90 protein-coding genes, 2 tRNA genes and 2 pseudogenes are annotated in these 98,516 nt (G+C 62.3%); 30 read left to right on the top strand and 64 right to left on the bottom strand.

What is annotated here, in order from left to right; translation table 11 throughout:
* A pseudogene (locus tag ASE60_RS02965) lies at nucleotides 1–176 on the bottom strand (flagellin); the annotation flags it as partial.
* Between the two features lie 292 nt (nucleotides 177–468).
* Nucleotides 469–1,490: pseudogene (locus ASE60_RS02960) on the bottom strand (flagellin).
* A gap of 403 nt (nucleotides 1,491–1,893) precedes the next feature.
* Here ASE60_RS02960 and ASE60_RS02955 point away from each other — a divergent pair.
* Nucleotides 1,894–3,807: a glycosyl transferase gene (locus ASE60_RS02955; protein ID WP_244495508.1), complete on the top strand. Its 1,914-nt coding sequence runs from the start codon at nucleotides 1,894–1,896 to the stop codon at nucleotides 3,805–3,807.
* Between the two features lie 99 nt (nucleotides 3,808–3,906).
* Here the strand turns inward: ASE60_RS02955 and fliP are convergent, their stop codons facing one another.
* From fliP to ASE60_RS02885, 14 genes are all read right to left on the bottom strand, one after another.
* Complete coding sequence (gene fliP / locus ASE60_RS02950; protein ID WP_057248216.1) at nucleotides 3,907–4,644, bottom strand: flagellar type III secretion system pore protein FliP; 738 nt, start codon at nucleotides 4,642–4,644, stop codon at nucleotides 3,907–3,909.
* Nucleotides 4,645–4,652: 8 nt separating this feature from the next.
* The gene (locus ASE60_RS02945) at nucleotides 4,653–5,150 is read right to left on the bottom strand and encodes a flagellar basal body-associated FliL family protein (protein WP_057248215.1); all 498 of its coding nucleotides are present in this window, start codon (nucleotides 5,148–5,150) and stop codon (nucleotides 4,653–4,655) included.
* Nucleotides 5,151–5,168: 18 nt separating this feature from the next.
* Entirely contained in the window at nucleotides 5,169–5,879 is a 711-nt protein-coding gene (flgH, locus tag ASE60_RS02940) for a flagellar basal body L-ring protein FlgH (RefSeq protein WP_057248214.1), read from the bottom strand.
* Nucleotides 5,876–6,415 carry a MotE family protein gene (locus ASE60_RS02935; protein ID WP_057248213.1) on the bottom strand — a complete coding sequence of 180 codons (540 nt, stop codon included), beginning with the start codon at nucleotides 6,413–6,415 and terminating at the stop codon, nucleotides 5,876–5,878. Before ASE60_RS02935 ends, flgH begins: the two co-directional genes overlap by 4 nt.
* Nucleotides 6,412–7,527, bottom strand: a complete 1,116-nt coding sequence (locus ASE60_RS02930) for a flagellar basal body P-ring protein FlgI (RefSeq protein ID WP_057248212.1) — start codon at nucleotides 7,525–7,527, stop codon at nucleotides 6,412–6,414. Before ASE60_RS02930 ends, ASE60_RS02935 begins: the two co-directional genes overlap by 4 nt.
* Complete coding sequence (gene flgA, locus ASE60_RS02925) at nucleotides 7,524–8,036, bottom strand: flagellar basal body P-ring formation chaperone FlgA (RefSeq protein ID WP_082615704.1); 513 nt, start codon at nucleotides 8,034–8,036, stop codon at nucleotides 7,524–7,526. The genes ASE60_RS02930 and flgA overlap by 4 nt, the downstream gene beginning before the upstream one ends.
* Before the next feature lie 17 nt (nucleotides 8,037–8,053).
* Entirely contained in the window at nucleotides 8,054–8,842 is a 789-nt protein-coding gene (flgG, locus tag ASE60_RS02920; protein ID WP_057248211.1) for a flagellar basal-body rod protein FlgG, read from the bottom strand.
* Nucleotides 8,843–8,853: 11 nt separating this feature from the next.
* Entirely contained in the window at nucleotides 8,854–9,195 is a 342-nt protein-coding gene (locus ASE60_RS02915) for a flagellar hook-basal body complex protein FliE (protein ID WP_057248210.1), read from the bottom strand.
* A complete protein-coding gene (gene flgC / locus ASE60_RS02910) occupies nucleotides 9,195–9,614 on the bottom strand; it encodes a flagellar basal body rod protein FlgC (RefSeq protein ID WP_057248209.1) in 420 nt (139 codons plus the stop codon). The genes ASE60_RS02915 and flgC overlap by 1 nt, the downstream gene beginning before the upstream one ends.
* A gap of 5 nt (nucleotides 9,615–9,619) precedes the next feature.
* Nucleotides 9,620–10,000, bottom strand: coding sequence for a flagellar basal body rod protein FlgB (flgB, locus tag ASE60_RS02905; protein ID WP_057248268.1), 381 nt, complete (start codon nucleotides 9,998–10,000; stop codon nucleotides 9,620–9,622).
* 166 nt (nucleotides 10,001–10,166) lie between these two features.
* The gene (locus ASE60_RS02900; protein ID WP_057248208.1) at nucleotides 10,167–10,724 is read right to left on the bottom strand and encodes a hypothetical protein; all 558 of its coding nucleotides are present in this window, start codon (nucleotides 10,722–10,724) and stop codon (nucleotides 10,167–10,169) included.
* On the bottom strand, nucleotides 10,724–12,115 hold the full coding sequence (fliI, locus tag ASE60_RS02895; RefSeq protein WP_057248207.1) for a flagellar protein export ATPase FliI: 1,392 nt from the start codon (nucleotides 12,113–12,115) through the stop codon (nucleotides 10,724–10,726). Before fliI ends, ASE60_RS02900 begins: the two co-directional genes overlap by 1 nt.
* 18 nt (nucleotides 12,116–12,133) lie before the next feature.
* The gene (gene flgF / locus ASE60_RS02890; protein WP_057248206.1) at nucleotides 12,134–12,859 is read right to left on the bottom strand and encodes a flagellar basal-body rod protein FlgF; all 726 of its coding nucleotides are present in this window, start codon (nucleotides 12,857–12,859) and stop codon (nucleotides 12,134–12,136) included.
* 2 nt (nucleotides 12,860–12,861) lie between these two features.
* A complete protein-coding gene (locus ASE60_RS02885; protein ID WP_057248267.1) occupies nucleotides 12,862–13,641 on the bottom strand; it encodes a DUF1217 domain-containing protein in 780 nt (259 codons plus the stop codon).
* Between the two features lie 184 nt (nucleotides 13,642–13,825).
* Here ASE60_RS02885 and motA point away from each other — a divergent pair, with 184 nt between their 5' ends.
* The 6 genes from motA (at nucleotide 13,826) to ASE60_RS02855 (ending at nucleotide 19,177) form a co-directional block, all read left to right on the top strand.
* The gene (gene motA / locus ASE60_RS02880; RefSeq protein WP_057248205.1) at nucleotides 13,826–14,704 is read left to right on the top strand and encodes a flagellar motor stator protein MotA; all 879 of its coding nucleotides are present in this window, start codon (nucleotides 13,826–13,828) and stop codon (nucleotides 14,702–14,704) included.
* Nucleotides 14,705–14,708: 4 nt separating this feature from the next.
* Nucleotides 14,709–15,653 carry a FliM/FliN family flagellar motor switch protein gene (locus tag ASE60_RS02875; RefSeq protein ID WP_057248204.1) on the top strand — a complete coding sequence of 315 codons (945 nt, stop codon included), beginning with the start codon at nucleotides 14,709–14,711 and terminating at the stop codon, nucleotides 15,651–15,653.
* Nucleotides 15,654–15,677: 24 nt separating this feature from the next.
* On the top strand, nucleotides 15,678–16,322 hold the full coding sequence (gene fliN, locus ASE60_RS02870; RefSeq protein WP_082615703.1) for a flagellar motor switch protein FliN: 645 nt from the start codon (nucleotides 15,678–15,680) through the stop codon (nucleotides 16,320–16,322).
* 29 nt (nucleotides 16,323–16,351) lie between these two features.
* Complete coding sequence (gene fliG / locus ASE60_RS02865; RefSeq protein WP_057248202.1) at nucleotides 16,352–17,383, top strand: flagellar motor switch protein FliG; 1,032 nt, start codon at nucleotides 16,352–16,354, stop codon at nucleotides 17,381–17,383.
* Between the two features lie 271 nt (nucleotides 17,384–17,654).
* Complete coding sequence (flhB, locus tag ASE60_RS02860; protein ID WP_057248201.1) at nucleotides 17,655–18,731, top strand: flagellar biosynthesis protein FlhB; 1,077 nt, start codon at nucleotides 17,655–17,657, stop codon at nucleotides 18,729–18,731.
* Between the two features lie 5 nt (nucleotides 18,732–18,736).
* Entirely contained in the window at nucleotides 18,737–19,177 is a 441-nt protein-coding gene (locus tag ASE60_RS02855) for a hypothetical protein (RefSeq protein WP_057248200.1), read from the top strand.
* A gap of 54 nt (nucleotides 19,178–19,231) precedes the next feature.
* Here ASE60_RS02855 and ASE60_RS02850 read toward each other — a convergent pair whose 3' ends face one another.
* The 20 genes from ASE60_RS02850 to ASE60_RS02755 form a co-directional block, all read right to left on the bottom strand.
* The gene (locus ASE60_RS02850; RefSeq protein ID WP_057248199.1) at nucleotides 19,232–19,972 is read right to left on the bottom strand and encodes a helix-turn-helix transcriptional regulator; all 741 of its coding nucleotides are present in this window, start codon (nucleotides 19,970–19,972) and stop codon (nucleotides 19,232–19,234) included.
* Nucleotides 19,973–19,984: 12 nt separating this feature from the next.
* Entirely contained in the window at nucleotides 19,985–20,725 is a 741-nt protein-coding gene (locus ASE60_RS02845; protein ID WP_057248198.1) for a LuxR family transcriptional regulator, read from the bottom strand.
* A gap of 827 nt (nucleotides 20,726–21,552) precedes the next feature.
* Nucleotides 21,553–23,223: a flagellar basal-body MS-ring/collar protein FliF gene (gene fliF / locus ASE60_RS02840; protein ID WP_057248197.1), complete on the bottom strand. Its 1,671-nt coding sequence runs from the start codon at nucleotides 23,221–23,223 to the stop codon at nucleotides 21,553–21,555.
* Between the two features lie 359 nt (nucleotides 23,224–23,582).
* On the bottom strand, nucleotides 23,583–23,975 hold the full coding sequence (locus ASE60_RS02835) for a hypothetical protein (protein WP_057248196.1): 393 nt from the start codon (nucleotides 23,973–23,975) through the stop codon (nucleotides 23,583–23,585).
* 74 nt (nucleotides 23,976–24,049) lie between these two features.
* Complete coding sequence (gene cheD / locus ASE60_RS02830) at nucleotides 24,050–24,604, bottom strand: chemoreceptor glutamine deamidase CheD (RefSeq protein ID WP_057248195.1); 555 nt, start codon at nucleotides 24,602–24,604, stop codon at nucleotides 24,050–24,052.
* Nucleotides 24,601–24,990 carry a response regulator gene (locus ASE60_RS02825; protein ID WP_025425902.1) on the bottom strand — a complete coding sequence of 130 codons (390 nt, stop codon included), beginning with the start codon at nucleotides 24,988–24,990 and terminating at the stop codon, nucleotides 24,601–24,603. Before ASE60_RS02825 ends, cheD begins: the two co-directional genes overlap by 4 nt.
* Complete coding sequence (locus ASE60_RS02820) at nucleotides 24,990–26,051, bottom strand: chemotaxis response regulator protein-glutamate methylesterase (protein WP_057248194.1); 1,062 nt, start codon at nucleotides 26,049–26,051, stop codon at nucleotides 24,990–24,992. The genes ASE60_RS02825 and ASE60_RS02820 overlap by 1 nt, the downstream gene beginning before the upstream one ends.
* A complete protein-coding gene (cheR, locus tag ASE60_RS02815; protein WP_057248193.1) occupies nucleotides 26,048–26,956 on the bottom strand; it encodes a protein-glutamate O-methyltransferase CheR in 909 nt (302 codons plus the stop codon). Before cheR ends, ASE60_RS02820 begins: the two co-directional genes overlap by 4 nt.
* The gene (locus ASE60_RS02810) at nucleotides 26,953–27,423 is read right to left on the bottom strand and encodes a chemotaxis protein CheW (protein ID WP_057248266.1); all 471 of its coding nucleotides are present in this window, start codon (nucleotides 27,421–27,423) and stop codon (nucleotides 26,953–26,955) included. Before ASE60_RS02810 ends, cheR begins: the two co-directional genes overlap by 4 nt.
* 5 nt (nucleotides 27,424–27,428) lie before the next feature.
* Nucleotides 27,429–29,729: a chemotaxis protein CheA gene (locus ASE60_RS02805; protein ID WP_057248192.1), complete on the bottom strand. Its 2,301-nt coding sequence runs from the start codon at nucleotides 29,727–29,729 to the stop codon at nucleotides 27,429–27,431.
* A gap of 19 nt (nucleotides 29,730–29,748) precedes the next feature.
* Entirely contained in the window at nucleotides 29,749–30,114 is a 366-nt protein-coding gene (locus tag ASE60_RS02800; RefSeq protein WP_025425897.1) for a response regulator, read from the bottom strand.
* A 3-nt stretch (nucleotides 30,115–30,117) separates the two neighbouring features.
* Nucleotides 30,118–30,411: an STAS domain-containing protein gene (locus ASE60_RS02795; protein WP_057248191.1), complete on the bottom strand. Its 294-nt coding sequence runs from the start codon at nucleotides 30,409–30,411 to the stop codon at nucleotides 30,118–30,120.
* 41 nt (nucleotides 30,412–30,452) lie between these two features.
* Nucleotides 30,453–32,066, bottom strand: a complete 1,614-nt coding sequence (locus tag ASE60_RS02790) for a globin-coupled sensor protein (protein ID WP_057248190.1) — start codon at nucleotides 32,064–32,066, stop codon at nucleotides 30,453–30,455.
* A gap of 799 nt (nucleotides 32,067–32,865) precedes the next feature.
* Nucleotides 32,866–34,254 carry an FGGY-family carbohydrate kinase gene (locus ASE60_RS02785; protein WP_057248189.1) on the bottom strand — a complete coding sequence of 463 codons (1,389 nt, stop codon included), beginning with the start codon at nucleotides 34,252–34,254 and terminating at the stop codon, nucleotides 32,866–32,868.
* Nucleotides 34,255–34,258: 4 nt separating this feature from the next.
* A complete protein-coding gene (rhaM, locus tag ASE60_RS02780) occupies nucleotides 34,259–34,573 on the bottom strand; it encodes an L-rhamnose mutarotase (protein ID WP_057248188.1) in 315 nt (104 codons plus the stop codon).
* A 7-nt stretch (nucleotides 34,574–34,580) separates the two neighbouring features.
* Nucleotides 34,581–35,585 (bottom strand): ABC transporter permease, encoded by a 1,005-nt coding sequence (locus ASE60_RS02775; RefSeq protein ID WP_057248187.1) that lies wholly within the window; start codon nucleotides 35,583–35,585, stop codon nucleotides 34,581–34,583.
* Nucleotides 35,585–36,565 (bottom strand): ABC transporter permease, encoded by a 981-nt coding sequence (locus ASE60_RS02770; RefSeq protein ID WP_057248186.1) that lies wholly within the window; start codon nucleotides 36,563–36,565, stop codon nucleotides 35,585–35,587. The genes ASE60_RS02775 and ASE60_RS02770 overlap by 1 nt, the downstream gene beginning before the upstream one ends.
* Nucleotides 36,562–38,058 carry a sugar ABC transporter ATP-binding protein gene (locus ASE60_RS02765; RefSeq protein WP_057248185.1) on the bottom strand — a complete coding sequence of 499 codons (1,497 nt, stop codon included), beginning with the start codon at nucleotides 38,056–38,058 and terminating at the stop codon, nucleotides 36,562–36,564. The genes ASE60_RS02770 and ASE60_RS02765 overlap by 4 nt, the downstream gene beginning before the upstream one ends.
* A gap of 302 nt (nucleotides 38,059–38,360) precedes the next feature.
* Nucleotides 38,361–39,350, bottom strand: a complete 990-nt coding sequence (gene rhaS, locus ASE60_RS02760; protein WP_057248265.1) for a rhamnose ABC transporter substrate-binding protein — start codon at nucleotides 39,348–39,350, stop codon at nucleotides 38,361–38,363.
* A 116-nt stretch (nucleotides 39,351–39,466) separates the two neighbouring features.
* On the bottom strand, nucleotides 39,467–40,279 hold the full coding sequence (locus tag ASE60_RS02755; RefSeq protein WP_057248184.1) for a DeoR/GlpR family DNA-binding transcription regulator: 813 nt from the start codon (nucleotides 40,277–40,279) through the stop codon (nucleotides 39,467–39,469).
* Nucleotides 40,280–40,481: 202 nt separating this feature from the next.
* On the opposite strand from ASE60_RS02755, the gene ASE60_RS02750 reads away from it, so the two are divergent.
* The 7 genes from ASE60_RS02750 to ASE60_RS02720 all read left to right on the top strand — a co-directional run bounded on the left by ASE60_RS02750 (nucleotide 40,482) and on the right by ASE60_RS02720 (nucleotide 47,432).
* The gene (locus ASE60_RS02750) at nucleotides 40,482–42,581 is read left to right on the top strand and encodes a bifunctional rhamnulose-1-phosphate aldolase/short-chain dehydrogenase (protein WP_057248183.1); all 2,100 of its coding nucleotides are present in this window, start codon (nucleotides 40,482–40,484) and stop codon (nucleotides 42,579–42,581) included.
* A gap of 14 nt (nucleotides 42,582–42,595) precedes the next feature.
* A complete protein-coding gene (rhaI, locus tag ASE60_RS02745) occupies nucleotides 42,596–43,891 on the top strand; it encodes an L-rhamnose catabolism isomerase (protein ID WP_057248182.1) in 1,296 nt (431 codons plus the stop codon).
* A 158-nt stretch (nucleotides 43,892–44,049) separates the two neighbouring features.
* Nucleotides 44,050–44,304: a GlsB/YeaQ/YmgE family stress response membrane protein gene (locus tag ASE60_RS02740; protein WP_057248181.1), complete on the top strand. Its 255-nt coding sequence runs from the start codon at nucleotides 44,050–44,052 to the stop codon at nucleotides 44,302–44,304.
* A 143-nt stretch (nucleotides 44,305–44,447) separates the two neighbouring features.
* On the top strand, nucleotides 44,448–44,636 hold the full coding sequence (locus tag ASE60_RS02735; protein ID WP_057248180.1) for a hypothetical protein: 189 nt from the start codon (nucleotides 44,448–44,450) through the stop codon (nucleotides 44,634–44,636).
* An 88-nt stretch (nucleotides 44,637–44,724) separates the two neighbouring features.
* Nucleotides 44,725–45,186 carry a YbaK/EbsC family protein gene (locus ASE60_RS02730; protein ID WP_057248179.1) on the top strand — a complete coding sequence of 154 codons (462 nt, stop codon included), beginning with the start codon at nucleotides 44,725–44,727 and terminating at the stop codon, nucleotides 45,184–45,186.
* A 99-nt stretch (nucleotides 45,187–45,285) separates the two neighbouring features.
* Nucleotides 45,286–45,672 carry a DUF930 domain-containing protein gene (locus ASE60_RS02725; RefSeq protein WP_057248178.1) on the top strand — a complete coding sequence of 129 codons (387 nt, stop codon included), beginning with the start codon at nucleotides 45,286–45,288 and terminating at the stop codon, nucleotides 45,670–45,672.
* Nucleotides 45,673–46,184: 512 nt separating this feature from the next.
* Nucleotides 46,185–47,432: a glycosyltransferase family 2 protein gene (locus ASE60_RS02720; protein ID WP_057248177.1), complete on the top strand. Its 1,248-nt coding sequence runs from the start codon at nucleotides 46,185–46,187 to the stop codon at nucleotides 47,430–47,432.
* Between the two features lie 90 nt (nucleotides 47,433–47,522).
* On the opposite strand, the gene ASE60_RS02715 is transcribed toward ASE60_RS02720, so the two are convergent.
* From ASE60_RS02715 to ASE60_RS02660, 12 genes are all read right to left on the bottom strand, one after another.
* On the bottom strand, nucleotides 47,523–47,744 hold the full coding sequence (locus ASE60_RS02715) for a hypothetical protein (protein ID WP_057248176.1): 222 nt from the start codon (nucleotides 47,742–47,744) through the stop codon (nucleotides 47,523–47,525).
* 254 nt (nucleotides 47,745–47,998) lie between these two features.
* On the bottom strand, nucleotides 47,999–48,379 hold the full coding sequence (locus ASE60_RS35985; protein ID WP_057248175.1) for a flagellin: 381 nt from the start codon (nucleotides 48,377–48,379) through the stop codon (nucleotides 47,999–48,001).
* 75 nt (nucleotides 48,380–48,454) lie between these two features.
* Nucleotides 48,455–48,530: transfer RNA gene (locus ASE60_RS02705), tRNA-Phe, on the bottom strand.
* Between the two features lie 342 nt (nucleotides 48,531–48,872).
* A complete protein-coding gene (gene yacG, locus ASE60_RS02700) occupies nucleotides 48,873–49,097 on the bottom strand; it encodes a DNA gyrase inhibitor YacG (protein ID WP_057248174.1) in 225 nt (74 codons plus the stop codon).
* Between the two features lie 5 nt (nucleotides 49,098–49,102).
* Nucleotides 49,103–49,723, bottom strand: a complete 621-nt coding sequence (locus tag ASE60_RS02695) for a Maf-like protein (RefSeq protein ID WP_057248172.1) — start codon at nucleotides 49,721–49,723, stop codon at nucleotides 49,103–49,105.
* Between the two features lie 151 nt (nucleotides 49,724–49,874).
* Nucleotides 49,875–50,093 carry a translation initiation factor IF-1 gene (gene infA, locus ASE60_RS02690; RefSeq protein WP_004435948.1) on the bottom strand — a complete coding sequence of 73 codons (219 nt, stop codon included), beginning with the start codon at nucleotides 50,091–50,093 and terminating at the stop codon, nucleotides 49,875–49,877.
* Between the two features lie 271 nt (nucleotides 50,094–50,364).
* Entirely contained in the window at nucleotides 50,365–50,832 is a 468-nt protein-coding gene (locus ASE60_RS02685; protein ID WP_057248171.1) for a low molecular weight phosphatase family protein, read from the bottom strand.
* Between the two features lie 14 nt (nucleotides 50,833–50,846).
* The gene (locus ASE60_RS02680; RefSeq protein WP_057248170.1) at nucleotides 50,847–51,323 is read right to left on the bottom strand and encodes a UPF0262 family protein; all 477 of its coding nucleotides are present in this window, start codon (nucleotides 51,321–51,323) and stop codon (nucleotides 50,847–50,849) included.
* Nucleotides 51,320–52,624, bottom strand: coding sequence for a histidinol dehydrogenase (gene hisD / locus ASE60_RS02675; protein ID WP_057248169.1), 1,305 nt, complete (start codon nucleotides 52,622–52,624; stop codon nucleotides 51,320–51,322). The genes ASE60_RS02680 and hisD overlap by 4 nt, the downstream gene beginning before the upstream one ends.
* Before the next feature lie 42 nt (nucleotides 52,625–52,666).
* Entirely contained in the window at nucleotides 52,667–53,107 is a 441-nt protein-coding gene (locus ASE60_RS02670; protein WP_057248264.1) for a DUF2948 family protein, read from the bottom strand.
* A 105-nt stretch (nucleotides 53,108–53,212) separates the two neighbouring features.
* Complete coding sequence (murA, locus tag ASE60_RS02665; protein WP_057248168.1) at nucleotides 53,213–54,505, bottom strand: UDP-N-acetylglucosamine 1-carboxyvinyltransferase; 1,293 nt, start codon at nucleotides 54,503–54,505, stop codon at nucleotides 53,213–53,215.
* A gap of 253 nt (nucleotides 54,506–54,758) precedes the next feature.
* Nucleotides 54,759–54,965 (bottom strand): hypothetical protein, encoded by a 207-nt coding sequence (locus ASE60_RS02660; RefSeq protein WP_082615712.1) that lies wholly within the window; start codon nucleotides 54,963–54,965, stop codon nucleotides 54,759–54,761.
* Between the two features lie 196 nt (nucleotides 54,966–55,161).
* On the opposite strand from ASE60_RS02660, the gene ASE60_RS02655 reads away from it, so the two are divergent.
* Nucleotides 55,162–55,236 (top strand) — tRNA-Thr (locus ASE60_RS02655).
* Between the two features lie 612 nt (nucleotides 55,237–55,848).
* Here ASE60_RS02655 and pncB read toward each other — a convergent pair.
* From pncB to ASE60_RS02635, 3 genes are all read right to left on the bottom strand, one after another.
* A complete protein-coding gene (gene pncB, locus ASE60_RS02645) occupies nucleotides 55,849–57,153 on the bottom strand; it encodes a nicotinate phosphoribosyltransferase (protein ID WP_057248165.1) in 1,305 nt (434 codons plus the stop codon).
* Nucleotides 57,154–57,191: 38 nt separating this feature from the next.
* Nucleotides 57,192–57,791, bottom strand: coding sequence for a bifunctional nicotinamidase/pyrazinamidase (gene pncA, locus ASE60_RS02640; RefSeq protein ID WP_057248164.1), 600 nt, complete (start codon nucleotides 57,789–57,791; stop codon nucleotides 57,192–57,194).
* Nucleotides 57,792–57,967: 176 nt separating this feature from the next.
* Nucleotides 57,968–59,149 (bottom strand): polysaccharide biosynthesis/export family protein, encoded by a 1,182-nt coding sequence (locus ASE60_RS02635; RefSeq protein ID WP_057248163.1) that lies wholly within the window; start codon nucleotides 59,147–59,149, stop codon nucleotides 57,968–57,970.
* A 407-nt stretch (nucleotides 59,150–59,556) separates the two neighbouring features.
* On the opposite strand from ASE60_RS02635, the gene ASE60_RS02630 reads away from it, so the two are divergent.
* The 5 genes from ASE60_RS02630 to ASE60_RS02610 all read left to right on the top strand — a co-directional run bounded on the left by ASE60_RS02630 (nucleotide 59,557) and on the right by ASE60_RS02610 (nucleotide 72,434).
* The gene (locus ASE60_RS02630; protein WP_057248162.1) at nucleotides 59,557–67,065 is read left to right on the top strand and encodes a type I polyketide synthase; all 7,509 of its coding nucleotides are present in this window, start codon (nucleotides 59,557–59,559) and stop codon (nucleotides 67,063–67,065) included.
* Complete coding sequence (locus ASE60_RS02625) at nucleotides 67,062–68,477, top strand: aminotransferase class I/II-fold pyridoxal phosphate-dependent enzyme (RefSeq protein WP_057248161.1); 1,416 nt, start codon at nucleotides 67,062–67,064, stop codon at nucleotides 68,475–68,477. The genes ASE60_RS02630 and ASE60_RS02625 overlap by 4 nt, the downstream gene beginning before the upstream one ends.
* A gap of 88 nt (nucleotides 68,478–68,565) precedes the next feature.
* Nucleotides 68,566–69,405, top strand: coding sequence for an SDR family oxidoreductase (locus tag ASE60_RS02620; protein WP_057248160.1), 840 nt, complete (start codon nucleotides 68,566–68,568; stop codon nucleotides 69,403–69,405).
* A gap of 97 nt (nucleotides 69,406–69,502) precedes the next feature.
* Entirely contained in the window at nucleotides 69,503–71,095 is a 1,593-nt protein-coding gene (locus tag ASE60_RS02615; protein ID WP_057248159.1) for an LTA synthase family protein, read from the top strand.
* A 28-nt stretch (nucleotides 71,096–71,123) separates the two neighbouring features.
* Nucleotides 71,124–72,434, top strand: a complete 1,311-nt coding sequence (locus ASE60_RS02610) for a capsule biosynthesis protein (RefSeq protein WP_057248158.1) — start codon at nucleotides 71,124–71,126, stop codon at nucleotides 72,432–72,434.
* A 36-nt stretch (nucleotides 72,435–72,470) separates the two neighbouring features.
* Here the strand turns inward: ASE60_RS02610 and ASE60_RS02605 are convergent, their stop codons facing one another.
* The gene (locus tag ASE60_RS02605; protein ID WP_057248157.1) at nucleotides 72,471–73,643 is read right to left on the bottom strand and encodes an MFS transporter; all 1,173 of its coding nucleotides are present in this window, start codon (nucleotides 73,641–73,643) and stop codon (nucleotides 72,471–72,473) included.
* A gap of 48 nt (nucleotides 73,644–73,691) precedes the next feature.
* Here ASE60_RS02605 and ASE60_RS02600 point away from each other — a divergent pair, with 48 nt between their 5' ends.
* On the top strand, nucleotides 73,692–74,216 hold the full coding sequence (locus ASE60_RS02600) for an Lrp/AsnC family transcriptional regulator (protein ID WP_057248156.1): 525 nt from the start codon (nucleotides 73,692–73,694) through the stop codon (nucleotides 74,214–74,216).
* A 26-nt stretch (nucleotides 74,217–74,242) separates the two neighbouring features.
* Here ASE60_RS02600 and ASE60_RS02595 read toward each other — a convergent pair whose 3' ends face one another.
* The 8 genes from ASE60_RS02595 to ASE60_RS02560 all read right to left on the bottom strand — a co-directional run bounded on the left by ASE60_RS02595 (nucleotide 74,243) and on the right by ASE60_RS02560 (nucleotide 83,469).
* Nucleotides 74,243–75,253, bottom strand: a complete 1,011-nt coding sequence (locus ASE60_RS02595) for a KpsF/GutQ family sugar-phosphate isomerase (RefSeq protein WP_057248155.1) — start codon at nucleotides 75,251–75,253, stop codon at nucleotides 74,243–74,245.
* A 145-nt stretch (nucleotides 75,254–75,398) separates the two neighbouring features.
* On the bottom strand, nucleotides 75,399–75,854 hold the full coding sequence (locus ASE60_RS02590; RefSeq protein ID WP_057248154.1) for an Rrf2 family transcriptional regulator: 456 nt from the start codon (nucleotides 75,852–75,854) through the stop codon (nucleotides 75,399–75,401).
* A gap of 212 nt (nucleotides 75,855–76,066) precedes the next feature.
* Nucleotides 76,067–76,279, bottom strand: coding sequence for a hypothetical protein (locus ASE60_RS02585; RefSeq protein WP_057248153.1), 213 nt, complete (start codon nucleotides 76,277–76,279; stop codon nucleotides 76,067–76,069).
* A 513-nt stretch (nucleotides 76,280–76,792) separates the two neighbouring features.
* The gene (gene secD / locus ASE60_RS02580) at nucleotides 76,793–79,330 is read right to left on the bottom strand and encodes a protein translocase subunit SecD (protein ID WP_057248152.1); all 2,538 of its coding nucleotides are present in this window, start codon (nucleotides 79,328–79,330) and stop codon (nucleotides 76,793–76,795) included.
* 112 nt (nucleotides 79,331–79,442) lie between these two features.
* Nucleotides 79,443–79,850, bottom strand: a complete 408-nt coding sequence (locus ASE60_RS35410; RefSeq protein WP_057248151.1) for a hypothetical protein — start codon at nucleotides 79,848–79,850, stop codon at nucleotides 79,443–79,445.
* Between the two features lie 183 nt (nucleotides 79,851–80,033).
* Complete coding sequence (locus tag ASE60_RS02570; RefSeq protein ID WP_057248150.1) at nucleotides 80,034–81,641, bottom strand: 5-guanidino-2-oxopentanoate decarboxylase; 1,608 nt, start codon at nucleotides 81,639–81,641, stop codon at nucleotides 80,034–80,036.
* A complete protein-coding gene (locus tag ASE60_RS02565; protein WP_057248149.1) occupies nucleotides 81,638–82,828 on the bottom strand; it encodes a pyridoxal phosphate-dependent aminotransferase in 1,191 nt (396 codons plus the stop codon). Before ASE60_RS02565 ends, ASE60_RS02570 begins: the two co-directional genes overlap by 4 nt.
* Before the next feature lie 17 nt (nucleotides 82,829–82,845).
* The gene (locus ASE60_RS02560) at nucleotides 82,846–83,469 is read right to left on the bottom strand and encodes a TetR family transcriptional regulator C-terminal domain-containing protein (RefSeq protein ID WP_057248148.1); all 624 of its coding nucleotides are present in this window, start codon (nucleotides 83,467–83,469) and stop codon (nucleotides 82,846–82,848) included.
* A gap of 272 nt (nucleotides 83,470–83,741) precedes the next feature.
* Between ASE60_RS02560 and ASE60_RS02555 the strand changes: the two genes are divergently transcribed.
* The 8 genes from ASE60_RS02555 to ASE60_RS02520 all read left to right on the top strand — a co-directional run bounded on the left by ASE60_RS02555 (nucleotide 83,742) and on the right by ASE60_RS02520 (nucleotide 91,660).
* Nucleotides 83,742–84,515 carry an ABC transporter ATP-binding protein gene (locus ASE60_RS02555; RefSeq protein ID WP_057248147.1) on the top strand — a complete coding sequence of 258 codons (774 nt, stop codon included), beginning with the start codon at nucleotides 83,742–83,744 and terminating at the stop codon, nucleotides 84,513–84,515.
* Nucleotides 84,516–84,551: 36 nt separating this feature from the next.
* A complete protein-coding gene (locus ASE60_RS02550; protein WP_057248146.1) occupies nucleotides 84,552–85,334 on the top strand; it encodes a transporter substrate-binding domain-containing protein in 783 nt (260 codons plus the stop codon).
* Nucleotides 85,335–85,435: 101 nt separating this feature from the next.
* Nucleotides 85,436–86,161, top strand: coding sequence for an ABC transporter permease (locus ASE60_RS02545; RefSeq protein ID WP_057248145.1), 726 nt, complete (start codon nucleotides 85,436–85,438; stop codon nucleotides 86,159–86,161).
* Complete coding sequence (locus ASE60_RS02540) at nucleotides 86,158–86,982, top strand: ABC transporter permease (protein ID WP_057248144.1); 825 nt, start codon at nucleotides 86,158–86,160, stop codon at nucleotides 86,980–86,982. The genes ASE60_RS02545 and ASE60_RS02540 overlap by 4 nt, the downstream gene beginning before the upstream one ends.
* Before the next feature lies 1 nt (nucleotide 86,983).
* Entirely contained in the window at nucleotides 86,984–88,153 is a 1,170-nt protein-coding gene (locus ASE60_RS02535) for a M20 aminoacylase family protein (RefSeq protein WP_057248143.1), read from the top strand.
* Nucleotides 88,154–88,468: 315 nt separating this feature from the next.
* The gene (locus ASE60_RS02530) at nucleotides 88,469–89,890 is read left to right on the top strand and encodes a cytochrome ubiquinol oxidase subunit I (protein WP_113398436.1); all 1,422 of its coding nucleotides are present in this window, start codon (nucleotides 88,469–88,471) and stop codon (nucleotides 89,888–89,890) included.
* Nucleotides 89,880–90,884, top strand: coding sequence for a cytochrome d ubiquinol oxidase subunit II (cydB, locus tag ASE60_RS02525; RefSeq protein ID WP_057248141.1), 1,005 nt, complete (start codon nucleotides 89,880–89,882; stop codon nucleotides 90,882–90,884). Before ASE60_RS02530 ends, cydB begins: the two co-directional genes overlap by 11 nt.
* Before the next feature lie 467 nt (nucleotides 90,885–91,351).
* On the top strand, nucleotides 91,352–91,660 hold the full coding sequence (locus tag ASE60_RS02520) for a chorismate mutase family protein (RefSeq protein WP_057248140.1): 309 nt from the start codon (nucleotides 91,352–91,354) through the stop codon (nucleotides 91,658–91,660).
* Between the two features lie 34 nt (nucleotides 91,661–91,694).
* Here ASE60_RS02520 and ASE60_RS02515 read toward each other — a convergent pair whose 3' ends face one another.
* Nucleotides 91,695–92,861: a pyridoxal phosphate-dependent aminotransferase gene (locus ASE60_RS02515; protein ID WP_057248139.1), complete on the bottom strand. Its 1,167-nt coding sequence runs from the start codon at nucleotides 92,859–92,861 to the stop codon at nucleotides 91,695–91,697.
* A 207-nt stretch (nucleotides 92,862–93,068) separates the two neighbouring features.
* Nucleotides 93,069–93,497 (bottom strand): large conductance mechanosensitive channel protein MscL, encoded by a 429-nt coding sequence (mscL, locus tag ASE60_RS02510; protein WP_057248138.1) that lies wholly within the window; start codon nucleotides 93,495–93,497, stop codon nucleotides 93,069–93,071.
* 262 nt (nucleotides 93,498–93,759) lie between these two features.
* Here mscL and ASE60_RS02505 point away from each other — a divergent pair, with 262 nt between their 5' ends.
* The gene (locus ASE60_RS02505; RefSeq protein ID WP_057248137.1) at nucleotides 93,760–97,263 is read left to right on the top strand and encodes a PAS domain-containing hybrid sensor histidine kinase/response regulator; all 3,504 of its coding nucleotides are present in this window, start codon (nucleotides 93,760–93,762) and stop codon (nucleotides 97,261–97,263) included.
* A gap of 67 nt (nucleotides 97,264–97,330) precedes the next feature.
* Here ASE60_RS02505 and ASE60_RS02500 read toward each other — a convergent pair whose 3' ends face one another.
* Together ASE60_RS02500 and ASE60_RS02495 are read right to left on the bottom strand one after the other, a co-directional pair.
* Nucleotides 97,331–97,981 carry a response regulator transcription factor gene (locus ASE60_RS02500; protein ID WP_057248136.1) on the bottom strand — a complete coding sequence of 217 codons (651 nt, stop codon included), beginning with the start codon at nucleotides 97,979–97,981 and terminating at the stop codon, nucleotides 97,331–97,333.
* Between the two features lie 81 nt (nucleotides 97,982–98,062).
* Complete coding sequence (locus tag ASE60_RS02495; protein WP_057248135.1) at nucleotides 98,063–98,482, bottom strand: hypothetical protein; 420 nt, start codon at nucleotides 98,480–98,482, stop codon at nucleotides 98,063–98,065.
* Nucleotides 98,483–98,516 lie beyond the last annotated feature (34 nt).

Raw genomic sequence — 98,516 nt, 5'->3', positions numbered from 1 at the left:
GCCTTGTTGTCCGAACGCATGGTGGTCGCGATCGACCAGTAAGCGGCGTTGTCGGCAGCGGAACCGACGCGCAGGCCCGACGAGATGCGGTCCTGGGTGGTTTCCATATCCGAATTGATCGAACGCAGAGTGGAGAGAGCCGCCATTGCGGCGGTGTTCGTCATGATGCTGGTCATTGGCTGAGTGCCCCTTGTTGGCAATACTCGTGAAAAAGGGACATTCCGGGAGCTACCGGGAAGCAGCGGTCAGCCTCATGCCTGTTAACCGGTTGTTGTTGTTGGTTAACCCGCTCCTTCGATGGACACAGCAAACACCATCGTGGTTAACGGCAACCTAAGACGCCGCGATTATTTTTCGAAACGCTCCAACATCCGATTTGGCACAACAAAAAACCGCGCCTCTTGCGAAGCGCGGTTTCGATTTTCTGCAGTCGGGCGCGGGCCGGGACCCGCGCCGCCTGGCGCCCGATTAACGGAACAGCGACAGGATGTTCTGCGAGTTCGAGTTGGCGATCGAGAGCGCCTGGATACCGAGCTGCTGCTGCGTCTGCAGAGCCTTCAGGCGGGTCGACTCTTCGTTCATGTCAGCGTCGACGAGCTTGCCGATGCCCTTCTCTGCTGCGTCTGCAGAGCCTTCAGGCGGGTCGACTCTTCGTTCATGTCAGCGTCGACGAGCTTGCCGATGCCCTTCTCGATCGAGTCCGAGAGGTCCTGAACGAAGTTCTGCTGCAGTTCAACGCGGCTGTTGAGCGCACCGAGATCGGCAGCAGCGTCGGTCATCTGCAGCAGCGTTGCGTCAACGCCCGAGATGGCTTCTGCCAGAGCACCGGTGGTCATGTTGGTGATGTCCATCGACAGCACGCTGTAGCCGGTCGTGACCGTCGAACCGTTGGTCGCCAGCTTGTATTCCATGTAGCTGGAGAGCAGGCCGGTGCCGCCGGTCGTAACGTTAGCGCCGGTGGCGTCGACCTGGATCAGCGAGCTCTTGTTCGTGTCGAACTGGAGCTGCGTCAGGCTGACATTGCCCTGGTTGTCGCGGTTGAACGAACCGACGATCGACTTGGTGGCAGCCGTGTTGTTGGCGTCGTTGTAGACCCAGTTTTCGCCGGAGAACGAAGCCGACTTCGCGATGCTCACGAGCTGGTTCTGCAGCTCCTTGACTTCCTTCTGGATCTTGCTCTTGTCGACACCCGGCTCGCTGGCGGCAACCAGCTTCTTCTTGATCTCGTCGACGACGTTCTTGGAATTTTCCATGGCCGTGTAGGCAACGTCGGTCTTGGCAGCGCCGAGGCCGAGGGCGTCCTGAACGGTCGAGAGCGCCTTGTTGTCCGAACGCATGGTGGTCATCGACCAGTAAGCGGCGTTGTCGGCAGCGGAACCGACGCGCAGGCCCGACGAGATGCGGTCCTGGGTGGTTTCCATATCCGAATTGATCGAACGCAGGGTAGCGAGAGCGCCCATTGCGGCGGAATTGGTCATGATGCTCGTCATTAGAGTGTCCCTTTATTACTTAAGACGATTGGGGGACATACCGGACTGTTTACACTACCGGTGATGATGGATCGGCTTCATGCCTCTCGGTTCCAACGACTTTCTCGGAAGAAACCAAACCCGTCATGTGAGGCCGAATATCGAGCCCAATGCTTGCGAATTCCTTAAATGCCGAAGCGGTCTCAACGAGAGATAATTTATACTTAACAACGCCTTAAGTGGACGGCCCAGGTCGCCAAACGCGCCGTTCGAATGGCCCCTTGCGAGACAGGACCAGGCTTTGATCGGGGTTGACGCGTCATGCCTGAGGCAAGCTCCCATTACTACGATGGCCACGAGACCTGCTTTGCGACATCGAGGTGCCAAGCCTTTGATGCCGGCAGCCCAGACGACGGAGCTATCAGTGAACGCCCAAGCCATTTTCTCGACCGCTTCCCGGCAATATCAGAAAGGCCAGTACACGGACGCGCTCGACCAGCTCAACATCCTGATGAATATCAATCGGGATACGAAGACCTTTGTGCTGCTCGCCAAGGTTCTGCTGAAGCTCGGCTTCAAGCCCGAGGCGGCACGCGCCTACCAGCTCGCTGGAGAGGCCGGCGGTTCGCGGTCGCAGGACTATCTGACCGAGGCGATGAAACTCTATTTCGTCAATGGACACGAGGACGAAGCTCTGGCCATCGGCCTCCCGCTGCTGGAGAAAGCCAAGACGGATCCGGAGATCGCATTCATCATTGCTTCGATCTTCCTCAAGCGCGACCAGAAGGAAATCCTCGGCCTGTTCAAGGCACCGCTGTCGACCAGCGCCAATCGCCATCATCAATCGCTGGCATTCAAACTTTTGACAGCCGATGTCAACGATGCGCTAGACCGTGAGGCCGTCGCAAATCTCTTCAAGACGCACCCCAAGAACACGACATTGCGCTCCGCCTATCTCGTCTATGCCCGCGAGGCAAACGACTTTGCCGAAGTCGAGAAACACAGCCGCGACATCGACCGAGCGCTGAGGCTCGGCGAGGCGGATATCCTCGCCGCCGAGGCGCCCTATTACCATATCACCTGGTGCGGCGACGAACGGCTGAACCGGATTGCCGGCGCGCAGCACCGTCCCTTCCCTGCCGGACTGACGGAAGCCCGCCGCGCCATGCCACATGCCTGGAACGACCGCATCCGTATCGGCTATGTCTCTTCCGACTTCTGGCACGACCACGCGACCATGAAGCTGCTCGCAGCCGTGCTCACGGCGCACGATCGCTCGCGTTTCGATATCACTCTCTTCTGCCACACATCGCCCAACAACGTCGTGCGCGACGACGGGTCCCGCGAAAAGTGGGGCAAGATCGTTTCCATCAACGACCTTAGCGATGACCAAGCGGCGGAGGTCATCCGTTCCGAGAACATCGACATTCTTGTCGACCTCAAAGGACACACGCTCGAGAGCCGGGTGAACATCTTCAACCGGCAGACCGCTCCGGTTCAGGTGAGTTGGCTCGGCTTTCCCGGGACGACGGTCAATGTGGACCTCGACTACATCATCGGCGACCCCCATGTCCTGCCGGATGGCAGCGAACCGCACTACTACGAGAAATACTGCCGGCTTCCCGACACCTATCAGCCGAACGACCCTCTCAACCGCCCGCTGCCGCAGCCATTGTCGCGTCGCCAGCTCGGCCTTCCCGAGGAAGTATTCGTCTTCGCGTCGTTCAACGCCAACCGCAAGATCTCGTTGCAGACGATCAACCTGTGGATCGAGATCCTTCAGCAGACCCCGGACAGCGTGCTCTGGCTGATGTGCAGCCGCCCGGATGCGCGAGCGAACATCATCGCAAAGTTCAAGAGTGCCGGCCTCGACACCAAGCGCATCATCGTCTGCCCCAAGGTCCTCTATCAAGACCACATCAGCCGTATCCCGGTCGCCGACATCGGCCTCGACACCTATCCCTATAACGGCCACACGACGACCTCGGAACAGCTCTGGGCCGGCCTTCCGGTGCTGACCTTCAAAGGCACCAACTTCGCCTCACGCGTGAGTGAGAGCCTGCTCAACGCCATTGGCGTGCCGGAACTCGTAGCCGCCGGGCCGGAGGACTATGTTCGCGAGGCGGTCGCGCTCTACAACAACCGAGACAGGATCGCCGACTATCGAAAGACCCTCGAGGAGAACCGGTTCCGCATGCCGTTGTTCGATGCCGAACGCTTCTGCCGCCACCTGGAACAGGGCTACGAAATGATGGCTGACCGCGCGAAGAGAGGTCTGGCGCCGGATCACATCGACGTTCCGGCCCTACCGGCGCGGACTGGCTCGTTCGAGCGCTGAGCGATCCGACACTCGACCCCGAACGACGAAAGGCAGCGCCAAGGCGCTGCCTTTTTTGTTTGCGCTTTTCGAAGCGCTCAAACCTTTGATGACGGGTATCTAGCTGAAGGAGCGCACCAGGCTGCCGACGAGCAAATTCCATCCGTCGATCAGCACGAAGAACAGGATCTTGAAGGGCAGCGAGATCGCCGTCGGCGGCAGCATCATCATGCCCATGGCCATGGTGATGGTGGCAACGATCAGGTCGATCACCAGGAATGGCAGCATGATCAGGAAGCCGATTTCGAAGCCGCGGCGAATTTCGGAGATCATGAAGGCCGGCACGACAGCGCGCAGATCCACCTTGTCGTCCACGACCACCGTCTGGCCCTTTTCCTTGGCAATATCGATGAAGAGCTGCAGGTCCTTATCACGGGTGTTGGCGAGCATGAATTCGCGGAACGGCTCGCTGATCCGCGGGATCGCCTCGGCCTCGGTGATCTGGTTCTTCATGAGCGGATCGATGCCGTCGCGCCATGCGCGATCGAAGGTCGGCCCCATGACATAGAAGGTCATGAACAGGGCCAGCGACACCATGATCATGTTGGACGGCGTGGTCGCGAGGCCCATGCCGGTGCGCAGGATCGCAAAGGCGATCACGAAGCGCGGAAAGCTGGTGACCATGATCAGGATGCCTGGGGCCACCGACAGAACGGTCAGAAGACCGAAAGTGCGGATGATCCACGAGGCGGCCGACCCGTCGATAGGTGTATTCAGGATATCAGAGGGAAAACTCTGGGCGCCGGCAATACCGGACATCGCCATCATGGCGACTATGAAGGCGACAAGCCGGACCATTTATCGAATCATTGGATGACGAAGGTTCTGAACATCACATTGGTTACGCGCCCATCGGAGCGCAGGTCAACCCGCTCTTGAATGTCATCCCGGAGATATTGAAAGCCGCGCGGCCCCTGGATCTGCTGCAGCGAGACCGTCTTCAGATAGGCGGCGATATCCTGGTGGATCTGTTCCGCCAGTTTGGGATCGGGCGCGCCGTCGAACTGCAGCGCCACCTCGAGCCGTATCCAGTTCTCCGAAGGATAGGCAAGGTTGGTGGTGATCGGCTCCAGCTGGACGACACCGTTCGCTTCGGTCGCGACCTTCGGCAGGCCCTCTTCGCCCGTGGCGTTGGCGGCCGGTTCCTTGGTCGCCTCGACCTGCTCCTTCGGCGGAGGCGGCGCGAGCAGGCCGCCGACCAGCCAGCCGCCGCCGCCGGCAACGAGCGTCAGCACGGCGACGATCGCGATGGTCATCACCTTTGACGGCGACTTCGGCGCGGTGGCGGTATCCAATTCTTCCATCTTGCCGTTCCCTGCCGATCAGATCGGCGAAAATAGGTCCATGAACTGCTGGCCGTAGGGCGGCTGCTGCACCTCGGTCAAGCGACCGCGGCCGCCATAGGAGATGCGTGCCTCGGCGATGCGGTCGTAGTTGATGACGTTCTCGGCATCGACATCCCGCGGCCGCACGATGCCGGCAACGTTGAGGATGCGCAGTTCGTGATTGACGCGCACTTCCTGCGAACCGCTGATCAAGAGGTTGCCGTTTTCGAGAACTCCGGTCACGACTGCGGCGACGAGCACCCTCAGCTTTTCCGAACGCTCGGTCGTGCCGTCGCCCTCGGTCTTGGTATTCGACCCATATTTCAGGTCGCCCTCCCAGCCGAAATCGCTGGCCTCCGACTTGCCGTTGGCACCGACGTTGAAGCCACTGCTGTTCTTGCGGCTGCGATCCGTCTTGTTGTCGAAGGTGGCGCCTTCGTTGATCTTGATATCGACCGTCAGGATGTCGCCGACATTGATCGCGCGCGCGTCCTTGAACAGGGCGGCCTGCTGGTCGTTCCAGAGCGAGTAGCCACTTACCACCTGGCGCGGCTGCTTCGGATACATGGCAAGCTGCGGCGTCTGGGAATATTGCAGACCGCTGCCGATCGGGCTCATCGAAGGCGCCCGACCAATCTCGTTGAACGCCTGGTTCTGACACCCGGCAAGGAGACCCGCCGTCAGCACGGCCGTTAGACGCATTTTCATGATGGTTCCTTCGAGGTGTTCGGGTCGCTGGCGCTCGAGATGATATTGGTAAGGATCGCCGCCCTTTCGTCCGTCATTTCGCTGAGGATCAGAGACGACTGTCGCGGCGGCAGCTGCATGACGATCGCAGCGGCGATCTCCGGATTGACCATTTCCAGCTTGCCGGCAGCCGCATCCGGCTTCATCGTCTTGTAGATGTCGACAAGACCGAGCTGGGCCTGTTTCAAAAAGTCGTTGCGGCGTTTCAGCCAGTCCTCGTATTCGTCGCGTCGCTTCTCCAGCGTGGCGATGCGTTCATCGATGCTTGCCTGCAAGGTCTCGAGGTCCTTGCGCTGCAGCACGTAGCGCTGGTCGCGGGCGGCGTCGGCAATATTCGTGCAGAACTGTTGGATCTCATTCTGCGTCGCGTCGGTTGCCGGAGGCGCGGTAACGTCCTGGGCGAAGGCGCCGGGCATCGTCAGCATCGAAGCGGCGGCCGCGCCGACAAGCAACAGATTGCGGACCTTGCCGAAAGATGGGTTCATGTTCGCCGTCATTGCAGCACTAGCTCCGCTTGAAGGGCCCCGGCCGTTTTGATGCTTTGCAGGATGGCGATGATGCCGTCCGGCTTGACACCGATGTTGTTAAGGCCGGCGACGAGCGAGCGAAGGCTCGATCCGTTGAGGATCGCCACCGTGCCGCCATCGGACTGCGCGTTGATGGTGGTGTTCGGTTCCACCTCCGTTCGTCCACGCGAGAATGGCAGCGGCTGAACCACCGTCGGCGTCTCGCTGACCTCGACGGTCAGGGTGCCGTAGCTCACCGCCACCTCGTTGATGCGAACGTCCTGGCCAATCACGATCGTGCCGGTGCGTTCGTTGATGACGACGCGGGCCGGGACGTCCGTCTCGATCACGATGTTTTCGATATCGGCCATCAGCCGAGCGAGATCGGCCATCTTCGGCTTTTCGACGAGCACGGATTGGGAATCGCGTGCCTCGGCAATGCGACCGCCATATTGCTGGGCGGCATATTTGTTGATCGCCGCAGCCATGCCGACAGCCGTCGAGAAGTCCGGGTTGCGCAGTTGCAGAACGAGGTTGAAGCCGTCCTTGAACTTGGACGGCAGCTCGCGCTCGATGATTGCGCCATTGGGCACGCGCCCGGCCGTCGTCACACCCTGGTTGAGGGTTGCCGCATCGCCCTGCGCGGCAAAGCCCGTCACGACGACGGACCCTTGCGCGACTGCATAGATCTGGCCGTCCGCGCCGGAGAGCGAGGTCATCACCAGGGTGCCGCCGCGAAGCGAGGTGGAATCGCCGAGCGACCCTACGGTCACATCGACGCGGCTGCCGGGGCTTGCGAACGGCGGCAGCGTCGCCGTCACCAGAACGGCCGCAACGTTGCGCGTGCGGGAATCGCCGCCCTGGGTGGAGATGCCGAGATTCTGCAGCATCGCGCGGATCGACTGGTCGGTGAACGGCGAGGCACGCAGGCTGTCGCCGGTTCCCTGAAGGCCGACGACGAGGCCATAGCCGATGAGCTGGTTGTCGCGTCCCGCCTGGAGCGAGGCGACGTCCTTGATCCTGGACGCGCCGAAAGCCGGCGTCAGCGCCGTCGAGATCGCGACGGCCAGCGTCAGGAACCATTTGCAGGCAAGCATTTTCATTTCGCCACCACATGGACAGTGCCGTCGGCCATTACCGTTCCGGAAACGATGATGCCGGTATCGATGTTGCGCGCCCGGATCAGTTCGCCGACGGCGGCATCCTGGAGCGGTGATCCGGCGGCGCTGATAGTCAGGCCGCCATTGCTGAAGACGAGGCGCACGGTGGAGCCGCGCTCGACGGCATACTGCTCGCGCAGTGCGTTTGCGAGGATCACCCGACCGGGCAGAAGCGTGCGCTTGGTGACCTTGCCATCGATTTCGTTGAGGGTCCTGATGTAGCCGTCCGCGAGATCGGGGTTGGTAACGTCGACAACCTCGACGCGGCTGCGGTCGATCGTTTCGCCCGGATAGATCGTCCGGGTCGGGATCACCGCGGTTGGCCGCTCCGCGAGGCTCGCCGAAGGCAACAGGAAAGTGGCGGCAAGCAAGGCGCCAGCCGCCAGACGAAGCGCCTTGGATGCGCTGTCGCCCTTCGATACCTTGATGTCTGCGGATCGGCGAAACATCATGTTTGCCCCCTCTTTCGTTACCTGAGGTTCTTGCTCACCGTGGCCGCCATTTCATCGGCCGCCTGGATGATCTTGGAGTTCATCTCGTAGGCGCGCTGGGCCGAGATCAGGTCGGTGATTTCCTTCACCGGATCGACGTTGGACGCCTCGAGATACTTCTGCTTGATCTGCGCGAAGCCCGGGTCCGCCGGCGTGCCGACGATCGCGTCGCCGGAAGCTGGGGTCTGCTTGAAGAGGTTGTCACCCTGCGGCTCGAGACCGGCCTCGTTGACGAAGTTGGCGATCGTCAGCTGACCGATTTCCTGCATCGCGGGATCGTTGCCGATGCGCACCATCACCTGGCCGGAGCTGGTGAAGGCGATTTCCGTCGCATCCTGCGGAACCGTGATGCCGGGGACGACCGTGTAACCGTCGATGGTCACGAGCTGGCCCTGGGCATTCTTGTTGAAGGCGCCGGAGCGCGTATAAACCGTCTCGCCATCTGGCGTCTCGACCTGGAACCAGCCGCGGCCCATCAGCGCCAGGTCATAGTCGTTACCAGTGTTGACCATGCTGCCCTGGATATGCAGGTTGCGCACGGCAGCCGTCTGGACGCCGAGGCCGATGATCGCGCCTTCCGGTACGATGGCCTGGTTGGAGCGGTTCGGCACGCCCTGGGCGCGCTCGGTCTGATAAAGCAAATCGGAGAATTCTGCGCGGGCGCGCTTGTAACCGGTCGTGTTGATGTTCGCGATGTTGTTCGCGATCACTTCGAGGTTCAGCTGCTGGGCGTTCATGCCGGTTGCGGCAATGGAAAGGGCCTTCATGTCTCGTTCCTTCAGATCTGCATGCGCGCGATTTCGAGGTAGGCGGTGACCACCTTGTCGCGGATGGCGAGTGCTGTCTGGAGCGACTGTTCGGCGTTCATGACAGCATCGACAACTTCACGGGTGTTTGCCTGACCGCGGATGCCGTCGAGCGATGCGCCCTCGGCCTTTTTCATCGCGTTGATTGTGTCGGTCGCCATATCCCCGAGGACCGAGGCGAAGCTTTGCCCCTGCGGCACGCCCGGCGTGGCGGCCGGCATACCGAAGATCGACGACGAGGAGGATGTGGAACGGGTACCGTCGGTCTCTTTGGTGACCGAGAACGCGCCGAGGGATTTGACTGCATCGATCATTATTGCGAGGCTCTCAACAGGTCGATTGTCTGGGAAATCAGATCGCGGGACTGCTTGATGGTCTGGAGGTTGGCCTCGTAAGCGCGGTTGGCTTCGCGCATGTCGGCCATCTCAACCAGGATGTTCACGTTCGGCATCTTGACCATGCCCTTCTCGTCGGCCGCCGGATTGCCCGGATCGAACTCGATGTTGTAGTCCGAATCATCCGTGCCCTGCCGTTCGATCTCGACAAGCGAGGCGCCGCTTGCCCGGTCGACTTCGGCGGCAAAGCTGATGGTCTTGCGGCGGTAGGGTTCCGAACCCGGCGTGTCGCCGGTCGAGCGGGCGTTGGCGATGTTTTCGGAGACGATACGCAGACGGGTCGATTCCGCCTGGAGGCCGGAGGCCGATACCTTGAGGGCTGAGGTCAATGGATCCATGGTTCTTACTTCCGTACCGTCATCAGCATCATGCGGTGAAACGCCTTCACAAGCCCGGCGCTGAGCTCGTAGTCGCGCTTGATCTCGCCGGTCTTCATCATTTCCTGCTCGATCGCGACGCTGTTGCCGGACTGCTGGATCTGCACACCGTCGACCATGCCGACTTCGGCCACCTGCGAGGCCTCGAGGCCCTCGGTAAAATGCGCCTTGTGGGTCGCGGCCATCTGCATGCCGGTATCCTGCAGCACGCTTTCGAACGGCTTGACGTCCTTCGCCTTGTAATGCGGCGTGTTCGCATTGGCGATGTTGCCGGCCACCACGTTCTGGCGAACAGTCAGCCACTGGGCCTGCCGGGACGCGAGTTCGAAAAGCTGAATCGGTTGCATCAAAAGCTCCATGCTTGGTGATGCGAACCTAGGCCGGTAATCTTGCGTGGGACTTTCGTCGGAGGTAGCCGCGGTCCGGACGCTTGCATTCCGCTGCGGGCGAACAGCAGCGCGCCGCGCATCCGAAGAGATACGCGACCATCAACTCTGACGATGGGCTGCTAAATCAGTTGGCCTGGTAGACTTCGCCTGACGAGGTGACCATCACCCAGTGGCCGTCGCGCTGCTCGAGCGTGGCAAGCCGGGTGTTGTCAGGCAGGACGGAGCCGATGCGCACGATATACATGCCGCTCGCATCCTCGATCAGCGCCCGGCCATTGGCGACATGCATCAGCTTGAAGCCGGACTTTCCCGGAAAGGGCTGTGACAGCCCCTCTTCCGCAGCCGACCCTTCGGGACCCGGACCGCCGGCGATGCCGGGCACGGTTGCCGTCGTCAGCTGGTCGATTGCAGCCATGGTCTCGCCGTCCGCGTCGGGCATCGCCAGCGGCGAAACCGAGGCGACGTTGCGGGCGGCGCGCTCCGGCAGATCGCGGGTGGAACCCTGCCAGAGCGGCGGCATGGTGAACTTGTCCTGATGGAAGAAGGCGTACCAGGGAAAGAAAGTCGCAAACGCGGCAAGTGCTACGCCGGTCGCGGCCAGGAACTTGTCGGTCATAGGCATGCGGCTGCTTCGCTTGCGCTGATGAACCATTTCGTCCGCATCGTAATCGGTCACCGCCATCACCTCGCTCTCGCGCCCGGTTGATTGCCCATCGCCGCCGCCTTCAATGCATTGGCGAGATCGGCAAAGGCGTCCTGCGCCGGGCGCTCACCGGCGGTCTGCGTCAGCACGTCGTAGATAACCGGCACCTGCTTGATCGCCATGTCGAGGTCGGGATCGCCACCGGGGCGGTAGCCGCCGATCAGGCGAAGATCGCGGGTTTCCTCGAAGCGGTGGATCAGCGCCTTCAACCGCGACACCAGCTTTTCCTGGTCGGGAGTCCAAGCCTTGCGCGCCAGGCGCGAGATGGAGGCGAGCGGATTGATCGGCGGATAACGTCCCTCTTCCGCAAGGCTGCGTTCGAGCACGATGTGGCCATCGAGGATGCCGCGCGTGGAGTCGGCGACCGGGTCGTTATGGTTGTCACCGTCGACGAGAATGGAGATGATCGCCGTGATCGTGCCCGAGCCTTCGGTGCCGGGTCCGGCACGCTCGAGCAGACGCGGCAGTTCTGTGAAAACGGAGGCCGGGTAACCGCGCGCGATCGGCGGCTCGCCGGAAGCCGTCGCCACTTCGCGGATCGCGTGTGCGAAACGGGTGACGCTGTCGACGATCAGCAGCACGTTGTCGCCATTGTCGCGATAGTGCTCGGCGATGGTGACGGCGGTCAATGGCGCCATCTTGCGCAGCATCGGGCTTTCGTCGCTGGTTGCCACTACCGCGACCGACTTTGCGAGATTGTCGCCAAGCGTATCCTCGATGAATTCGCGCACTTCGCGGCCGCGCTCACCGACGAGCGCGATCACCACCTTGTCGAAGGCGTCTGCGCGCGCCAGCATGGAGAGCAGCGTCGACTTGCCGACGCCGGAGCCGGCGAAGATGCCGAGACGCTGGCCGAGGCAGAGGGGCGAAAAGATGTCGATCGCCCGCACCCCGGTGAGAAAGCCCTTCTCGACCCGCTTGCGGCTCATCGACGGCGGCGCGGTGTTGGAGATCGAGCGGCGCACATCGCCCTGTAGCAGCGGCCCGAGACCATCGATCGGCTCGCCGAGCGCATTGATGGCACGGCCGCACCATTGATCGGTCGGAGCCACGCGGAAGGCACCTTTGCGGATCACGGTGTCATGGATGCCAATCGGATCGCCGGGTTCGATCGGGCAGACGACCACCCGCTCCGGTTCGACCCGCACCACCTCGCCGAGATGCGTTCCCGTGACACTCTTGTGGGCGACGAAATCACCGAGCCGCACATGCCGCGACAGACCGGTCACCGTGTAGTGACCGGGCGAAATCGTCTGCACGTGTCCGCCCGGAGCGATCGAAAATTCGGGCTTTGCATAGCGCTCGACCAAACCGGTAAGTGCTGCCAGAGATGTCGATCCCGCGCTTGTCTTCAGGCCTTCGCGTTGCATGCCGGTACCCGTCAGAAATTAGCGACTGCCGCCGAGCGTCTTGACCGCTTCTTCGAGCGATCCCTCGCTGTCACGCAACAGGCCAGTGATGTTGTCGAAGGCGCGCGTGACCATGATCAGCTGCGACATTTCCTGGATGGCATTGACGTTGGATTCCTCGACGAAGCCCTGCATCACGCCGACATCGAAGCGATCGACCACCGGCTCGGCCTGTGCCGTCGGCTGAACAGCACTGTTGTCGAGGCGCATGAAACCCTTGCTGAAATCTGCCTCATAGAGACCGAGCGAGGCGACAGCCACGCCGTTCTGATGGATCGCACCATCGGCGCCGACGGTGATCTCGCCGCCGCTGCCGTTGAGCTGGATCGGCGCTCCGCCGGCGTCGAGCACTGGATAGCCACGGATAGTGACGAGTTCGCCGGTATCGGTGAGCGTGAAACGCCCGTCGCGCGTCAGCGCCGGGCCGGATGGCGTCTCGATCTGGAACCAGGCATCGCCCTTGATCGCAAAGTCGAGAGCCGAGCCCGTGCGCGACAGCGAGCCGTTGTTGGTGTTCAGGAATTCCTCGCCCTTGCTGACATAGGCAACCTTGGTCGGCTTGGTGTCGCCGAGCATCTGATTGAACTTCACCTCGGTGCCACGGAAACCGACGGTGCCGGAGTTCGCGATATTGTCGGCAAGTGTGTTGAGGCGCTTCTCGAGCGCCATCTGCGACGAAATCGCGACGTAAAGACCGGTTTGCACGTTCAATTTCCCCCGAGTTTCAGGCTGTTGATGGACAGGAGAAGATCGGAAGAAATGCCGTAGCCGCTCGAAGAGCCGAAGACTGCGAGCGGATCATAACCGTCCGTTGAATTTTTGGTTTCCCAGAGCGCCGTGAACCGGTCGAGAAACTCGGTCACCTTGCCCGGGTTCTGGAAATCCTTGAAATCGATCGCCGCTTCATAGGCCTCGGCCTGACGATCGACATTGGTTGCCGCGAATTCGTCGGGCAATTGCAACGCGGTGCGCACCACCTGGGCGAGCGCCTCGTCGGCGATGATGGCGTAGCCACTGCTGATCGTCGGCGCCATGCGCGAAAAATAGAGGGCAAGCCGCACGCCGGCATTTTCCTCACCGGCGTTCTGCTCCAGCGTCTGGCGAGCATATTTGTCGGCGACGCCCTTCTGGGCACGGTCGAAGGATGTGGCGGCCGCGCCGTGGGCGGCGAAGTTCAGCGATTCGACGAGCTGCTTGTAGCGGTTGTCGGTCAGCTTGTTGGCAAAGGCGTCGTCCTTGTCGATGCCTTCGGTCAGCACCTTGCGCATGAAAGCCTTGGCATAGGCCATGTCTTCGAGACCGTGAGCCTTCATCGCGTAGTTGTAGAGCCTGGTATCGGCAAAGAAATCGTCGATCGTTTTGACGTCGCCGATCTTCGACAGGTAGTACTCCGTCTCGCGCGCCACATCCGGCTGCTCGGCAACGCGGGCCAGCGACTTCGTCAAGTCGGCCGTTATCAGCTTGTAGCTCGTGTAGGTCGTGGTCACGATCGGTTCGCCCCTGCCGGAATGACACAGACAGAGCATGCGCCCTGCCTTGACAAATCCTGACCGGATAGCCTTGCGCGAACCTGTTCCGATGAATGACCCCCATCGCCCGCGCCGGCCAGCCTCACGCAAGGATGAAACCGTATCCCGTTAGCGGAAAATAGGATCGCGACAGGTATCGAAAATGAACATCATCATCGGGCTTCTTGTGACGTTCGGCTGTATTCTCGGCGGCTATCTGGCCATGGGCGGCCACATGGAGGTCCTCAACCAGCCTTTCGAACTGCTGATCATCGGCGGCGCCGGCATCGGCGGCTTCATCATGGCCAACTCGATGAAGGTGGTTAAGGATACCGGCAAGGCGCTCGGCGAAGCCTTTCGCCACAAGGTGCCGAAGGAGCGCGAATATCTCGACACGCTCGGCGTTCTCTATTCGCTGATGCGGGATCTGCGCACCAAGTCGCGCAACGAGATCGAAAGCCACATCGACAACCCGGAAGAATCCTCGATCTTCCAGGCAGCGCCGACGGTTCTGAAGAACAAGGAACTGACCGCCTTCATCTGCGATTACGTACGTCTGATCATCATCGGCAACGCCCGATCGCACGAGATCGAAGCGCTGATGGACGAAGAAATCCAGACCATCACCCACGACAAGATGAAGTGCTATCACGCGCTGAACACGATGGGCGACGCCTTCCCGGCGATCGGTATCGTCGCGGCGGTTCTCGGCGTCATCAAGGCGATGGGCGCGATCAGCGAGGCGCCGGAAGTTCTCGGTGCCAAGATCGCAGCCGCACTCGTCGGCACGCTGCTTGGCGTGTTCCTGTCCTATTCGATCGTCGCGCCGCTGGTCGCCAACATCAAATCGGTGCGCGAGAAGCAGAACCGCCTCTACATCATCGTCAAGCAAACGCTGCTTGCCTACATGAACGGCTCGGTACCGCAGGTCGCTCTCGAATACGGCCGCAAGACCATCTCGGCCTATGAGCGTCCGTCGATCGACGCGGTCGAGCAGGAAATGATGAACCCCGGCGGCGGCGGCGAAAGCAAGGCGGCTTGATCCCATGAATTCCGCAACATCCAACGTTCACGCATTCGACCGGAAACTCCTGGCGCGCATGACCGGCGCGCTCGGCGACGACAGGGTGATCGGCCGGCTGGCACTCGAACTCGGCCAGGTCTTCAGTGAGTTCCTGCCCGACATCTGCCGGGCGGAAACGGGTCTTGACGTCACGATCGGCTATGCCGGTTTCCGGACGGGGCTGCGGCGGGAGCTGATCGCCGGCCTAGGTACCGGCGTGGTGATCAGTGACGTGTCCTTGCGCAACTGGTGCGCGGATTTCCAGATCGGCTGCGACAGCCCGATCATCATCACTCTCGTCGAGGCGCTGCTCGGCGCCGAGCCGGCCGGGATAGAAGAGCCGCAGCCGCGTGCGCTCTCCCAGATCGAGATCGACGTCGCCGTGCCGCTTTTCGAAAAGATCGCCGACGTGTTGCGCACCGCTGTCAACGCGCCGGGCGGGTTCGAAGCGATCGTCGAACGTCCGCTCAACAGCGCATCGCGCCCCAAGCCCGATCCCATGATCGAGGACATCCATGCGGGCGCCATCGACATGACGATCGGCTTCGGCCCGGTCATGTCCACCTTCTCCGTCATCGTCCCGCAGAGCGTGCTCCTGAAGACCACCATCGTCTTCCCGAAGGGCAGCGGCCAGCAGCGCAAGGCGAAGGCCGAATGGACCGAGCAGCTCGAAGAACAGGTTCGCCGCTCTGCCGTCACGATCGAGGCGCGCATCCGGCTCGAAAGCCTGACGCTCGAAACGATCAGCCGGCTGCAGGCGGGCGACGTCATTCCCTTCCACGACGCCCAGGACGTTCGCGTCGACGTCAACGCCAATGGTCGCGACCTCTATGTCTGCGAATTCGGACGATCGGGATCGAAATACACGGTTCGAGTCAAGGATACCCACGGCTCCGAGCAGGACATCCTTCGCCACATCATGAGTTAAATCGGCCTGCCGCGCGCTCGCAGCATGCCTGAGGCAAGCTTCAACTGGAATAGTTCTCACATGGCACCCAAGAAAGCACCCATCAACGAACAGGCAGAAGCCGCTGTCGGAGACATGGAACTCGACCAGGCGATCAATGACCTGCGCGGTGTCCTCAAGCAGGATTCGGATGCGCCGGCAGCCTTCGGCTCGGATTTCGGCAGCGAACCCGCTGGCGCCGCAACCGACTTCGGTAGCGACTTCGGCGCACCGGCCGGCGGCCTCGACGCGTTCGGCGGCGATTTCGGCTCCAGCGACTTCGGCGCCGACCTCGGCGGCGGTTCCGTTTCGAGCGATTTCGGCGGCACGGATTTCGGTGCGACGTCCTTCGACAGCGCTGACGCTGCGATCGACGCGCCGCCCGGCAGCGGCATGACGGCCAACCTCGACCTGATCATGGATATCCCGATCGACGTCCAGATCGTGCTCGGCACAAGCCGCATGCAGGTGTCCGGTCTCATGAACTTGAGCGAAGGTGCAACGATCGCGCTGGATCGCCGGATCGGAGAGCCGGTCGAGATCATGGTCAACGGCCGGGTGATCGGCCGCGGCGAAATTACCGTTCTCGAAGGCGACGACACCCGATTCGGCGTCAAACTCATCGAGATCAAGGGCAGCAAGAAGTCATAAAACCCGATGATCGGGCGAAGGATGAATCCATGATGGATTTCGAAAGTTTCGAGGCTCAGGCGCTATCAAGGCCGCTGAGCCAGACGGACAAGGCGGCGGCCGTCCTGCTTGCCATGGGCAAGGGCGTCGCAAGCAAGCTCTTGAAGTTCTTCACCCAGAGCGAGTTGCAGTCGATCATCGCCGCGGCGCAGTCGCTGCGCGCCATTCCGCCGCATGAGCTGGAAGCACTCGTCAACGAGTTCGAAGACCTCTTCACCGAGGGCGCCGGGCTGATGGACAATGCCAAGGCGATCGAAAGCATCCTCGAAGAAGGCCTGACCCCGGACGAGGTCGACGGCCTGCTCGGCCGCCGCGCCACTTTCCAGTCCTACGAGGCCAGCATCTGGGATCGCCTGCAGGAATGCGACCCGGTCGCCGTGTCGGTACAGCTTGCCAAGGAACATCCGCAGACGATCGCCTACGTTTTGTCGATGATGCCTTCGGGTTTCGGTGCCAAGGTGCTGCTGCAGCTTTCCGAAGAGCAGCGGCCGGACATCCTGAAGCGCGCCGTCAACATGAAGGACGTCAACGCGAAAGCCGCCGCGATCATCGAGAAGCGCGTCATGGAAATGATCGGCGAGATGGAAGCGGAACGCAATTCGGCCGGCCCGGCCAAGATCGCCGAGGTCATGAACGAACTCGACAAGCCGCAGGTGGACACCCTGCTCGCGTCGCTCGAATCGCTCAGCACCGCTTCCGCCAACAAGGTGCGCCCGAAGATCTTCCTCTTCGACGACGTGCTCTACATGCCGCAGCGCAGCCGCGTACAACTCTTCAACGACGTGTCGACGGACATCATCACGATGGCGTTGCGCGGATCGACGGGAGAACTGCGCGAATCGGTACTTGCCTCGATCGGCGCGCGCCAGCGCCGCATGATCGAATCCGATCTCGCCATGGGCGATGCCGGCATCAACCCGCGCGACATCGCGATCGCACGGCGCTCGATCACCCAGGAAGCCATTCGCCTGGCGGCCAGCGGCCAGCTCGAGCTCAAGGACAAGGACGCGCAGGCGGCCTGATCGAGCAGGCGCGCCGCATGGGCCCGTCGGGCGGACGGCTGGCGCGCGCCTTCCTCACCGTATTTCCTGTTGAGCCCTGGCGAATGCCGGGGCTCAACGCTTGCCTGCCCTGCCTTCCGGGTTCACTACTGCATTTCCTTGGATCGGCCTCGATTTGAGGAGCACGCAGCAGCTCAACGTGTTGCAACGACCTTTGCGCGTCTGAACAGACGCACGGCGCTGCAGAAAACGCGATCAACGCTGCCCAGATGTAACCGGAGCCTCCTGCTTCATGTCTGATGATCAGGATAAAGACAGCAAAACAGAGGCCCCGTCAGAGAAGAAGATCTCCGACGCTGCCGAGAAGGGTAACGTGCCCTTCTCCCGCGAGGCGACCATGTTCGCCTCGACGCTCGCGATCTACATCTTCTTCGTCTTCTTCCTTGCCGACGGCGTCGGCACCATGGCCGAGGCCCTCAAGGACATCTTCGAGCAGCCGGAAGCCTGGCGGCTGGAAAATTCGACCGACGTGGTGGCACTCATCACCCATCTCGCATGGAAATCGGCCGCGCTGCTCGTTCCGGCCTTCGTGCTGCTCATCCTCTTCGGTGTCGGCTCCTCGATCTTTCAGAACCTGCCACGGCCGGTTCTCGACCGCGTCCAGCCGAAGCTGAACCGAATTTCACCAATGGGCGGGCTCAAGCGCATCTTCGGCGTGCAGGGACTGGTCGAGTTCGGCAAGTCGCTGTTCAAGATCATCATCGTCTCCGTCGTCGTCGTGCTGGTGCTGTGGAACAACTACTTCGCGACGCTCGACTTGATGTTTTCGGACCCGGTCACGATGTTTTCGACGATGGCGAACGATCTCAACGAGATCATGATCGTCATCCTGTTTGCGACCGCGGTTCTGGCGATCGCCGACCTCTTCTGGTCACGGCACCATTGGTACACCGAACTGATGATGACCAAGCAGGAAGTGAAGGAGGAAATGAAGCAGGCCCAGGGCGACCCGATCGTCAAGTCGCGCCTGCGTTCGATGCAGCGTGACCGGGCGCGCAAACGGATGATCTCGTCCGTACCGCGTGCCACGCTGGTGATCGCCAACCCGACTCACTACGCGGTCGCGTTGCGTTATGTCCGCGAGGAAAGCGACGCGCCCATCGTCGTGGCGATGGGCCAGGACCTGGTTGCCCTGAAAATCCGTGAAATTGCAGAGAAAAATGGCATACCCGTCTTCGAGGATCCGCCACTTGCACGCTCCATGTTTGCACAAGTCTCGGTCGATAGTGTGATTCCACCCGTGTTTTACAAGGCTGTTGCCGAGCTCATTCACAGGGTGCATGCGTCGCAACCAAAACGGATGACATAACTCCGATGAAAAAGTGCGAATTCTCCGAGAAGCGGGAACAGATCGTAGCTGAAGCAATCCGCCCTGTGGCGACCGAACTGCGGCTCATCGACGCCGCCGATTTCATCGCCCTCTTGCGGTTCGAATCCTACGCCAGCCTCGCCGATCTCGTCGAATCCGCGGCAGAACTTTACTTTCTGCCCGGTACGGTCAACTTCGGTCTCGGCGGCAACTACAATCTCGATTGGGATTGCGAGCCGGAAATCGTCCTCGACCTGGAGCTCAAGCCCCGCGGTGTCACCATCTATGTCCGCCTGTCCCTTGGCAACGAGACGGCCGGCATCGAGATCAGCCATATCAGTTTCCAGAACCCGTCGGCCGACCCGGACGAGAACACGGCCTTCCTGGCGCGGAGCCTGGTGGACGCAAAATTCATCAAATCCTACGAACTGCCGCTCGCAAGCTAAAAGAACCGCGCCTGCGCCCCAGTATTCTGCAGATGGCGCCGGCGCTGAATGCGCTTAGCTGATGTAGCCAAGGCGGATCGCCTTGGCGATCGCCTGGATGCGGTTGACCGAATCGAGCTTGGTGGTCGCAGCGCCCAGATAGGCGTTGACCGTATGGACGGAGAGGCCCATGCGCTCGGCAATCTCTTCGCTGATATGGCCGTCGCCCGCCATCTGCAGGCAGGCGATCTCGCGGTCACTCAAGGTTTCGGCCGGCGCCATGCGCTTTTCATCGGCGGCCAGCAGGTCGGTCATGATCATGCAGCTGCGACCATGCAGATCCACCACCTGTTCGGTCGAGGCATCGATATAGCTGCCGGCGAAGATGACGTAGCCGTTGCCCTGGGCGCCGAGCCTGACAGGAAAGGCTATGCCCGAATAGGCAAGCTTGCGCACTTTCAACCGATACGCAAAGGGCGCGAGTTCCGAGACTTCCGCTGCCTGATGCTCCCCTGCCCCGTTCCAAAGCACCGGCAGCAGGGATTGATCGAGATGGGCAACCAGTTCCTCGCCATAGGCGGTGATGAGATCATGCGCGTTCGCTTCGGCCGTAAGGCCCCAGTTGTCGAGGACGCAGGTCAGCTTTCGGGCCGTGCCTTTACCGCTGAGGCGCAGCACGGCGAAATGCTTGGCATTGATCTGCCGCTGCATCGCTTGCAGACGCGTGACCAGGGTTGCGGCACGTGCGGCGCGGTTGCCCTGCCGGGCGAGCTTGTGGTCGTCGTCGATCCGCCCACCACCGAGAAAATGCGTCATCGCGCCCGTTCCTCACACAAGATTGTTGCGCACCGCGTAAGCTATCGCTTCCGATCGCGTCCTGGTCGCGGTCTTGCGCATGACGCTGGTGATGTAGTTGTTGATGGTGTTGCGCGAAATTCCGAGGATCACCGCGATCTCTTCGCTGGTTTTGCCCTCGGCGATCCAGAAGAGGCATTCGAGCTCGCGCTCCGTCAACTCGAAGTCTCGATCGTGCCGGACTTCGGCGCGCGTCGTGAAGCTTGCGAGGTAACCCGCAAGCAGCGTGACGTCCCGCAGGCTCTCCTGCGAGAGGATCACGTCTTCCGGCATGAGCAGCATCAGCGAGAAGCGCAGCCGTCCGACGTTGAAGGTGACCGCACAATATTCGCGGCTGATGCCGCGCGGCAGGCCGATGTCATCGGGCAGCGCGTAGAAGCACGGCTGCAGCACCGCCAGGCATTTTTCAAGCTCGGTCGTCTTGGCGTGGAGCGACGTGACGACGCCGGAGAGGCGCCGCACCACGTCGAAGGGCCAATCGGAACAGACCACGAAGTCGAGCCCGTTGTCCTGCGAGATGTCATAGCGCGCCAGAAGATAGTGGCTCGCGCCGACATATTCGGTCAGCGCCGACAGACCGCTGCCAAGACCGCCCCGACCGGCGACTTCCCCCAGCCTTCGCAAAAGTTGTTCGCGCGAGAAACCGCCGCCGCGTGCACGTGTCGGTGCCGTCGGCAAAGGCCAGACAGCAATGTCTGCTTGCGAAATGTCCATGAGTTCAGCCCCCGTGCCGGATTCACATCCCGGAACTGCACTTGCACTGTCGCCGCCAACAGCCGGCCGAAGCCGAATATTACCACCAGTCGCAGATCAGGACGCGAATCAACTGTTAAAAATGTACATCGGCACGAGAAAAATACCACCGCCCTGTTCTGGCTATTTACTTCACACCCTGTGCATAGACCGATTCGGCCCAGACAGGCCTCGCCTGTTCTGCCCAATGACGTTCATCGCCTATGCCAAGGCACAACACATTGATAGACAATGCATTTCTACTTGAAAACCTGCCGTTCCCGCGCGTCAGCCGCGATCCTGGACAGCGCTATTGGCGTGGTTTTGCCCAACAAACGGGCGCTTATTGCCGAAATTCGAAAATTAGAACCTGAAGAAATTATACTTTGTTTTCACAGCTGTGGCTGAAATGCATCAGGAGTTTTTCGGGCTCTTCTCATTTTACCGATATATAAATTGTGAAACTTTCAGAATAAATCTGAGTGCATGCGAAGTTATATTTCAGTTTGACTATGTATAGCTGGAATCCGGTATAGTAGATGACCGCACCGAATGCACGCCATGCGCGCGCGACGAATCTATAAATTAAGATATCGTTAAAATATTACCATTCTCGGCTCCCACAGGACTCAGCGGCCTCACTTCGAAACTTGAAGCAAATTTGCGGCAGTGGCGGCGGACGCGCCCGGACTCTCACAATATTTGGCCCGAACATAGACGACGCCGCCTGACATGCGGGAGCGACGCCACAAACACAAATCCCGCCACAAGGGCGGGATCTGTTTGATTGCGGCAGGGCTGCGGCGATATCAGGCGGCCTTGTCGAGGGCCCATTTGCGCAGGATTTTCGCCGCGCGTTCTTCGCTGATCTCGACCATCCGGGCCAGGCGCCTTTCCGGGCCTTCCTTGACACGGCGGTTGAAGCCACCGTCTTCGCCCATATTGAGCAGGTCGTCGGTGCTGTCGAAGCCGAAGTCCGACCCGAAGCCTTCCATGAGCGCCCCGCCGGCACCGGCATTGGCCGGAGAGAAGTCGGGCAGTTCGAGACCGGCGGCTTCGCCTTCGAGCTGGCCGGCAGTGCTGCCGAACCCGAGCTGACGGGCGAGCGGCCGCATGCCCCAGACGACCAGAGCGGCCACCACGATAAAGGCAAGGGCATTGATGATGCCGCCGAGATTGCGGGTCAGGGTTTCCATCACGCCGGGGCCGGCGACGGCCTGGTCGAGCAATTGCGTTTCGACGAAGTCCATGGCGGTCAGGGTCACGACGTCGCCGCGGTTCGTATCGAGGCCGGCAGCGGAAGCGACGATCTTCTGCATGTCCTGCAGATAGGCGTCGATCTTCGCCTGGTCGGCCGGCTCGCCGACCATCGCGGCCAGTCGGCCACGGTTGACGACGACGGCAATGGAGAGGCGTTCGATCGTGTAGCTGTTCTTGACGGTAGCAATCGTCTTGCTGTTGATCTCGTAGTTGGTCTGCTCTTCCTTCTTCTCGGCCTCGTCGCTCGACTTCGGGCCGGCGCCGCCGCTCGGGGCAGCCTGAGGAATGTTCTGCTGGACGGTGGCGGCATTGTCCGGCTGCTGCTGGCTGGACTTCTGCTCTTCCTTGGTCACGCGCGTGGAGCGTTCAACCCGCGATTCCGGATCGAAGACCGTTTCCTGGATCTGCTGGGTATCGGTGTTCAGCCGCGCGGTGACACTCGAACGGAAATTGTCCATTCCGAGGAAGGGCGCCAGCGCGTTGTCGATCTTCTTCTCGAGCTCGGTCTGCACATTCTGGACGACGCCGAGCGACTGGTTGAGAGCGCTGTTGGCCGGATCGTCGCCGGAGGCGAGCAACTGTCCGGTCGAATCAAGCACGGTCACGTCATCGACGTCGAGCCCCGGTACGGAAGAGGCGACGAGATGGCGGATCGAGGCAGCGGCGCTGCGGCCGACGGTGGCGCTGGCGCGGATCATGACCGAGGCTGTGGGGTTCTGGTCCGCCTTGCGGAAGCTGCCGCGTTCCGGCATCACGATGTGGACGCGGGCGGCGGCGATGCCGGAAATCTGCTGGATGGTACGGCCGATTTCGCCTTCGAGGGCACGCACCCGCGTCACTTCCTGCATGAAGGAGGTGAGGCCGAGCGAACCGACATTGTCGAAGAGTTCGTAACCGGCATTGGCACTGCTCGGCAGGCCACGCTCGGCGAGCAGGAGGCGCGCCTTGCTCGTCATGCCGACGGGAACCTGGAGGCTGGCGCCATCGGAGCCGACATTGAAATCGATATTGGCCTCAGCCAGCGCGATGCTGATCTGGGTGACATCGCTGCGTTCGAGCCCGACATAGAGCGTTTCGAACGAGGGTCTGTTGACGTAAATGCCCGCCCCGAGCACCAGGCCGACCGCGACAATGCCGGCTGCCGCCAGCGCGATCAGCTTGCCCTGCCCGAGATTGCTCAGGTTCTTCGTGACCGTCGAAAGTTGATCCAACAGACTCATTCTGTTTCCGCACCCAGTATCGCAGAGCTTTCAAGCCGGTCATCGGCCGAGCGCCCTGCGCAGTTCCAACATTCGGGTTTGCTGGGTATCGACATGCTTTGTATCGACTTCCAATGCGCGCGAATCTACCAGCCCCGATCGGGACCGTAGGAAACGAAACTTGCGCGAAATTGGCTTGATCGGCCCGGATCGCCGATCGAATGGACGCATCGGCAGAGTTATCCACTGACTGACAAGAGCCTGTGAAGGCGGATATCCGGGGTAAGCGGCATGAGCTGAGCGCTGGTCTGCGCGCCGCAAGCCGCTGATTTTGCGGCGCTATTGCCAGATTCGCGCGTCGCACAGACTTCCGACGAGCGTCAGAATGCCTCGAAATCACCCGCTGCCTTGGTCAGCGGCTGGGAGTGGCCGTGGCGCAACATGCCGTTGCCAAGTGCCTTCTTCATATCGGCAAGCTTGACGAGACTGACGGCAGTGGTCACGTCGACCAGCCAGTCGTCGGGGATCGACGCCGTTATGGTGTCGATGAACTCCGCGATGCCGCGCGTCTTCTGCACCGCGAGGTCGATGCCCTGCAGCAGCATCATCTTGTCCGGATTGGCGAGCGCATCGGCCCCCTCATCACCTGCCAGCTGCGGTTCGATCCGTTCGATCAGATAGGCGACGTCATGCAGCTCGGTGACGATGCGCATCAGCACTTCGGGCAGTGCTTCTTCCACGTGCGGCATGTGGCCCTGGTAGTCGGTCTGCATTGGTATGTCTCACGTGGCTCGGGGCTTCGGTAGAAGGTCTTATTTGCGGCCTGCGAGGCGCCTGCCCCGCAGGATCAGAAGAATTCGATCGAGCTTTCGGCCGGCTTCGGCGCGATGACCGGACGCTCCTCCAACTGTACGGTGCGCTGCGTCTCGACGCCGGTCAGGGCATATTGCCGGGCCCGGCCGCTGGACGGCCAATATTCGAGCTTGCGACCGTGCTCGCCGCCGGTGCTTTCGCCGACGATGCGGATGCCTTCGTCGAGCAGGAACTGCCGTGCGAAAGCGGCATTCTGTTCGCCGACATTGGAGAAACGCGCGATCGTCTTGGCGCCGCCAAAGATCTTGGCTTCAAGACGATCTCTGCGCGCGCCCTGCTTCAGCAGTCCGTTGATCAGGAGCTCCATGAGATGGACCCCGTAGCGGGTCGCGTCGCCGCCGGAAGCGGGCGACGTCGCGGAACCTGGCAGCAGGAAATGGTTCATGCCGCCGACACCGACCACGGGATCGCGCATACATGCCGCCACACAGGAGCCGAGAATGGTCGACAGCACGATATTGGGATCGTTGAAGACCTTGTACTCGCCCTGGATGACATGCACGCGCTTGCCGGCGGCTTCCATGTTCATTTGAGCGCCCCGAATACGGCTTCGATCGCCGCCTTCATCTTTTCGATGGTGAAGGGCTTGGCGAGCACGTTGTTGGCACCGAGGGCCGCCGCCTTCTGGACGAGGGCACGATCGCCCTGGGCCGTCAGGATGATGAAGGCCGCCTTCTTGGTCGCCGGGTTGGAACGGACCGCCTGCAAGAGGCCAAGACCATCCATCTTCGGCATATTGAAGTCGGAGATCACTAGATGGTGCGGGTTCTGGGCCATGATCTTCATGCCCTGCTCCCCGTCACCGGCGGCGGTGATCTGCTTGAAACCGAGCTGCTGCAGGGCATCACCCAGCAGCAGGCGGCTCGTCACCTGATCGTCAACGATCAGAACTTTGATTTTTTCGGCGATGGACATTATTCGCTTCCTTCCTTGCGGAGCGCCGCTGCTTTCAGGACCTCCTCCCCGATGGAACCGAGGGGGAGCTGGGTTTCAACGGCGCCCAATTCATAGGCGACTCTCGGCATGCCGTAGACGACACATGTCTTTTCGTTTTGTCCGAAGGTCTTTGCCCCGGCATGCCGCATTTTCAGGAGACCGGAGGCGCCATCGCGCCCCATGCCGGTCAGAATGACGCCGATCGCATTGCGGCCGGCGAGTTCAGCAACGGAATCAAACAGCACATCTACCGACGGCCGATGTCCGTTGACCGGTTCGCGATCGACCAGGCGGCAGCAGGGTGCCGTCGCGTTCGCGACCTGCAGATGGCGCTCGCCACCGGGTGCCAGGTAGACCTTGCCGATTTCGAGCCGCGCACCATCCGTCGCCTCCTGCACCGTCGGCGCGCACAGGCGGTTCAACCGCTCGGCAAAGCTCTTGGTGAAGGTGTGCGGCATGTGCTGCGTGATGACGGTCGGCGGGCAATTGGCCGGGAACTTCTGCAACACCGTGATCAGCGCCTCGACGCCGCCGGTCGACGCACCGATGGCGATGATCTTGCGGCCGGCCCGGTATTCCGAAGCCGTGTTCGCGTTGGCGGCAGCGGGAGAGCCCGCGATCTTGTTGCCGGTGATGATGAACTTGCGCTGCGAACGCGCTGCCGCCTTCACCTTGTCGACCAGGCCGGCGAAGGGATGTGGATCGCCCGGGTGCGGCTTGCCGACGCAATCGAAAGCACCGATTTCGAGTGCGGCGATCGTCGCCTCTGCGCCCTTGTGTGTCAGCGTCGAGACCATGATGACCGGCATCGGTCGGAGCCGCATGATCTTGTCGAGGAATTCGAGGCCGTTCATGTTCGGCATTTCGATGTCGAGCGTGACGACATCGGGGTCGAGTTGCTTGATCGCCTGGCGCGCTTCCATTGCGTCGGCCGCCTGGCCAACGACGGTCACATCAGGGTCGGCGTTCAGGACAGCGGTGATCAGGCCACGCATGGTGGCCGAATCGTCAACGACGAGAACACGAGCGGGAGCGGTCATGCCCGTCCTCCATGAAACTTGCCGGTATGGCGGTAGGTGGTGATACCGATGTTGTCGAAGTGCGACTTGGCGTCACCCGACACGCGCTCGGAATGCCCTATGTAAAGATGACCGTCGGTGTTCAGCATGCCGGCGAAGCGCGACCAGATCTTCATCTGCGTCGGTTCATCGAAATAGATGACGACGTTGCGGCAAAAGATGACGTCGAACGGGCCCTTGAACGGCCATTGCGCCATCAGGTTCAGCTCGTTGAAGGTGATCAGGCGCTTGACCCGATCGTCGACCTGCCACTTGAAGCGGCCGCCGGCATTGACCTCGGAGAACCACTGCTTGCGCATGGCGGGGTTGACGGTTTCAAGCGCGGTTGCGTCATAGGCGCCGGCACGGGCGAGTGCCAGGATCTTCGGATCGATGTCGGTCGCAAGGATGCGGAAGTCGTAGTCGGCCGCGTTCGGCAGCAGCGACAGAACCGTCAGCGCGATCGAATAGGGCTCCTGCCCGTCCGAGCAGGCCGCCGACCAGATACGCACCCGGCCGCCGGCCTTGGCGCGCGCGATCAGCTCCGGCAGCACTTCGGTCTTCAGGTGCTCAAAGTGGTGGTTCTCGCGGAAGAACCGCGTGAAGTTGGTGGTCAGGTGCGAAAGCATGTCGCGGCGCGCGGCGGCGCCGGCGGGCGAAGCGACCAGCTGGCAATAATCCCGGAAGCCCTTGAGCCCGAGATTGCGGATATGCTTCGACAGACGCGAATAGACGAGCGACGCCTTGCTTTCGTTGAGATAGATGCCGGCATCCGCATAGATCATCGCGGCGATCTCGGTGAGATCGCGGCGGGTCAATGGATATTCGCCGCTGGCCAGGCACTCGTCCGGCGACAGCTTCTGTTCGAATGCGACCTGGTTCCTCATGCCGCTTCCCTTTCTTCCTGCGGGAAGATTGCTTCCAGCTCTATGAGGCAGATCATCCGGCCTTCGATCGCCAGCACACCGCGGGCGAAGCTCTTCTCGAACTCCGACGAGACAACGTCGGGTGTCGGCTGGATCTTGTCATTGGTGATGGTCAGGATGTCGGAGACGGCATCGACCAGCAGACCGACGGCCTGGCTTTTGACCTGCGCAACGATGATGACGTGACGCACGGTCGGCTCGGCCGGCTTCATGCCGAGCCGGGCCGAAAGATCGATGATCGGCAACACGGCACCGCGCAGATTGATGATGCCGAGCATGTAGGTCGGCGCGTGCGGCATCGCCGTCGCCGGCGTCCATCCGCGGATTTCGCGCACAGACATCACGTTCACGCAGAACTCCTGGTCGCCGACGCGGAAAGCGATCAGCTCTCGCCCGTCCGTGGTCAGACTTTTTGCGACATAGGTCATCACATTCATCCAGCAGCGGCGAGAGACATTTCAGGCTTCAGCGACTGGCCACGCGAAGCGGCCACGATCGTGTCGACGTCGAGAATGAGCGCCACGCGGCCGTCGCCGAGAATGGTCGCCGCAGCGATGCCCGGCACGTGGGTGTAGTTGGCCTCGAGGCTCTTGATCACCACCTGGCGCTGCCCCTGGATCGCATCGACCATCAGCGCACGCTGACCGCCACCTTCCGATTCCACCAGAAGTGCTACGCCCTCGACCGGGTTCGCCTGGATGGCGCGGAAATTCAGGATGCGGCCGACGTCGACGAGCGGGCAGAAGGAGTTGCGGATCGAGATCAGCCGCTGGTTGGAGCCGAAGGAATGGATTGCCGAAGCTTCCGGCTGCAGGGTCTCGACGATCGCGGTCAGCGGCACGACGAGCGTCTGGTTGGCGACGGTGACCACCATGCCGTCGAGCACGGCGAGCGTCAGCGGCAGGCTCATGGTGAAGACCGAACCGTGACCCGGCTTCGAGGAGATGTTGATGCGGCCACCGAGCGCCTGGATCGAGCGCTTGACCACGTCCATGCCGACGCCGCGGCCGGAAATGTCGGAGATCTTGTCCGCCGTCGAGAAGCCGGCGTGGAAGATCAGGTTGTCGATCTCTTCGTCCGAGAGATTTGCGTCGGCCGCGATCAGGTCGTTGTCGATCGCCTTCTGGCGCACCTTCTCGCGGTTGATGCCAGCGCCGTCGTCGGCAAGTTCGATGACGATACGGCCTGAGCGATGCTTGGCCGTCAGGCGCACCGTGCCTTCAGCGCTCTTGCCGGCGGCAAGTCGCTTCTCCGGCGTTTCGAGGCCGTGGTCGACCGCGTTGCGGATCATGTGGGTCAGCGGCTCGGCAAGCTTGTCGATGACCGTCTTGTCGACTTCGGTGTTCTCGCCCTCGGTGATCAGGCGGACCGATTTGCCGGTCATGTCGGCGATTTCGCGGACGATGCGCGACATGCGCTGGAACACCGGCTTCACCGGCTGCGCGCGGATCGCCATCACCGAATCCTGGATCTCGCGGGTGAGCTGCTGCAGCTCTTCGAGACCCATGTTGATCGAGGACGTGCCGTTGGCGTCGTTCTCGACGACGCTCTGCGAGAGCATCGCCTGGTTGATGACCAGTTCGCCGACGAGGTTGATCAGGCGATCGACACGGTCGAGATCGACGCGGATCGTCGGCGTGCCGGCCGATGCGGCTGCCTGCTGGGCGGCAGCGCTCTGGGCCGCGCTGGCGGCGGGCGCTGCCTTTTCGGCAGGGGCGCGGGCTGCGGATTGCGCCATCTGCAGCACGTTGCTGGCGGTGCCTGCGGCCGAAACGGCGGCGTTGCGGATGTCCTGCTGTCGGGACGCGAGCTGTTCTTCCTCCTCGACGACACCGACCGAAACCGCCGGCTCATCATCAAGGATCGAAAGATCGAAAGGCACCGGCTGCATCGGCAGCTCTTCGCCCGACTGCGTAGCCTCGTCTTCGACCAGGGAAATCTCCAGGTCGCAATCCCACTCGGCGAATTCGAAGACGGTGCGGATCGCGTCCTCGCCCTTGTCGGTCGCAAGCTGGATCTTCCAGGAGAAATAGGCGCTCTCCGGGCTCAGCCGCTCGAGCGTCGGCAGTGCGCCCATGTCGCAATGGATGCTCATTTCGCCAAGGCGGGAGAGGTCGCGCAGAAGCAGCGTTGCCTCATTGCCCTTGGCATAGAGATCGGACTTCGGCTTGAAGACGATCTCGTAGGTGGGCATTTCCATCAGCGGCGGTTCTTCGGCAGCGTCGAAGTCGTCAAAGGAGAAAGCGACAGGCTGGAAGCCTTCGTTGCTGACCGGCGGCGGAGCCACGGCGGCAACGGGCTTGGCAACCACTTCGACGGGCGCTGGGGCGGCTGCTGACGCTTGCGGCACTTCGCCGTTCGCCAAAGCCTCAAGCTCCTTGATCAGCTGGCGGCTGCGCGCCTCGTCGACACTGCCGCCGTCACGAGCGGCATTGGTGAGGTCGGCGAGCACGTCGGCCGACTTCAGCATGACCTTCAGAACCTCCGGACCGGGATCGAGCCGGTTGGAACGAACGCAATCAAGGGTCGTCTCGAACACATGCGCGAAGGAGACGAGGTCGTCGAGCCCAAAGGCGCCAGCGCCGCCCTTGATCGAGTGCACCGCGCGGAACACCGCATTGACCGTTTCCGGGTCGCGGTCGCCGTCATTGAGCTTCAGCAGACCCGATTCCAGTTCGGCGAGTTGCTCCTCGCACTCCTGGAAGAAGATCTCTTTGATTTCGTTCATATCCATTGGAGGCTATCCCCGGACTTCAGGCCGTTACGCGCTCAATTGCATCGATGAGTTTGGTCGGGTCGAACGGCTTGACGATCCAGCCCGTTGCCCCCGCCTGGCGCGCGCGGTTCTTCTTTTCCGCATCACTTTCGGTGGTCAGCACCAGGATCGGGATGGCGCGGTAGCGATCGTTCTTGCGCACGCCTTCGATGAAACCGAAACCGTCGAGACGCGGCATGTTGATATCGGTGACGATCACATCGGGGTTGGCTTCTTCCAGAACCTCAAGTCCCTCGACGCCGTCCTCGGCCTGGATCGTTTCGAACCCGGCATTGTTCAGCGTGACCAGCAGCATGTTTCGGATCGTCCGGGAGTCGTCGACCGTCAGAACTCGCTTCTTCATTTCTCAAATCTCCTTTGCCACCAGATGATCGATCTCGACCCCGATGAGCTGTGTCGTTTTCTCGAAAGCGTCCGACACCTTGCTGAAGGTGAAAGACAAATGATCCTCTTCCCAGGTCTTGGCGCCGGCCATCAGCACCTGGACACAAAGCGTGCCCACCCGCTCGACCGCCGAAGCGTCGATCACGATGTCGCTGCCTTTCAGAGCGATCAGCTTCTCGTGCAACGCCGTCGCCTCATTCAGGTCCAGCACCGGAGCGAGGCTAAGCGTCTTCTGAGCGGTCTTCTTGCTGGCCATTCCTGTCTTCCTCGACTGCTAACTCTGTACTGCTCTTGAAATCAGCGCTGCCATCCGGCGAGCTGCCGTTGCGGCCCGTCGTCGAACAGCGGCAGTCCCGGCTCTTCAGCAACTACGCCCAGGGCCGGCCGGCTCGGTTCGCGACCGACAGCTGACGAAACGGGATGACGCCGCTCCAGACGAAACCGACGGATGGTTTCGCCAAGCTCGACGATGACGGTGTGGAGATCGTCCGACGAACGCGCGGTTTCTCCCGCCAGGGCAGCACTTGCCTGCACGCCCTGGGAGATCGTGCCGATCTCGGCGGCAACGCCCCGGAGGTCGCCGACCTGTTGCTCCGCTTCGCGGGCTATGCCGGAAACGGCCGAATTGATCGACGTGACCTGCTCGACGATGCTGCTGATCGCGTCCTGCGTGCGGCCGACGATCTCGACACCGGTTTCGACCTGCGCCTTGGTGCCGGAGACGAGCTGCTTGATTTCGCGGGCCGCCTCACCGGAGCGCTGCGCGAGCGCGCGCACTTCCTGGGCGACAACGGCAAAGCCGCGACCGCTGTCGCCGGCCCGCGCCGCTTCGATGCCGGCATTGAGCGCCAGCAGATTGGTCTGGAAGGCGATCTCGTCGATCACGCCGATGATCTGGCCGATCTTTTCGGCCGATGCCTCGATGTCGGCCATGGCGCTGATCGCCTGGCCGGCGATTTCGCCGCTGCGCTCGACGGCGATGCGGGTTTCGTTGGCCTTCGTCTCCGTGGCGCTGATGCGGCCGGAGCCGCTCGCCATGCGTCCAGCCATGTCGGCAAGTGCTGCAAGTTGCCCGGACAGCGCATCGGCTTCGACACTCGCCTTGTCCGAAAAGGTTGCCGCGTTTCCGCGCATGCGATCGACCAGAGCTTCGGCGGAACGGTTGTGGTGGTCAGATGCCTGCAGGCTCTGTTGAATTTGTTCCAGCGCCGCATTCAGACTGGCGACGATCGGCTGGTAGGCTTCCGCTGCCGCTTCCGGCAAGCGCGCACCAAGATCGCCCTGGCTCAGACTCTCGGCAAAGTCGCCGAAGAGCGCCTTGACTTCCTGTTCGTCGGCGCTGCGCTGCTCGGTCAGCTGCCGCTGGTGCTGCTGGCGCAGGGCATTGAAACGGAGCGAAACACCGATCTCGGTGTCGACGAAGACGGTGCGCACCAGCGCGGCGACGAGGTCGCAGAGCTCGCGGCGACGCGCCTTGCCCATCGGCAGGAAAGATCTCGGCCAGGCCTCTTCGATGAGACCGACGAGCAGATGTTCGAGCACGACCGCGTGGCTTGCCATCTGCCAGCGCGGATCGAGACCCATGCGGCTTGCCGTGTCGGCGAGCACCTTGACGCGCTCGGCATAGAGCCCATCGAAACGCGCGTCGGTCAGCACGTTCCAGTGCGACGACTGAAGATCCTGGAGGCGATCGATCTGGCGATCGCTGTCGAAATGGCGGGCGGCATCGGGATAGGTCTGGAGGCGCTGGAAAAGGTCGCGAAGCGCCTGGTCGATGCGGGGAGAAAGCTTCTGTCTATGATCCCGGACGCGGTTGCAGCTCTCATCGTCGAGCCCGGCAAAACGCAAGCGCTCCAGCAGGCTGCCTGCCTGGCCCTTCCTTGCCTGTTCTGACGATGCTTCCTGCCTCAACGCTGATCCCCGGGTAATGCGCGTTTTCGAATTTGCCCGGGGCGGTTCAAGGGGAGCCACAGTCCACCGGACGTGCACGCCACATCGATGAGATCAGCCCCCGCCAGCAGCGTCTGCTATCGTTCATCCCGCAAGTAAATTCGGTGAAGAATGGATACCGGACCGGAACCGGTACGGCGGGGCGGCATCATGCCTTGAGGAGACTTGTGAATTATCCCATTCCGACGTGTGGGACCATGTTTATGGTTAATTCCTTGCTTGAAGGTTAACGGTCCCTCGCCTCTAATCGGATTCACTAAAATTCGCAGGGTGTTTTCGCGGGCCATTTCTGCACTGCAACAAAACTGTAATAAAGCCCCTGGATTACAACAGGTTCTCACTCACAAGAGTTTAGAATTGTACTTCGACTTGCGCTCGCGTATCGAAGCGAAAGTGAAGTGGGCGCTCAATGCGCGAAGAAACCTTCGCAAGAGCGGGATGAGGAAAAGTGTGTGCGGTTTTCCTCCCGCATCCCGCTCTAACTAGTAAGAAATCGATCACGTTTATGATTGGGGTCGCTGCGACCCAAATCATCGTGATCTAGGCAAAGCGACATCATGATGATGCGCTTACAGGAAACGAACAATGATTGTTCTTGGTATTGGCGCCGCACTCACAGCAATCCTGACAATGATGGCAGTATCGATCGTGCTCAACATCGAGCATAACCGCTCGGCAAATCGCAGCTCTGTGTTTTGAGCGGGCTCGGGCCCGTATCTTACTGACACAGCCAAGCGTCTTGCGGCCGTGACCGGATGTTCTACGGCCGCTTTTCTTTGCCTGTATGCTTGAGTGCCGCCTCGCGCCATGCCTGCGCATAGATGACGAAGCTCTCGGGAATCTCGCCCGCAACCGGCTCGATCCCGGTCCTGACCCTCGATCCCTGGACGAGGCAGGCTGCACCGAGGCTCGTGCCCGTAACATTCTGGGGATCGGCGAAGACCGGCCTTCCGGTCGCCGCTGCGAGCATGCGCAGATAGGCCTTGTTTGCGGCAAACGGTCCCTCGACGACGACCTCCCCGCGCGCGCCGATCAGATCGAGGCAGGTGGCCGTCATCAGCGCCAGGTGAAACGAGACGACGGCAAAACGCTCGGCGGCGCCAAGCGCCTGTTCGTCGGTCGTCCAGATCGCCTTCGAAGCCGGAAAGGGACCAGACCCCTCGGGAATGGACGGCAGCAGCATGTGGCCGGCCTTGGCGACCGTCTCTTCCACATCCGGCGATGCGGGAACCGACCCCTCCCCCAGCAGAAGCTGGAAGGCGCGGCCGCCCATGAAGCGGGCCGAGGGCACGGGCTCGCCGAGCGCGTTGACGTTGATGAGCGTGTCGCGATGTTCGTCGAGCGCCTTCGGCTCTGCGCCGACCGCCAGCATGACGACCCAGGTACCAGTGGAGACCACCGAGAATGGCGAAGCGCGCGTCAGCAGATGCGGGAGCAGCGATGCGTTGGAATCATGAATGCCGCAATAGACGGGCGTCTCGGCGGCAATGCCGGTTGCGGCACAGAGTTCCGGTCGCAAGGCACCGGCGATATCGTTCGCCTTCAAAACCGGCGCAAAGAGTGGCCTCCAGCCCTGGCGTTCGACCAGAGACGAGAACGTGCCGGCTCGCGGGTTCCAAAGATCGGTGTGACAACCGAGCGAGGTCAGTTCGTTGCAGAGCACGCCGGTCAGCCGATAGGTCCAGTATTGAGCGTAGGTGAGGATCGAGGCGACCCGGGCAAAATCATCGGGAAAGGTCTTCTGCTGCCAAAAGAGTTGCGCCCCGACATTGAGGCCCATCGGCAGGCGTGCCGAGCCGGTCTCGGAAAATGGCGGCCGCGCCGCATCATATTCGGCGGCAAGGCTGTCGGGACCGGCGTATTCATAGTCCAGCACCGGAAGCGCAAGGTGGCCTGCCGGATCGAGCACCACCGCTGTCGCGCCATGGGTGGTAATGGAGACTGCCTCGAAGGCGTGTTCGGCGTTGAGCGCCGCGAGGCTCTCAAGCAGGAAGGCCCAGAGATGGTCGATATCGAAATGCGGATAGGGACCGTCCCTTTGTACCACATTCGCCGTTTTGCGAACGGCGATCTCCTCAAACCGCTCGAGATCGACGGCCGCGACCTTCGCATTGGTCTTGCCGATATCGATGACGCCAACGACCCGCATCGCATCAGTCCATATGAAAGACGGTCTTGAGCGGCACCGCCACCGGCTCGTTATCGCCACGGGTTTCCATGATATCGGCCATGTAGGCCCACCACTTCCGCATGACCGGATGGGAGGGCAGGTCGGCCATGCGGTGATCGTCAGTGCGCCAGAGCACGCCGAAGAGCAGGCTGGTCTCCTCGTCCAGATGGATGGAATAGTCGGAGACGCCCGCCTCCTTCAGGAGCGCCGCCAGCTCCGGCCAGATGGCATCGTGCCGCGCCTTGTATTCGGCGGCCATGCCCGGGTTCAGCCGCATGCGGAAGGCGTATTTTTCCATCGGAACCTCAATGCGCGAGACGGCGGCGGGCACGCCGCCAGAGAATGGGGAGTGCGATGACCGAGATCAGCAGCAGTCCGATGAAGATCGACATGACGATACCAGGCACGTTGAGAAGGCCGAAGCCGAAGGTCACCATGCCCATGATCAGCGCCGCGAGCACGACGCCGGGGATGGTTCCGGAGCCACCGAGAATGTTGACGCCTCCGAGCACCACCATCGTCACCACTTCGAGCTCCCAGCCGAGCGCGATCGACGGACGGGTCGAGCCGAGGCGCGAGGTCAGGCAGATCGATGCAAGCCCCGCCATCAGACCGGTAAGCAGGAAGAGGATAAACTTGATGCGCGCGACCCGGATGCCGGAAAAAAGCGCTGCAGTCTGATTGTTGCCAATGGCATAGACCGCACGGCCGAAATTGGTCTTGTGCAGGACGATGCCGTAGACGATGGCGAGGATGACGAAGAGCGTGAACTCGAAGGAAAACACCCACCAGACATAGCCCTGGCCGAACCAGGAGAAACTGCCGGGATAGCCGGTGAAGGCCTGGTCGCCGAGAATGATGAAGGAGAGCCCGCGGAAGAGGCTCATGGTGCCGATGGTCACCACGATCGACGGCAGCCCGAGACCAGTGATCAACAGGCCGTTGACCGCGCCGCAAATGAGGCCCACTGAGAGGCCGATCGCCACCAGCGCCGGCGTATCGAAGCCGAGCTGGACGGCATAGCCCATCGCCGTCGAGGCAAGCGCGATGATCGAGGCCACCGACAGATCGATCTCGCCGGAGATGATCACGAGCGCCATGGCAAAGGCGATCATCGCCTTCTCGGTGAAGTTGAAGGTCGCGTCCGAGAGGTTCCACGGATCGAGGAAATACGGCGACGCCAGTGAGTTGCCGAGGAAGATCAGGCAGGCGACGACGAACAGCAGGCTTTCCCAGCTCCTCAAAAGCCGGGCGCCGCGCCCTTCCAGCCGATCGGGGATGTGGCGGGGAGCCAGGTGGGTTTCGGCCATCAGACAGCCTCCGCTTTTCTCAGGATGACACGGCCCTTTCGCCGCTCGGCGCGGGCGTTGACGGCAACAGCGATAATGATGACCGTGCCGGAAATCGCCATCTGCGCGAAGGGCGAAATGTTGATGACCGGCAGGGCGTTCTTGATCACGCCGAGAAACAGCGCGCCGAGCACTGCACCCGCGACGGTACCGATACCGCCGGCGATCGAGATGCCGCCGATGACACAGGCCGCGATGATGTCGAGCTCGAAGCCGGCGGCGATGTCGACATAGGCGACGGCATAACGCGACACCCAGAGATAGCCGGATAGCCCGGCGAGCGCGCCCGAAAGGCAATAGGCCGAGAAGCGGGTGCGGCCGACATCGATGCCGGTATAGACGGCCGCATGCGGATTGCCGCCGACGGCATAGAAGGCGCGGCCGAGGGCCGTGCGGTTCATCAGCAGGAAGACGAGCCCGATCATGACCAGCGACAGCCAGGAAAGAACCGGGAAGCCGAAGAGCGCGTCGCGCGGCAGCGCCTTGAATGCATCACTCATCTGGTGCGCGTTGATCCACTTGCCGTCGGTCAAGAGGAAGATCAGGCCGCGATAGATAGTGAGCGTGCCGAGTGTCACGACGATCGGCGGAATATCGAGTTTCCAGACGAGCGCGCCGTTGATCATACCGAGCAACGCGCCGAGCGCGATCGCGGCGAGCATGATCAGTGGGATCGGCAGGCCCGGAAAAGCAGCGTTCAGCATCGCCGCGACCATGCCGGAGAGCGCCAGGTTGGCAGCCATCGAAAGGTCGATGCAGCGCGTCAGGATCACAGCCATCTGGCCGAGCGCCAGGATAATGAGGATCGAGGTGTCGTTGTAGACACGCGCGAGATTGGCGGGTGCGACGAAAGGCGGGAAACGCCAGGTAATGAGCGCGAGCAGCACGGCGATCGCGCCGACGAGCAGCAGCTCACGATTCTTTAGAAACTTCGCCATCACGCGGCCTCCTGAATGCCGGCAGCGGCACGCACCAGCTTTTCGGCCGTCAGATCGGCGCGCTCGAAGCGCCCGGCGATCCGCCCCTCGCGCATGACGATGACGCGGTCGGACATGCCCATGATCTCGGGGATTTCCGAGGAGACCATGATGACGCTGAGGCCTTGAGCCGCAAGCTCGCTCATGAAGGCGTGCACGGCCGCCTTGGAGCCGATGTCGATGCCCTTGGTCGGCTCGTCGAGAATGATCACCTTCGGCTTGGTCGCCAGCCACTTGGCGATGACGACCTTCTGCTGGTTGCCGCCCGAGAGCGTGCCGACGTCTTGATCGAGCGAAGCAGCACGCAGATCGAGGCGCGCGGTGTACTCGCGGGCGAGCGCGAACTCGTTGGCAAGTTTCAGGAAGCCCGAGCGCGAGGTCCGCGACAGCGACGGCAAGGTGACGTTTTGAAAGATCGGCAATCCGATGATCGCGCCCTGGCGGCCGCGCTCTTCGGGCACATAGACGATGCCGCTGCGGATCGCCTCGGAGGGGCTGCGGATCACGAGCACCTCGCCATCGAGCCGGACCGCACCAGCGGAAGGCCGGGTGACGCCGATCAGCGACTGCATGAATTCCGATCGGCCGGCGCCGACGAGACCGTAGAAACCGAGGATCTCGCCGCGGCGAAGCTCGAAATTGATGTCCTCGAACTCGGTCGGGTGGCGGTAGCCCGAAACGGTGAGCACCGGCGCGCCGATCACCACTTCCTTCTTCGGGTAGACCGAACCGACGGCGCGGCCGACCATGAGGCGCACCAGTTCGTCCTGGCTGACATCGGCAATCAGGCCCTCATCCACCATCGTTCCATCGCGGAAGACGGTGTAGCGATCGGCAATGCGGAAGATCTCGTCGAACTTGTGACTGATGAAGAGGATCGCCTTGCCGTCAGCCTTCAACCGCTCGACGAGCGCATAGAGCTCGTGGATCTCCTTGTGCGACAGCGCGGCGGTCGGCTCGTCCATGATGACCACCTGGGCATCGACGGAAAGCGCGCGGGCGATCGCGACGAGATGTTTCTTGGCAATGCCGAGATCACGCAGGCGGATCGTCGGATCGAGATCGGCACCGGCGCGCGCAAGCAACGCGCGCGCATCAGTATTGAGCTTCTTCCAGTCGATCAGCCCGAAACGGTTACGCGGGGCGTGGCCGAGGAAGATGTTTTCGGCGACCGAAAGCTCGTCGAAAAGCACGGTTTCCTGGTGGATCGCTGTGACGCCGGCACGCGCTGCGGCAAGTGCCGTCGGGAAATGGACCTCCTGCTCCGCAACGCGGATCGTGCCGCCATCCGGCTGATAGATGCCGGTGAGGATCTTCACCAGCGTCGATTTTCCGGCGCCGTTTTCGCCGATCAGCGCGGTCACCGACCCCGGATAGAGCGACAGCGAAACGTCGGAAAGCGCCTTCACGCCGGGGAAGGATTTTGAGATCCCCTCAAGCGCGATGGCGGGCTTCATCCGCGATGTGAGCGTATCCTGGAGCAAGTTCCATTCCGCCTGATCTATGTGCCTGACATCGAGGGCACCGCAGTCTGCAAATGCCCCTCTCCTCGGGTTTAACCCGAGGACTAACCCTCTCCCCGCGCGCGGGGAGAGGGAACGAGGACGCCGCTCTCCTCCCTCCTTGACGTGGAAGAGGAGCGAACGGTTGCCGCTTGTCCCTTCTCCCCGCCTGCGGGGAGAAGGTGCCGGCAGGCGGATGAGGGGCCCTTCCCTCACCGCGCGGATGAGGGGCGACGCCAGTTTGGTCGTTCGCCAGATCAGAAGATCTTGGCGAATTCCTCGACGTTCTTGGCATCGTAGACGAACGGGTCGGCCATCGCGCCTTCATTGTTGTCGTCGAGCTTGACGGCACCCATACGGCCCATCTTCAGTTCCGCGCCGGGCTTGGCTTCGGCACCGCCGATCAGATCATAGGCGATCATCGTTGCGGAATAGCCGAGGTCGATCGGGTTCCAGATGGCGAAGGACTTGGAAGCGCCCGATTTGACGTGGCCGGCCATTTCCGAGGGAAGGCCCAAGCCCGTTACGTTGATCTGGCCGATCTTGCCGGCGTCGGTGACGGCTTGTGCCGCCGCGACGATACCGACCGAGGTCGGCGCGATGATCGCCTTCAGGTTCGGATAGGACTGAATGAGGCCTTGGGTTTCGCGATAGGACTTGTCGGCAAGGTCGTCGCCATAGACGGTTGTTACGACGTTGATGCCCTTGTAGTTGCCCTGGACCTTCTTCATCTCGGCGATCCAGGTGTTCTGGTTGGTCGCGGTCGCGGAAGCCGAAAGCACGGCGACGTCGCCGCCCTCAGGCAGGTTGTCGGCGGCAAGCTTGATGATCATGTTGCCGATCAGCGGGTTCGACGACGGGTTGAGGTGCATCAACCGGCCATCCTTGGCGACACCGCTGTCCCAGGAGATGACCTTGATGCCGCGGTCCATCGCCTTCTTCAGCGCCGGCACGAGAGCATCGGTGTCATTGGCCGAAACGGCAATCGCATCGACCTTCTGGGCGATCAGCGAGTTGATCACCTCGATCTGGCCTTCGGCGGTGGTCGAGGTCGGGCCGGTGTAGATCACTTCGACGTCGCCCAGTTCTTTGGCGGCTTCCTGGGCGCCCTTGTTGGCAGCTTCGAAGAAGCCGATGCCGAGCGCCTTGACGACGAGCGCGATCTTCTTGTTTTCCGCATGCGCGGCATTGGCCATCAGCGCAAGCGAAACCGCGGCCGTGACCATCAGTGACTTCAGGATCTTCATGCTCATTTCCTCCCATTGTCCGGTTCGCGAAAATCGCATCCGGCGCAAATTCCTCCGTTCGGCAACGACCCGGCTCCCTTAACCGTGACCACCGCCTTCCCCTCTCCTCACCCGCGTCAGGCGGACGAGGATATGTTCTCCGCATCCGTACCGGCCCTGCTGCTGGCCACAACCAGCCTCACCCCGGCATTTTCGAGCATCGCGGCATGCCTGTCCTCGATGCCCGAATCCGTAATGACAGTGGCGATCCGCTTCAGCCCGCAAAGAATGAGGCTCGATCGCTTGTGAAATTTCGACGAGTCGACCAGCACGACGAGTTCGTCCGCCTGATCGATCAGTTTCTGTTCCGCTTGGATCAGAAGCGGGTCCGCTTCCATCAGCCCGAGCGGCCCCAGTCCTTGAGCCCCCATGAACATGCGGCGCGCATAGAAATTGCGCGTCACGTCGTTGTCGAAGGGGCTTAAGATGATGTTCTGCTCGCGGTAGATCGTGCCGCCGGACAGCATCACCGTGTTCTTTGAGTGCTTTAAAAGGTGCTCGGCGATCGGGAAGGAATTGGTGAACACCTGCATGCGGCGATTGCTGAGAAAATGCACCATCTGGAAGGTGGTGGTGCCGCCATTGATGATGATCGGCTCGCCATCCTCGCAGAGCGCCACCGCCTCCTTGGCGATCGCCTGCTTCTCGCGGGCGTGCAGGCCTTCGTTGACCTTGAACGGCCGACCGGCAAGGCCGACGAATTGCGGCGGGTTGATTGCCTCGGCGCCGCCGCGCACACGGCGCAGCTTCTTCTGCACGTGGAGTGCCGCGATATCGCGCCGGATCGTCGCCTCGGAACTGTCGGTCAGATCGACCAACTCCTGGACGGTGACGACGGGTTTTTCCTGAACCGCCGACAGAATGATCCGATGTCTTTCTTTCTCGTGCATGCGTTCCTCCGATGGCGTTCATGCTTCCATCACGATCGACCATTGTCAATCACAATCAATCATATTTTTTCATTGTGCAGCGCAATATGCGCGAACTTGATCGTTTTTGATTGACTTTAACGCTCAAGTCCTATGATCTGATGCCAACCATATCTCCGTGCGGACGCCAAGCCGCACGACATCAGACCGGGAGGAATTCGAGATGCTCGACAAGCAGCAGGGCGCACGACTTGCAAACCTTTGGGACGAGGCGAAGGCTGCCGGTATGAGCGAATCCGAGCGGCTGCTCTATCGCTCGAACCTGCTTGGCTCCGACAAGCGCATCACCAATTATGGCGGCGGCAACACCTCGGCTAAGGTGATGGAAAAGGATCCGCTTGGCGGCGGCACTGTCGAGGTTCTCTGGGTCAAGGGCTCCGGCGGCGACGTCGGCACGATCAAGCTCGACGGCTTCGCGACGCTCTACATGGACAAGCTCAATGCGCTGAAGACGATCTATCGCGGCGTTGATTTCGAAGACGAGATGGTCGGCTACCTGCCGCATTGCACCTTCAATCTCAATCCGCGCGCCGCCTCGATCGACACGCCGCTGCATGCCTACGTGCCGAAGAAGCACGTCGACCACATGCATCCCGACGCGATCATCGCGATTGCCGCCGCCAACAACAGCCGCGAGCTGACGGCAAAAATCTTCGGCGACGACATCGGCTGGCTGCCGTGGAAGCGCCCCGGCTACGAGCTCGGCCTGTGGCTGGAAAAATTCTGCCTGGAAAACCCGAGTGCCCGTGGCGTCGTGCTCGAAAGCCACGGCCTCTTCACCTGGGGCGACACGGCGAAAGAGGCCTATGAGACGACGATCGAGATAATCAACAAGGCGATCGCCTGGTTCGAGGTCGAGAACACTAAGCCTGCCTTCGGGGGCGCAGTAACAGCGACGCTCGACGCTACTGCCCGCGCCGATGTCGCCCGCAAGCTGATGCCGGTCATCCGCGGCCTGATCAGCGCCGACGAGAAGAAGGTCGGCCATTTCGACGGCAGCCAGGCCGTGCTCGACTTCGTCACATCGAAGGACCTGAAGCCGCTGGCGGCGCTCGGCACGAGCTGCCCCGACCACTTCCTGCGCACCAAGATCCGACCGCTGGTGATCGAATTCGATCCGGCCAAGCCGGATATCGACGGGACGCTCGCTGCGCTTCCCGAGGCAATCGCCGCCTATCGCGCCGACTATGCGGCCTACTACGAGCGCTGCAAACGCGTAGACAGCCCCGCCATGCGCGATCCAAATGCGGTCGTCTATCTCGTGCCGGGCGTCGGCATGATCACATTCGCCAAGGACAAGGCGACCGCCCGCATCTCCGGCGAGTTCTATGTCAACGCCATCAACGTCATGCGCGGCGCCTGCGGCGTCTCGACCTATGTCGGCCTGCCGGAGCAGGAAGCCTTCGACATCGAATACTGGCTGCTGGAGGAAGCGAAACTGCAGCGCATGCCGAAGCCGAAGAGCCTTGCCGGCCGGATCGCGCTCGTCACCGGCGGCGCCGGCGGCATCGGCAAGGCGACGGCCAACCGGCTGATGCAGGAAGGCGCGTGCGTGGTGCTGGCTGACATCGACGAGACGGCGCTTGCCGCAGCCGAAAGCGAGCTTTCCGCGCGCTACGGCAAGGATGTCGTGCGCTCCGTCACCATGAATGTCACCAGCGAGGCGGCCGTCGAAGGCGGCTTCGCTGATGCGTTGCTCGCCTTCGGCGGTCTCGACATTCTCGTTTCCAATGCGGGTCTTGCCTCCTCCGCCGCGATCGAGGACACGACGCTTTCGCTCTGGAACAAGAACATCGAGATCCTGACGACCGGCTATTTCCTCGTCTCGCGGGAAGCCTTTCGGGTCTTCCGCCAGCAGAAGGCCGGCGGCAATATCGTCTTCGTCGCCTCCAAGAACGGGCTTGCCGCCTCCCCCGGCGCCTCGGCCTATTGCACCGCCAAGGCGGCCGAGATCCACCTTGCCCGCTGCCTGGCGCTGGAGGGTGCTGCGGCACAGATCCGCGTCAACGTCGTCAACCCGGACGCGGTGCTACGCGGCTCGAAGATCTGGACCGGCGAGTGGAAGGAGCAGCGCGCCGCAGCCTATAAGATGGATGTCGACGATCTCGAGGCGCATTATCGCGAGCGCTCGATGCTGAAGCTCAGCGTCTTCCCGGAGGACATCGCCGAGGCGATCTACTTCCTTGCCTCCGACATGTCGGCGAAATCGACCGGCAACATCATCAATGTCGACGCGGGCAACGCCCAGTCCTTCACCCGCTGATCGAGGAGGTTTCCATGACGACGACGATGATCAGCCAGGCAACGGTCGAGGCCGAGAACGAAAGCCGGCTCACCGCGCTTCGCCGGGATTATGACAGCCTCGGCGAGCGACTCGATCGGCGCGGCGTTGCGATCGACGAGATCAGGCGCAAGGTTGCCGCCTATGGCGTCGCCGTCCCCTCCTGGGGTGTCGGCACCGGCGGCACGCGCTTCGCCCGCTTCCCCGGCAAGGGCGAGCCACGCAACATCTTCGACAAACTTGAGGATTGCGCGGTCATACAGCAATTGACGCGGGCGACTCCGACCGTCTCGCTGCATATTCCGTGGGACAAGGTGAGCGACATTTCCGAACTGAAGCAGAAAGGCACGTCGCTCGGCCTCGGCTTCGACGCGATGAACTCCAACACCTTCTCCGACACACCGGGCCAGGCGCACTCCTACAAGTTCGGCTCGCTGTCGCATGTCGATGCCGCAACCCGCCGCCAGGCGGTGGAGCACAATCTCGAATGCATCGAGATCGGCCGGCAACTCGGCTCCAAGGCGCTGACGGTGTGGATCGGCGACGGCTCCAACTTCCCCGGCCAGAGCAATTTCACCCGCGCCTTCGAGCGTTATCTCGATGCGATGAAATCGGTCTATGCGGCGCTGCCAGAGGATTGGCGGGTCTTTACCGAGCACAAGATGTTCGAGCCGGCCTTCTATTCGACCGTCGTTCAGGACTGGGGCACAAACTATCTGATCGCGCAGGAGCTCGGCCCCAAGGCCTTCTGCCTCGTCGATCTCGGTCACCATGCGCCGAACGTCAATATCGAAATGATCGTCGCCCGCCTCATCCAATTCGGCAAGCTCGGCGGTTTCCACTTCAACGATTCGAAGTACGGCGATGACGATCTCGACACGGGCGTGATCGACCCCTATCGGCTGTTCCTCGTGTTCAACGAGCTGGTGGATGCGGAAACGCGCGGCGCCAAGGGATTCAAGCCGGCGCATATGCTCGACCAGAGCCACAACGTCACCGATCCGATCGAGAGCCTGATGACGAGCGCGACCGAGGTTTGCCGGGCCTATGCCCAGGCGCTGATCGTCGATCGCAAGGTGCTTGAAGGCTGCCAGGAAGACAACGACGCGCTGATGGCGAGCGAGACGCTGAAGACCGCCTTCCGCACTGATATCGAGCCGATCCTTGCGATGGCGCGACTTGAGAGCGGCGGAGCGGTGGCGCCGGTCGCGACCTATCGGAAAAGTGGATATCGCGCGAAGGTCGCCGCCGAACGCCCGGCCGTTGCCGGCGGCGGAGGCGGCATCGTCTGATACCGATCGAGCAGCGCCGTGCCCTCGTCTTGGGGCTCCGGCGCGCCCCGGCGATCATTCAAATCTCAAAAAATCGCTGCGCGATGAAATTGCCCTCTATCTGATTTCGATTCCTGATCTATCTTTCCAATCGAGATCCAATGGAAAGGGGACCATTCATGGGTATTGAAAGCATTCTCGTCTTCCTGATCGTCGGCGCGGTCGCCGGCTGGCTCGCCGGCCTCATCGTCAAGGGTGGCGGATTCGGCCTTATCGGCAACATGGTCGTCGGCATCATCGGCGCCTTCATCGCCGGCTTCCTCTTCCCGGCGATCGGCATCAGCCTCGGCAGCGGTATTCTCTCGGCCATCCTGCACGCGACAATCGGTGCGGTAATCCTTCTGGTGCTGATCCGCATCGTCAAGCAGGCCTGAGCCCACACCATTCGGCGGCAGCCGCCTTCGCGCATGGAACGGCCCTCGGCCGTTCCATCTGGACGCGCGAACAGGGCTGTAGCACTGTGATCTGCTGGACGGGTCACCGGACGGAACACCGCACTTGCCAGACGGAGGCACGCATGAACGCGCTTTACACCGACAAGATCGAGACGGCGCTCAGGTCTTTCATCGCCGATCACCCGGGAACGCTGTCACGGGATCAGGCGATCGCCACGATCCTCGAGAACTGGTTCACCAGCCATGGCTATCTGCCGCCTGGGCAAGAAGGCCGGCGCCCCGAAGACCTTGACGCTTCCAACGACGACTGAGAGATTTGCCCGCCGAAGCCGAACGTCGTGACGGTTGTTCGCAACGCGGCCGATCGCCATCGCTTTTCAATAACGCGAATCCTTTGCCATGAGCCTGACTTCCGTCAAAGACTTCTTTTCCCAGCACGCCCCAGACATCGGTGTCATCGAGCTTCAACAAAGCACCGCCACGGTTGCGCTTGCGGCCGAGGGCCACGGCGTCGAGCCGGCGCAGATCGCCAAGACACTGGCGCTTCGGGTTGGCGACGATGTGATCCTCATCGTCACGCGCGGCGACGCCCGCCTCGACAACAAAAAGTACAAGGCCCGCTTCGGCACCAAGGCCCGCATGCTCGGCTTCGACGAGGTGGAGGCGGAGACCGGGCACCCGGTCGGCGGCGTCTGCCCCTTCGGTCTTGCCAAGCCGCACAGCATCTATTGCGACTTGTCGCTCAAGGCCTACGACATCGTTGTGCCGGCCGCCGGTGCCACCAATGCGGCGGTGCACATCAGTCCCGCCCGCATCGTCGAACTGACCGGGGCCGAATGGATCGACGTTTCCGAAACGTGACCTGCCTTGGAATGGCCACAAAGCTTAACTGAAACCGCAGGCGCGTCCCGGAGTGATTTGCCGGGTCCGGTTCTTTTTCATCGCAGGAGTCCGTCGAGCATGAAGACAATCGCGTACCCGCTCATCTTCGCCGCCACATGTTCCCCGGCGCTGGCGATGGATCAGTCCCTGGTGCGCCAGTTCGAAAAGCTCGACCCGCAGACCCGGCTCGAACAGCGGTGCGATACCGAGGCGATGGAGCGCATCAACGCCGACAAGTCGACCTTCAAGCCGGACAAGGTGATCGCCTACACCTTCGCCGAGCCGGTCGTGAAGGAAGACAAGATGAAGGCGCTGGGCGCCGTGTTCCGCAGCAAGGGGGAATGGTACAAGCTGAAGTTCAAGTGCCGCACCGACGCGGAGCACCTGGATGTCCTGTCTTTCGAATACAAGATCGGCGAGCTTGTGCCGCACGAGAGCTGGGACGAGTTCTACCTCTACCCCTGACGGGCGCGCCGCCCGAACCTTTGACCGTCGTTAGAGCACAGCCATTAGAAACAGCAGCGAGCCGAGCGAAAGCGCGGCCATGATGCTCATCAGCATCTTCATCATATGGGCTGCCATTTCGTACATCCTTGTCTCTGCTCCCTTAGGAATGAACGAATGCGTCTGCTTTCGGGCATGTGGCTCGATGAAGACCGGGTTCGAGCGCCATTGTTACAACCATCGAGATTGCGCAAGCATGGTTAACAAATCGCTAACGGGGGTCCTGCTCACCCTCTGCACAGCTGCCGCCTGACCGGCCTTTATTCAAGACAAGGCTCACGCAAGATCGAAGCGGAATAACGGAGCGTAGGATCGGCCTCCTCTGCGCGCTGCCCCTTGCGCCCTGAGGCGTCCGATCCCTGCCGTTGCATCGCCAGCCACCGCTGTTCTCGTGCCGGCGTGCAAGCAAACGAGACGCGACCGGCGGTCTGCGAAACGCCCGCTGTCGCATGTGACTGACAATGGAGAGGCGAGTGAGCCAGGTTAAGCTGAGCATCTGCATTCCCACCTATAACCGCGCGCCCTTCCTCGAAAAGGCGCTCGGCTACTTCGTCGAACTCTACCAGTTCTCCTTCAAGTACGAGATCATCATTTCCGACAACGCCTCGACCGACGGCACCCGGGAGATCGTCGATCGCTTTGTCGCCAAGGGGTTGCCGATCCGCTATTTCCGCCAGTCGGAGAATTTCGGCGCGATTCCCAACGTCATCAGCGCCGTCAGCCGCGCGGTGGGCGAATACACGCTCTACCTCGCCGATGACGACGTGCTCATCAACGATGGCTTGCGCGAGGCAATCCGCTATCTGGATCTCAATCCGGAAGTGACGGTGTGCTTTGCGCCGTGGTACACACACGACGAGATCGACGAACGTGACAGTGCGCCGTTCTTCTCGGTCGATAAGGATACCAAGTTCAAGAAACGGGACTTCGAGCCGGTTTTCGATTTTCTCGTCGACCGACATGTCTTTCCCGAGATCGGCATTTACCGGACCTCGGCCCTGCGCTCCGCCTGGGCGCCCCGGCACTTCGCCTATTGGGCCTTCTCCTATCTCGCACATTTTCTGGAACTGGGCGCCGTCACCTTCCTGAAGAAGCCTTTCTATCGCCAGGTGATACGCTCGAAGATCGTCCGCGATCGGCCGCAGGCCGGCCACGCCGAGACGCTGACGGCATGGGATACGTACCGGGGCGGTCTTGAGTACTTCCTCTACAGCGGCGCCAAGCGCGGTGCCGTCAAGCTGACCGCCGATCGGCGCACCTATTTCGATGCCCAGATCAGGGACTTCACCATGATCCGCATGAGCGTTGCCTTGCGCATGTGGATGATGAAGAAGGACTACGTTCGCGCCTATGAACTCTATACGCGGCTAATGCTGGCCGGCTTCGAGCACCATCCCGACGTGCAGCAGGCAAGAGGGGCGCTGCCCCTCATGGTCGCTCTTCAGACTGTCACGTGGCATACAAACGCGATTGCAGAAATCGACCGGCTTGTTCTTCACGGCGTGGACGACCACCGCGCGATCGAGGAACTGTTGCGCGAGTTGGGCCTGCGCTCCGAAATCGCTGTCGTGCCGGCAACGACACAATTGACAGCGGACGAGGTTGCCCGCACCGCCGTGTTCATTACCGCCGATAGCGACCGCAAGCATTATCTGCGCAACGGCCATCCGCCGAACATGGTGGTCAGCGAAGGCGATATTCTCAGTCATGTTCTGATCTAGAACGAAAGGGCGCCACGGCGCCCTTCCTTGTTTTCAAGACCGTGATCGAGAGCCGCCGGCTTTTCGGCCGATTGCTCCCACGTGCCTTTCCTACTTGCGCATGATGCCCTTGTAGTAGGAGCCGTTTCTCGGCGGCGGGCGGTTTACGGTCTTTCCGGGCGGATTGTACTTCTCGCTCCGGTGGCCTTCATTGACCGCCGTTGGTGAAACGCCCTTGTAGTAGCTGCCTCCTGCGAACGCAGGAGCGGACACACCCGCAGCGATCGTGGCCGCGACGAGCGTTGCTAGAGAGAGCCTGGAAAATTTACGCATTTCTGATCCTCGGTTGACCCTGCCACGACCCTGTTTTTGTTGTGGTTTCGTGGCATCGATTACGCGACGAAGACGTTCGCCGCTCAGGTCCTCCCGGGCGTGAGAATATGCGGAAGCTGCGACGAACATGTAACGCAGGTGACAGCCGTCGATTCCCACCTTCGCTAAAAGGGAGGATCGATGCCTGATCAGCGACGTGCTGGAACCCTCTCGGCTGCGATGCTTTCGTCATCGCTTCGCGACGACGCGATCGCTCAGCGGAAAAGCTGCAGGATGTTCTGCGCATTGGAGTTGGCTATCTGCAAAGCCTGGATGCCAAGCTGTTCCCGCGTCTGCAATGCCTTCAGCCGCGTCGACGTCTCGTTCATATCGGCATCCAGCAAACGTCCGCCCCCCTTTTCGATGGTGGCCATCAGCGTCTGACCAAAGGTCGTCTGCATGTCGATGCGCGTCAGCAGCGAGCCCAACGCGGCCGCTCCGTCAATCGTCTTCTGCAACACGACTTCAATGTACTGAATGTAGGAATCGAGCGACTGCGGGTTCGCGGCGACATCGATATCCAGGAAGTTGCGCCGCCGGCAGCGATCCGCTTTCGCGAGATGCTGGTGCAGGAGTGGACGACATATTGAGGGCAAACGAGTGACGCAACGCTCAGTAAACGCCGAACGTGGCTTTCAAGCTTTTCGAGACCAAACATTCAAGGAGATGAATGGTGCCCGGAGGCGGATTTGAACCACCGACACGCGGATTTTCAATCCGCTGCTCTACCAACTGAGCTATCCGGGCATCCTGCCGTTTCGGGCAGCGGTTCCTTGCGGAACCCTCGGGGCGCTTGTGTTTGCCCCGGAAGCGAGCGGGGTTATAGCATCTTGTTCGGCGGTGTCCAGCGCCAAATGAAAGTTTTTTGACCGAAATCCTGTGGACAGTCAAAAAAACCGAAAAAGCAAAGAGTTTCAGAGAGATCGCATTCGCTTCCCCCGCACTCTCCGAGACAGAAGTGGTCCTCGGAGACCGAAAATGGCGGCCGCATTCACCTGCTGGCGCGCAGGACCATCCAGGCGTCGTTCACGATAAAGAGGAGCGTTGAGGGAAAGGCCGGACCCACGCGCCCGACCGCAGCGGTACGCCTTAGCGATCGTCGTCGTCGGCCTTCGTTTCGTCGTCGGCAACCGGAATGGCATAGGAGCCGGAGAGCCAGCGATTGAGGTCGACATTGCGGCAGCGGTCGGAGCAGAAGGGATAGTGCTCCCGATGCGACGGCCGTCCGCATTCCGGGCAGGGTCGAGGCGCCCGCAGGGGCGCGACGTTCGAACCGCTCTTCTTCGTTTCGTCGTTATTTGTCTCGTCTGGCACCGGCTTCAGCCTTCCAGCCAACGATTGTGCACATCATAGCCTTCGCCGACAAGCAGGCTGACGGTTTCGTAGAGCGGCAGGCCGACGACGTTGCTGTAGGAGCCGACGAGTTTCACAACGAAGCTGCCGGCAATGCCCTGGATGCCGTAGCCGCCCGCCTTGCCGCGCCATTGGCCCGAGGCGAGATAGCTTTCGATATCGAAACCGGACAGGCGCTTGAAGCGCACCTTGGTGTCGACGACCTTCTGCCTGAGCGTCTTGTCCGGGGTGATCAGACACACGCCGGTATAGACGCGATGGCTGCGGCCGGAGAGAAGGTGCAGCGTGCTGGTGGCTTCGCTGACCAGTTCCGGCTTCGGCAGGATGCGCCGGCCGACGCAGACGACCGTATCGGCCGCCAGAATATAGCTTCCGTCCCAGCCGGGCTCGCCCTTGATCGCCGCAAGTGCTGCTCGCGCCTTTTCAGCCGACAGACGCCTTGCGAGCGAACGCGGGTGTTCGGCACGCTTCGGCGTCTCGTCGAGATCCATCGGCATCAGGCGCGCGGGCTCGATGCCCGCCTGCGCCAGAAGTTCGACGCGACGCGGCGAGCCGGACGCCAGTATCAGTTTCTTGGCCACTGTCATCGGAACGAGCCGTCACTCCAGAGCAATTCCAGCAAAAATGCGGGTGAAGCGGTTTTGCGTCTGGAATTGCAATCCAACCAAAGGTTAGAGCGTTTTCGCGATTCGAAGAAGAAGCGGAAATGCTCCAGGAATTGCGTAGAGCCGGAGCGGCTTACTTGAAGCGGTAGGTGATACGGCCCTTGGTAAGGTCGTACGGGGTCATCTCGACGAGAACCTTGTCGCCGGCAAGCACGCGGATGCGGTTCTTGCGCATGCGGCCCGCCGTGTGGGCGATGATCTCATGCTCGTTTTCGAGCTTCACGCGGAAGGTCGCATTCGGAAGCAATTCGGTGACCACGCCCGGAAATTCAAGGACTTCTTCTTTCGCCATGTAGGACTGTTCTTTCTATCTTTGTTTAGGGATACGTCAGGTATCCCGAAAAATTCGCCGGAAACTACACAATCAACGAGGATTTGTGAACCGTCTAACACCGGCTTTTGCGCTTTTGTGACGGCTACGGCGCCGCGCGTCCTATCAGAGGCGCAGAGGTCGCTATAGCACTTTGAACTGCTACGTGTCTTTAGCCTTAAATCGGATGGGATCTAAGAAGACATGGAAAAGAACTGTCGTCGGAAACCGCACTCGGATTTCCGTGAAGCTCTCAAGTTTTCTCTCGTCTGTGCGAGCCGACCAACCGATGATTGATCAGCGTCGACAGGTGATCGCGCACGGCGCGATACGCATCGACGATCTGCTCGCGGGTGCCGGCTGCCACCGTCGGGTCCGGCGTTGGCCAATAGACCACGTCGACGGCCATCGAGCGAGTCAATTCGAGCGCCTTGTGATGCGCCTCCGGCGCCAGCGTCACGATGAGGTCGAAGTAGTCGTCCTCGAGTTCATCCAGCGTGTGGGGCTGGTGGCGGCCGAGGCTCAAGCCCACCTCGGCCATGACCACGTCGACAAACGGATCGCGTTCGCCATGCCGGACGCCGGCCGAGGCAACATACGTTCCCGCTGGCAGCGCCGCCTTGGCGAGCGCTTCGGCCATCGGCGAGCGGATGGCATTCATGCCGCACATGAAGAGGACCGAGCGGGGCGCTTTCAACTGCGGTGCCTCGGTTGCCGTCATGCCGGTTCGCGCCTCTACCCGCGCCAATAGAGCACGCAGACGAGCGTGAACAGCCGGCGGGCCGTATCGAAATCCAGCCGGATCTTGCCGGACAGGCGATCCATCAGGGTCTGCGAGCCCTCGTTGTGAATGCCGCGGCGCCCCATGTCGATCGCCTCGATCTGGCTCGGTGTCGCCGAGCGGATCGCCTCGTAGTAGCTCTCGCAGATCATGAAGTAGTCCTTCACGATCCGGCGAAACGGCGTCAGCGACAGGATGTGGGTGGCGACATCGCCGCCCTTTTCGGTCGAGATCGAAAAGACCAGCTTCGCATCGACGAGCGAGAGATTGAGCTTGTAGGGGCCACAGGGATGGCCGACCGGTTCGAACAGGTTTTCTTCGAGCAGGTCGAAGATAGCAACCGCGCGCTCATGCTCCACGTCGGGCGTCGAGCGGCCGATGGTCTCGTCCAGAACGACATCGCAGAGGCGCAGATTGCGGTCCGCCTTCATCCAGCATCCCCGAGATTGAGGCGAATGGCGACGGAACGCGCATGAGCCTCCAGCCCCTCAGACTTTGCCAGCACGATCGCCGCCGGTCCGAGGATTCGCAACTGCTCCGGATCGAGCCGAAGGATCGACGTGCGCTTCATATAATCAAGCACGCCGAGGCCGGACGAGAAGCGCGCCGAGCGCGCAGTCGGCAGAACGTGGTTGGAGCCGCCGACATAATCGCCGATGACTTCGGGCGTATGGCGCCCGACGAAGATCGCGCCGGCATTGCGGATCTTCTCGACCATCGGCTCGGGATTGGCGAGCGCCAGTTCAAGATGTTCCGCTGCAATACGGTTGGCGAGCGGCACGGCCTTTTCGAGATCGGGCACGAGAATGACGGCGCCGAAATCGCGCCAGCTCGCCGAGGCCGTTTCGGCCCGCGGCAGCGTCTTCAATTGCCGCTCGACCGCATCCTCGACCGCCTGCCCGAAGGCCGGATCGTCGGTGATCAGGATCGACTGAGCGCCGACGTCGTGCTCGGCCTGGGCCAGGAGATCGGCGGCGATCCAGTCCGGATCGTTGTGCTTGTCGGCGATGACAAGCACTTCCGATGGACCGGCGATCATGTCGATGCCGACGGTGCCGAAGACCTGGCGCTTGGCGGCGGCAACATAGGCATTGCCCGGGCCGACGATCTTGGCGACGGGGGCGATCGTCTCGGTGCCATAGGCAAGCGCCGCAACGGCCTGCGCGCCGCCGACGCGGTAGATCTCCTCGACGCCCGCAAGCCTTGCTGCTGCAAGCACCGCCGGATTGATCTCACCGCCGCTTGCCGGCACCACCATAACGATGCGGGGAACGCCCGCGACTTTCGCCGGCAGCGCATTCATCAGCACCGAGCTCGGATAGCTCGCCGTGCCACCCGGCACGTAAAGGCCAACGGCATCGACCGCCGTCCAGCGCGAACCGAGCCCGACGCCCATGGCGTCCTCGTAAATATCATCCTTCGGCCGCTGGCGGGCGTGGTGCGCCTCGATGCGGGTGGCAGCGACCTTGAGCGCGCCCAGCACCTCCGGTTCGACCGCCTGGATCGCCGCATCGATCTCGGCCGCGCTGACGGCCATCGGCGTCACGGAGAAATCGACGCCATCGAAGCGCTTGGAGTATTCGGCGAGTGCCTGATCGCCCCGGGCGCGCACGTCGTCGATGATCGCCTTGACCACCGCATTGACGTCTTCGGACACCTCACGCTTGGTCGTCAGGAATGACGCGAACTTTTGTTCGAAGTCACCGTCGAGAAAATTGAGCCTGATTGCCAAAGGGGACGTCCTTGTATGCCAGTGTCGTTCGGGTCGAGTGGCTCAAGCGCCTTCGGGATGCTTGGGCTTGAAAGCGGTTTCCCACGCCCCGCCGGTATCCGCAAGCTGCGTTTCGATGCATTCGACGTCAAGCGCGATCGAGGCGTCGCCGGCAAGAACCAATTCGAGCGTGCCTTCCGGCCCCTCGCCGCGCACGGTGAACTTGAGCGTCAACAGATCAAGAACCGCTTCATCGTCGCGCCGGTCAAAGCCGACCGAGCGGACCGCATTCACCCGCTTGAACAGGAGCAGCGCGCGACGACGCTCGAAGGAGCGGCGCTTGCCGTCGGCCGCCTCCCAAACGAAGCGGTTGACGACGAGCGAAAACTGCTTGCGGCGGGCGTCATATTCCAGCCCCGATACCTTGAACACGGCATCCTGGACATGGGCGGAGACGACAGCGAGATCTTCCTCGTCGAGCGCCAGCAGCTTCAGACCATTCATACCGTCCATTCCTTTCGTTTCGCCGCACATTTTCCGTGCCACAATTGAAATGGACATAGGATGTTGCGCCTGAAACCGCAACGGTATCAGGCGCAACCGATCAAATCAGTCGCTGACGCGCTCGACATGCGCGCCGCAACGGGTGAGCTTCTCTTCCAGCCGCTCGAAGCCGCGGTCGAGGTGATAGACGCGCGAGACCATGGTTTCGCCTTCGGCTGCAAGGCCGGCGATGACGAGCGAGACAGACGCGCGAAGGTCGGTCGCCATGACAGGCGCGCCCTTCAGCCGGCTAACGCCCTCGATCTTGGCCGTCTGGCCGGAGAGCGAAATCTTGGCGCCGAGGCGGGCGAGCTCCTGCACATGCATGAAACGGTTCTCGAAGATCGTCTCGGTGATGTGTGAGGTGCCGTTCGCCCTGGTCATCAGCCCCATGAACTGCGCCTGCAGATCGGTCGGGAAGCCCGGGAAAGGATCGGTGACGATATCGACCGGCTTGATGCCGGCACCGTTGCGCACGACGCGGATACCGCTGTTGGTCTCGGTGATCTCGGCGCCGGCGCGGCGGATCGCTTCGAGCGCCGTGTCGAGCAGCGCCATGTTCGTGTCTTCGAGAATGACGTCGCCGCCGGTCATGGCAACCGCCATGGCATAGGTGCCGGTCTCGATACGGTCCGGCAGGACGCGGTGACGGGCGCCAGAGAGCGAACGCACGCCTTCAATCGTGATCGTCGGGGTGCCCTGGCCGGTGATCTTGGCGCCCATGGCATTGAGGCAGTTGGCGAGGTCGACGACTTCAGGCTCGCGCGCGGCGTTGCCGAGCACCGTGGTACCATTTGCAAGCGTCGCGGCCATCATCAGGACGTGGGTGGCGCCGACGGACACCTTCGGGAAGGTGTAGCGCGCGCCGACCAGGCCGCCTTCCGGCGCCGTCGCGTTGACGTAGCCGCCGTCGATCTCGATATTGGCGCTGAGTGCCTGAAGGCCTTCGATGAACAGATCGACCGGGCGCGTGCCGATGGCGCAACCACCGGGCAGCGATACGCGGGCCTTGCCTTCACGGGCGAGCAGCGGGCCGATCACCCAGAAGCTTGCGCGCATCTTCGACACCAGCTCGTAAGGCGCGGTCGTATCGACGATGTTGCGGCAGGTGAAATGGATGGTGCGGGCGTAGCTCTCGCCCTGGCGCTCGCGGCGACCATTGACGGAGATGTCGACGCCGTGGTTGCCGAGGATGCGGATCAGCTGCTCGACGTCGGCCAGATGCGGCACGTTTTCGAGCGTCAACGTGTCGTCGGTCAGAAGCGACGCGATCATCAGCGGCAGGGCCGCGTTCTTGGCGCCGGAAATCGGGATGACGCCGTTAAGCTTGTTGCCGCCTACAATCCTGATGCGATCCATGAGGCCTCTCGAACGGGCTTGGCCCGCCTTTCCAAATATTTTCTATGTTGTCTGAAGGCGCCTCTTTAGTGGAGACGCCGCGAAATTAGAAGTGCCTTGAACGCCGCGCGCCCATTCGGACGCGAAAGGTCGCCATATCGGTTAAGTCGCTGCCCTGGATCGACCCGACCAAGGGCATTTATGCAATTGGACGCCAGACGGCTGAGCCGCCGGCAAACGGGAAGGAGCCGGCGAACGCCGCCCCTGCCCCGTACTAATCTTGGGATTCGTCCGTTTTTGCGGCAGGAAGGCCGCTGACCTCATCGGCTGCACCGGAACGGCGCGCCCGCGCCTGCTGCTTGCGGCGCTGAAGATTGTCGCGCAAGTTCCTGGCAAGACGCGCCTTTTTCAGGTCCGACTCGGTCGTATCCTTCTTCTTCTCCCGGCGCACCTTGCCCTCGGTCCGCTGCTCTTCCGGCACGGGCTCGGTTTTCTTGCCGTCGCTGTCGTTTGTTTGCATAGTCCTGCATTAGCGCAAAACCAGGGTCTTCGGAAGCACCGGCGAACTTTCTCACAGGTCTTCACGAAAAACTTCGAAATGCGACTTGCACTCCCCGCTCAGCTATGGCAATAGCCCCCTCGCTTGATGCGGCTTGTCAACGAACCGGCCGCCAGATGCTGCTATAGCTCAGGGGTAGAGCACTCCCTTGGTAAGGGAGAGGCCGAGAGTTCAAATCTCTCTAGCAGCACCAGTTTTCCTCATGCGAAATCAATCAGATATCTCCGTTGGGACGCCGCGACTATCCTGGCTTGTCCTGCGTAAACGGCGACACCTGCACTGCCGTTCTGTTCGGGCAACCATCCAAGGCGTCCGCAAAAGTCCGACCTCCCGCTCCCGAATTTTCCTTCGGGAGCAATTATCGTGTTCGGCCAATTGCGATATCCTTCGATTCGGGCGCGCCCACGCCTCCCCCCTCCGCTCGGGAAAGTAGATTTCATACGGGGCACTCTCGCCATCGAACCGACTGTTCGAGCACCAAGCATCGGGAACGTATTCCCCGATGCCGCGTTACCGTTTCAAAGGCAGTAACGCGGAGGCTTGCATATGAAAGGTATCGTTCTCTGGCTCATGGGCGTGCCGCTCATCGTCATCATCCTTCTCTATATGTTCGTGTTCTAGAGAGGTGAAATGCAACGGCAGGTTGGCGCCTTAACGCAACCTTAAGATTCCACTGCCAGATTTGACATTGCGATGATGGACAGTCGCAACATCTTTGATCCCCTTTTGAAACCGGCTTCTGCCGGTTTCTTTTTTTGAAGTGCTGGAAAGCCGCTCCAGGCTTTTCCTGGAGTAGCTTTGACGGCTAAACCTTGACCGCCTGCTCGACGAAATCCTGTGAGCCGAAGAACTTGAGGTAGCGCTCGACCTCCGCCGGATCGCCGGTCGCCTTGCGTGGATTATCGGAGAGTTTCACCGCCGGGCGGCCATCGGCTTCGCTGACCTTGCAGACGATCGAGATCGGGTTGAGGCCGCTGATTTCCGTCGGGGCGCAATCGGCAAAATCGTTGGTAAGGTTGGTGCCCCAGCCGAAGCTCATGCGCACGCGTCCCTCGAAATGGCGATAGGTCTCGATGATCGTGTCGACGTCGAGGCCATCGGAGAAGATCAGCAGCTTCTCCCGCGGGTCCTTGCCCATCTTCTTCCACCAAGCGAGGATCTTCTCGCCACCTTCGATCGGCGGCGCACTATCCGGCCGGAAGCCCGTCCAGTCCGCGACCCATTTGGGTGCATCGCGAAGGAACGCCGCTGTTCCAAACGCATCCGGCAGCACGATCAACAGGTTGCCGCCATAGAGCTGGTTCCAGTCCTGCAACACCTTGTAGGGGGCGGCGGCCAGTTCCTTGTCGTTGCGGGCAAGCGCCGCGGCCACCATCGGAAGCTCATGCGCGTTGGTGCCGAGCGCTTCCAGATCCGTATCCATGGCAAGCAGCACGTTGCTGGAGCCCGAGAAGGAACTTCCGATCCCTTCCTTCAGCGCCTCCACGCACCAGCGTTGCCAGAGGAAGCTGTGTCGGCGCCGCGTACCGAAATCCGAAATCCTGAGGTTCGGATACTGCCGCAGGCGCTCGACCTTGGACCACATCTTTGCCTTGGCGCGAGCATAGAGCACGTCGAGGGTAAAGGGGCCGAGGCCCTTCATCGCCGAGCGTGAACGCAACTCATTGATGATCGCGAGCGCCGGGATTTCCCACATGGTGGTTTCCGCCCAGCGGCCACGGAAGGTCAATTCGAACTGACCGCCGCTGCGTTTCAACTCATAGTCCGGCAGGCGGAACTTGGCGAGCCAGGCAAGAAATTCCGGCGAGAAGATCTGCTTGCGACCGTAGAACGTGTTACCGGCGAGCCAGATCATCTCCTTCTTGGAGAAGCGCAGCTCGCGCGCATGATCAAGCTGATCGCGCAGTTCCTGCTCGTCGATCTCGTCGGCAAGCCGCACCGTCTTCGTGCGGTTGATCAGCGAGAAGGTCGCATCGACATCCGGATAGAGCTGCCAGATCATCTGCAGCATCAAAAGCTTGTAGAAATCCGTGTCCAGCAGGCTGCGCACGATCGGGTCGAGCTTCCAGGCATGGTTATAGACACGCCTGGCGATATCGGTCTTCGTCATTGGTGAAATCTCTCCTTCCTCAGCGCGAGGGTCTCGAACTAGTTCAGCTCGACACCGGCATCGCGCATGCGCGTGACCATTGCCTGAAGCGAACCGTTGAGGTCGATGCCCCGACAGGCCTCGAGAATGACGGATGTCGAAAATCCCTGTGTAACCGCATCAAGCGCGGAAAAGGCGACGCAGAAATCGGTCGCCAACCCACACAGCGTCACCTTCTTGATGCCGCGGTCCCTGAGATAGCCGGTGAGACCCGTCGGTGTCCGGCGATCGTTTTCGAAGAAGGCGGAATAGCTGTCGATCTCGGGCCGGAAGCCCTTGCGGATCAGGAGTTCGGCCCGCGTCCACGCGAGCGCCGGATGGAAATCGGCACCGGCTGTTCCCTGGACGCAATGATCCGGCCAGAGCGTCTGGCCGCCATAGGGCATGGCGATCATCTCGAACGGGGTCTTGCCGGGATGGCTGGAGGCAAAGCTCGAATGGCCGGCGGGATGCCAGTCCTGCGTCAGCACCACGTGCTCGAAGCGGCCAATCAAGCCGTTGATCATCGGCACGATCTCATCACCGCCTGCAACCGCAAGCGCTCCGCCCGGGCAGAAATCGTTCTGCACGTCCACGACGATCAACGCTTTATCCGCCATAGTTCATTCCTGCCTGCCAACGTCCATCGATCACCAAAATCGATTTAAGTCCAAGATCAATCACAGAATTTGAGCGGCGACAAGCCGCTTCCACGTGCTTTGAAAATCAGGAGGACAGATAAGCAAAAGGCGCCGACCCTGCGGTCGACGCCCCCGAGAAAAGCTGTTTAACGTGATTAGTTGCCGTTGAGATTGTCGGCGATCGAGAAACCGGAATTGGCGATGCCGACCGGCTGGGCGATGAAGTTGAGGAACTTCGAGAAGTCGACCGAGGGGTGGCGCGAAGCATAGATGACGTCGCGGTTCTTGATCGGGAAGGTCTGGCCGACGATCAGGCTATCCGGCTTGCTCATGTCGAAGCGGTAGACGATCGGGTAGCGACCCGTGCTGTCGGTCTTCATGCCCTTGCGCAGCATCTCGTTGAAACGCTGCTGGCCAAGCAGGCTCATGACGACATCAGGCTCTTCGTAACGGAAGATGAAATAGCCCTTCATGTCGAGCGTGTAGTCCGAGCCGCCGCCGGCAAGGCCCATGGCTTCGAGCAGGTTCAGGTCATTGGCGCCGAATTCGACACGCTGGTTGGCCTTGACTGCGCCGAGGATCGTGAAGCGGCGCGGGTCGCGCGATACGAAGATCTGGTCACCCGGCTTGACGTGGATGTTTTCCGACGGATTTTCGATAATCGACTTCAGGAGGACCGTTCCGGTCTTCTTGCCGCGCACCAGCGTGACATAGGTCTCGTAGGGCTGCGCAACGGGGCCACCCGCCTTGGCGATGACCTCATTGATCGTCTCGTCGACGAGGCTGAGCGGCACGACCGACGACTTGCCGACTGCACCGGAAACCGTGACGTTGCGCGAGGCGGTGCTCATGCTGGTGACGATGACATCAGGCTCGACCGCCTTCTGCTTCAGCGCCTCCAGGATCTCCTGGCGCGCCTGCTCCAGCGTCAGGCCGGCAAAGTTGACCGGACCGACATAGGGGATCGCAGCCTTGCCATCAGGCTGAACGACGAGATCGATGCTCGTCTGCTTGGACTCTGCCGTCGAGAACAGCCCGTCGCTGCCGGCTTCGAAGATTGAGACCTTGAGCTGGTCGCCGACGCCGATCACGACTCGGCCGACGCCGCCGCCAATGCCGAAACGGCGGTTGAGCGTCGACGAGACATAGTCGGAAACGAGGCGCGCGGAGCGGCCATCCACATCGACAATATCAAAAACGGTGGCATTTTGCCGGCCGATCTCGGCGCCGGATTGACCGGCATCCTTGACGATCGCCCCAGCCAGCGGCCCCTCGCCCGGAACGGCCTGGCATCCCACGAGGGCGGTACAAAGCAGAAGGGCACTGACTCGTTTCAACTACGACACTCCAAATTCGACACAGCCATGATTTTACTCACAGTTCCGTGCCGCATTATCTCCCGACCGGGAATTCGCCGGTCTCTGAAAAGCACAATCGCCGTCCCACAACAAGTCATCCGAAGACCAAGACGGGCAAAATATTTGGAGCCGCGTCTTTCTGGTCATACCTTCTCTACCTTGAGTGTGGTTTATCGCCCTATCCGCCTTGGATTGGCGTTGACAGCGTGTATATCTTCAGTCTTTGGGGTTGAAAGCTAGGGACTTTAAGTTAAAAGCTGACTAATGAGGCGGAACGAATATAGCTGGGGATAGCCTGGCAGCATGACGATTGGCGATTGCATTTCGGCCTCCGACGCGCAATCGCAGATGCAACTTTAGCGGCAGTTTAGAGCGTTCGATCATACATGGCTGTTGAGATAATTGGGCGAGCATGCCTCGCCCCTGGAGCAGAATCGCCTTCGGCGTTGTTCAAACTTCTTCGTCAGGGCAAGTGCACCGTCACCAGCATTCCGTCGGATCGCTGGGACGTCGCGCGTTTTTGGCACCCCGTCATGGGCACGCAGGGCAAGACCTATTCCTTTGCCGCCGGCGTGCTGGACCAACTCTATGATTTCGATCCCGCCGTCTTCGGCATGTCGCAGCGCGAAGCCATGTACATGGATCCGCAGCAGCGCGTGCTGTTGCAGCTCGCCTGGCGCGCACTGGAAGACGCCAATATCTCTGCAACGTCGCTGAATGGCGAGAATGTCGGCGTCTATATCGGCGCATCGAGCCTCGATCATGCCAACCTGACGGTCGAGGACCCGGCTGCCGCCGGCCCTTACTTCATGACCGGCAACACGCTGTCGATCGTTTCCAACCGTATCTCGCACATCTTTGGCCTCAGCGGTCCGAGCATGACGGTCGATACCGCCTGTTCCTCCTCGCTGGTCGCGCTCGACCAGGCGATGCGGGCTCTGACGTCGGGCGAGATCGACACCGCGATCGTCGGTGGCGTCAACATCCTTGCCCATCCCCTTCCCTTCGTCGGCTTCGCCCAGGCGCGCATGCTTTCGCCCGAGGGGCTTTGCCGCGCCTATGACAATGACGGCGCCGGTTATGTGCGCGCCGAAGGTGGCGTGGTCTTCGTCTTGCGCCGCTCGGACAGGGCGCGCCGGGAGAAGGACCGCAGCTACGCGCGCATCGTCGCGACCGGCGTGAACTCGGCCGGGCGCACCAACGGCATTTCGCTCCCCTCCCGCGAGGCGCAGGCCAATCTTCTGCGGGCGATCTATGAAGGCAACGGCATCGACGCCAACCAGGTAGCCTTTGTCGAGGGGCACGGCACCGGCACCAAGGTCGGCGATCCGGCCGAGGTCTGGTCGATCGGAACGGTCATCGGCGCCAAGCGCCGGGCACCGGTGCCGATCGGTTCGATCAAGTCGAACATCGGCCACACGGAACCCGCTTCCGGCCTCTTCGGCATGCTGAAGGCCGTGATGGCACTCGAAAACAACTACCTGCCGGCTTCGCTGCACTTCGACACGCCGAACGAACACATCGACTTCGACGGTCTCAACGTGCGCGTCACGGCGAACCCGATCGAGCTGCTGAGGGGAAAACGCGCTCGCCTTGCCGGCATCAACTCCTTCGGCTTCGGCGGCGCCAATGCGCACGTCGTCATCAGCGATCCGGAACCTGCGGCCGACGAAAGGGCGTCAAACCCATCGTCTTCCGGCCATGTCTTCCTGGCGAGCGCCCATACGGCGTCGAGCCTGGAGGCGCTTCTCAGCGACTATAAGGCGGCGTTCGCACATGCTTCCAAGGGTGAAGCACGGGCGATGATCGCCGCATCAGGTGCAAACCGCACCCATATGCGCCATCGCTTTGCCGCTCGCAGCGATCAGCCGGAAGATATCGTCCGCGCGATCGCCAGCCACCTGGAAAAGCCGGGCTCCGGCATCGGTGAAGTCGGCGAAGCCGTCGTCCGCGACGCCAAGGTCGCCTTCGTCTTCTCCGGCAACGGCTCACAATGGGCCGGCATGGGCGTCGAAGCGTTCCGCGAGAACCTGCATTTCCGTCAGTGCTTCACCTCGGTCAGCGCGCTGTTCAAGTTCCACTCCGACATCGCATTGACCGATCTTCTCACCGATCCTGATCTCGACAAGAAGCTTGGCGATACGAAGATCGCCCAGCCATTGCTCTTCGCGGTGCAGGCCGCCCTCTCCGACTCGCTGGTTGCCATGGGCATCAAGCCGGTCGCAGTCTTCGGCCACTCCGTCGGTGAAATCGCCGCCGCCTACGCCGCCGGTGCGCTCTCACTGGTCGACGCCGTTTCGATCGTGGCGAAGCGCTCGCTGCATCAGGACCTGCTTGCCGGCCACGGCACGATGGCGGCCGTCATGCTCGGAGAAGACGCCGCACGGGCCTTTGCCGAGGCGCGCGGTCTCGACAACCTCTGCGTCGCAGCGGTCAACGCCCACAATTCCGTGACGATCTCCGGACCGGCCGACCAGATCTCGGCCTTCCGCGACGCTGCGCGCAAGGCGAAGATCCCGGTCCAGATTCTCGACATCAACTATCCCTTCCACCACCCGATCATCGATCGGGCGAAGGACGCCTTCCTCTCCGACATTCCGGATATCGCACCGCGCCGCACCGAGCTCGCCTATCTGTCGACGGTCACAGGTGCCGCGCTCGATGGCACGCAACTCGATCCGGACTACTGGTGGAAGAACGTGCGCGAGCCGGTCCGCTTCCAGGCGGCCGCCGAGGCCGCGATCGAGATGGGTTGCCGCCTGTTCATTGAAATTTCGCCGCGTCCGATCCTGTCGTCCTATGTCAAGGAGACGATCAAGCAGGCCGCAGCCCCGGGCATGGTCGTACCGACCCTGCTCCGGGATGTCGGCGAAACCGGCCAGGACCCGATTTCGGCAGCGATGGCGCGTGCCGTCGCGCACGGCGCGGTGGTCGACACGACCCGCGTCTTCGGCAAGCGCAACGCTTCGATCGCCCTTCCCAGCCTGCCGTTCGAGCCCGTCGAGCTGCGCCCCGCGGCAACGACCGACGCTACCGACCTCTTCGGCCGGACCGCCAAGCCCTACCGCCTGATCGGCTGGCGCAGCGACCCGAACAGCGGCAGCTGGAAGAATCATGTCGACGCCCATCTCTTCCCCGACCTCGCCGAACACGTCGTGGACGGCAAGGCGATCCTGCCGGGCAGCGGCTTCATCGAAATCGCTGTCGCCGCTGCACAGCAGTTCTACGGCAGCGACGAAGTTGAGATCACCAATCTGGAGATCGTTCGCCCGCTGGAACTCAGCGATACGAAGATCATGGAGCTGTCGACGGTGCTTTCGCCGGAGACCGGCGACATCGAGATCCGCTCGCGCGAACGGCTGTCGGAAGACGATTGGGCCGTGCATGCGGTTGCCCGCTGCCGCAAGCCATTGCCGGCCGAGGAGCGCGCCTATCCGTCGCTTGCCGGCTTGGCGAAGACCGCAACGGTTGCGCCTGGCCGTGCCTATGAGACGGCGAAACAGTTCGGTCTCGACTACGGCCCGCGCTTCCAGCTGCTGGCCAAGGCCGTCGCCTATGGCGACCGGCTGGTCGATGTCGAGCTGAAGACGCCTGATGCTGCTGGCCATCCGCTCGTCACCTACGCCTTGAACCCGATCTCTGTCGACGCAACCTTCCACGGACTTGTCGCCCTCTTCGATCGTTTCACCGGCGACAAGAGCGGTGCCCCCTATATCCCCGTGCGCTTCGGTTCGGTGCGGGTCGTCAACGGCAGCCAGCCAATCGCGCGCGCAATGATCGAGATCGAGCGCGTCAGCCCCAATTCGATCAAGGCGAAGTTCCATTTCTTCGACAAGTCGGGCGCACCGATCGCGCACTTCGAGGATTGCCGCTTCCGCCGTACCTATCTGCGCAAGCACAAGACGCTCGACGCGCTGTCCTTCCACTACGAGGCCGTGCAATCGGAAGCGACGCTGCCGGGTCTGCAGCGTCAGGCGCCGGCGCCGATCAAGATCGCCATGCCCGCCGCCAGCGAAGCCGGCGTCGACAACACGACGTTGCTCTTCAACGCAGCCATCTATCGCGCCTGCCAGGAGATTGCGCTCAAACTCGCCAAGGGTCGATCGACCATTCAGGGCAACAACCTGCCCGGCGATTTTGCCTTCCAATGTTTCCTGACGAGCTGCCTCTACGTCCTGGAAGACGCCGGTCTCTGCGAGCACAAGGACGGCGTCTGGACGATTGCTCAGGACTTCAACCTGCCGAGCGTCCCGGAGATCCTGCGCGAACTCTATGGCGAGCGGTCCGACCGCGCCGTCGAAGCCGTCTTGATCAACAATGCCTATGCGGAGGCCCTTGCGCGCCTTGACGCGCTCCAGGCCGGCGACGAAACGGCTCATGGCACCACCTTCATCAGCGATGCCACGCTTGATCATCAAGCCGTCCACTCCGGGGCAAGCCGGGAGCGGATGGCGTTCGTCCTCGAGGCGCTCGAAAAGATCCTGACTTCGGCATCTTCCGGCGCGCGCCTGCGCATCGTCGAACTCGGCAGCGTTTCGTCGGCCTTTACCCGCCGACTGGCGACGCTTGCCGAAAAGCACGGCGCAAGCCTCACCGTATTCGAAGCGCGCGACAACGCCCAGCGTGGGCTTGAATTGGCCTTCGAGAACGACGCCCATGTGCGCATTCTCAAAAAGGGTGAGCTTGCAACGCTCACGTCCTTCGACCTCGCAGTCAGCGCCTCTGACGGGCTTTACAGCCTGATCGAGGACGACGTGGCGGTCCGCACCGCGCTTCGCTCGACGCTTCGCGATACCGGCGGGTTGATAGCCGCCGTCAGCGCGCCATCGCTCTTCAACGATTTTGCCCTCGGACTTTCCGAGGGGTGGTTCGCCCGCAGCCAGACCGCGGAGTTCCCGATCGGCAATCTTGCGGCGGTCCCGCACTGGCAGAAATGTTTCGGTGATCTCGACCTGCGCGACGTCAATATTGCAGACCGCGAATGCGCGAGCGGCAATGTCATCCTGCTCGAAGCGCGCGGCGCCGCCGCGGCTGCCGTAAGTGCCGAAGCACCGGCTACCGGCCCCTATCTGCTGCTGCAGATCGCGGGCGGCAAGGGCAACAAGCCTTCGGCATCGGCTATTCCGGTCAATCTCAGCGGCGATATCGCAGCCGACAAAGCAGCGCTTCTCAGCGGTTTCGAGGCCCTTGGCGAACAGCCGCTGCGGGCAATCTTCCTCGCGTCGCCGACAGCTGCATCCCGAACAGACGATTCCGCTTCGCTGCAGACCCAAATCCTTGCTCTCGGCGCCTTCGCCGAAGCCTTGCGTCAGCATATCGGCGGAGCCGAGCCCGCTGGCGAAAATCGTCCGCGTCTCGTGCTCGTCGCGCCAGGCGGAGCCCCGATCGCGAGCCGGACAACGGGCGCAACGGTTCCAAGCGACGGCGTCAATGCCGGTCTCTGGGCCTTCGCCCGCGTGCTTCAGAACGAATATGAGTTCCTCGAAGTGCACTCGCTCGATATCGACGGTTCGCCGACCACGATCGAGCAGATCGCGGCAGCATCTCCGCTGCTCGGCAGCGCCAACGCCAACCGCGAGTGGCTGCTGGAGGGACAAGACGCGGCGCTTTCCGAAATCCGTGCTGTGCCCGGCCCGGTCGACAACGCCCATGCGGCGATCGACACCTTCAAGGCCGCAACGATCCGCCAGCGCGTCAGCTCGCAGGTGGGCAGCATCGTCTGGGAAGAGAGCGACATTCCCGCCGCAGGTCCGGGTGAAGTCGTCGTCGCGGTTGCCGCGACAGGCCTCAACTTCCGCGACGTGATGTGGGCGATGGGCCTGCTGCCCGAAGAAGCGCTCGAAGATGGTTTCGCAGGCGCGACGATCGGCATGGAACTCTCCGGCCACGTGGTTGCCGTTGGCGAAGGCGTCGACGATCTCGTGGTCGGTGATGCCGTCATGGCAATCGCCTCATCCGCCTTCTCGACCCACGCCGTCGTCTCACGCGCCGGCGTCGCCAGGTTGCCGCAGACTGTCAGCCCGGTTGCCGCGGCAACGGTGCCTGTCGCCTTCCTGACCGCCTATTACGCCATGGTGGAACTCGGCCGCATCCAGCCGGACGAAACGATCCTCATCCACGGCGCTGCCGGCGGCGTCGGCCTTGCCGCGCTGCAGGTCGCGAAACTGAAGGGTGCCAAGGTCATCGCCACGGCAGGCACGCGCGAGAAGCGCCGCTTCCTGTCGATGCTGGGTGCCGATCACGTCTTCGATTCCCGTTCGCTCGGTTTCGTCAACGACGTTCGCGCCGTAACGGACGGAGAGGGTGTCGATCTCGTTCTGAATTCGCTCTTTGCCGAAGCCATGGAACAGAGCCTGGCACTCGTGAAGCCCTTCGGTCGCTTCCTCGAGCTCGGCAAACGCGACTACTATGCCGACAGCAAGATTGGTCTCCGGCCCTTCCGCCGCAATGTCAGCTATTTCGGCATCGACGCCGACCAGCTGCTGGTCAACCAGCCGAAGCTTACCAAGCGGATCTTCACCGAGATCGGCGCGCTGTTCGAAGACGGCAAGCTCACGCCGCTTCCCTACCGTGCCTTCGACTTCGACGAGATCGGCAACGCGTTCCGGCTGATGCAGAATGCGGGCCATATCGGCAAGATCGTCGTGTTGCCTCCGGTCACCGGCAAGCATCGCGTCGCCAAGCGCCCGCATGGCGGCATGAAGGTCGATCCGAACGGCATGCATCTCGTCGTCGGCGGCATCGGCGGATTCGGTCTGGCTGCTGCCAACTGGCTCGTCGAAAAAGGCGCGACGAAGATTGCGCTCTGCTCGCGCCGCGGTCAGGCGGATGCCGAAACGACGGCGATGATCGAGGCCTGGGCGAAGGCCGGCGTGTCGGCAACGGTACACGCCTGTGACGTCACCGACCCGACGGCGACCGAGCGTCTCCTCAAGGAGTTGCGTGCGATTGCACCGCTCCGCTCGATCGTCCACGCCGCCATGGTGCTCGACGACGCGCTGATCAGCAATCTCAATCGCGAGCGCAACCGCCCGGTCATCGACACCAAGGCCAAGGGTGCCGCCGTTCTCGATCAGCTGACCAACGACGACAAGCTCGACAACTTCATCCTGTTCTCGTCGGCGACAACGCTTGTCGGCAATCCGGGACAGGCGAACTACGTCGCCGCCAACGGCTACCTCGAAGGTCTCGCCCGCGCCCGTCGCGCCCGTGGTCTTGCGGGTCTTGCCGTCGGCTTCGGCGCGATCGCCGACAAGGGATATCTGGTCCAGAACACCGATGTGAACGATCTGCTCGCCAAGCGTATCGGCAAGACGGCACTGAAGGCACAGACGGCGCTCGACATGGTCGAGAGCCACCTGGCCTTCGATCCGGGCACCGTCGATGCGGCCACGGTGATGATCTCGGAGATCGACTGGTCGGCTGCGCGTAACCTGCCGGTTGCCAAAAACGCCCTCTTCGAAGTCATCCTGCGCAGCGCCGACCAGCACGCCACCGGCGGCGAAGGCGCCCAGATGGACCTCGTCGCAATGATCGAGGGCAAGTCGCCGCAGGAGGCCGAGGACATCCTCTTCGACCTCGTCGCCGGCGAGATCGCCGCGATCCTGCGCGTATCGAAGGATACGGTCACACGCAGCAAGGTGCTGAAGGAAATCGGCCTCGACAGCCTGATGGCGGTCGAACTCGGCATGAGCTTCCAGCAGAATACCGGTTTCGACATGCCGCTCAGTGGGGTCGCGGACAACACGACGGTTGGCGATGTCGCCCGCAAGCTCTATGAGAAGGTCAGCAAGCGCGACCAGAGCGACGATGCCGAGCCCGCCGACGACAAGATCGTCAACGAACTCGCACAGCGGCACGTCGGCACGGCGAAGGAAAAAGCACAGAGCCAATGAGCACGAACGGAAACGGTCCAGGCGCATCCAAGATGACCAGCAGCCTCAAGGAGAACCTGCTGGACCGGATGCGGAACACGCATCAATCCTCCGAGCGCAACCGGATGGCGCGCTCGGAGCGGGAGATGCCGCCGCCGGCGCGCCGGCAGCAGGCCCGTTTCGAAGATCTGCCGGAATACAAGCAGGTGATGACCCAGAAGTTCGCGAGCGAGCAACTCGGCATCGCCAATCCGTTCTATCGCGCGCACCAGACCGCGGCCGGGGCGACCACCGTCATCGACGGCCGCAAGCTGATCAACTTCGCCTCCTACGACTACCTCGGCCTCAACCGCCATGCGGAGGTGCTGGCCAAGGCGCGGGATACGATCGGCACCTTTGGCATCTCAGCCTCGGCGAGCCGCCTCGTCGCCGGAGAGCGGCCGGTGCATATGGCGCTCGAAGAGAAGATCGCGGGTTTCTACGGCGTCGATGCCGCCGTCTGTTTCGTCAGCGGTTACCTGACCAACGTCGCTGCCATCAGCTGCCTGATGGGCCCGAAGGACCTCGTCGTCCATGACGAGTTCATCCACAACAGCGCGCTTGCCGGCATCAAGCTCTCGGGCGCGACCCGGCGGCTGTTCAAACACAATGACGTCGCCGATCTCGAACACGTGCTGCGCACCGTCGCGGGCGACTATCGCCGCATCATGGTCATCGTCGAGGGCATCTACTCGATGGACGGTGACGTCGCCGACCTACCGGCTCTTCTGAAGCTCCGGGCCGAATACGGCTTCTGGCTGATGGTCGACGAGGCGCACTCGCTCGGCGTCCTCGGCAAGACCGGCCGGGGGCTTGCCGAGCATTTCGGCGTCGATCCGCATGAGATCGACGTCTGGATGGGCACGCTGTCGAAGACCACCTCGAGCTGTGGCGGTTACATCGCCGGTAGCGAAGCACTGGTCGAGGTGCTCAAGGCATCCGCCGGCGGCTTCGTCTACAGCGTCGGCCTTGCGCCGGTGCTGGCCGCATCCGCCACCGCGAGCCTCGACGTGCTGGAACGCGAACCGGCGCGGACGGCGGCATTGCGCCGCAACGGTGCCCTGTTCCTGAAGCTTGCCAAGGAAGCCGGCCTCGACACGGGTCTCAGCAGCGGCTTTTCCGTCGTTCCTGTTATCGTCGGCGATTCCCTGCGTGCCGTTCAGCTTTCGAACGATCTGCTTGCCGAAGGGGTCAATGCACTGCCGATCATCCATCCGGCGGTGCCCGAGGGTCTAGCGCGCCTGCGCTTCTTCATCACCAGCGATCATACGGAAGAGCAGATCCGCCGGACGGTAACATTGACGGCGGAACGGCTGACGGACCTCACCGAGCGAAACTTCGGACTGGGCGGCATTGACATCGATCAGATGATGAAAGCGCTCTCGGCGCGCTGACCCGAGATCACTGCGTCGTTTTCGCGCAATTGTGGACGCAAAACCGCTTCGCACTTTTCCTGGAATTGCTCTTGAGCGGGATATCAGCATGACGCATGTGATCATCACCGGTGGCTCGAGCGGTATCGGATTTGCAGTTGCATCCATCTACGCGGCTCGTGGCGCCCGCGTCTCGCTGATCGCGCGCTCTCGAGACCTTTTGGAACGGGCGCAAGCAGACCTGGCCCGCTCAAGCGGGAGCAGCGCCGACAACATCAGGATCGAGGCTGCCGATGTTGCTGCGGAAAGCGATGTCGAGGCGGCGATCCTACGGTGCGAACAAGCCTTCGGTCCTTGCGACATCCTGGTGACATCGGCAGGTATCGTCGAGCCCGGCCGTTTCGAGGAACTCGACAGCGCTTCATTCCGACGCCAGATGGAAACCAACTTCTCCGGCACGGTGCACGCGGTCCGTGCTGTCTATGACGGCATGAAGCGGCGTGGCCATGGCCGGATCATGATGATCTCCTCCGGCGCCGGCCTCATCGGCATCTACGGCTATTCCGCCTATTGCGCGTCGAAGTTCGCGCTGCACGGCTTCGCCCAGGCGCTGCGCTCGGAAGCCTGCGCCCACGGCGTCAGCGTCTCCGTGTGTTTTCCGCCGGATACGGAGACACCCCAGTTTCAGCGCGAACTCGCAAGCCGTCCTCCGGAAGCGGCCAAAATCATGGGCACGGTCCGTCCCTGGCCTGCCGACGCCGTGGCGAAGACAATCGCCAAGGGCATCGACCGCGGGCGGTTCGAAATCTACTTCGGCACCACGCTCTTTCTCCTCGGCCGCTTCGCGCCGGCCATTCGTCCCTTGCTCAACTGGTGGTTCGACAGGGTGATTGCGCGCGGCGGCAACACCGCGACGCATAATAGTGGAGTGTCGGAGCGCCGGACCTGACGGCGCTTGTACGTCCAAGCGATAAGATCTAAGTGTCGGGCGGACGCTGTGCCGCATCAAGCGGCGTCGGCCGGCATGAAGACATGAAGGTTTCCGCTTGGCGTTGCTTCCCTTTCAGCTGCACGACTACCCAAGAACACTGACGCTCTGTTGTTACGTGCTCTCCTGTGCGGTGATCTTCTTTACCGATCGCTTTGCCCTGCCGAAGCGGGAGCGGCGCGCCCATCCCTCGCCCTTCGGGCGGACGCAGGATGTCGTCGATGCGGTTGCCCGCCTGCCGGTCATCGCGCTGGTCTTTGCAGGATTCTTCGCCGGCTCCTGGCGGCCGCTGTATGCCGCAGCCGGCACGATGAGCTTCTTCATCATCTTCACCGGCATTTCCCGCGCCAAGTTCAAGTTCATCCGCGAGCCGCTGATCTTTTCGGATATCGCGCTCGTCGTCGACGTCTTCAAGTACAAGACGATTTTCTATGCGAGTTCTTTAAACGTCGTCTTCTGGACCGTCGCCTTCCTCTATGTCTTCGGCGTGTCCGGCCTTTACATGTATTTCGAGCCGGCCATCCTGCCCGATCGCGGCAAGGCGTTCTGGATCCTGTTGATGCTCGGGATCGCCTACGGACCCTGGCTTCTGCTCTTCTACGGCCCGGTGAACCGCCCGACGGCGGCGCTGGTGCAAAGGCTGCTGAAAACACTCGACGTCAAGGTGAACACGGTGCGCTTCGGCACCTTCGGCTCGGTCGTGTTCCGCTTCATCGTCTGGCTCGGCGTGCGGCGTGAAAAGATCGTCGCGGAACTCTCCGAGATCGTCCGGGCCGCCGTGCATGATCTGATCGGCGACGACGGCTCGCCGCTGATCGTCGTCTGGCAATCGGAATCCTTCATCGACATGCGGCACTTCGGCGTCGATACGCTTGACATGCCGACCTTGGATCGGCTGCGGCGCGAGGCGGTGCAATGGGGTCGCCTCAGCAGCGTCTTCGAAGGCGGCTATACGCTGCGCACGGAATTCGCGGTCATCAGCGGCCTGGTGCCTGACGACATCCACGTCGACGCCAGCTACCCCTATCTCAGGGCCTCGCACTATGCCGACGTGGTCTGGCCGGGAAAGATGAAGCGCGCCGGCTGGAACACGCATTTCATCCATCCCTATGACCGCACCTTCTTTCTCCGGCACAAGGCGATGCCGCAACTCGGCTTTTCCAAGCTGACCATGCTCGACGGCTTCGACCATCGCCCCGAAAGAGACGGCCCCTACGTCTCCGACGAGAAGCTTGCGGCAAAAGTGATCGACGCATGCGAGAAGCTGCCGGAGGATGAAAACGGCTTCATCTTCGTTGCCTCCATGGCCAATCACGGCCCGTGGGAGCCGGGTCGCGTCGGTGATCTTACCAATCCCGTCGATATCTATCTGGCCATTCTCGAACAATCCGATGCGGCGCTGAACACGCTGAGCGAGCGGCTCGACAAGCTGGACCGCCCGGTCTGGCTCGTCTTCTACGGCGACCATGCGCCGCTGCTCAAATCCTTTGCCGATCCCTTCCCGGACCCGCGAACCGACTACCTGATCGTACCGCTTGCCAAGGCCAAGTCGTCTTCCCACAAGCCGGTGGAACCGAGTAGTGTCGAAGCCTGGAACTTGCTCGAGGCCCTGCTCAACCACGCCAACCTCAGAAAGGATACGCTGCGGTAGCGGCGCTCGACGGATGGAGAACGCTTCGATGACATCGACCGGGGCGGTCGATCGGCCAAGGCGACGGGTGTTCCTGTTCCTGCAAGGTCCTTCGTCGCCGATCTTCCGCAAGATCGCCGATCGGCTCGAAGCCATTGGCCACACCTGCCTGAGGATCAACCTCAATGTCGGCGACCAGATCATCTGGGGCCGCAAGGGTGCCTATAATTATCGCGGCACGGCGGCCGATTGGCCAGCCTATCTCGAGGCCTTCATCGCGCGCCATGGCATCACCGACATGCTGCTGCTCGGCGAGGAACGCGCCTACCACCAGGAAGCCACCACGGTCGCGCGGCGCAAGGGTGTCGCAGTCGCCATCGTCGAGATGGGGTATCTTCGGCCGGACTGGCTGACGCTCGAGCGCAACGGCATGTCCTCGAATTCGCATTTTCCGTCCGATCCGGCGCAGATCCTTGCGGCAGCAGCGGGCGTCCCGGAACCGGACTGGCGCAAGCACTATAGCCAGACGTTCCTCGCCGATGCGAGCTATGACCTGCTCTACAATCTGCCGAACGTCTTTCTCTGGTTCCTCTTCCCACACTATCAGCGCCACGCGATCTTTCATCCACTCGCCGAATATGCGGGCTGGGTCCGCCGGCTCCTGTCCGAAAAGCGGCGCAACGCGGAGGCCGAGGCGACCATTGCCAAACTGCTTTCTGCGGATGCGCCCTATTTCGTCTACCCGCTGCAGCTCGAAACCGATTTCCAGCTCAGGGCCCACTCACCCTTCCATAGCCAGAGGCAAGCGATTGCCGAAGTGCTGGCTTCCTTCGCCACCTTTGCCGCACGCGATGCACGCCTGGTCTTCAAGGTGCATCCGCTCGACAACGATCTGATCCCCTGGCGCAGGATCATCGAAGAACGAGCGGCAGCGTTCGACCTTCGCGGGCGCGTCTTCTATCTCGATGGAGGCAACCTCGATACGCTTGGGGAGGCAAGCGCAGGCATGGTCACGGTCAACTCGACGGCCGGTCTGCATGCCTTGAAGCAGGGGCGACCGGTGAAGGTGCTCGGCACGGCCTTGTTCGACATCGCCGGACTGACCGACCAGCAGCCGCTCGACGATTTCTGGCGTGCGCCGCAGGCGCCAGATCCGGATCTGGCGAACGCAATGTTCCGCCTGCTCGCCGCCTCGATCCAGGTACGCGGAAATCTTTATTCGCGCGCCGGAAGCGATGCCGGCGCCGAGGCGATCGCCACGCGGCTGAACGAGAACAGCCTCAACCAGCCAGGCGCCTTCGTGGACCCGCCACCACGCCGCAAGCCGCAAAAGCGGCCGAGGATCGCCTCCTCCGCGTGACGACGACTGACGTAACAGCGGGTCTGTTAAGCCAGACTACCGCCGCGCCGTCGCGACGGCGAAGGCCGCCAGGAGCATCAGGCCTGCCGCTGCCAAAGGCAGCACAAAGAAGGCTGCCCGGGCATAGGCTGCACCGAACCCGATCGTGCCGACAAAGAGCGCGATATAGGTGACGCCGCTGTTCAGCCCCATGATCGCGCCGCGCTTGGCGGGGTCGAGGCCGGTGAGCCGCATGATCAGCACATTCAGCCCGAAATGGTTGGCAAGCCCCCAAAGGAAGACGACGGCCAGCATGGCAGCGTAGGAGCCGCTCGCCACAGCCATGGCAACGTAGACGCCCGCGACCGCCAGGAAGATCAGCGGCAACAACCGGGCGGCGGCGAAACGATCGATCAGGCGGTCAAGAAAAGCGGCGGCGCCGAAACCGAATCCATAGGAAACGGCGATGAGACCGTTGGCGGTGACAGGCAGGCCGAGTGCGGCATGCAGGTGCTCGCCGATATAGGCATAGACGCCGTAGAAGGCGGCCATGAAGGCGGCGCAGGCGATCAAGAGCGGTGCAACGCCGGGAACACTCAATGCCGCCAGCGGTGATGTCGCTGTACCGGTGGCGCCTTCCTGCGCCGGCGCAAACTTGACCGCAGTGCAGGCGATCAACGTGGCGGCGGCGACAATGACATAGACCGTGCGCCAACCGGCAAAATCAGCGATCGCTGCCGATAGCGGCACGCCCGCCACCATGCTGAGCGTCCAGCCGGTCAGCACCAGGCCGATCGTCTCGCTCTCGCGTCCGGTCGGCGCAATGACCGAGGCCAGCGTATAGATCGAGGGAAGCGCAATGCCCGCGGCCAGACCGACGACGAGCTGGGCGGCAACCAGGAACGCAAGCGATGGCGCGAGCGCACTGCCGCCGAGCCCTGCAGCCAGAAGCAAGAGAGCCGCAGCCAACATGCGGCGCGGACCATGGCGATCGATGAAGCGGCCAAGGAAAACGGCGCTGACGGCCGTGCCCAGGCCAAAGACGGCAGAGGCCGTCATGACGCCGGGAACGTTGGCGCCAAGGCTTCGCGCCACCTCCGGCGCGATCGGCCCGAGGGCGAGGGAGTTGGAGCCGATGACGCCGATGCAGATGGTGAGCAGGTAGGCGAAGGGCGGGATACGTGCCCTGTCGACTGAACCGCTGGAAATGGATTGATTGATGTTCGCCATTGTCTCATGTTTGCAGAATGAAATTCAGCAGCAAGAGGAAACATCGGAATGGATCAAAATACAGATGACGTTCGGCGGAAGCGTCCACCGGAGCGCGACCTCGACGCGATGGACCGAAAACTATTAGGCGTGCTGGTCGAGGATGCGACGACGAGCTATGTCGAACTCGGTGAACGGGTCGGGCTTTCGCCACCGGCGGCGCATGAGCGTGTGAAGCGGCTCAGGCGATCAGGGGCGATCCGCCGCGTGGCAGCGCTGATCGATCCCGAGGCCGTCGGCAAGACGTTGCTCGCCTTCGTCCATGTCGACACGACCGGCTGGGGAAAGACACAGGCGCTGCTTGCCATCGAGGAATGCCCCGAGGTGGAGGAGATCCACTCGGTCGCGGGCGATACCTGCATGCTGCTCAAGGTCCGCACGGAAAGCACCCATGCGCTGGAAGGCCTGCTGGCGCGGCTCTACGACACGCCCGGCGTCAAGGCGACGCGCAGCTATGTGGTGCTTTCAACCTATCTGGAACGGCCGGTGCAGCCGGGCACGACGGGCGACTGGCCCGCCGTGGTCAAGGGTTAGGCAGCTTTCGCGAGGTGTACCAGCCCTCAGACGACGCCGGCGCGCAGCAGGTCGTGAATGTGCAGGATGCTGACCGGTGCTCCGCCATCGCCGACGACGAACAGCACCGTTACCTTGTGCTGCTGCATGAATTCCATGGCGCCACTCGCGAGCACGTCGCCACGGATCACCCGCGGATTGCGCGACATCACCGCCTCGACCGGTTGCTGGAGCAGATCGCCCGACATGTGGCGGCGCAGGTCGCCATCGGTGATCACACCGACAAGCTTGCCGGTGTCATCGACGATACCGACGACGCCGAAACCCTTCGACGACATTTCGATGAGGGCCTCGCTCATCGGGCGTCCCGTCTGGAGCAGCGGCATCTGGGCGCCCTCGTGCGCCAGTTCGCGGACCAGCCGCAACTGCGCGCCGAGCTTGCCACCGGGGTGGAATGTCTTGAAGTCTTCGGCCGAAAAGCCGCGCCGCTCCAGAAGGGCGATCGCCACCGCATCGCCGACGGCGAGCTGCAGCATTGCGGATGTCGTCGGCGCGAGGCCGTGCGGGCAGGCCTCCTGCACCTTGGGCAGCACGATCGGCACTTCGGAATTCCGCGCCAGCACGCTGTCGCGGTTGGCACAGATCGAGACGATCGGCACGTTGAAGCGCTTGGCATAGGTGAGCATGTTGGCGAGCTCGGCCGTCTCTCCCGACCACGAGAGCAGGATCAGCACGTCCTGCGAGGTGACCATGCCAAGGTCGCCGTGGCTCGCTTCGGTCGGATGCACGAAATAGGCCGAGGTGCCGGTCGATGCCAGCGTCGCAGCGATCTTGCGGCCGATATGGCCGCTCTTGCCGACGCCGGAGACGACGACACGCCCCTGGCTCTCGCCGATCAACTCGACGGCATCGACGACACTGCGGGCAAAAGCTTCGTCGGAGCCAAGGTGGTCAGTCAGCGCCTTAATGCCGACCATTGCCGTCGTCAGCGTCCGGCCGATCGACTCCAAAGCCGCAACCGCGGTGCGCTCATGCGCAGATGCTTGTCTCAAACCCATGATGACCCCGATCTTACGAAGACTTAAGTGGCAGGCTGCATCGCTGCCCGCCAGACCATTGACGGCAGATAAGCGCTTTTTCTTGGCAAACCAAGCCTTGGAAGCAGACTTCGGGGGAAAACTGGCGCGATCGGTGGCGTTTTCGTCAGCCGGCCCGCATTTCTTCGACAGTTTCGAGCGGCATCGACTTGTCGGCGGCGAATTCTTCAAGCGTCATCGAGTCGAGGATCGCAGCAACGGCGTCGCGCACCGTGGTCATCGATACCCGCACCTGACAGGTCTCGGGATCGTTGCAGTCCTCGCAGACCTCATAGGCCGTGCGGCTGGCACAGCGGATCGGTGCAAGCGGCCCGTCCAGCGTGCGGATCACATGACCAATGCGAATTTCGGCAGCGGGCCGCGACAGCGAATAACCGCCGCCCGGGCCCTTCTTCGAGCGCAGCATGCCGGCGTTGCGCAGTTCGAGCAGGATCGTGTCCAGGAACTTCTTCGGGATATTGTTGCGCTGGGCGATTTCGGTGATGAAGGCGGTCTCCCCCGGCTCCAGCCGTGCAAGATCGACCAAAGCCTTCAGACCGTATTTTCCCTTCTTCGTCAGCATTCCGGCACGCTTTCCCTGCGGCTCCCGATACGGGAATCATCCGCGCAAATGCAAATATATATTGGCATAGCACAAGAAACGTACTGCCAACATATAATTATAGTGGGGAATTGGCCGAAGTCGCGGCCACGCTTGCAGCGGAAGCAACGACGATTTTCAGATGTATCGGGCGGATGCGGGAGAAAAGCCGAAAACGACCTTTCTCACCCGCTTCATGCCGCTGCGCTGTGACCCCGCCGCTTCGCCGACACGGCCTGGTGGGCCAGCAGCTGGCGGATCGCGGCACGTGCTTCCTCGGCCGAGCCGAAGCGCTTCGCGTCCAGATCCCAGACGTGATACTTCACCGCCACGAACTTGAAGCGATCTTCATCCGGGACGACCACACCGACGGCTTCGCCGCCAAATTCGATAACTTGCTTGCTCATACAAATAACGCTCCTTCCACGCCGGAGGCGCGGAGACTTTCAATTTCGGCAAAAGATAAAGTTCGAGGGGTTCGACGGTCACATTCGGCAGAGATTGCGAATGTGACGTTTTTTCTCTGTTGCGCGACAAAGGAGACGCGTGCCGAAGAAGGCGGCGGTCGAGACGTTTCCGAACATGTCACTCTCCTTTGGCTGGCCCGGCATCAGCATGCCGGTGCGTTTGATGAACAACCGTGAGGCGGACTCCCCGCGTCACGTATTGGCAAACTAGAATAATCTACCAATTCCGTCAATTAAAAAGATGAAGATGCGAAAAATAATTCTCACCCTTCAAATCTTAGGGGGACGCGGACGCAAAATCCGTTCTCCCGCCCCGGAACCGGAGACCCTCGCTATCTAGGTAGCGAAGAATCAGTCTGCAAGGCACGAGGGGGATAAAGACAGCACATTCGGACAAAAAAGGGGCGGCCCGCCGGGCCGCCCCTTCACGTTTTGTATCCCGGGACCGCCGGATCACGCCGCCGGCGTGCCCGCCTGGGGCGTGGTGCTCGAACGAGACGCTTCGCGATCTTTCCACCAACGGTTCAGGAAGAGCAGGATCGGTCCGCCGATATAGATCGACGACGTGGTCGCAACGATCACGCCGAAAATCATCGGCCAGGCGAAGCTCTTGACCGCGTCGCCACCCCAGATCGCCATCGGCACCAGCGACAGGGCCGTCGCCATCGAGGTGAAGATGCATCGCGCGATCACCTGGTTGATGCTCATGTCGATCAGGTCGGAGAACGGCATCGACTTATACTTGCGGAGGTTCTCGCGCATGCGGTCATAAACCACGACCTTGTCGTTGACCGAGTAGCCGATCATCGTCAGCAGCGCGGCGATGGCCGTCAGGTTGAAGTCGATGCCCGTGAGCGCGAAGAAGCCGATCGTCTTGGTGATGTCCAGCAATAGAACTGCGATCGCGCCGACGGCGAAGTGCCATTCGAAGCGGAACCAGATGTAGAGCAGGATCGCCACCATCGCGAGACCGACGGCGAGGAAGCCCGAACGGGCAAGTTCGGTGCTGACGGTCGGTCCGACGACCTCGGTACGCTCGAAGGTCGCATCGGAGATTGTCTGGACTACGGTGTCCTTGATGCGGTTCAGTGCCGCCGTCTGCTCCTGCTCGCCGCCCGGCTGACGCTGAACGCGGATCAGAACCGACTTGTCCTGGCCGAACTCCTGCAGCGCCACTTCGCCGATGTTGAGCGCTTCGAGGTTGTGGCGCAGCGTCGGAAGGTCGAGCGTGTTCTTCGAGGTGGTTTCGACCTGAATACCGCCGACGAAGTCGATGCCGTAGTTGAGGCCCGGCGTGAAGAACAGCACCACCGAGCTAATCGACAGGAACGCCGACATCCCGATGGCGACGAAGCGGCCCTTCATGAAGGAGAAGGACGGAAGCTTCGGAACCTTGCCGAAGAGCGACGGAATTTCGAGCTTCTTCATCTTCCGGCGAACGACGACCTCACGCATCATCAGGCGTACGACGGTGATCGACGTGAACATCGAGATGATGATGCCGAGCATCATGGTGACCGCGAAGCCCTTCACCGGGCCGGAGCCGAAGGCGAACAGCAGCACGGTGCCCGAAAGCGTCGTGACGTTGGAGTCGATGATGGTTGCGTAGGCCTTGTTGAAGCCGATATCGAGCGCCTTCATCGCGCCGGCGCCGCCTTCCGTCTCTTCGCGAATACGCGCGTTGATCAGGATGTTGGCGTCCACCGCCATGCCGATGCCGAGAATGATACCGGCGATGCCGGGCAAAGTCAGCGTCGAGCCGAGCATGGCCAACAGCGCGATCGTCAGGATCGTGTGCAGCACCAGGCCGACATTGGCGATCATGCCCCATGCGCCGTAGAGCACGACCATGAGGGTAACCACGAGGGCGAAGCCGGCAAGGCCGGTATAGATGCCCATGCGGATGGAATCCGAGCCGAGGTTCGGGCCGACCGAGCGTTCTTCGATAACAGTCAGCGGTGCAGGCAGCGCGCCCGAGCGCAGGAGCGCTGACAGAACGGTTGCTTCCTGTGCGGTGAAATTGCCGCTGATCTGGCCATTGCCACCGATGATCGGCTCGCGGATGACCGGTGCCGTCAGAACCTTGCCGTCAAGCACGATCGCAAAAGGCCGGCCGACAGCGGCCTGGGTAATTTCCGCGAACTGGCGGGCACCCAGGGAGTCGAAGGTGAAGGAAACGATCGGCTCGTTGGTGCGCTGATCGAAGCCGGCCTTGGCATCGGCCAGCCGCTCGCCCGAAATCGCAACGCGACTTTCGACCGCATATTTGTTGTTGTCGTGCGCACCCGGCAGGATGTCGACGCCACGTGGTGCCGGCTGATTGGGATCCACAGTCTGGTCGACCATGTGGAAGCTCATCTGGGCTGTGGAGCCGAGAAGCTGGCGCAGTGCCGTCGGATCCTCGAGGCCTGGAAGCTGGACGAGGATGCGGTCGGAGCCGACGCGCTGGATCAGCGGCTCGGCAACACCGACGGTATCGACGCGCTGACGAATGATTTCCAGGCTCTGCTCAACCGCCTTGGTGGTGCGGTCGGCGAGGCCGGCCTCGGTCATGGCGACCGTGATGGTGTCGCCATCCTCGGTGACCGCGATATCGGAAGCCGAGCCGCCAAAGCCGAGCGTGCCAACCGGGGCAGCCAACTCTTTAAGCTTCGGCAGAACCTTCTCGCGGTCGGCAGCGTCTTCGATCTTGACCGTCACGGTGTCGCCGGCGATGCGGGCCGACGAAGCCGGAACGCGTTCGGCGCGCAGCGCCCGACGCGTATCGTCGAGTAAGGTTTCGAGGCGGGCCTTGCGCAGGCCGGCGGCGTCGACTTCGAGGACGAGGTGCGAACCGCCCTTGAGGTCGAGGCCGAGAGTCACCGGCTTGACCGGCAGCCAGGCGGCGAATTGTTCACGCTGTGCTGGCGTCAGCACGTTGGGAAGCGCCGCGACGCATCCGAAGATGATCACGGCGACATAGACGAGAATCGCCCATTTCGATGTACGCATGTTGTGGTTCCAAAAGAGCCTGCACGGGCACGGGGCGCGTCGTCAGGACTTTGTTTCATCAATGGCGGCGTAGCGGTCCAAGCCGCAAACGAGCCAGAATATGCTTGATGGATCAGGCGCGCGGGGGTGCGCGAATATGGGGCCCATGGCTCGAAGCCCCGCCGATCTGCTCTGCGACACGGCGCAGGAACCGACCGTCCGACGATTGGGGAAATTCCAGCTCCGCGGATACCGGCAGCAGCGCCGGTAACCCATCGTCGGTCGCGGACTTCGCGTCCTTGCGCTCGGCCGTGAACCGAAGGTCTGAAAGCGGTGTCGCCCGCGAGATCTGCCGGGCCGCAGGGCGACCGGTCGAACCGGTATCGGTGACATTGCCGGCCTGGGCGCCAGAGGACGAGCGGGACGGAATGCTCTGCCCAACCGAGATGACCTGCATTGCGAAGGAGGCGCAGAACAGCCACAGCACGGCGAGAAGCCGGCCGGCCTGCATATTCTTGCTGCCACCACCAAAGCGGTCCATCGAGGACGCGGTCCCTTTCCTTGGCGCCTACAAGACGCGCGGCGCTCCAGCGCCAGCGAGACGAAACTCAGCCCGAATGCCCGACCTTAACGAAAGAACGTGGCCGGATTCGAGCATGGGCGCCCTTAACACCATTGCGGGCCGGAAAAGTCAAATCCGGCCCGTTGTGCGACTGAGGCGCGGTCAGGCCGAGAGACCCGCCGTCCGCCTCTCGTGGATCTCGATGAGCGACGGGCCTTTGCGCTCTGCGGCTGCGGCAAGCGCCTGGGCCAGATCGGCAACCGCGGTGAGCCGCTGCCCCTCGACCCCATAGGCCTTGGCCGCCATCAGGAAGTCCGGCGCCGAGGGCCTGACCCCTTCAGGGGTAACGCCGGCGTCGACCATGTAGGACTCGATCTCCTGGTAGCCGTCATTGTTCCAGACGAGGAAGATCACCTTCGCCTGCGCATCCACCGCGGACCCGATCTCGGCCAGCGAGAACTGGAAGCCGCCGTCGCCGACAAGGCACACGACCGGACGCGACGGATCGGCAACCGCAGCGCCCACGGCCGCCGGCGGAGCGTAGCCGAGCGAGCCGTAGCCGGTCGCGGAATTGAACCAGCTGCGCTGGCGCGGCGCATCGCAATAGAGATTGCCGGCATAGACGGCCTGGGTCGAGTCACCGACAACGGTGCAGTCCGGCAACGTCCTGTAGACCGTGTCGATGATGCCGATCTCGGCCTTCATCTTCGGCGTCAGTTCCTTCAGCGCTGCCCGTCTCGCGGTTTCGGCGCGCCCGACGCCATCCTTCGCGGTGTGGCCGGGCAGGAAGGCGAGGATGCCTGCCGTGGCCGCCTTGGCGCCGGAGAGAATGGAAAGGGCTGCATGCGGCCCGCGCGCGAGCTGCGCTGAGTCAATGTCGGTGCGGATGAGATTGCGCAAGGCCGGGAAACCGCCATCGGCATACATGTCGTAGTCCGTCTGGCCCATTTCGGTGCCGAGCGCCAGGACAAGGTCCGCTTCCTTGAGGAGCGACCGCACCGCCTTCAGGCTGGGGCTTGCGGGAACGCGCAAGGGGTTGCCGGCGAGCATGCCGCGGGCGTTGACCGTGGTGACGACAGGCGCGCCGATCTTCTCGGCAAGCGCCGTCACTTCGGCTTCCGCCGTCAACGCGCCGCCGCCGCAGATGATCACCGGCCGCGAGGCGTCGGCGCAGAGGATCGCTGCACGCTGCAGCGTCTCGCTGTCGGAGCGTGGGCGCGTCGCCGTCGCCGGGCGCACCGCCTGCGGCGCGATCTTCGCCGCCATCACGTCGGTCGGGATCTCGATGTGCACCGGCCCCGGCCGGCCGGAGACGAGCACCGAGAAGGCGCGGTCGACGACGAAAGGCAGGTCTTCCGGATTGAGCAGCGTGTGCGAGTAGAGCGCCAGCGTTTTCATCATGCCATGCTGGTCGGGAAGCTCATGCAAGAGCCCGCGACCGTGACCAAGCGAATCGCGGCGATTGACGCCGGAAATCACCAGCATCGGGATCGAATCCTGCCGGGCCTGCGCCATCGCCGTGATGGTGTTTGTGAGCCCCGGACCGGTGATGACGAGGGCGACACCCGGCTTGCCGCTGACCCGGGCATATCCATCGGCCATGAAGCCCGCACCCTGTTCATGGCGCGGGGTCACATGGCGGATCTTCGATGCCGCCAGCCCGCGATAAAGCTCGACCGTGTGCACCCCGGGAATGCCAAAAACCACCTCGACGCCATTGGCCTCGAGCAGATCGACCAGCACTTCTCCAACTGTTTTTTCCATCGTCATGCGCAGCGCTCCTTACGCAGGCTGGACCGCTCGGCGAGCGCAGCGATGCGACGGCAGGCCTCGTCGATGTCCCGATCAGGCACGGTCAGGCTGACGCGCAGATAGTTCTGCGCCTGATCGCCAAAGGATGATCCAGGCATGACGGCAACCCCCTCCTCTTCGAGCAGCGCCCAGGCAAACGCATCGCCGTCAAGGCCGGTTCCGGAAACGTCGATCACAATGAACATGCCGGCTTCCGGCGCGAACACCTCGATGCCGGGTGCCGCGGCAAGACCGGCTACGATCTGTGCGGCACGGGACTGATAGGACTCGCGCATCCGCCGCGCGGTATCGATGTCATGGGTCAGGGCATAGGCGGTCATGTCGGCGATGAAAGGCTGGGTGCCGAAGAGCATCGTTTCCGAAACCGGCAGCAGCCGGTTGGCAAACTCGACCGGGCCGACTGCCCAACCACTGCGGAAGCCGGGCGCGGCGTGGGACTTGGAGATCGACGAGACGACGACGGTGCGTTCGGCGAGATCCGGATTGTCGAAGGGCGAGGCAAAGACGGCGTCGAAGACAAGTTCCTCGTACACCTCATCGCAGACGATCCAGAGATCGTGACGGCGCGCGACCTCGCCGATCGCGGCGATCTCGGTCGCGGTCAGCACGGCCCCGGTCGGATTGTGCGGCGTGTTGAGCAGCAGCACCCGGCTCTCGGGTGTGATCGCCTTTTCAAGATCTTCGGCCTGCATGTGGAAGCCGAATTCCGGCTTCAGCGGCACCAGCACCGGATGGGCGCCGGTGGAGCGGATCACGCCCTCATAGGTCGCATAGAGCGGGTCGCCGACGAGCACCGCGTCGCCGGTTTCGACCAGGGCCAGCATCACGGAGAAGAGCGCCGTCTGGGTGCCGGGGAAGCACAAGACGTTCGCCGCGGTGACGTCGTCACGGCGCCGGCGATATTTTTCCGCGAGAGCAGCCACGACCGGCGGCTCGCCGCGGCCATTGGAATAGCGGTAGCGCCCGGCATTCATCGCGCGCTGGCATTCATCGAGAAGGGCGCGGTCCGGCGGAAGGTCCGGTTCGCCGATGGTCAGTTCGATGATGTCGGCGCCACTTGCCTTCAGTTGGCGGGCACGAATATGCAGCGACCATTTTCCCGAACCAAGATCGGCAAGACGTTCGGTGATGGACGCGTAGCGCATGGTGTTCTCTCCCGTTGTCATTGTTTTGCAGTTCCGATCGACGTGCCGAGCAGTGCCTCGGCCGACGACATGGCGATGGCGACCAGTTCACCCTCGCGAAAGAGGTCGCCCGCCAGGCACCCCTCCACCCAAAGACCGTCGACCAGCCCGTTGATGGCGATGGCGAACGCCCGGCAGGTTTCTGCGTCCGCCGGTTTGCCCTTCGCCGCAAGAAAATCGGCGAGCAGTTCCTGCAGTGTGTTGCGGAAGGCGAGGTAGCCTTCGCGATGGATCTCGGCGAGCACCGGATCGACACGCACCTGGCTGATGAAGGCAGCCCACAGCGAGATGCTCCGGCTGTCGGCCACCGGTTCGGTGAGGTTGATCGCGATGAAATCCCTGAGGCGGGTTTCCGGATCGCCCTCCACCTGGCTCGCCTTGTCCGTCAAGGATGCGATGACGGCGCGATAGGCCTCGGCAACCATCTGATCCTTCGATTCGAAATAGTGGCGCACGAGCCCGGCCGTCACGCCTGCGCGGATCGCGATCTGCCGCACCGTCGCGCCCTTGAGCCCAAATTCGGAGATGCAATCGAGCGTCGCCTCGATCAGCTCCTGGCGACGCTCGCCTTCCGGAGCGCGGTGAAAGCTGCGCCGATTCATGCGGCGACCCGCTGGAACAAGTGCCCTGGCGCGGTCGACGATGGCTTCGGCCGGAACGGGGACATGGGCGGCTCCTTCGGGAAATCAAGGCTGGGGGCGGGCGTCGAAAAATCGACGATGCGTATTATTATACGCTTGAATAATAGCGACACAAGTGCAACCATGCCAATCAACAAAACCGTGACAGGCCAAAGATGCCGCGCGGAAAACGACAGGGGAACTGTTCTCATGCTGACAGAAAAAGCGCGCAGAGCCGTTGGAGCGGCGTGCCGATGACGGATGCGGCCCAGGCAATCGCGGTCACTGACCTGCACAAGCGTTTCGGGCCATTGGAAGTGCTGAAGGGTGTTTCGCTGACGGCGAAACAGGGCGACGTGATCGCCATCATCGGCGGCAGCGGCTCCGGCAAATCCACCTTCCTGCGCTGTATCAACCTTCTGGAACTCCCGTCCGCGGGCAGCGTCAGCGTGCATGGCGAGAAGATCCGGATGAAACCCGACGGCCGAGGCGGCCTCGTGCCGGAGGACCGCCGCCAAGTCCAGCGCATCCGCAGCCAGCTCGGCATGGTCTTCCAAAGCTTCAATCTCTGGCAGCACATGACCATCCTCGAAAACGTCATCGAGGCGCCGATCCACGTGCTCGGCAAGCCGAAGGCCGAAGCGGTCGCCACCGCCGAAACGCTGCTCAAGCGCGTCGGCCTCTATGAGAAGCGCGACGCTTACCCGGCCTTTCTTTCCGGTGGCCAACAGCAGCGCGCGGCCATCGCGCGGGCGCTCGCCATCCAGCCGCTGGTCATGCTCTTCGACGAGCCGACCTCGGCGCTCGATCCTGAACTCGTCGGCGAAGTGCTTTCGGTCATCGGCGATCTCGCGCGCGAGAAGCGCACGATGATCCTGGTTACCCACGAGATGAAGTTCGCGCGCGACGTCGCCAACCACATCGTCTTCCTCCACAACGGCGTGATCGAGGAACAGGGCCCGCCAGAGGCCATCTTTGGTTCGCCGCGGTCGGAAAGGCTCAAGAAGTTCATCAGTTCCATTCACTGAATTCCGGAATGCTAAACAACCAAAAAGGGGAACAGCATGAAGAAGGCATTGAAAGTCCTGGCCGTTGCGACGGCAATCGCCGTCAGCGGCGGCGTCGCCGCTTCGGCCGAAGCGCTTAAGGTCGGCGTCGCCGCCGAGCCCTATCCGCCGTTCACGGCGCCCGACGCCAGCGGCAAATGGGAAGGCTGGGAAGTCGAGTTCATGAATGCGATGTGTGCCGAGGCGAAGCTCGAATGCGTGCTGACGCCGGTCGCCTGGGACGGCATCATCCCCGCGCTGACCTCGAAGAAGATCGACATGATCATCAGCTCGATGTCGATCACCGACGAACGCCTGAAAACGATCGATTTCTCGGACAAATACTACAACACCCCGACCGGCATCATCGGCACCAAGGGCGTCGACATCAAGCCGACGCCGGAAGGTCTCAACGGCAAGGCGCTCGGCGTCCAGGTCTCGACGGTCCACCAAGCCTATGCCGCCAAGCATTTCGCGCCGGCAGGCGTCGACGTCAAGGAGTACCAGACGCAGGACGAAGCCAACAACGACCTCGCCGCCGGCCGCCTCGATGCCGTCCAGGCGGACGCCATCGCGCTGAAGGCTTTCCTTGCGACCGACCAGGGCAAGGAATGCTGCGACTACAAGGGCGACGTCGCCGAAGACGTTGCCGTGATCGGCCCGGGTGTGGGCGTCGGCCTGCGCAAGGGCGAAACCGAGCTCAAGGACAAGGTCAACACTGCGATCAAGGCGATCCGTGACAACGGAACCTATGATACGTTCTCGAAGAAGTACTTCGACTTCGACATCTACGGCGATTAAGGCGCGATCGGCCGGCGGCCCAGAGGTGCTGTGCCTTGTGTGCCTGAAAGGGGACGCGGGCGCAGCAGCCGCCGCCGGCTGGCGCCATCGGAGTACGACGCATGGCTGCGGATTCCCTCATCAATTGGGGCCTGCTCTCGCTCAACGCGCCCGGATGGGGCGGCGTGTTGCTGCAGGGCTTTTTCAACTCCATCCAGATCGCCGTCGGCGGCTTCACGCTCGGCCTGGCACTCGGCATCGGCGGCGCCTTCGGCAAGCTCTATGGCGGTCCGGTGCTGCGGGATCTGCTTGAATGCTACACCACGGTGGTGCGTGCGGTGCCGGAACTGGTGCTGATCCTGCTGCTCTATTACGCCGGCACCGATCTTCTCAATCAGGTGCTGGCGCTCTTTGCGATCGGCCCGGTCGACATCAGCGGCCTGATGGCCGGCATCTTCGTCATCGGCGTCGTCCAGGGGGCTTACTCGACCGAAGTCTTGCGTGGCGCGATCAAGGCGGTGCCCGCCGGACAGATCGAAGCGGCGCGGGCCTATGGCATGTCGCCGACCAAGGTCTTGCGGCGCATCACCCTGCCGGCGATGCTGCCCTATGCCATTCCCGGTCTTTCCAATCTCTGGTTGATCGCCACCAAGGACACCGCCCTTCTCGCTGTCGTTGGCTTCAGCGAGCTGACGCTGGTCACGCGCCAGGCGGCCGGCACGACCAAGGCATACCTGCTGTTCTTCCTTGCCGCCGGCGCGCTCTATCTGGCGCTGACACTCGTGTCCAACGTCTTCATCGGCATGCTCGAACGCCATGCCCGACGCGGCTTTGCGGTGCAGCGATGACCAACGAAACCACCCACGCCGTTGCCTTCACGCCCGAGGACCTGCCGACGGCTCGGAGCTTCTTCGTACCGCATCGCATCGTGATGATGCTGGTCTTCGCCGCCTTCGTCGTCGCCGTTGCCGTCTTCATGCGCTGGGACTGGCTGCCGCGTTATCTGCCTCGGCTTGGCTGGGGCATTCTCGTCAGCCTCGTGATGCTGTTCAGCACCGCGATCCTCGGTTTCCTGCTGGCGGTGCCGATCGGCCTCGTGCAGGTGACAGGCCCCTGGTTCCTGAAACTGCCGGCCAAGGTCTTCTGCACCGTCATTCGCGGCACGCCGCTGCTCCTGCAGCTCTGGCTGCTCTATTACGGGCTCGGCTCGCTGTTTCCGCAGTTTCCGGCGATCCGCCAGTCCTTCCTCTGGCCCTATTTGCGCGAGGCCTGGCCCTATGGCGTGGCGGCACTCACCGTCTCGTTTGCCGCCTATGAGGGCGAGGTCATGCGCGGCGCCTTTGCCGGCGTGCCGCCGGGCGAGCTGGAGGCGGCCAAAGCCTATGGCATGGGCCGCTGGACGATGTTCCGCCGCATCTGGTTGCCGCGCGCCATCCACCGGGCGCTGCCGACGCTGAACGGCGAAACCGTGCTGCAGCTGAAATCGACGCCGCTCGTTGCCACCGTGACCGTCGTCGACGTCTATGCCGTCATCTCCAAGGTGCGGCAGGAAACCTTCCTCACCTATGAGCCGCTGCTCCTGCTGGCGCTCATCTATATGTGCCTCACCGGCATTCTGGTGGTCGCCTTCCGCACATTCGAAAATCGTATCCCAACCCGTGGCGCCTGACATGAAGCTCTCCTCCTCGATCACCAACGCCATGCCGGAACTCGTTGCCATCCGCCACGACCTGCATGCCCATCCGGAACTTGGATTGGAGGAGAGGCGCACCTCCGCCTTCATCGCCAAGCATCTCGAAAGCCTCGGCTACGAGGTGACGACGGGTCTCGCCCAAACCGGCGTGGTCGGCACGCTCCGGAACGGCACGAGCGGGAGATCAATCGGCATTCGCGCCGATATCGATGCGCTGCCAATCCTGGAAAAGACCGGGCTCGACTATGCCAGCAAGACCGCAGGATTGATGCACGCCTGCGGCCACGACGGGCATACGACGATGCTGCTTGGCGCTGCGCGGGCGCTTGCAGAGCGGCGCAATTTCGACGGTACGATCCACTTGATCTTCCAGCCGGCCGAGGAGAATTTCGGCGGCGCCAAGATCATGATGGACGAGGGGCTGTTTGAACAATTCCCCTGCGACGCGGTGTTCGCGCTCCACAACGAACCGGGCCTGCCCTTCGGCCAGTTTGCACTCAGAGAAGGCCCGATCATGGCGGCCGTCGACGAGGCGCGCATCACCGTGCACGGCCGCGGCGGGCATGGCGCGGAACCGCAGGAGACGGCCGACCCGATCGTCTGCGGTGCCTCGATCGTCATGGCGCTGCAATCGATCGTCTCGCGCAACATCCACCCGATGGATCCGACCGTCGTCACCGTCGGCGCCTTCCATGCGGGCTCGGCCAGCAACATCATCCCGGAGCGCGCCGAGATCGTCGTCGGCATCCGCTCCTTCGAGCCTGATGTCCGCGACGAACTCGAACGGCGCATCCGCATGATCGCCGAGGCGCAGGCCACGAGTTTCGGCATGCGCGCGACAGTCGACTACCAACGCAGCTACGATGCCACGATCAACCACAAGGCCGAAACGGATTTCGTCCGCGATCTCGCAGTACGCTTTGCTGGTGCCGACAAGGTGGTCGATCTCGCCCGTCCCTTCATGGGCAGCGAGGATTTCGCCTATATGCTCAAGGAAAAGCCGGGGACCTATTTCTTCCTCGGCTCGAAGGTCAGCGACGAAGACAAGCCGCTGCACCATCCGGCCTACAACTTCAACGACGACCTGCTGCCGATCGGCGCCGCCTTCTGGACCGAGCTTGCCGAAGCCTATCTCCCGGTCCGCTGACGCCATCCCGGCAACCCTTTGATCGATTGCCGGTCGCCAGCTTCGCTCTCTGGTGAAGCTCCGTCCAATATGCCGCAGCGCGACATTGCCGCAGTGTGACAACGTGGCGGACGCGCTGTCATTGACGTTTGGCAAATTTGGCTCAGATTCAAGCGCATGCTGAGAAGCCGGGGCCAACACCGAAAACGCCCCGACGGACGGCCAAGAAAAGTCCCCTGATCGACGATCGATCATGGGACGAATGATGCAGCAGCCAGAGCGATACGGCCACGCGTCAGCGACGCGCGTTGCCGTATGTCTGAAAGGATTGCGCCCGTGTTTGAGAGTTTCGATGCGACCCTGCTCGCTCGCTTCCAGTTCGCCTTCACCGTCTCCTTCCACATCATCTTCCCTGCTTTTTCCATCGGCCTTGCGAGCTACCTCGCGGTACTGGAAGGTTTGTGGCTCTTGAAAAAGGACGAGGTCTACCTCGAACTCTTCCACTTCTGGAAAACGATCTTCGCGGTCGCCTTCGGCATGGGTGTGGTCTCCGGCATCGTCATGTCCTACCAGTTCGGCACCAACTGGAGCGTCTTTTCCGACAAGGCCGGGCCGATCATCGGGCCGCTGATGGGCTACGAGGTGCTTACCGCCTTCTTCCTCGAGGCGGGCTTCCTCGGCGTCATGCTCTTCGGGCTCAACCGCGTCGGGCCAAAACTGCATTTCTTGGCCACTGTCATGGTCGCCATCGGCACGTTGATTTCCGCCACCTGGATCCTTTCGGCAAATTCCTGGATGCAGACGCCCGCCGGTTTCGCCATGAACGAAGCGGGCCAGTTCGTCCCGGTCGACTGGTGGGCGATCGTCTTCAACCCGTCCTTCCCCTATCGCCTTACCCATATGGTGCTTGCCGCTTACCTCACGACCGCCTTCGTCGTCGGCGCCTGCGGCGCCTGGCACCTCATCCGCAAGACGGCGCCGCGCCGCGCCCGCAAAATGTTCTCGATGGCGATGTGGATGGCGGCGATCGTCGCGCCCATCCAGATCTTTGCCGGCGACATGCACGGGCTGAACACGCTGGAACACCAGCCGGCCAAGGTGATGGCGATGGAAGGCCACTACCAGAGCCATCCGGATGGGGCGCCGCTGATCCTTTTCGGCATTCCGAACTCGCCCGAAAAGCGCGTCGACTATGCCATCGAGGTTCCAAAACTCTCCAGCCTGATCCTGAAGCACGACCTCAACGCGCCGCTCGCCGGCCTCGATACGATCCCGGAAGAGCTGCATCCGCCCGTCGGCATCGTGTTCTGGTCCTTCCGGGTGATGGTCGGCCTTGGGTTCGCCATGCTCGGCATCGGCCTCTGGTCGCTCTGGTGTCGTTACCGCGGCACGCTCGACAGCAATGTCTGGCTGCATCGGGCGGCAGTCGTGATGGGCCCGGCCGGCTTCGTCGCCGTGCTCGCCGGCTGGGTCACCACCGAAGTCGGCCGCCAGCCCTACACGGTCTACGGCCACCTGCTGACAGTGAACTCGGTGGCGCCGATCGCAGCCCCTGCCGTCGCCGCCTCGCTGATCGCCTTTATCATCGTCTACTTCTTCGTCTTCGGCGCCGGCACCTTCTACATCCTGAGGCTGATGGCGCGATTGCCGCGTGATCCGATGCCGGATCTCGACGAAGGGCCGCTGCGCAGCTCCGGCATCATGCCAGGCCCCGCCATCGCCAGCACCAGCACTCATGGAGGTCGTCATGGAGTTTGATCTGCCGTTCATCTGGGCCGCCATCATCGCCTTTGCGGTGCTCGCCTATGTCATTCTCGACGGCTTCGACCTCGGCGTCGGCATCCTCTTCCCGTTCTTCCCGGAGAAGCACGACCGCGACGTGATGATGAATTCCGTCGCGCCGGTCTGGGACGGCAACGAAACCTGGCTGGTGCTCGGCGGCGGCGGTCTGATGGCGGTGTTTCCGCTCGCTTATGCGACGATCCTGCCGGCACTCTACGCCCCTGTTATCGCCATGGTCATCGGCCTCATCTTCCGCGGCGTCGCCTTCGAATATCGCTGGCGCACCAGGCGTGCCGAATATCTCTGGAACTGGGCGTTCTCGGGCGGTTCGATGCTCGCCGCCTTCGCGCAAGGCATAACTCTCGGCGCGCTCGTCCAGGGTATCCCCGTCGAGAACCGCGCCTATGTCGGCGGCTGGTGGGACTGGCTGACGCCCTTCTCGATCATGACCGGCGTCGCCGTCGTCGTCGGTTATGCCCTGCTCGGCTCCACCTGGCTGGTCATGAAGACCCATGGCGACCTCGCCGACCGCGCCCGCGACCTCGCGCTCAAGTGCTCGTTCGGCACCGTCGCCGCCATGGGCATCGTCAGTCTGTGGACTCCGTTCCTGGAGCCGCAATATCTGAAGCGCTGGTTCGGCTTTCCGACGGCGATCTTCAGCGTCATCGTGCCAGCCCTCGTTCTCAGTTGCCTGTATGCGCTGATCACAGGCATTCGCAACAGGCACGACAGCCGGCCGTTTCTTGCGGCGCTCGGCCTGTTCGTGCTCGGCTATGCCGGCATCGGCATCAGCTTCTACCCCTATATGGTGCCGCCATCGCTGACCATCTGGGATGCGGCGGCGCCTGAGGAGAGCCTGTCCTTCCTGCTCGCCGGCGCGCTGGTGCTGGTGCCGATCATCCTCGCCTATACCGGCTATTCCTATTGGGTGTTCCGCGGCAAAGTCGATCCGGAGGAGGGTTACCATTGACTGATGAAACCGGAACCGGCCGCAAGCTTCTCTGGTTCGTGGGCCTGTGGTGCGCCGGGGTGGCAGCCGTGACGATCGTCGGCCTCGCGATCAAGCTGATGATCGGAACGTGATCGATTCTCATAAGTTCGAGCGAGATGCGGGCGGAAAACCGCATACGCTTTTCCTCATCCCGCTCTAAAAAGCCTCGCTCAAGCTTGGCCGGCTAACTTCCCTCAACACGTCAGCAGGCGATCGCCGCAGACGGAGACAGGACCGCACCCTCCTCCCCTGCCCAGCGATCGCCTGCTGAGGTGACCACCGTCACCGGTCGCATGCTGCGACCCTGTTGCCCCTTCTCATTGAGCTCATCGTTTGTTAGCAGTGCGCCGCAAGAGCGCTCCGCTTGCCCAGAGCCGAGGGACGCTCGAACACCTGGACCTGCGCTTGGCCACGACGGCCATGCACCAGGCAATCGGACGAGACAGATGCAAAAGACCCCCGCGCAATGCACCACCATGGCCGACGTGCGTGCCGAAATCGACCGGCTCGACCAGGCGCTGATGACGCTGTTTGCCGAACGCTGGGGCTATATCGACCGGGCGGCCGAGATCAAACGGCCGCTGAAGCTGAAGGCCGACATTCCGGCGCGGGTGATGGAAGTGCGTGAGAACGCCCGCAAGAACGCCGCGAGCTACAACCTCGATCCTGACTTCTACGAGGACATCTGGGCGCGGCTGATTGGCCACGCAATTGCCCATGAGCAGAAGCTGCTCGGCGAAACCGGCGACGAATAGCGTCGCCGTCTTCGATCGCCCTTCCTGGCAGAAGTCAGCGCCCGAGGATGTAACCCTGCAAGCGGTGCGCGGCTTCCTTCACCTGGGCCGGGTCGCGCAGGAAGCAGGCGCGCATGAACAGCGAACCACCATCGCCAAAGGCGGTGCCGGGCGCCAGGCCGACGCCCGTCTTGTCGACGATATCGATCGCGGCCGCGCGCGAATCCGTGACGCCGTCGATTTTCAGGAACGCGTAGAGCGCTCCATCCGGCTTCAGCGTTTCCACCCGGTTGGTAGCGATCAGCGCGTCGCAGAAGACGTCACGGTTGCTGGTCGCCTTGGCGACATTCGCGTCCAGGAAGGCATCGCCCTCGTCAAGCGCCACGACGGCACCGCGCTGCATGAACTGGGCGACGCCTGACGTCGAATATTGCACCAGGTTCTCCAACACCTGCCCCATCTCCGGCGGGGCGACGATCCAACCCACCCGCCAGCCGGTCATCGACCAGTTCTTCGAGAAGGAATTGACGAAGAGGATCCGGTCGCCCTCTTCCATGACATCGAGGAAGGACGGCGCGCGGGCGCCGGCATAATAATAGAGCGCGTAGATCTCGTCGGCGATGATCCACAGACCATGCTTGCGCGCCAGCGCCAGGATCGCGGCCAGTTCTTCCTTGGTCGCGGTCCATCCCGTCGGGTTCGACGGCGTGTTGATGAACAGTGCCCTGGTCTTCGGGCCGATCGCCGCTTCCAGTCGATCGAGATCGAGCTGCCACTTTCCGTGTTCAAAGCGCAGTTCGACGGAAACTGGACGGACGCCAGAGAGGTCAGCGGCAGCGGCAAAATTCGGCCAGGCCGGCGTCAGCAGCACCATCTCGTCTCCCGGCGAAGCGATCGCCTCGATCGAGAGCTTGATTGCCTGCATGCCGGAGCCGACGACGTAGAAATTTTCGGGCGAAAGGGCTTTCTGGAAACGCCGCTGATAGTAGCGCGACAGCGCCTCGCGCAGCGGCGGGATGCCGCGCTGCCAAGTGTAGAAGGTCTCGCCGGCGGAAAGCGCCTCGCGTGCCGCATCGCTGATAAAGGCCGGCGTCGGCAGGTCGCCTTCGCCGACCCAGAGCGGGATCAGGCCGTCGCGCCCGCGGGCATAGTTCACCACCTCGACGATGCCGCTTTCGGGCGCCGCAAGTGCGCGGGGGCTGATGGTGCTGAGGATGGTCATCGGCGGGCTCCGGAGGCACGACGGTCCCGCGCCGGATCGCCCGAGATCATCGTGAAAGATTCCAATGGATTAGAGCGGAAATGGACCGCTCCAGACTGCCCATCGCTTCTAGCCGCTTTCGCTTCTGCGATCACGCGACTTTATCTGACCGGTTTATCGATTTTTGTGATGTTTCGCGGCCCCGCCAGAACGGGGCCGCGAGAAGCCTCAGGCGCGCTGTTTCAACAGGTCGCGGATTTCGGAGAGCAGAAGGATATCTTCCGGCGGTGGCGCGGCCGGTGCCTCGTCCTTCTTCTTCTCGATCGACGCGCGCATGCGGTTCACGGCCTTGATCATCAAGAAGATGATCCAGGCGAGGATCAGGAAATTGATGAGCACGGTGATGAAGTTGCCATAGGCAAAGACAGCGCCCTGCTGACGGGCAGCGGCGAGAGACGTCGCCGTGACGTTGGCCGACAGCGGTAGGAAGTAGTTGGAGAAGTCGAAACCACCACCGGTCAGCGCGCCGACGATGGGCATCACGAGGTCTTCGACGACCGACGTGACGATCTTGCTGAAGGCGGCGCCGATGATGACACCGACCGCGAGGTCCATCACGTTCCCGCGGGCAATAAACTCCTTGAACTCATTCAGCATACGTCTCTCCGTATCATCCCCGTTGAAAACGACCGCCGGCGCTGTCCCGCGCTGCAACCGTTTACGGAAACTAAACCAAAGCGGGCACCGAGAAAACCTTTCTTTGCCTTTGGTCAAACCACGCCTGCCAAAAGAAGGATCAAACTCCCTTCCACATCCGGCAGACCATTTTCTCTTGCAGCACCTTGGACTTAAGACTCATATGGCGGGCAATTCTCAACCTCGCGGACTTGTCCTATGCTTCGCGTCGGAGGAGTGAGGCATGCTTTCGGGTTCGGTCATCTTTGCCTCGGCCTTCGCCTATCTGCTGCTGCTGTTTGCAGTCGCGAGCTATGGCGACCGGCGGGCCAGGAGGAAAAGCGCTGCGCTGAAAGGCAGACCGCTCGTCTATGCGCTCAGCCTTGCGATCTATTGCACGTCCTGGACCTATTTCGGCGGCATCGGGCTTGCCGCCGAGCGCGGGCTCGAATTCACCGGCATCTACATCGGACCCATCCTGATGTTCACGCTGGGCATGCCGCTGATCCGCAAGATCATCCGCCTTGCCAAGACCGAGAAGCTGACCTCCGTCGCCGACTTCATCGCCGCGCGCTACGGCAAGAACCCGGCCGTGGCGGCGATCGTTGCACTGATCTCGCTGGTCGGTGCCATCCCCTATATCGCATTGCAGCTCAAGGCGATTTCGAGCTCCGTCGCGGCGATGATCAACACCAGCGACTATGGCATCGGCGCGGGGCAGAGTTTCATCGACCTGCCCCTGCTCGTGACCCTGTTCCTCGCCTGCTTCGCCATCGTCTTCGGTACGCGCCATACGGACGCGACAGAACATCAGGACGGACTGATCCTCGCGATCGCAATGGAATCGCTGGTCAAGCTCGTCGCGCTCGTCACTGCCGGCTTCTACATCGTCTTCGTCATCTTCAACGGCCCGGCGCATCTCTGGTCGCTGGCGGCAGAGAGCCCGGCGGTGCAATCCGCACTTTCCTATGAAACGCCGACGGCGCGCTGGATCCTGCTGATCGTCACCTCCGCCTTCGCGATCATCATGCTGCCGCGGCAGTTCCATGTGACCGTCGTCGAGAACCGCACCGAAGGGGAGTTGCGTACCGCCGGCATTCTGTTTCCGCTCTACCTGATCGGCATCAATCTCTTCGTGCTGCCGATCGCGATTGCCGGCCTCCTCACTTTCTCGGGCTCCGGCGACGCGGATCTTTACCTCTTGACTCTGCCGCTCGCCAACGGCCTGCCGCTGCTGACGCTCATCACTTTCATTGGCGGCTTCTCGGCAGCAACGGCCATGGTGATCGTCGCCTCCGTGGCGCTGTCGATCATGATCTCCAACGACATCGTCATGCCGGTGTTCCTGCGCCGCAATCTCAGCCAGCGCGGCGGGCTTCAGGAAAACCTCGCGGGGACGCTGCTCAACATCCGCCGTTCGGCGATCTTCGTCGTCCTCCTGCTCGGCTATGGCTATTACCGCTCCGCCGATATCAGTGCCGGTCTAGCTTCGCTCGGGCTCCTCTCCTTCGTCGCCATCTCCCAGATGGCGCCGGCCATGCTCGGCGGTCTCATCTGGCGCCAGGCGAATGCGCGCGGCGCGATCACCGGCATGGTCTCCGGCTTTTTCGTCTGGGCGTATCTCCTGTTCCTGCCGAGCCTCGGCGGACCGGACAATTCCCAAGTCGCGGCAACGGTGCTGAGCTTCCTGCTGCCATTTACGGACCTCTTCTCGGGTCCCCGCGCCGACCCGCTGGTGAATGCCACGATGCTGAGCCTGCTCGTCAACTGCAGCGCCTATGTGCTCGGCTCGCTGACCCGGACGCCGAAACCGATCGAGCGCTTTCAGGCCGGCGTCTTCATCACCCGGCGGTCGCGCACCGAAGGCACGTTCCGCGGCCGGAAGACCAAGGTCACCGTGCGCGATCTCAAGGCGACGATCGGCCGCTACATGGGCACCGAGCGCATGCAGCGCTCGTTCCACACCTATGAGCGCCAATCCGGCCGCTGGCTGGACGACAATGCGCCGGCGGACATGGCCGTTGTGCATTTCTCCGAGCAACTGCTCGGCAGTGCCATCGGCTCGTCGTCGGCGCGGCTCGTGCTTTCGCTCGTCCTGCAGCGCGGCGACGACACGTCATCGGACACGGCCTGGCTGCTCGACCAGGCGAGCGAGGCGCTGCAATACAATCAGGATATGCTGCAGACCGCGCTCTCGCAGATGGACCAGGGCATCGCCGTCTTCGACAACGCCAACAACCTGATCATCTGGAACCGCCGCTTCCGCCAGCTTCTGGATCTGCCCGAGGCGGCCGGCCAGGTGGGCTTCCCGCTCGCCGATATCGTTTCGATCCTCACCAAGCGCGGCGATATCCGCAAGGATCAGGAAAAGGGATTGATCGCCAACTTTCTGACGCTGGACAAGCCCTTCCTGCTCGAACTTGGCAATGGCGAGCGCATCATCGAAGTGCGCACCAATGCCATGCCCGACAAGGGCATCGTCACCACCTATACCGACATCACCCAGCGCGTTGCCGCCGACATGGCGCTGAAGCAGGCGAACGAGACGCTGGAACTGCGCGTCGAGGAACGCACCGGCGAACTGACCCGCGTGAACCGGGAACTCGCCGAAGCACGGGCGGCCGCGGAAGAGGCCAATATCGGCAAGACGCGGTTCTTCGCCGCTGCCGGCCACGATATTCTGCAGCCGCTCAATGCCGCCCGTCTCTATTCGTCCTCGCTGGTCGAGCGGCTGGGCGATTCCGACAACAGCACGCTCGTCGAGAACATCGATTCCTCGCTGGAATCGGTCGAGGCCATTCTTGGCGCCGTGCTCGATATTTCGCGCCTCGACACCGGCGCAATGAAGCCGCGGCTGCAATCCGTCCCGCTCAACGACCTGCTCCGCCGCATCGAGACCGACTTCGCGCCGATCGCGCGCGCCAAGGATCTCGACCTGGTGGTCATGCCGACCTCGCTGGTCGTGCGCAGCGATCCGAACCTTTTGCGCCGCGTGGTGCAGAACCTCGTTTCCAACGCGATCAAGTATACGCTCACCGGCAAGGTGCTGGTCGGCGTGCGCAGACATGGCGCGATGGCGACGATCGAGGTGCTCGATTCCGGCATCGGCATTCCGTCGTCGAAGTTCCGGACGGTCTTCAAGGAATTCGCACGGCTCGACGAGGGCGCGCGCACCGCTTCCGGGCTCGGCCTCGGCCTATCGATCGTCGATCGCATCTCGCGCGTGCTCAACCATCCGGTCAGCCTGCAATCGACACCGGGCAAGGGCACCGGATTCAAGGTGACGCTGCCGCTGGACGTAAGCGCCGGCGAACCGGTCGCGGTCCGCCCAGTTGTCCCCAACAAGGCGAGCGAGGCGCTCAACGGCTTGCGCGTGCTCTGCATCGACAACGAACCGCGCATCCTCGAGGGCATGAAAGTGCTGCTTTCGGGCTGGGGCTGCGTCGTCAGCACGGCGGAATCGGTTGCCGCCTGTGCCGAGATGACGGGAGAGCCGGCCGAGAAACCGCACGCGATCATCGCCGACTATCATCTCGACGACGGCACTGGCATCGAGGCAATTGCGAAGATCCGGCTTTCCGCCGGCGAGGCGATCCCGGCCCTGCTGGTGACGGCGGACCGCTCGCCGGAAGTGCGCACCGCGGCCGAGCGCGACGGCGTTTCGATCCAGAACAAGCCGGTGCGGCCGGCAGCGATGCGGGCGTGGCTGACACAGCTTTCGACGGCGGCGCGAACGGCTGCAGAATAAGCTGCTTCGGCGTTGCGGCAACGCGCCTGCATTAGACGTATGCTGCCGCAGTGCTCGATTGACCGCCTCAGGCGGCGGCGACGGTGCCGATCTTCGAAAGCTGGATCACCGCCTGGGTGCGGCTGTCGACATTGAGCTTCAACAGGATCGCCGAGACATGCGCCTTGATGGTCGCCTCGGAGACGCCGAGCTCATAGGCGATCTGCTTGTTGAGCAGGCCTTCGCCCAGCATGCTGAGGACGCGTGACTGCTGCGGCGTCAGCGTCTGAAGCCGCTGGAGCAGATCGGCGACTTCCGGTTCGTACTCCTGCGCGTCGTCGTAGCCCGCCGGCACGAAAACCTCACCGGCCATGACCTTCTCGATACCCTCGCGGATCTCTTCGATACCGGCCGACTTTGAGAGGAAGCCGGACGCCCCGAGGTCGAGCGCGCGGTGGATCGTCGCCGGATCGTCATGGGCGGAAACCACCATGACCGGCAGGCTCGGAAACTCGGCGCGAAGCGCAATCAGGCCGGAAAGGCCGCTGACGCCAGGCATCGTCAGGTCCAGAAGAAGGAGATCGGCATCCGGGTAATCGGCTGCAGTCTTGCGCGCGGCGGCGAAATCAACTGCCTCGACGATGGCGGGCGCGCCGTCCATCCCGCTCAGGGCCTGGCGCATGGCGCCACGAAACAGCGGGTGATCGTCCGCGATGATGATGGTCATGTCCGGCGTCATGTCGCTCCCTCCCAAGAGCCCGGTCTGCGACCTGCGCGCCTCCACGCGCCGATCCGCATCCCGCATGGCCGTTCCGGCGTCTCAGGTCTTCTGCGGCTCCGTCGCGGGGTCGCTGCCTTCGAGATCCTTCACGATATCCATGAACTTACGCATCATTCTTTCCATGATGCCCATTGTCCGGTCAATCTCTTCGTCGGTCGGAAGGTTCGGTTTCGCGACGCTTTCACCGGATTTAACGGCCTTTTCCAAGGTCTCTACCCGTTTGGTCAAAAGCTCGATCTCCAGCTCGAGCGCGGAGCGTTCGTCGGCTGCCATGCGGCAGACGAGCTCGCCGCTCCTTTCCTGGCAGAGCGACACTTCGCCGGTTTGCGTGTCGAGCCGGGCAATGCCGGTCTCGGATTTCTGCATGCTGTAGCGGCCGGGCGCCGGATCCTGCGCCGAGGCGATGCCGGCGAATGCCAGGCCGGCTCCGATCAGAAGTGCGACTGTAGCTTTTCTCATGACGTCCTCTCCGTTGCGGTCCTTGCCAGATGAC

Source organism: Ensifer sp. Root278, from assembly GCF_001429285.1.
Taxonomy (GTDB): domain Bacteria; phylum Pseudomonadota; class Alphaproteobacteria; order Rhizobiales; family Rhizobiaceae; genus Ensifer.
This window is presented reverse-complemented; position numbering and strand designations above follow the sequence as displayed.

Coding starts and splice junctions, on each gene's coding strand:
- fliP (WP_057248216.1), bottom strand. CDS start 4,644: ATGGTCCGGCTTGTCGCCTTCATAGTCGCCATGATGGCGATGTCCGGT.
- ASE60_RS02945 (WP_057248215.1), bottom strand. CDS start 5,150: ATGGAAGAATTGGATACCGCCACCGCGCCGAAGTCGCCGTCAAAGGTG.
- flgH (WP_057248214.1), bottom strand. CDS start 5,879: ATGAAAATGCGTCTAACGGCCGTGCTGACGGCGGGTCTCCTTGCCGGG.
- ASE60_RS02935 (WP_057248213.1), bottom strand. CDS start 6,415: ATGACGGCGAACATGAACCCATCTTTCGGCAAGGTCCGCAATCTGTTG.
- ASE60_RS02930 (WP_057248212.1), bottom strand. CDS start 7,527: ATGAAAATGCTTGCCTGCAAATGGTTCCTGACGCTGGCCGTCGCGATC.
- flgA (WP_082615704.1), bottom strand. CDS start 8,036: ATGATGTTTCGCCGATCCGCAGACATCAAGGTATCGAAGGGCGACAGC.
- flgG (WP_057248211.1), bottom strand. CDS start 8,842: ATGAAGGCCCTTTCCATTGCCGCAACCGGCATGAACGCCCAGCAGCTG.
- ASE60_RS02915 (WP_057248210.1), bottom strand. CDS start 9,195: ATGATCGATGCAGTCAAATCCCTCGGCGCGTTCTCGGTCACCAAAGAG.
- flgC (WP_057248209.1), bottom strand. CDS start 9,614: ATGGATCCATTGACCTCAGCCCTCAAGGTATCGGCCTCCGGCCTCCAG.
- flgB (WP_057248268.1), bottom strand. CDS start 10,000: ATGCAACCGATTCAGCTTTTCGAACTCGCGTCCCGGCAGGCCCAGTGG.
- ASE60_RS02900 (WP_057248208.1), bottom strand. CDS start 10,724: ATGGCGGTGACCGATTACGATGCGGACGAAATGGTTCATCAGCGCAAG.
- fliI (WP_057248207.1), bottom strand. CDS start 12,115: ATGCAACGCGAAGGCCTGAAGACAAGCGCGGGATCGACATCTCTGGCA.
- motA (WP_057248205.1), top strand. CDS start 13,826: ATGAACATCATCATCGGGCTTCTTGTGACGTTCGGCTGTATTCTCGGC.
- ASE60_RS02875 (WP_057248204.1), top strand. CDS start 14,709: ATGAATTCCGCAACATCCAACGTTCACGCATTCGACCGGAAACTCCTG.
- fliN (WP_082615703.1), top strand. CDS start 15,678: ATGCCTGAGGCAAGCTTCAACTGGAATAGTTCTCACATGGCACCCAAG.
- fliG (WP_057248202.1), top strand. CDS start 16,352: ATGATGGATTTCGAAAGTTTCGAGGCTCAGGCGCTATCAAGGCCGCTG.
- flhB (WP_057248201.1), top strand. CDS start 17,655: ATGTCTGATGATCAGGATAAAGACAGCAAAACAGAGGCCCCGTCAGAG.
- ASE60_RS02855 (WP_057248200.1), top strand. CDS start 18,737: ATGAAAAAGTGCGAATTCTCCGAGAAGCGGGAACAGATCGTAGCTGAA.
- ASE60_RS02850 (WP_057248199.1), bottom strand. CDS start 19,972: ATGACGCATTTTCTCGGTGGTGGGCGGATCGACGACGACCACAAGCTC.
- ASE60_RS02845 (WP_057248198.1), bottom strand. CDS start 20,725: ATGGACATTTCGCAAGCAGACATTGCTGTCTGGCCTTTGCCGACGGCA.
- fliF (WP_057248197.1), bottom strand. CDS start 23,223: ATGAGTCTGTTGGATCAACTTTCGACGGTCACGAAGAACCTGAGCAAT.
- ASE60_RS02835 (WP_057248196.1), bottom strand. CDS start 23,975: ATGCAGACCGACTACCAGGGCCACATGCCGCACGTGGAAGAAGCACTG.
- cheD (WP_057248195.1), bottom strand. CDS start 24,604: ATGAACATGGAAGCCGCCGGCAAGCGCGTGCATGTCATCCAGGGCGAG.
- ASE60_RS02825 (WP_025425902.1), bottom strand. CDS start 24,990: ATGTCCATCGCCGAAAAAATCAAAGTTCTGATCGTTGACGATCAGGTG.
- ASE60_RS02820 (WP_057248194.1), bottom strand. CDS start 26,051: ATGACCGCTCCCGCTCGTGTTCTCGTCGTTGACGATTCGGCCACCATG.
- cheR (WP_057248193.1), bottom strand. CDS start 26,956: ATGAGGAACCAGGTCGCATTCGAACAGAAGCTGTCGCCGGACGAGTGC.
- ASE60_RS02810 (WP_057248266.1), bottom strand. CDS start 27,423: ATGACCTATGTCGCAAAAAGTCTGACCACGGACGGGCGAGAGCTGATC.
- ASE60_RS02805 (WP_057248192.1), bottom strand. CDS start 29,729: ATGGATATGAACGAAATCAAAGAGATCTTCTTCCAGGAGTGCGAGGAG.
- ASE60_RS02800 (WP_025425897.1), bottom strand. CDS start 30,114: ATGAAGAAGCGAGTTCTGACGGTCGACGACTCCCGGACGATCCGAAAC.
- ASE60_RS02795 (WP_057248191.1), bottom strand. CDS start 30,411: ATGGCCAGCAAGAAGACCGCTCAGAAGACGCTTAGCCTCGCTCCGGTG.
- ASE60_RS02785 (WP_057248189.1), bottom strand. CDS start 34,254: ATGCGGGTCGTTGGCGTCATCGATATCGGCAAGACCAATGCGAAGGTC.
- rhaM (WP_057248188.1), bottom strand. CDS start 34,573: ATGGAAAAATACGCCTTCCGCATGCGGCTGAACCCGGGCATGGCCGCC.
- ASE60_RS02775 (WP_057248187.1), bottom strand. CDS start 35,585: ATGGCCGAAACCCACCTGGCTCCCCGCCACATCCCCGATCGGCTGGAA.
- ASE60_RS02765 (WP_057248185.1), bottom strand. CDS start 38,058: ATGAAGCCCGCCATCGCGCTTGAGGGGATCTCAAAATCCTTCCCCGGC.
- rhaS (WP_057248265.1), bottom strand. CDS start 39,350: ATGAAGATCCTGAAGTCACTGATGGTCACGGCCGCGGTTTCGCTTGCG.
- ASE60_RS02755 (WP_057248184.1), bottom strand. CDS start 40,279: ATGCACGAGAAAGAAAGACATCGGATCATTCTGTCGGCGGTTCAGGAA.
- ASE60_RS02750 (WP_057248183.1), top strand. CDS start 40,482: ATGCTCGACAAGCAGCAGGGCGCACGACTTGCAAACCTTTGGGACGAG.
- rhaI (WP_057248182.1), top strand. CDS start 42,596: ATGACGACGACGATGATCAGCCAGGCAACGGTCGAGGCCGAGAACGAA.
- ASE60_RS02740 (WP_057248181.1), top strand. CDS start 44,050: ATGGGTATTGAAAGCATTCTCGTCTTCCTGATCGTCGGCGCGGTCGCC.
- ASE60_RS02735 (WP_057248180.1), top strand. CDS start 44,448: ATGAACGCGCTTTACACCGACAAGATCGAGACGGCGCTCAGGTCTTTC.
- ASE60_RS02730 (WP_057248179.1), top strand. CDS start 44,725: ATGAGCCTGACTTCCGTCAAAGACTTCTTTTCCCAGCACGCCCCAGAC.
- ASE60_RS02725 (WP_057248178.1), top strand. CDS start 45,286: ATGAAGACAATCGCGTACCCGCTCATCTTCGCCGCCACATGTTCCCCG.
- ASE60_RS02715 (WP_057248176.1), bottom strand. CDS start 47,744: ATGCGTAAATTTTCCAGGCTCTCTCTAGCAACGCTCGTCGCGGCCACG.
- ASE60_RS02695 (WP_057248172.1), bottom strand. CDS start 49,723: ATGACAGTGGCCAAGAAACTGATACTGGCGTCCGGCTCGCCGCGTCGC.
- infA (WP_004435948.1), bottom strand. CDS start 50,093: ATGGCGAAAGAAGAAGTCCTTGAATTTCCGGGCGTGGTCACCGAATTG.
- ASE60_RS02685 (WP_057248171.1), bottom strand. CDS start 50,832: ATGACGGCAACCGAGGCACCGCAGTTGAAAGCGCCCCGCTCGGTCCTC.
- ASE60_RS02680 (WP_057248170.1), bottom strand. CDS start 51,323: ATGAAGGCGGACCGCAATCTGCGCCTCTGCGATGTCGTTCTGGACGAG.
- ASE60_RS02670 (WP_057248264.1), bottom strand. CDS start 53,107: ATGAATGGTCTGAAGCTGCTGGCGCTCGACGAGGAAGATCTCGCTGTC.
- murA (WP_057248168.1), bottom strand. CDS start 54,505: ATGGATCGCATCAGGATTGTAGGCGGCAACAAGCTTAACGGCGTCATC.
- pncB (WP_057248165.1), bottom strand. CDS start 57,153: ATGACGAAGACCGATATCGCCAGGCGTGTCTATAACCATGCCTGGAAG.
- pncA (WP_057248164.1), bottom strand. CDS start 57,791: ATGGCGGATAAAGCGTTGATCGTCGTGGACGTGCAGAACGATTTCTGC.
- ASE60_RS02630 (WP_057248162.1), top strand. CDS start 59,557: ATGGCTGTTGAGATAATTGGGCGAGCATGCCTCGCCCCTGGAGCAGAA.
- ASE60_RS02625 (WP_057248161.1), top strand. CDS start 67,062: ATGAGCACGAACGGAAACGGTCCAGGCGCATCCAAGATGACCAGCAGC.
- ASE60_RS02620 (WP_057248160.1), top strand. CDS start 68,566: ATGACGCATGTGATCATCACCGGTGGCTCGAGCGGTATCGGATTTGCA.
- ASE60_RS02610 (WP_057248158.1), top strand. CDS start 71,124: ATGACATCGACCGGGGCGGTCGATCGGCCAAGGCGACGGGTGTTCCTG.
- ASE60_RS02605 (WP_057248157.1), bottom strand. CDS start 73,643: ATGGCGAACATCAATCAATCCATTTCCAGCGGTTCAGTCGACAGGGCA.
- ASE60_RS02600 (WP_057248156.1), top strand. CDS start 73,692: ATGGATCAAAATACAGATGACGTTCGGCGGAAGCGTCCACCGGAGCGC.
- ASE60_RS02595 (WP_057248155.1), bottom strand. CDS start 75,253: ATGGGTTTGAGACAAGCATCTGCGCATGAGCGCACCGCGGTTGCGGCT.
- ASE60_RS02590 (WP_057248154.1), bottom strand. CDS start 75,854: ATGCTGACGAAGAAGGGAAAATACGGTCTGAAGGCTTTGGTCGATCTT.
- ASE60_RS02585 (WP_057248153.1), bottom strand. CDS start 76,279: ATGAGCAAGCAAGTTATCGAATTTGGCGGCGAAGCCGTCGGTGTGGTC.
- secD (WP_057248152.1), bottom strand. CDS start 79,330: ATGCGTACATCGAAATGGGCGATTCTCGTCTATGTCGCCGTGATCATC.
- ASE60_RS35410 (WP_057248151.1), bottom strand. CDS start 79,850: ATGGACCGCTTTGGTGGTGGCAGCAAGAATATGCAGGCCGGCCGGCTT.
- ASE60_RS02570 (WP_057248150.1), bottom strand. CDS start 81,641: ATGACGATGGAAAAAACAGTTGGAGAAGTGCTGGTCGATCTGCTCGAG.
- ASE60_RS02565 (WP_057248149.1), bottom strand. CDS start 82,828: ATGCGCTACGCGTCCATCACCGAACGTCTTGCCGATCTTGGTTCGGGA.
- ASE60_RS02560 (WP_057248148.1), bottom strand. CDS start 83,469: ATGAATCGGCGCAGCTTTCACCGCGCTCCGGAAGGCGAGCGTCGCCAG.
- ASE60_RS02555 (WP_057248147.1), top strand. CDS start 83,742: ATGACGGATGCGGCCCAGGCAATCGCGGTCACTGACCTGCACAAGCGT.
- ASE60_RS02550 (WP_057248146.1), top strand. CDS start 84,552: ATGAAGAAGGCATTGAAAGTCCTGGCCGTTGCGACGGCAATCGCCGTC.
- ASE60_RS02545 (WP_057248145.1), top strand. CDS start 85,436: ATGGCTGCGGATTCCCTCATCAATTGGGGCCTGCTCTCGCTCAACGCG.
- ASE60_RS02540 (WP_057248144.1), top strand. CDS start 86,158: ATGACCAACGAAACCACCCACGCCGTTGCCTTCACGCCCGAGGACCTG.
- ASE60_RS02535 (WP_057248143.1), top strand. CDS start 86,984: ATGAAGCTCTCCTCCTCGATCACCAACGCCATGCCGGAACTCGTTGCC.
- cydB (WP_057248141.1), top strand. CDS start 89,880: ATGGAGTTTGATCTGCCGTTCATCTGGGCCGCCATCATCGCCTTTGCG.
- ASE60_RS02520 (WP_057248140.1), top strand. CDS start 91,352: ATGCAAAAGACCCCCGCGCAATGCACCACCATGGCCGACGTGCGTGCC.
- ASE60_RS02515 (WP_057248139.1), bottom strand. CDS start 92,861: ATGACCATCCTCAGCACCATCAGCCCCCGCGCACTTGCGGCGCCCGAA.
- mscL (WP_057248138.1), bottom strand. CDS start 93,497: ATGCTGAATGAGTTCAAGGAGTTTATTGCCCGCGGGAACGTGATGGAC.
- ASE60_RS02505 (WP_057248137.1), top strand. CDS start 93,760: ATGCTTTCGGGTTCGGTCATCTTTGCCTCGGCCTTCGCCTATCTGCTG.
- ASE60_RS02500 (WP_057248136.1), bottom strand. CDS start 97,981: ATGACGCCGGACATGACCATCATCATCGCGGACGATCACCCGCTGTTT.
- ASE60_RS02495 (WP_057248135.1), bottom strand. CDS start 98,482: ATGAGAAAAGCTACAGTCGCACTTCTGATCGGAGCCGGCCTGGCATTC.